Raw genomic sequence first — 110,596 nt, forward strand, 5'->3', positions numbered from 1 at the left:
CTTCGACGAGCAGGCCGTCCGCGAGTTCGCCCCCGGCCTCGAGGAGGTCCTCGTGATCGAGGACAAGGGCCCGTTCCTCGAGCGCCACGTGCGCGACGCGCTCTACGGCGGGCCGCACCAGCCGGTCGTGTCCGGCACCCGCGACGCGCGCGGCGCCACGCTCGTGCCCGCCGCCGGGGCGTTCGACGCCGACGCGATCGCTCGCCTCGTCGGCGCTCGGCTCCTCGCGCGCGAGGAGCACGCGGGCGCGCGCGCCCGGCTCGAGCAGCTCGGCGCCGCCGACGCCCGTCGCAGCCCGGAGCTCGGTCCGGCGCGCACGCCGTTCTTCTGCTCCGGCTGCCCGCACAACACGAGCACCGCCGCGCCCGACGACACGCTCGTCGGTGCCGGCATCGGCTGCCACACGATGGTCCTCCTCGCCGGGCCCGGGCACGGCAACGTCAGCGGCCTCACGCAGATGGGCGGGGAGGGCGCGCAGTGGATCGGGATGGAGCCGTTCCTCACACCGCAGCACTACGTCCAGAACATCGGTGACGGGACCTTCCACCACTCCGGTTCGCTCGCAGTCCGCGCCGCGGTCGCAGCCGGGCTCGACGTCACCTACAAGCTGCTGTACAACGACGCGGTCGCGATGACCGGCGGCCAGCAGGTCGGCGAGCGTCCCGAGGGCCACAGCGTCACGCAGATCATGAACAGCCCGATCAGCGAGGGCGTGACCGTGCACCACCGCGACGAGCTCGACCGGATCCAGCGTGAATTCCGCGAGATCGCGGGCACCAGCGTGATCATCTACGACCAGACCTGCGCGACCGAGAAGCGCCGCCGCCGCAAGCGCGGCAAGCTGGTCGACCCGGCCAAGCGCGTCGTCATCAACGAGCTGGTCTGCGAGGGCTGCGGCGACTGCTCCATCCAGTCCAACTGCCTGTCCGTCGAGCCGCTGGAGACCGATTTCGGCCGCAAGCGCCAGATCAACCAGAACACCTGCAACAAGGACTACTCCTGCGTGAAGGGCTTCTGCCCCAGCTTCGTCACCGTCGAGGGCGGCGAGCTGAAGAAGCCCAAGAAGGAGGGCCGCAAGAGCCCCTTCGACGCGGCGCTGGGCATGCTGCCCATGCCCGTCGTCCCGAACGCGGAACAAGCCTGGGGCATCGTCGTCGCCGGCGTGGGCGGCACGGGCGTCATCACCATAGGCCAGCTGCTCGGCATGGCGGCGCACCTTGAGGGCAAGGGCGTCATCACGCAGGACGCCGCGGGCCTGGCGCAGAAGGGCGGCGCGACCTGGAGCCACATCCAGATCGCCAACCAGCCCGAGGCCATCTACTGCACCAAGGTCGGCACGGCCGAGGCCGACCTCGTCATCGCCTGCGACGCCATCGTCGCCGCCAACAAGGCGACGCTGGCCGTCATGCGCGAGGGCCGCACCTTCGTGGCGCTGAACACGCATGGCTCGCCGACGGCGACGCTGGTCAACGATCCGGACTGGAGCTTCCCGGGCACGGCCTGCGAGCAGGCGCTGGGCAAGGCCGTCGGCGAAGGGCACCTGGGCGCCTTCGACGCCGAGGACGTGGCCGTCAAGCTGCTGGGCGATTCGCTCTACACCAACCCGCTGATGCTGGGCTACGCCTGGCAGCAGGGCCGCATCCCGCTGAGCTACGACGCGCTGATGCGCGCCATCGAGCTCAACGGCGTGCAGGTCGACAACAACAAGGCGGCGTTCGAATGGGGCCGCCGCTGCGCGCACGACCTGAAGAGCGTGCAGTCGCTGTACGCGGCCCAGGCCGTCATCCAGCTCGTCAAGCGCCAGAGCCTCGACGAGATCGTCGCCAAGCGCGTGGAATTCCTGACCGGCTACCAGAATGCAGCCTACGCGGCCGAGTACCAGGCCTTCGTCGACAAGGTGCGTGCGGCCGAGGCCAAGCTGGGCAGCAAGACCACGCTGACCGAGGCCGTGGCCCGCTACCTGTTCAAGTTGATGGCCTACAAGGACGAGTACGAGGTCGCCCGCCTGCACACCGACGTCGCGTTCACCAACAAGATCGCCGGCATGTTCGAGGGCGACTACAAGCTGGTGCACCACCTCGCGCCGCCCCTGTTCGCGAAGAAGAACGACAAGGGTGAACTGGTGAAGAGGCCCTTCGGCGGCTGGATCCGTCCCGCCTTCGGCCTGCTGGCCAGGATGAAGGGCCTGCGTGGCACGGCTTTCGACATCTTCGGCCACACCGAGGAGCGCAGGATGGAGCGCCGCTGGATCGCCGACTACCGCGCCGGCGTCGACAAGGCGCTGGCCGGCCTGAGCGCCGAGTCGCTGCCCACCGCCGTCGAGCTGGCCCGCGTGCCCGAGGACATCCGTGGCTATGGCCATGTGAAGGCCCGCCACGAAAAGGCCGCCAAGGCCAAGTGGGACGCGTTGCTGGCCAAGGTGTAAGGCCCCGGCTCGACCTCACGCCGGCCGGCGTGAGGTCCTCAGGGCCTCAGCGTCGTGTGCTGCAGCACGATCAGCCAGCGGCCGTCGATGCGCTGGTAGGCAAAGCTGTAGCGCACAGGCCGGCTTGGCGGCCGGCCGTCGGCCTGCTCGCTGAACTCGCATTCGCCCGAACGCACCGCCGTCTCGCCGAACAGCTTCAGATTGCCGACCACCCAGCGCATGCGTGCCGTTGGCCGCTTTGCCATCTCGTCGAAGAACAGCGGCAGCGCCGTGCCGGACAGCGGCACGGCCGAGTACTCGTCGTCCGTGATCAGCGCGCCCGGGGCATACAGCCGCTGCAGCCGCCGCGGGTCGCGGCTGTTGTAGGCCTCCTTCCAATCCTCCAGCGCCTGCATCAGCTCGTTGGTGCAGTCGCTGCCGGGCGCGTCACAAGGCAGCGGCGGCGATACCAGCGCCCGGGGCGTCGTCGTGCAGCCGCCGGCCAGCACCAGCAGCAGGCATGCCGCGATGGCGAGCGGCACGCGCACCCTGTCTGTCACCTGCATCCTTGGTCTCCCTGTGTTGTGGCGTGCATTGAACGGCAAGCCGGCGCCGGGTGCACGCGAAGAAAACGTCGGCCTGCCGACCGGCCCCGGGGTCCCGGGGCATGCGTGGCGCCGTGGCGATTTCCGCACGGCCGGTGTGCCTTCCCGCATTTTGTGGCCCGCAAACGCAATAGAGTCCGTAGAGTCCGCACGCTAGGCACCGGAAATCGGGCCAGGGGAGCGCATATGACGCCAGACGACTTGCTGGGCTTGTTCTCGATCACCGAGACGGACCTGGCCGAGGTTGCAGGGGCTGGAGTGGTGCTCGACGAGCACCTCGACCGGATCGTGGAGCGCTGGTATGGCTGGCTGCGCAGCCAGCCCGGCGCGATGCGTCACTTCACCTCTGACGAGCAGCTGGACCGTGTCCGGCGCCAGCAGATCCAGCATTGGCGCGTCTTCCTGCGCGGTCGCGTGGACGCCCTCTATCTCAGGCAGCGCCAGCATATCGGTCAGGTGCACGCCAGCATCGACCTGCCCAACGACATCTACTTCGCCGGCGTCAGCCAGTTCCTGGCTTTCATCACCGAATGCCTGCACGAGCTGCGACCCAACGAGATGGCAGCCAACGTGCGCTGGACGACCGCGATCGCCAAGCTGATGCTGCTGGATACCTACGTCGTCATCGACACCATCGCGACCATCGCGCGCGACAAGATCGCGCTGCACGCCAAGGCCGTCATGGAGATGAGCACGCCGGTGACGCCGATCTGGGACAGCATCCTGCTGCTGCCGCTGGTGGGCATCATCGACTCGACCCGCACGGCCGACGTGATGACCAAGTCGCTCACCAAGATCGCGGAGACGCGCGCCCGCGTCTTCGTGCTCGACATCTCGGGCGTGGCCAGCGTGGACACCGGCGTGGCCAACCAGCTCATCAAGATCACCCGGGCCACGCAGTTCATGGGTTGCGAGGCCATCATCTCGGGCGTCTCGCCGTCCATCGCGCGGACCATGGTCGAGCTGGGCGTGTCCATAGGCGACATCCAGACGACGGCCACCATGCGCGATGCCTTCGAGATGGCGCTGAAGCGGATCGGCAAGCCGCTCTGAGCGCCGCGGTGCCACCATGCTGGACGCCGACGACATAGAGCACGCCAGCCGCATCAGCGAGCTTGACGGCCTGCTCGTGGCCAGCCTCGCGCCGGACCTGGGGCCGGCGGGCCTGGAGCGGTTCGCGCATGTGGTGCTGCAGCGACTGGCGGTGACGCCCTGGCGGGCCGTCGTGCTGGATTGCTCGGCCGTGCTGGTGATGGACAGCCAGGAGTTTGCGCGGCTGGCCGAGTTGGGGGGCATGTGCCGGTTGCTCGGGGCCCGCGCCTATCTGACGGCGCTGAACCCCGGCATCGCCATCCATCTCGCGCTGGCGCAGTTGCAGGCGCCCGAGCTGCGTTTCTGCCGCGACCTGGACCACGCGCGCGGCCTGGCCGAGGCGGAGCCGGCGTGAGCGAGCAGCGGTTGGTCTACCGCCTGCGCAGCGAGCTGGACCTGCAGCTGGCGCTGAGTCAGCTGCCCCGGGCCGAACTGCTGGCCGGGGTTGGCGAGGCCGAGCGCACGCTGCTTTGCACCATCGCCGCGGAGCTGGGCAGCAACATGCTCAAGTTCGCGTATGGCGGCGAACTGCGGCTGAGCCGACGCCGCGAGGCTGGCGCGGAGCTCGTCGAGGTGCTGGCCGAGGATGACGGCCCCGGCATCGCCGATGTCCCGGTCGCCGTGCGCGAGCATTACAGCACCGCGGGCACGCTGGGCCTGGGCCTGCCCGGCGTGCTTCGCATGGCCGACCATGTCCACATCGAGACGGGCCCGGGCTGCGGCACCAGCGTGCAGGCCCTGACCTGGCTGGGCGAGCGGGCCCCGGAGTCGCGCGAACGCCTGACCTGCCGCCGCCGCAGCGCCGCCGAGCCGGCGGCGCTCGCGATGAGCTGGGGCAGCGAGAACCACCCCTGCCCTGGCCAGTCGGTGTCGGGCGACGCCGTGGTGTTCCGGCCCCTCCCGTCGCGCCAGCTGATCGTCACGGTGCTGGACGCGTCGGGCCATGGGCCGCGTGCCCACGACCTCGTCACGCGGCTGGCGGCGCTGGTGGCGGATCATCCGAACCCCGACCTGGTGCCGCTGCTCGAGGCCTTGCACCTGGCCTGCCGTGGCACACCGGGCGCGGCGGCCGGCGTGGCCCGGATCGACGCGGTGGCGGGCATGCTCGGCTATGCCGGCGTGGGCAATGTCCGTGCGCTGCTGCTGGGCCCCGCCGCCGATGAGCGGGCCTGGAGCGGGGTGTCGCGCGACGGCGTGCTCGGCGACCGCTTCCCTACGCCCTTCGTCCAGCAGGCCCGGCTGTCTCCTGGCCAGGTGCTGCTGCTGTACTCCGACGGTGTCAGCGAGACACTGCGAAGCTTCAGGGGCAGCCTGCCGGGGGTGGGCGAGGCCGCGGCGCTGGCGCGCCAGGTGGTGAGTCAATGCGGGCGGGGCATAGACGATGCGGCCTGCGCGGCGGTGAGGCTGGCATGAATGCCGGCACGGTGTCGCTGGGCGAGGTGCGGCTGAGCGGCGCCGGGGCACAGGTCCAGGCGCGGGGCAAGCTGTTGCGCACGCTGGCGCATTGCCGCGCGCTGCGCGCAACGCAGGCGATCGGCTGTTGCAGCCTGCTGTCCGAGGTCTGCGGCCAGGCGCTGCGGCGCCTGCCCATGCTGCGGCTGCGGGCCGAGCTGGAGCTGGACCGGTGCCAGCTGTGCCTGGAGATCGCCGCGCTCGACGGGGAAGCCTGGCCGGACGTCGTGCTGCCGGGCACTCTGGGCGCGGGCCTGGAGGTCGCCCGGATGCGCGGTGGCCTCTGCCTGCGCTGCCGGCTGGACAGCGTGCCGACGCCAGCCGAAGTGGAGGCCATGCAGCGCCAGTTCCGGGAGGCAAGCCGCGAGGAGCTGTTTTCGCTCATCCAGGCGCAGAACCGCGAGCTCGCCGCCGCCAACGAGCTGGCCGAGGCCGCCACCCGCGCCAAGACCGAGTTCCTGGCCAACATGAGCCACGAGATCCGCACGCCGATGAATGCCGTGCTGGGTATGGCCCACCTGGCGCTGCAGACCGAGCTGGACGCGCGCCAGCGCGACTACCTGAACAAGATCCAGGGTGCGGGCCAGCACCTTCTCGCCATCATCAACGACATCCTCGATTTCTCGAAGATCGAGGCGGGGCGCATGGACCTGGAGCGGGTCGAGTTCGACCTCGAGGCCGTGCTCGAGAACCTCGCGATGCTGGTGGGCGAACGCGCCGAGGCCAAGGGGCTGGAGCTGCTCTTCGAGGTCGATCCCGGCATCGACTTCCTGCTGGTCGGCGACCCGCTGCGCTTCGGCCAGGTCCTCATCAACCTCACCAACAACGCGATCAAGTTCACCGAGCAGGGCGAGATCGCCGTGCGCGTGCGCTGCACCGTGCGGCAGGAGGCGGCGGTGGCGCTGCGCATCGAGGTGTCGGACACCGGCGTCGGCATGACCGGCGAGGAGTCCGGCAGGCTGTTCCGCTCCTTCCAGCAGGCAGACAGCTCGGTCACGCGCCGCTTCGGTGGCACGGGGCTGGGGCTGGCCATTTCCAAGGCCCTGGTCGAGCTGATGCACGGCCAGATCGGCGTCGACAGCGTCCCCGGCCGGGGCAGCACGTTCTGGTGCAGCATCGAGTTCGAACGCGGCCGCGCCAAGCCTGCTCCGCATCCGGGCGCCGGCGCGCAGGGGCGGCGCGTCCTCGTCGTCGACGACCACGAGAGCACGCGCAATGCGATCACGCAGGTGCTGCAGGGCATGGGCTTCGGCGTCGAGCAGGCCGGCGGCGGTGTCGAGGCGCTGGAGTGCATCCCGCGCGCCGCGGCTGCCGGCAGACCGTATGACGTGGTACTGCTGGACTGGCACATGCCCGACCTGAACGGCATCGAGGTGCGCCGCCGCCTGCTGGCACAGACACCGGGTGGCCTGCCGCCCTGCGTGCTGCTCACCGGCTATGGCCGCGAGCATGTGATCCGCGAGGCCGAGCTGGCCGGCTTCGCCCGCGTGCTGATCAAGCCCGTCTGCGCCAGCCTGCTGTCCAGCACCCTCGACGCGCTGCTGGCCGGGCAGCCGCGCGCCGACGCGCCGGGTCGGCGCGCCGCGCGCGGCCCCGCGGCGCGCTTCAAGGGCCTGCACGTGCTGCTGGCCGAGGACAACGAGGTCAACCAGCAGGTGGCGACGGAGCTGCTGCGCTCCGAGGGCGCCGACGTGGCCGTCGCCGGCGACGGCCAGGAGGCGCTGCAACAGCTGGAGTCGGGTGGCTACGACCTGGTGCTGATGGACATGCAGATGCCGGTGATGGACGGCCTCAGCGCGACCCGCGCCTGGCGCCGCCGCGAGGGCGAGCGCGGCGACGGCAGTCACCTGCCCATCCTGGCGCTGACGGCCAACGCGATGTCTGGCGACCGCGAGCATTGCCTGGCCGCGGGCATGGACGACCACCTGGCCAAGCCGCTGGACCCCGCCAAGCTCTTCGACGCCATCGAGCGCTGGATGCCCGGCGTGGCGGGTGAGCCCGCGGCGGCGCCGGGCGCGCCAGCCGCCGGCATCGCCGACGAGGGCACGCCGCTGGACTTCGACCAGCTTCGCGCGGGCGGGCTCGAGGTGGACCTGGCGCTGGGGCGGCTCATGAACCGGACGGCGCTCTATGCCTCCGTCGTCGTCCGCTTCCGCAACGACCGGCAGGGCTATCTGCACCAGGCCAGGCAGGCGCTGCAGGCCGGCGACCATGCCGCGGCGATGCGCGCCGCGCACACCACGCGCAGCGTGGCGGGCCTGATCGGTGCGGCGCAGCTGGCCCGCTCGGCAGGCCTGCTGGAGGCGGCGCTGGAGCGGCACGATGACGCCGCCGTGGCGCTGGCGCTGTCCCAGGGGCTGGAGCTGCAGCAGGCGCTGGTCACGCTGTTCGACGCCGCCATGCAGCCGCGGCGCGCGGCCGATCCGACCCAGGCCCGGGCGCAGCTGCGGGCGTTCAGGCGGCTGCTCGAAACCGACGACGCACGGGCGCTGATCCTGTTCGACAGCGAGCGCGAGCTGCTGAGCGGGGCGCTGGGTGGTCGCGCCGACGCGGTCGAGGCGGCCGTCCGCAAGCTCGAGTTCCGGCGCGCGCTGGACCTGCTCCCCGGGCCCGAGCCGGCGGCCGACTGAGGGCAGGGCCTCGTCAATCGGGGCCTGCCCGTTCGCGAACGGTGGCGGAGCGCGGCTGCCCTATGCTGGGCCGATGCCCCCCGGTTCCCGCAAACCCCCGGCCTGGCCGGGACTCCTCCTTGCCATGCTGGGCGCCATCGGCTTCTCCGGCAAGGCCATCATCGTCAAGCTGGCCTACCGCCATGGCGTCGACGCGGTCACGCTGCTGATGTGGCGCATGCTGCTGGCGCTGCCCTTCTTCCTCGTGCTGGCCTGGTGGGCCGGCCGCGGCAAGCCCGCGCTGACGCGCCGGGACTGGCGCGACATCGCCGTGCTGGGCTTCACCGGCTACTACCTGGCCAGCTTCCTGGACTTCGCCGGACTGGCCTACATCACGGCCAGCCTGGAGCGCCTCATCCTCTACCTCAACCCGACGTTGGTGCTGCTGCTGTCGGTGCTGTTCTTCCACCACAGGCTGCAGCCGCGCCAGCTGCTGGCGATGGCCATCAGCTATGCCGGCGTTGTCGCCGTCTTCGCGCATGAGCTGAGCTTCGAGGGTACCCATACGGCGCTCGGCGCTGCGCTGGTGTTCGCCAGCGCGGTCAGCTATGCGATCTACCTGGCGCTCAGCGGCAAGGTCGTGCAACGGCTGGGCGCGCTGCGGCTGACGGGCCTGGCCAGCAGCGTGGCCGGCGCGTTGTGCATCGCCCAGTTCGCGCTGCTGCGGCCGCTGTCCACGGCCTGGGTGCCCGAGCCGGTGCTGTGGCTGTCGCTGCTGAACGCCACGGCCTGCACGGTGGCGCCCGTGCTGATGGTGATGCTGGCCATCGCCCGCATCGGCGCGCCGCTGTCGTCCCAGGTCGGCATGGTCGGGCCGATGAGCACGGTGCTGATGGGCTATGCCATCCTCGGCGAGCCGATGAACGGCTGGATCGCGCTGGGTACCGTGCTGGTGCTGGCCGGGGTCTTCCTCGTGGGGCGCAAGCCGGCCCCACGCTGAACTGGATTGACCCTCGGCACGCTTGTGAGTTCAAAATCATCGAACAATGGCGACAAGGCCGGTGAACCGAACCGCGGCCACCCAGGAACACACTGCATGCCCATGACGAGCCCCGCCCGCTACACCCCCGTTGCCATCGTGCTGCACTGGCTGCTGGCGCTGGCCATCGTCTGCGCCTTCTGCGTGGGCCTGTACATGGCCGACCTGCCGTTCTCGCCGTTGCGGCTCAAGCTGTACAACTGGCACAAATGGGCCGGTGTCACCATCCTTGCGCTGTCGGCGCTGCGCCTGCTTTGGCGCCTGGCGCACCGCCCGCCGGCCGACCTGCCCATGCCCGCCTGGCAGGCCCGCCTCGCGCATGCCACCCACGCCCTGTTCTACGTCGCCTTCTTCGCCGTGCCGCTGACCGGCTGGGCCATGAGCTCGGCCAAGGGCTTCCCCATCGTCTGGTTCGGCGTGCTGCCGCTGCCCGACTTCGTGCCCAAGGACCATGACCTGGGCGAGCTGCTGGAGGCGGTCCACGCCTGGCTGGCCTACGGCCTGGCTGCGCTGGTGCTGGCCCACGTGGCTGCCGCGCTCAAGCATCAATTCATCGACCGCGACGGCCTGCTGGCCCGCATGTCGCTACGCCGCCCCTGAACGAGGACCCCGCCATGACGAAACTACTGGCTTCCCTGCTGCTCGCCGCCACCTTCCTGCCGGCCCAGGCCGCCACGCTGCAGCCCGAGAAGAGCGACCTCAGCTTCACCTTCAAGCAGATGGGCGTGCCGGTCGACGGCAAGTTCCGCAAGTTCGAGGCACAGCTGGACTTCGACGCCAAGAAACCCGAGGCCGGCAAGATCGCCTTCACGGTGGACCTTGCCAGCGTCTCCCTCGGCGACCCCAGCTTCGACAAGGAGCTGGCAGGCACGCCCTGGTTCGACACCAAGCGCAACGGCAAGGCGACGTTCGTGTCCAGCGGCATCAAGCCCACCGGCCCCGGCAAGTACGACGTGGCCGGCAAGCTGACCATCAAGGGCGCCAGCCGCGACGTCGTCGTGCCGATCACGCTGTCCTCCGGCGTCGCCGCGGGCAGCGTGGCCATCAAGCGCCTGGACTTCAAGATCGGCGACGGCGAATGGGCCGACACGTCCATGGTCGCCAACGACGTCACCATCAAGTTCAAGCTGGCCTTCAGCGGCCTTTAATTCCACCCCACCCTCGGAGACCCCCGATGAAGAAAGCCCTGCTCCTCACCGCCCTGCTGGCCGCCGTCGGCGCCGCCCAGGCCCAGAGTGCCACCTACATGATCGACAAGAACCACACGGCGGTCACGTTCGAGGCCAAGCACTTCGGCACCAGCACGCTGCGCGGCCGCTGGGACAAGAAGGAAGGCACCGTCACGCTGGACAAGGCCGCCAAGACCGGCAAGGTGGAGTTCACGATCGACATGGCCTCCATCACGACCGGCTCGCCGCAGTTCGACGGCCACCTGAAGAGCAAGGACTTCTTCGAGGTCGAGCAGTTCCCGACGGCCAAGTTCGTCGGCGACAAGTTCACCTTCAATGGCGACAAGGTCGCCAGCGTCACCGGCGAGCTGACGCTGCACGGCAAGACCAACCCGGTCACGCTGACGGCCACGGGCTTCAATTGCTACGAGAACCCCATGCTCAAGCGCGAGGTCTGCGGCGGCGACTTCGAGACCACCCTGCAGCGCAGCCAGTTCGGCATCACCTATGCCGCACCGGTCACGCCGGACAACATCCGCCTGCTGATCCAGGTCGAGGCGATCAAGCAGCAGTAAGCGCTGCCGGCTCCCGCCCCGAGGCCCGCCCACTGGCGGGCCTCGTCGTTTATGCCCCGACGGCCTGTCGCGCGCCTGTGCAGTTCGTCCCCAGGGCGGGTCGGCGCGTCGCTTCGACCCCACGCGGCGGAAAACGCTTGCGTACAGTGGCTCCCAACGACGATTCCCGGCCATGAGCACCTCCTTCACCCCCAGCCCCCAGCAAAAGCTCTGGATCGAGCGCTGGCAGCGCTTCTCCACGACGCTGGTGCGCTACTTCCATCTCTACGCCGGCTGGCTGGTCGGCATCAGCTGGAAGCGCTTCGTGCTGCTGTCGCTGGCGCTGCTGATCGGCGTCAACGTGCTGAAGAACCTGCCGCCCTTCACCTGGCGCGTCAGCGAGCAGGTGGAGCAGAGCGACCGCGGCGCCGTGCGCCGCCAGGCCAAGCTGGAGGCCGAGGCCAAGAAGGCGGCCGACCAGGCCCGCAGGGCCGCCGAGAAGGCCGCCCAGAAAGCCACGGCCAAGGGCAGCAGCGACAAGGGCGTGCACTACGAGGTCAAGATCGACGAACGCGGCGTGCGCATCCAGCCGGTGCGCCCCGCCTCGTCTGCCAGCGCGGCCGAAGGCGAGGAGGGCGAGGCCCGGGACGACGTCCCCCCGGGCATCTCCATCGACTTCCCCAAGAGCGCCCGTCCCGAGGACGTCCGCACCGCCGTGGAGCAGGCCAAGGAACAGCTCAGCCAGCTCAAGCAGGAAGCCGACGCGCTCAAGCAGGCCCAGCAGGCCGCCGCCGAAGCCCAGACGGCGCTGCAGGAGGCCGTCGACGAGACCCGCGACGCCCGCCGGCGCGTCACCGTCGTGCATGCCGGCGACTCGCTGGTCGACCTGGCCATCCTGTGGATCCTGGCCTCGGCCGTCATCAAGGCCATGTACAAGGGCCGCATCCAGGCCGAGGTCAAGGCCGCCCAGGCCACGGAGAACGCCGAGAGCGAGGCCCTCAAGCGCCAGGTCATCGAGGCCCGCATGGCGGCGATGCAGGCGCAGGTCGAGCCGCATTTCCTGTTCAACACGCTGGCCAGCATCGACCACCTGATCGAGGTGGACCCGCCGCGCGCGAGCCAGATGCAGAAGAACCTCATCGCGCTGCTGCGCGCCTCCATGCCCACCATGCGAGAGGCCAATGCCAACGGTGGCGCACGCGACCTGGGCCGCGAGCTGGCCGTCATCCGGCCCTACCTCGAGATCCTGAAGATGCGCATGGAAGAGCGCCTGCAGACCGAGATCGACGTGCCCGACGGCCTGCTGTCCGCCGAGTTCCCGCCCATGATGATCCAGGGCCTGGTCGAGAACGCGATCAAGCATGGCCTGGAGCCCAAGGCCGAGGGCGGCAGCCTGAAGGTCAAGGCCGAGATCCTGCACGGCAAGCTGGCCGTGACGGTGGCCGATACCGGCCTGGGCTTTGGCCGCGCCGCCACCTCCGGCACCGGCGTGGGCCTGGCCAACATCCGCGAGCGCCTGCAGCTGCTGCACGGCAGCAAGGCCAGCGTCACCGTCACCGAGAACCAACCCTCGGGCACCGTGGTCACCATCACCGTGCCCTACCGCAGCCGCAACGAAGAAGGAGTCGCAGCATGAAGACCCTGTTCAAGATCCTGTTCATCGCCACCGCGCTGCTGGTGCTGCTGGCCATGTTCGGCGGCTTCGCGCTGCTGCACCATGGCCCGGGCATGCATGTCGTGCTGGACGACGGCGAGTTCTTCCTCGGCGGCGGCGGCCTTGGCGACTGGTTGGGCGCCAGCCTCGGCCTGTTCATCGCCGGCGTCGTCTGCGTCGTCGTGTTGCCCCTGGTGCTGCTGCTGGGCGTGGCGCTGCCGCTGCTCATCGTCGGCGGCGTGCTGGCCCTGGTCGTCGCCAGCCTGCTGGGCGTCGGCGTCGTGTTCGGCTCGCCGCTGATCCTGCTGGGCCTGCTGCTGTTCGTCGTGCTGCGCAACCGCAGCCGCGCCAACGCCGCCAAATCGACCTCCGTCTGAACTAGCATCCGCGGCCATGAGCACAGCACCCATACGCGCCGTTCTGGCCGACGATGAACGCCTGATGCGCGAGCAGTTGCGCAGCCGCCTGACCGAGGTCTGGCCCGAGCTGGACATCGTGGCCGAGGCCAAGAACGGCCTGGAGGCCGTCGAGCTGACGAAGGAGCACAAGCCCGACCTGGTCTTCCTCGACATCCGCATGCCGGGCCTGACGGGCGTGGACGCCGCCCGCCAGATCGCCCAGCTGCCCGAGGACGACGACTGGCTGGTGCCCGAGATCGTCTTCATCACCGCCTACGACCAGTACGCCGTCGAGGCCTTCGAGCAGGGCGTGGCCGACTATGTGCTCAAGCCCGCCGAGCGCGAGCGCCTGCAGCTGACGGTGGCCCGCATCAAGAAGCGCCTGGCCCAGCGCGAGGGCAAGGAGTCGGTCGAGACATCGTCGGCGCCGCTGCAGCAGCTGCTGCACAAGCTGTCCGCCCAGGTCAGCGGTGGCGGCAAGCCCAGCTACCTTCAATGGATACAGGCCACCGTCGGCCAGGCCATCCAGATGATCCCGGTGGAGGAGGTGCTGTTCTTCATCAGCGACGAGAAGTACACCCGCGTGCAGACGGCCAAGGTGGAGGCGCTGATCCGCAAGCCCATCAAGGAGCTGGTGGACGAGCTGGATCCGCAGGTGTTCTGGCAGATCCACCGCTCCACGCTCGTCAACGCGCGGGCCATCGACGGCATCACGCGCGACTTCCGCGGCCGCCAGCTGGTGGGCGTGAGGGGCCTGGCCGAGAAGCTGGAAGTCAGCCGCAGCTACACCCACCTCTTCAAGGGGATGTAGGCCGCTGCGCCGCCAGCGCGGCGATCAGATCCCACAGCCGCTGCGCGGCCGGCGCCAGCGAGCGCTGGCGGCGCCTGGCCAGCACGACCTGGCGGCTGAGCGCGGCCTCCAGCGGCACGGCGCGCAGCGCCACGGCGTCGGGCAGCGGCAGCGACAGTGCCGGCAGCACCGACACGCCCAGCCCCGCCTGCACCATGCGGAAGGCCGTGGCCGGGTGGCCCACGTCGAGGGCCACCTGTGGCACCACGCCCGCGCGCGCGAAGGCGCGGTCGATCAGCGGGCGGCTGCCCGAGCTGTAGTCCAACAGCACCAGGGGCCGGCCGGCCATGTCCGGCAGCGTCAACAGCTGCCGGTCGGCCAGCTCGTGGGCGGCGGGGCAGACGAGGATGAAGCGCTCGTCGAACAGCGGCTGCTGCTCCAGCTCCGGCTCGGTGGCGTCCATGCCGACGAGCACGGCGAAATCCACCTCGCCGCTGCGCACCGCCTCGATGGCCAGCTGCTGGGTCTGGTCGCCCAGCCGTACCTGGATGTCGGGGAAGCGCTGCCGCGCCGCGGCCAGCACCTGGGGCATCAGCCCGCCCGAGATGGTCGGCGCGCTGGCCACGCGCACGATGCCGCGCGCCGCCGCGCCCGAGTCGCGGGCCTCGTCCAGCATGCCGTCCAGCTCGCCCAGCAGCCGGCGCAGCGGGCCGACGAGGGCCTGGCCGGCCGCCGTCAGCACCACCTCGCGCGTCGTGCGGTCCAGCAGCTTCAGGCCCAGCTCGGCCTCCAGCCCGCGTACGGCCTGGCTGACGGCGGGCTGCGACAGGCCGATGCTGTCGCCGGCCCGGCCGAAGCCCTCGTGCTCGGCCACTGCGAGCAGCACGCGCAGCTGGCGCAGCGTGACGTGAGGGGAGGGCATGGCGGGCAACCGGGGTTATTTATTGATCTTGTGGATTAAATCATCCGATTAATCCATTTCTCAATTGGGCTGCCATCCGATGCAATGCGGCCCATGAAACGCCCCGCCTGGCTGCCCGACAACTTCGTTCTGCTGCTGCTCGCCACCGTGGCGCTGGCTGCGCTGCTGCCCGTGCAGGGCCGCGGCGTGGTGGTGCTGGACGGTCTCACGCAGGCGGCCGTCGCGCTGCTGTTCTTCCTGCATGGCAGCAAGCTGTCGCGCCGCGCGGTGTGGGAGGGCCTGCTGCACTGGCGGCTGCATGCCCTCGTGTTCGCGGCCACCTTCGCGCTGTTCCCGCTGCTGGGGCTGGTGCTGCGCCCCTGGCTGGAGCCGCTGGTGGGCCCCACGCTCTACCTCGGCGTGCTCTTCATCTGCGCGCTGCCGTCCACGGTGCAGTCATCCATCGCCTTCACGTCGGTGGCGCGGGGCAATGTGGCGGCGGCGATGTGCAGCGCGTCCACCTCCAACATCCTGGGCATGGCGCTGACGCCGCTGCTGATGGCGGGCATGGCGCGGTGGGTGGGTGGTGCCGCCGAGGCCGGCGCGGTGCAGCTGTCCTGGCACACGTTCCAGGGCATCGTCGGCACGCTGCTGCTGCCTTTCGCCGCCGGCCAGGCGCTGCAGGGCTGGACGGGGGCCTGGGTCGCCAGGCACAAGGCCTGGGTACGTGTGTCCGACCAGGGCACCATCCTGCTGGTCGTCTATGGCGCCTTCAGCGCGGCCACGGTGCAGGGCCTATACCGTCATCTGCCGCCGGCCACGCTGCTGGCGCTGCTGGGCATCTGCGCACTGCTGCTGGCGCTCGTGATGCCGCTGCTGATGCTGGTCAGCCGCCGGCTCGGCTTCTCGCGCGAGGACGAAATCGCCATCGTCTTCTGCGGCTCCAAGAAGACGCTGGCCAGCGGCGTGCCCATGGCGCAGATCCTGTTCGCCGGCCAGGCCGTGGGCCTGCTGGTGCTGCCGCTGATGCTGTTCCACCAGTTGCAGCTGATGGTGTGCGCGCCGCTGGCGCGGCGCTACGCCGTCGGGCCACGGCCCGCGCCGGCGCTGCAGCGCTGATTACTTCTCGACGAACGCCCGCTCGATGACGTAGTCGCCCGGCGTCGTCGTGCTGCCTTCCTTGAACTTGCGGATCTCCAGCATCTCCTGCATGTCCTTCAGCAGCGCCGGGCTGCCGCACAGCATGATGCGGTCTTCGTCGGGGTTCAGCGGGGGCAGGCCCAGGTCGGCCTGCAGCTTGCCGGTCTGGATCAGGTCGGTGATGCGGCCCATGTTCTTGTAGGGCTCGCGCGTGACCGTCGGGTAGTACAGCAGCTGCTCGCTGGCGTACTCGCCCAGGAACTCGTGCTGGTGCAGGTCCACGGTGAGGTGGTCGTGGTAGGCCAGCTCGGCCACCTCGCGCACGCCGTGCACGATGATGACCTTCTCGAAGCGCTCATAGGTCTCGGGGTCGCGCACGATGCTGATGAAGGGCGCCAGACCCGTGCCGCTGCCCAGCAGGTAGAGGTTCTTGCCCGGCAGCAGATAGTCGATCAGCAGCGTTCCTGTGGGCTTGCGGCCGACGATGATCTGGTCGCCCGGCTTGATGTGCTGCAGCCGCGAGGTCAGCGGGCCGTCCGGCACCTTGATGCTGAGGAACTCCAGGTTCTCCTCGTAGTTGGCGCTGACGATGCTGTAGGCGCGCAGCAGCGGTTTGCCCGTCTCGGTCTTGAGGCCGATCATCGTGAAGTGGCCATTGGAAAAACGCAGGGCCTGGTCGCGCGTCGTCGTGAAGCTGAACAGGCGGTCGGTCCAGTGATGGACGGTCAGGACGGTCTCTTCGTGGAAGGCACTCATGGGCGATGGAGTTGACGGGTTAACCCGGGGATTTTCGCCGGGAAGTGGTCACCGGCCGTCGCCAAGGGGTCAAGGCGTCGTTTCGATGCGCAGAAGCCTGGCGCCGGCGCCCTCCGCGGCGACCTGGTCCTGTGGGTTGTAGAGGGTGCAGGTCTTCAGCGACAGGCAGCCGCAGCCTATGCAGCCCGTCAGCCGGTCGCGCAGCTTCTGCAGCGCCTTGATGCGCTTGTCCAGCAGCGGCGCCCAGCTGGCCGACAGGCGCGTCCAGTCCGCCTTGGTGGGCGTGCGCCCCTGCGGCAGCGTGGCGAGCGCGGCCTTGATCTGCGGCAGGCTCAGCCCGACGACCTGGGCCGCGCGGATGAAGGCCACGCGGCGCAGCACATGGCGCGGGTACTGACGATGCCCGCCGGCGCTGCGGCTGCCGGTGATCAGGCCCTCGGCCTCGTAGAAGCGCAAGGCGCTGGTCGCGACGCCGGCGCGCCGGGCGAGCTGGCCTATGGTCAACGGAGCGGGCGAACTTGACTTCAAGTTAACTTGAACTTCGAGCATTGCGCCATGTTCCCACAGCCGAGACCCGCCATGCTGATGAAGACCGCCAAGCCCGCTCCCGCCACCCTGGCGCAGCTGCACCACCTGCTCGACGCCGGGGTGGCGCTGGCGCCCACCTACGGTGGACGCCTGAGCAACCACCTGCCCATGGCCCAGCAGGCGCTGCTGGAGCTGGGCGCCTCGGCCGAACGGCTGCAGGCCTGGAGCGAGCACCATGAGACCCAGCTGGAACCGCGCGTCGCGGCGCGCCCGGGCCGCGTGCTGCCGGCGCGTGACCTGGGGCGCATCGACAGCGAGGCCGCCTGGCACGCCCACTTCGCCGCGCGCATCTCGGCCGTCGGTGCGGCAGCGGCGCTGGGCGAAGCGCTGCCCCTGCTGCTGGACGGCGTGGGCGCCATCGCCTTCCATGGGCTGATCCGAACCGCCCATGCCGTGCTGGCCGGTCATGAGGGCGAGCTCGCCTTCGGCCTGGCCCACTGGGCGGCCCATTTCCTGCCCCTGCCGACGACGACCGATGGCCCGCCGCTGGCGCTGGCCGATTGGCTTCAGGCCTTGCAGCAACTGCCCCGCCCGGCCTATCCGGCCGGCAGCCTGATCAGCGGCCGCATGGAGGCCTGGGGCGCGTCATCTGATTTCGCCGCCGTCGCCGGCCGCCTGCGCCACGGGCCCGACACGCTGCGCGACATTGCCCTGCTGGCCGCCCGCACCTATGCCGCCACCGGCAACTTCACGGTGCTGCACCTGCTGACGGGCAGCCATGCGATGTGCGTGCTGGAGCCCTGGTGGCCCGCGCCCGAGCTGGCGCGAGGCTTCAGCGTGGCCGCCGCGGCCGGCCTGCTGGCCGGCGGTGCCGCACCGGCGCTGACGCTGGACCATGGGCCCAGCCGCCCCTGGCCCGCGCTGAGCGCCGCCGCCTGCGGGCAGGACAACGTCCACGTCATCAAGCTCACCCACGCCGCCTGGCGCCTGGACCGGCGCTGGCCCGACCCGGCCTGGCGCCGCGCCGCCGAACGTGCCAATCCAGTTTGATGGATTGCAATTTCCAGTAAACTGGAATGCATGGACATCACGCAACGCATTGGCCGCCGCCTGCACGAGCTGCGCTCGGCCGCCGGCCTGTCGCTGGACGCGCTGGCGCAGAAGAGCGGCGTCAGCCGCTCCAATATCTCGCTGATCGAGCGCGGCCAGAGCAGCCCGACGGCGGTCGTCCTCGACAAGCTGTCTTCGGCGCTGGGCGTCAGCGTCGCGTCGATGTTCGAGGCCGGTCCCGCGCCCGCGGCGCCGTCGCCGCTGGCCCGCGTGGCCGAGCAGCCGGTCTGGAGTGACCCGGCCTCGGGCTACCGCCGCCGCAACGTCTCGCCCGCCGGCGTGTCGCCGCTGCAGTTGGTGGACGTGGTCTTCCCCGCCGGCCAGCGCGTTTGCTTCGAGACCTCGGAGCGCGATGCCGACATCCACCAGCTCATCTGGATGATCGACGGCGTCATGGAGATCGCCCATGGCAGCGAGCGGTGGCAGCTCAACGCCGGCGACTGCCTGGCCATGCGGCTGGATGCGCCCATCGGCTTCCACAACCCGGGCGCCAAGCAGGCGCGCTACCTCGTTGCGCTGACTGGAGCCAGGCCGTGACCACGATCCGGGAACTCGATGGCGCCGAAGCCCTGGTGCGTGTGAACGAACTGGCCGAGGTGCTGCGCGACTGCGTCGAAGGCGGCGCGTCGGTGGGTTTCATGCTGCCGCTCGCCGAAGGACGGCCGGAAGCCTTCTGGCAACAGGCGGCGGCGTGCGTCGCGGCCGGTGAGCGCCATCTGTTCGTCGCCGAGGACAAGGCCGGCCGCATCTGCGGCACGCTGTCCCTCGTTGTCGACATGCCCGACAACCAGCCGCACCGGGCCGACGTGAGCAAGATGCTGGTGCACCGCCGCGCGCGCCGGCAGGGCATCGCCGAGCGGCTGCTGCGGGCGCTGGAGCAAAAGGCATGCGAGCTGGGCCGGACGACGCTGGTGCTGGACACCGTGACGGGCAGCGATGCGTCGCGCGTCTATGAGCGCGCGGGCTGGCTGCGCGCCGGCGACATCCCGCGGTACGCGCTGATGCCCGCCGGCGAGCCCTGCTCGACCACCTACTACTTCCGTCATCTGTGAATCGGGAGCACCGCATGGAGTTCGTCGACTGCACGCTGGAAGCGCACGGGGATGCCATCCTCGACATCTTCAACGAGGCCATCCTCAACTCGACGGCGCTGTACGACTACAAGCCGCGCCCGAGGGAGTCGATGGAGGGCTGGTTCAAGACCAAGCAGGACAACCGGTTCCCGGTCATCGGTGCGGTCGACGAACAGGGCCGCCTGCTCGGCTTCGCGAGCTACGGCACGTTCCGCGCATGGCCGGCCTACAAGTACTCGGTCGAGCACTCGGTGTATGTGCACAAGGACCACCGTGGCAAGGGCCTGGGGCTGCTGCTGATGGAGCGCCTCATCGCCGCTGCGAGGCAGCAGCACAAGCACGTCATGGTGGGCGGCATCGACATGGCGAACCACGGCAGCATCGCGCTGCACGAACGGCTGGGCTTCCAGCACTGCGGAACCATCAGGCAGGCCGGGTTCAAGTTTGGCCGCTGGCTGGACCTGGGCTTCTACCAGCTGCTGCTGGACACGCCGCCGCAGCCCGTCGACGGCTGAACTCAGCCGGCCCTGAAGCCTATGCCTCGCCGCGCTCTCACCTCGGGCTTCGCCCGATGCTCCGCCTCCAGCTGAGCCAGGAACTCGTCCGGCGTGAAGGCCTCGCCGAGGATATCGACTTGCTGCCTCACGGCGGCGAAGTCGCCATGCGTCAGGCAGTCCATCGCGGCCAGCCTCGAGCGCTGCTCGCCGGTGGGCGCCTCGCCCGCCTCGTGCTGGAACATCGCCACGCGCTGCTCCGGCTTCAGTGCCTTGAAGCGGATCTTGAACGCGAAGCGCCTGAGGGCCGCCTCGTCGAGGTCGTCGAAGAGGTTGGTCGTGCAGATGAAGAGGCCGTTGAAGCGCTCCATGCCGGCCAGCATCTCGTTGACCTCGCTGACCTCGTAGTTGCGCTCCGCATGCCTGCGGCTGCGCAGGAAGCTGTCGGCCTCGTCCAGCAGCAGCACGGCGCCTTCCGTCTGCGCCGTCTCGAACATGCGCGCCATGTTCTGCTCGGTCTCGCCGACGAACTTGCTGGCGATGTCGCTGGCCCGCCTGACCATCAGCGGCCGGCCCAGCGCCTGCGCGATGTGCTCGGCCAGGGCCGTCTTGCCGCTGCCGGGCGGCCCGTAGAAGCACAGCTGGCCCCGGCCCTGACGGCGCAGCGCCTCGACGATGCGCGGGATCTCGAAGCGGCTCTCGCAGTTCAGCAGTTCCAGCGCATAGCGCGTGACGCAGGGCCGCGCGAGGCTGCCGGCGTCGTCCCGGCCCAGGGCCTTGTCGGCGTTCAGCAGCTGGCGTTCGATGAGCTTCTCGGTGTCGTCGGCCGAGCCGGCCAGCTGGGCGAAGCGCACGGCGGTGCGGATCTGCGCCGGCGTCAGGCCGGGGCGCTCGGCCAGCTTGGCGACGAAGCCGTCGCTGACGGCGACGTCGGCCAGCGCCCGCGCCACCAGCCCCTGGCGCGCGCCGGGCGGCGGCGACTTCAGCTCCAGGTGGTACTGGAAGCGGCGCCGGAAGGCGGGGTCGATCTGCTCGATGCGGTTGGTGACCCAGATCACCGGCACCGGGTTGGTCTCCAGGATCTGGTTCACCCAGGCCTTGCCGCTGACCGAGTTGCCGATGCCGCCCTCGGCGCTGGCATCCAGCCGGCTCAGCAGCGAGGCGGTGTCGCTGGACAGCGGCGGGAACACGTCCTCCACCTCGTCGAACAGCAGGGCCACGTTGGCGCTGGCCTTCAGGAAGACCTGGCTGATCTGCAGCGAGCGGTAGCGGTCGCGGCCCGACAGCGAGTTGCCGTCGCGGTCGGCGTACTCGACCTCGTACAGGTCCAGCCCCGCGGCGGCGGCGGCCACCTTGGCCAGCTCGGTCTTGCCCGTGCCCGGCGGGCCGTAGAGCAGCACGTTGACGCCGCTGGCATGCGTGGCCACGGCCCGGCGCAGCAGGCCTTGCAGCAACGCCAGGTCCTCATGGACGAACTGGAAGTCGCCCGGCGCCAGCAGGCTCTGGGTGGCCGGCCGCGTGAACACGGCCATCAGGTCGTGCGGGCCCTGGTACTCGCGCATCAGCACCGGCGGGAGCTGGTCGCTGACCTTCATCAGGTCGGCCAGGTCGGTGATGTTGTGCTCGGAGATCAGGTTCTCCACCATGCCGATGCGCTCCAGCCGCGAGCCGGCTCGCAGCGCTTCGGCCACCTCGCGCTCGTCCACGCCGGCGACGGCCGCAATGGCCGCGAAGGCCTCCTGCGCCGTGTTGACCTTGAACTCCACCAGCGCCCCGCGCAGCTCGCGCTGGTAGCGGGCCAGCGTGCCGTAGAGCAGGATGGCGCGTTCGGCCGGGTTGAGCTGCAGCAGCTTGCCCAGGGCGGCGATGTTCTTCTCGACCAGCGTGGACTCGCGCTTGAGCTGGCGCTCCAGGTGCTCGCAGGTGGTGGCCAGCAGGGCCATCATGTCCTTGGGGGCGTCCTTGACGTACTCGTCGAGGTAGAAGAACAGCGTGCCCTCGGAGAAGGGGCCGCTCCATTGGCCGAAGCGGTCGAGGAAGGATTCGTCGCTCAGCGCCTCGTGGCCGCGCCACAGTTCGTTGCCGGCGCAGCGCAGGCCCAGGTAGCCGCGCAGCCGCTGCAGTACGCGGGCGGGCCAGACCAGATGGCGACCGGTGAAGGACAGCAGACCGTTGAAGTCGCGCCGCAGGTTGAAGCGGCCGGCGTGCCTGACGGTCAGCGTCAGAACGAACTGCGAGCACATGCGGTCCAGCACCGGGGCGCTGTCCAGGCCGGGCGAGGGCAGCGCGCGGGCAGCGCAAGCCCGGGGGGCTGTCTCTGCGGCGGCTCGCTTCACCATCGATGGGCTCCTTGCGCGGCCCGAAGCGGCCGGCGTTGACCCATCTTGTATCAGGCTTGACGGCAGATCAATGCGTTGCCAGGCCGTAAACGTTCAGTGCATCACGACCGGCTGCTGTCCCATCACTGCGTAGCGCTCGATGAAGGCGTCGAGTTCGTCCTCGGAGGGCTCGCCTTCGGCGATGAGGGCCTGCACGCCCTGCTGGAAGGACTCGGCCAGTGCGCCCTCAATGAAGATCTCCTTGCGGGCGAACTTGTCGACGATCTCGAAGCCGCCGCGGTTCAGCTGCGGCCCTTCCTCCACAGCGTGGAGCTCGGCGGTCGGCACGTCGAACTGAACGACGATGAAGCTGTCGGAGTTGTAGAGCATGTGCATGGAGTTCTCCTCAGGGCTTCAACTGCGGCTGGGGCCCGTGGTTTCAAGCCCCGCTCGATTCAGATACTGGCAGAACGCCCCCCAATTCAAGCCATCCCCCTGCCCCCGTAACGGCCAGGAAGCGTCAGGAGTTCACGTCGGACAGGCTGATTTCGAAACCGCGCGTTTCAGGATCGCCCTGGCGCAGGCGCACGGGCCAGTGGCCGCGCGCCGGGTCCAGCCAGAGCTCCACACCCGGGTCGCGGGGTCCCAGCGGCTGGCGGCGCAGATGCAGCATGCCGGCGTCCTCGGGCCGGGCCTCCATGGTTTCGAAGACCCATTCGCGCAGCTCGCCGCGCAGTCCCGCCACCCAGACCCGCCAGCGCCCGCCCGGCGTGCCGGCCTGGGCGTTGGAGGCCTGCACCAGCGCCGCCAGTTGCAGCCACCAGGACAGCCGGTCCTGTGCGCCCTCCGGCAGGTCGAGCTGGGCCGGGATGGCCGAGAAGCTGACGCGCCGGCCCTCGCTGTCGAAGTTGATGGTCTGGCGGTCCTGGCCGCCGCGCTGCAGCGCGAAGCGCTCGGGCGCCAGGCCCGCGCTGCCGGTACGGCCCAGGCTTTCCAGCGCGGGCAGTGCGTGCTCGCCGACGCGGCGCGTCAGGCGCAGGCTGTAGCGGCCGTCGGCCTCGGGGCGCCAGTCGAGCTGGGCCTCGCCATCCTGGCCGCCCTGGCGCAGCCGGTAGCGCCAGGCCGCCGGGCCGGCCAGGCGCAGCAGCGGCGCCTGCGGCGCGGCGATGGGAGCCTCGACGGGGGCCGTCGGCCGCTCGGCCGGGCGGTCGCCGCGTGCCGCGTGCCGGGGCAGGGCGGGCGGCGTCGGGTCGGGCTGGGCGACGGGCAGGACCGGCGGCTGCAGCAGCGCGACGCTGACGGCGCGCGCCGGCCGGGCAGCCTCCTCCCGGACGCGTTCGCCGCCCAGCAGCGCCGCATGGGCGAACAGGCTGGCCGCCAGTGCGAGCAGGGCGGCGCGGTGCGGGGTCAGGGCGATGCGCATCGCACAATGCTGCCATCACCCCGGACTACCGCCCATGAAACTCGCCAGCTACGCCGACGGTTCGCGCGACGGCCACCTCGTCGTCGTGTCGCGCGACCTGACCCAGGCCCATTACGCCACCGGCATCGCCACGCGGCTGCAGCAGCTGCTCGACGACTGGGGCTTCATCGCCCCCCAGCTCGAAGACCTGGCCGTGCAGCTCAACCACGGCAAGCTGCGCCACGCCTTCGCCTTCGAGCCCGAGAAATGCCTGGCGCCGCTGCCGCGCGCCTTTGGCTGGGCCGTCGTCGACGCGGACGGCGACATCGTCCGCGAGGCCGGCAGCTTCTCGGCGCCGCACCAGCCCTTGCGCGCGCCGGCCCAGGGTCAGCCCGTGCTGGCTGCCATCGCGGGGGACCTGGCCGCCGCCAGCGACCCGGCCGCGGCGCTGGATGCGCTGCGCCTGCTGACGCTGGCCGTGGACTGGCGCATGGCCGGCGAGCTGGTCGCCACGCAATGTGCGCCGCTGGCCGTCACGCCAGACGAACTCGGCGGCGCCTGGAGCGGCGGCCGTCTGCAGGCCCGTCTGGTGGCCTTGCACAACGGCAGCAAGCTGGAGCCGCGCGACGTGGCCGCCGCGCCGGGTGAGGCACTGGCCCGCCTGGCCCGGCTGCGGTCGCTGCGCGCGGGCCAGCTGGCCGGCGCCGCGCTCGGCCCTCTGGAGCTGACCCTGGCGCCCGGCGACAGCCTGCACCTGGACCTCAAGACCGCCGAGGGCGCCAGCCTGTTCGGCGCCATCGACCTCGACATCGCCCCCGTCACGCCATGAAGCCCCTGCCCATCATCATCGACACCGATCCCGGCCAGGACGACGCCATCGCGTTGCTGCTGGCGGCCGCCTCGCCCGAGCTGGAGCTGCTGGGCGTGACCACCGTCGCCGGCAACGTGCCGCTGGCGCTGACGACGCTGAACGCCCGCAAGGTCATGGAGCTGGCGAGTCGCCGCGACGTGCCCGTCTGCGCCGGCGCCGACCGGCCGCTGGACGTGCCGCTGGTCACCGCCGAGCATGTGCACGGCGACACCGGCCTGAACGGCGTCGAGCTGCCCGAGCCCACGCTGGCGGTGGACCCCCGCCATGCGGTGGACTTCATCATCCAGACGCTGCGCGAGCGCGAGGCCGGCACGGTGACGCTGTGCCCGCTGGGGCCGTTGACCAACATCGCGCTGGCCCTGCGCAAGGCCCCGGACATCGCGCCGCGCATCCGCCGCATCGTGCTGATGGGCGGCGGCTTCTTCGAGGGCGGCAACGTGACGCCGGCGGCCGAGTTCAACATCTACGTCGACCCCCGGGCGGCGCACGAGGTGTTCGCCAGCGGCGTACCCATCACGATGGCGCCGCTGGATGTCACGCACGAGGTGCTGACGACGGCCGCGCGCATCGCGGCGATACGCGCGCTGCCCAACCGGGCCGGCGCCGTCGTCGCGGCCTGGATGGAGTTCTTCGAGCGCTACGACGAGGAGAAGTACGGCCAGGACGGCGGGCCGCTGCACGACCCATGCGTCATCGCCTTCCTGCTGAAGCCCGAGCTGTTCCGCGGCCGCGTCTGCAACGTGCGCATCGAGACGCAGAGCGAGCTGACGCGCGGCATGACCGTCATCGACTGGTGGGGCGTCACCGGCCTGCCGGCCAACGCGCAGGTGCTGCGCCATGTCGACGCGGACGGCTTCTTCGCGCTGCTGACCGAACGGCTGTCAACCCTGCAGTGAGCGCGTCACGAGCCTGAAGTCCGGATCCTCCGGATAGGGCTTGGCCGTGAAGCCCAGGCCGCGCATCAGCTTGAGCATGTCGGCGTTGTTGCTCAGCACCAGGCCCTCGATGTCGGCCAGGCCCTTCTCGCGGGCGGCGTCGGTGATGCCCTCCATCAGCCGCGAGCCCAGGCCCTTGCCGCCGAAGTCGTCGGCCACCAGCAGGCTGAACTCGCAGCTGGTCTGGTCGGGGTTGGTGATGATGCGCGACACGCCGACGATGCGCTCGCGCTCGTCGAAGCCGCCATCGTCGCGCGCCGCGCGCTCGCGGTAGACGGCCACCAGCGCCATCTCGCGGTCATAGTCGATCAGCGTCAGCCGCGCCAGCAGCCCCGGCGGCAGTTCCTTGATCGCGCTGGCGAAGCGGAAGTAGCGACTCTCGGGCTTGAGCCCGCGCACCAGCTCCTGCAGCATCTGCGCGTCGTCGGGCCGCACCGGTCGCACGGTGACCTCGCCGCCGCCGGCCAGCGGCCAGACTTGCTCGAAGCGCGCGGGGTAGGGGAGGATGGCCAGGTGCGCATAGTCGAAGGCGCGCGGGCTGCCGGCCTGGGGTCCCGGCTGCAGCACGACGCGCGCGTCCACCGCGACCGCGCCATGTTCGTCGACGATCAGCGGGTTGATGTCCATCTCGCGCAGTTGCGGGAACTCGCACACCATCTCGCTGACGCGCAGCAGCACGCGCTCCAGCGCCTCCAGGTCGGCCGGCGCGCTCCCGGCCCGGCCCTCGGCCAGCGTCTCGGCGACGCGGGCGCGCTCGACCAGGCGGCGCGCCAGGAACTGGTTCAGCGGCGGCAGCTCCATCGCGCGGTCGGCGATCAGCTCGATCATGGTGCCGCCGGCGCCGAAGACGATGGTGGGGCCGAAGGCCTCGTCCGTCACCAGGCCCACGCAGACCTCGTGGCCGCCCCGGCCCCTGTGCGCCCGCGCCATCTTCTGCACCGTGACGCCGTTGATGCGCGCCTGCGGCTGCAGCCGCTGCACGCGCGCCACCATCTCGTTGTAGGTGTCGCGCGCGGCGGCGCCGCTCTGGATGTTCAGCGCCACGCCCTGCACGTCGCTCTTGTGGACGATGTCGGGCGAGTCGATCTTCAGCGCGACGGGGAAGCCGAGCTGGGTCGCCAGCATCATGGCCTCGTTGGCGCTGCGTGCCAGCACGGTCTGCGTGACCGGGATGTGGAAGGCCGCCAGCAAGGCCTTGCTCTCCATCTCGGTCAGCGTGCGGCGACGTTCGGCCAGCACGCTTTCGATGAGCAGCCGCGCGGCCTCGACGTCCGGCTGGGCCAGGCTGGACATGGGCGGCGGCGTCTGCAGCAGCAACTGCTGGTTGGCATAGAACGACGCGATGTTGCCGAAGGCGCCGACGGCGGCCTCGGGCGTGCGGAAGTTGGCGATGGCCGCCTCGTTGAGCACGCGGCGAGCCTCCAGCACCGAGGCGTCGCCCATCCAGCAGCCCAGCAACGGCTTGGCCGTGGCGGCCTTGGCGGCAGCGACCGCGCGGGCCGTCTCGGTGGCGTCAGAGCCGATCTGCGGCGCGTAGATGACCAGCAGCCCGTCCACGGCCGGGTCCTGCGCGGCGGCTTCGACGGCGGCGCGGAAATGCGCGGGCGTGGCCGCGGCCGACAGGTCGATCAGGTCGGCCAGCGAGGCCAGGGCGGGCAGCCGGGGCTGCAGCGCGCGGGCCACGTCGGGTGAAAGCCTGCCCAGCTGCAGGCCGATCTCGCCGACCCAGTCCGCAGCCAGCACGCCGGGGCCGCCGCCGTTGGTGATGATGGCCAGCCGCTTGCCCACGGGCCGGTAGCGCGCCGCCAGGCATTTGGCGGCCGAGAACAGCTCGACGAAGCTGCGCACGCGCACCGCGCCGGCGCGGCGCAGCGCGGCGTCGAAGACGTCATCGCTGCCGACGATGGCGCGGCTGTGCGTCAGCGCGGCCTCGTTGCCGGCGCTGCGCCGGCCGGCCTTCAGCACCACCACCGGCTTGGCATGCGCCGCCGAGCGCAGCGCGCTCATGAAGCGCCGCGCGCTGGAGATGCCCTCCAGGTAGACGACGATGCTCTGCGTGCGCGCGTCGGCGGCCAGGAAGTCCAGCACCTGGGCCAGGTCCACGGCCGCGTTGGGGCCCAGCGACACGACCTGGCTGAAGCCGACCTGGTTCTGCCGCGCCCAGTCCAGCATGGCCGAGGTCAGCGCGCCGGACTGCGACACCAGCGCCAGCGACCCCTCGGCCGCCAGCGGGCCGGCGGCGCTGGCGTTCAGGTTCAGGTGCGGGCGCTGGAAGCCCAGGCAGTTGGGGCCCAGCAGGTGCAGGCCCTCGCGGCGCGCGATGCGCTTGAGCTGTGCGGCCTGGCCGGGCTCGATGCCGTCGCTGACGATCAGCGCCGAGCGGCAGGCGATGCGGCCGGCCATCTCCAGCGCGCCGGCGACCTCGTCGGCGGGCAGTGCGATGAGGGCCAGGTCGGCCCGCGAGCGCGCCAGGTCGCCCAGCGTGCCCGTCGTCTCGCCGTGCAGGAACTGCGGTGGGCTGGCGCCCGGCGCGGCCGCCAGCGCCGCGCGCAGCACGCGGGCCTGGCGGGTCTGGCGCTCGGGATCGTCCGGCGGGCCGGCGAAGACGACCACCGAGCGCGGCATGAACAGGGGGGTCAGGAAATGGTGGTCCATGCGATGACTCTAGTCGGCCCCGATCGGCGGGTTCACCTGGGCCGCGACGCCGCGGACCAGCGGATTGAGCATATCGCCGCCTGCCCCGGCAGGAGATGACGCGGGCGCGGCGACACGGCGCGGGCGTGCCGGTGGCAAGATGGGCGCCCGTCCCACTGGAGTACCGCCATGCAACGCCGCCTCATCGTCACCGGCGCCCCCGCCCTGTTGCTGCTGCGCCCGGCCTGGGCGCTGAGCCTGAGCGAGGGCGACGCCAACGCCGGCATACGCACGGCGCTGGAGCGTGGTGCCAACGCGGCGGTGGCCTTGCTGGGCCGGCCCGACGGCTTCCTCGGCAACCCGCTGGTCAAGATCCAGCTGCCGGGCTATCTGAAGGACGCCGCCAGGCTGCTGAAGGCGACCGGCCAGGGCGCCAGGCTGGACGAGCTGGTCGTCGCGATGAACCGTGCCGCCGAGGCCGCCGTGCCGGCGGCCAAGCCCCTGCTCGTCAAGGCCGTGAAGGACATGAGCGTCGAGGACGGCCTGAAGATCCTCAGGGGCGGCGACGACTCGGTGACGCAGTTCTTCGCCGGCAAGACGCGCGAGCCGCTGGGCCAGCAGTTCCTGCCCATCGTGACCCGGGCCACCGAGAAGGTCGCGCTGGCGGACAAGTACAACGCCGTCGCCAAGAAGGCCGGCGGCTTCGGCCTCGTCAGCGGCGACGAGGCCAACATCCAGCAGTACGTCACCGCGCGGGCGCTGGACGGCCTCTACCGCATCATCGGCGAGGAGGAGAAGAAGATCCGCCAGGATCCGGTCGGTACCGGCAGTGCCATCTTGAAGAAGGTCTTTGGCGGCCTGGGCTGACGCCCGCCGCCGGTCCGCGCGGCTGAACGACAATCCTGGCCCTTGCCTGTTTGCTGCCGCCTCGGCGGCTTTGCGATGAATTCCGATCTTCCCGATCCCGTCAACCCGACCGCAGTTCCTGGCGCCGACGTGCCTGCGCCCGAAGCCCAGCCCGCGGCGCCAGCGGTCGAGCCCGCTGTGGCTGCGCCCGCTGAGGCCGCTGTGGCCGCTGTGGCCGCAACCCCTGTCGTGGACGCCACCGCCGAGCTGAAGGCCTTGTTCCCCGCGCTGTTCACCGGCAAGCCCAAGCCCGTCAAGCTGCGCATCCAGGCCGACATCCAGGAGCGCGCGCCGGGCCGGTTCACGAAGGCCCAGCTCAGCGCCTTCCTGCGCCGCCACACCGGCGGTACCGGCTATCTGATCGCGCTGACGCAGGCCAAGACCCGTTTCGACCTTGACGGCCAGCCGGCCGGCGAAATCACCGAAGAGCACCTCAAGGCGGCCCAGGAAGAGCTGGCCCGCCGCCGCGGCCTGAAGCAGGAGCGCGAGCAGGTGGAGCAGGAGCGCCACCAGCTGGAAGCGCAGCAGCGCCGCAACCGTGCCCAGCTGCTGTGGGACTTCGAGCGCACGACGCTGACCGAGGCCAATTTCTGCGTGCTCAAGGGCGTGGTGCCCGAGGAGCTGCCGGGCCTGCTGGAGATCGCTCGCAAGGAGCGCGCCGAGGCGCCGCCGGCGCCCCCGCGCGAGGCGCGCCGCGACGGCCCGCCGCGCCGCGATGATCGCCGTCCGGGCGGCGGTGGCCGCCGTGATGGCCGCCGTGATGGCCGCCCTGACGGCCGCCCGGAGGGGCGCCGCGAAGGCGGCCGGCCGCCGCAGCGCCAGGGCCGCAAGCCCGACCAGCCGCGTCGCGATCAGGCGGCCAGGCCGCAGGCCCCCAAGGCCGAGCCGGCCCAGGAGGCTGCGCCGCCCAAGGATCAGGCGCCCGAGTAACGCTGTTCCAGGTAGGCGAGCAGGGTGCGGATGGTCTGCGCCTCGCCGCCCACCGGACGGCCGGCGCGCGGCGCGTCGTTCCAGGCGAACAGGTCGACGTGCAGCCAGTCCTGCTGGGCGGGCAGGAAGTCCTCCAGGAACAGCGCCGCATTGATGGCGCCGGCCAGCGGGCTCTTGCCGGTGTTGACGATGTCGCCCAGCGTGCTCTCGATGCCGGCGTGGTACGGCGCCCACAGCGGCATGTGCCACATCGGGTCGTCCAGCTTCAGGCCCAGGTCGACCAGGTCGCGCGCCGTGTCCATGTGCTTGGCGAACAGCGCCGGCAGCTGGGCGCCCAGCGCCACGCGGGCCGCGCCGGTCAGCGTGGCCAGGTCGATGACGAGGTCCGGCTTGCCTTCGGCGGCGTAGGCCAGCGCGTCGCTCAGCACGACGCGGCCTTCAGCGTCGGTGTTGCCGATCTCGATGTGCAGGCCCTTGCGGGTCTTGATGATGTCGCCCGGCCGGTAGGCATTGCCCGAGATCGAATTCTCGACGGCCGGGATCAGCAGCTGCAGCCGCACCGGCAGCTTGAAGGCCATGATGAGGCCGGCCAGGCCCAGCGCGTTGGCCGCACCGCCCATGTCCTTCTTCATCTGGCGCATGCCCTCGCCGGACTTGATGTTCAGCCCGCCGGTGTCGAAGCAGACGCCCTTGCCGACCAGGGCCAGCTTGGGATGCTTGGGGTTGCCCCAGTTCAGTTCGATCAGGCGAGGTGAGCGCATGCTCGCGCGGCCGACCGCGTGGATGCTGGGGAAGTTCTTCTTCAGCAGCGCGTCGCCAACGATCTCGGAGAAAGTTGCGCCGTACTGCTTGGCCAGCGCCTTGGCGGCGCCGGCCAGCTCGGCCGGGCCCATGTGCTCGGCCGGCGTGTTGACGAGGTCGCGCGTGGCGGCGATGGCCGTCGCCAGCGCGATGCCGCGCTCCGCGTCGGGGCCGGGCTTGAGCGCCAGCGTCGCCGGCGCCCGCTGGGCTGGCTTGTAGAGGTCGAAGCGGTAGCCGCCCAGCTCCCATGACATGGCCGCGGCCTCCGGCTGCAGGGCCAGGCCGGCGTCGTCGAGCTTGTAGACGCCTTCGGGCAGCGCCAGCGGGAGGTGGCTGAGCGCGAACGGGTGCGCCGCGTGGGCCACGCCGGCAAAGACCTGGGCCAGCCGGCCGTCGGCGCCGGGCAGCAGCGCGTAGCTGTCGGCGGCGCCGACGAAACCGACCGTGGCCAGCCAGGCGCGGGTGGCCTGCGGCAGCTCGGCGGCCAGGGCCTGGAAGGCGGCGCGGTCGACGACGGTGATGGGGGTGGCCTTGGCCGGGAGGGTTTTCTTCAGCTGGACGGTCATCGCGGGGTCCTGGATTCCAAAGCGGGCATTGTCGGCACAGAAGAGTGCAAAGAAAGGTATGCGGCCTGTCAACCGCCGCAGCCGGGCACGCGTTGTGCCTGCCAATTGCGCCGCAATCGGCGCGAGACGGCCCGACAAGGCCAGACAAGATCGCCATCATGAAGATCCAGCCCCGTACCGAAGCCCAGCCCCGCCGCCTGCCCGCGCCCGAGGCGGGCCTGGCCTGGAGCGCCGAGGAATCCGTCGACAAGGGCCGCAAGCACGAAGCCTTCGACACCGGCTTCTACAGCGGCGAGCGCCGCGGCCTGGCCCGCGCGATGCGCCTGGACCGCAAGCGCTGAGTGAGGGCCCAGCAGAGTCCCTGCGGACTTTGCAACGCCTGACGAAGGCCAGCCGGCCTGCGAGCCCGATGGCTTGAGGCTCGTCCTGGCCCGCTGCCTGCGCGCCGGGCGACGCCCGACGAAGGCCGCCCGGCATGCAGGCCGCAGGGCATGGGGCGGCCGAACTCCCCGCCACGCCCCCCGAATCACGGGTTTCGTTTCGGCGTTGTCGGGAAATCCTGCCGGGTCCGGAGGGCCGACAGCGCTCAGAATGCGCCCCCATGAAAGCCGCCCGTCGCTCCATCGCCCTCGTTTCCGGCGTCCTGCTCTACTGCGCCTGCGCCGGTGCCGCCATGAAGTACGCCAACACCGGCCTGCCGCGCCAGGTCTATGTGCAGCTGGGTGGCCGCAACAGCCTGCCGGTCATGCTGGGCGAGGCGGTCGCCATCGCCGTGGTGCTGTTCATCGTCGCCGCGATCTGGGCCTATCTGACGCTGCGTCCCCAGCGCCGCCGCCACAAGCCCTATGTCGCCTGGATGATGTCCGGCGTGGGCTCGGCCTGGGCGGGCTGGTTGATCTTCGGCGCCTTCAGCTTCGCGCTGAAGCCGCGTGCCTATTCCGCGCCGCTGCAGAACATGCTGCTATCGTCCGGCGCGGCGCCGCTGTTCGGCGCGCTGAACATCTTCGGCGTCGTCGCCGGTGTCTGGCTGGCCGGCCGCCTGGCCAAGAGGCGCCAGCTGCGCCTGCCCAGCACCCGTTCGCGCAGCCGGCCCTACGAGGATTCCGTGCAGAACGCCGACCCCGACAGCGCGCCGTCGACGACCAGCGAGCCCCAGACCATGGCGCCACCCGCGGCGCGTTGATGCCGTGCCGCGCGCGGTCTGCCCGCGCTGCGAGCGCCCCGCAGCCACCTGCCTGTGCGCCACGCTGCCGGCGCCGCTGGCCCATCGCACCGAACTGCTGATCCTGCAGCACCCGGCCGAGGCCGGCCATGCGAAGAACACGACGGCCTTCCTGACGCTGGGCCTGCGCCGCGCGCGCCTGCTGCGCGGCGAGGTGTTCGACGCCGCCCTGGCCGGCCCCGGCACGGCGCTGCTCTACCCCGGCGAGGCCGGCGGCACCGGAGCGCCAGCCGGGATCGCGCGCCTGATCCTGCTCGACGGCAGCTGGCGCCAGAGCCGCCGCCTGCTGGCCGCCAACCCCTGGCTGGCCGCGTTGCCGCGGCTGGGCCTGCCGGAGCTGCCGTCGCGCTACGCCATCCGCCGCGCCCACCGGCCCGGCCAGCTGTCGACTTGTGAGGCCGGCCTGCATGCGCTGGCTGTGCTGGAGGGGGAGGCGGCGCGTTTCGAGCCCCTGTGGGCGGCCTTCGACGGCTTCGTCCAGGCCGGCCTTTACAGAAGGGAAATCGGCATGGCCTAGGATTTCGGGATGTCTTTGTCCCTGCGATCCGCTTTCCTGGCCTTGCTGGCCGCCCCCCTGCTGGCCCTGGCCGCGCCCCCCGAGGCCGCGACCGAACATGTGCAGGCCCGCCTCGTCTCCAGCCAGGCCGCGGTGGCGCCGGGCCAGCGCTTCACGGTGGCGCTGGAGCAGAACATCAAGGCGCACTGGCACACCTACTGGCTCAATCCGGGCGACTCCGGCCAGGCCACCAGCATCGACTGGGCGGGCGCCGAGGCCGGCCCCATCCAGTGGCCCACGCCGTCCATCCAGGCCATAGGCCCCATCGTCAACTACGGCTACGAGGGCCGGCCGGCCCTGCTGGTGGAACTGACCGTGCCGGCCGACGCCAGGCCCGGCAGCCGCTTCCAGCCGACGGCCGAGGTGCGCTGGCTGGTCTGCAAGGATGTCTGCATCCCCGAGCAGGTGAGCCTGGGACTGGACCTGCCCGTGGCGGCGCAGGCCCAGTCCGGTGCCGACGCGGCCCAGATCGAGGAATGGCGCCGCGCCATCCCGCAGCCCGCGCCCTTCGCCGTGCAGCTCAAGGCCGCGCCCCAGGGCATGCGGCTCAGCGGGCCGACCGCGGGCGTCACCAAGGCCTATTTCTTCGCCGACACCTGGGGCGCCGTCGCCCACAGTGCGCCGCAGCCGCTGCGGGCCGAGGGCGGTGGCTGGGCGCTGGACCTGCCGGCCGGCGACGAACCCCTGGCGGCGGGCAAGCCGCTGTCCGGCGTCATCGCGCTGACGACCGCCGCGGGCGAGCAGGCCTGGACGGTCTCGGCGGCCATGCCGGAGGGCGCCGGCAAGGGCCCCGGCCCCGCCGACCTGGCGGCACCCGCCGCCGATGCCGCCACGCCCGCGCCGGCGAGCGACATCGGCCTGCTGCCGGCCCTGGCCCTGGCCCTGCTGGGCGGCCTGATCCTGAACCTGATGCCCTGCGTCTTCCCGGTGCTGTCCATCAAGGCGCTGGCGCTGGTGCGCGAGGGCAACCACAAGGCCGAGGGGCTGGCCTACACGGCCGGCGTGCTGGCCAGCTTCCTGGTGCTGGCGGCTGTGCTGATCGCGCTGCGCGCGGGCGGCCAGCAGGTGGGCTGGGGCTTCCAGTTCCATTCGCCGGTGTTCGTGCTGGTCGTCGCCTACTTGCTCTTCCTCGTCGGCCTGAACCTGTCAGGCCTGTTCGAGATCGGCGGCAGCTTCACCGGCATCGGCTCGGGTCTGGCCGCGCGCCAGGGTCTGGCGGGCAGCTTCTTCACCGGCGTGCTGGCGGCGGTGGTCGCCACGCCCTGCACGGCGCCCTTCATGGGAGCGGCGCTGGCGTTCGCGCTGTCGCAGCCGGCGGTGGTCCTGCTGGCGGTGTTCCTGGCGCTGGGCCTGGGCCTGGCGCTGCCCTTCCTGGTGCTGGCCTTCTGGCCGGCGGCGCAGCGCTGGCTGCCCCGGCCGGGCGCGTGGATGGACCGCTTCAAGCAGTTCCTCGCCTTCCCGATGTATGCCGCCGTCGTCTGGCTGCTGTGGGTGCTGGCCCAGCAGGCCGGGCCGGACGGCGTCGCGCTGGCGCTGGCGGGCCTGGTGCTGATGGCCTTCGGCCTGTGGTGGCGTCATGCCAGCGGCGCGAGCGCCGTCGGTACGGTCGCGGCCCTGGCTGGCGTGGTGCTGGCGCTGGGCATGTCGGCCTGGATCAAGCCGGCCGACGCCGCGCCCGGCACCAGCGCGTCGGCCCACGAGGCCTACAGCGCCGAGCGCGTGGCGGAACTGCGTGGGCAGAACAAGCCGGTCTTCGTCAACCTGACCGCCGCCTGGTGCATCTCCTGCCTCGTCAACGAGCGCGTGGCGCTGTCGCGGCCCGAGGTGGGCGAGGCCTTCGCCAAGGCCGGCGTCGTCTACCTGAAGGGCGACTGGACCCGCGAGGACCCCAAGATCACCGCCGTCCTCAAGGCCCATGGCCGCTCGGGCGTGCCGCTCTACCTCTACTACGCGCCGGGCGCCGCCGAGGCCCGGGTGCTGCCGCAGATCCTCACCCCCGGCCTCCTCGTCGAGGCCGTTTCCTCCGCTCCCAGGAGTTCGCCATGACCCTGCTCCGCCGCTGCCTGCTCGTCGCCCTGATCCTGCCCGGCCTGGCCCAGGCCACCGCCAACGTGGACGCGCCCGCGCCCGCCTTCACGGCCGCGACGGCCGACGGCAAGACCGTCAGCCTGGCCGACTACAAGGGCAAGACCGTGGTGCTGGAGTGGACCAACCACGACTGCCCCTACGTCAGGAAGCATTACGGCAGCGGCAACATGCAGAGCCAGCAGAAGGCGGCCACCGCGCAGGGCGTCGTCTGGCTGCAGGTCATCTCCTCGGCGCCGGGCCAGCAGGGCTATGTCGACGGCGCCGGTGCCCTGAAGCTCAACGCCGACCGCGGCGCTGCGCCCACCGCCACGCTGCTGGACCCCAAGGGCGAGCTCGGCAAGCTCTACGGCGCGCAGACCACGCCGCACATGTACGTCATCAAGGCCGACGGCATGCTGGTCTACAAGGGCGGCATCGACAGCATCGCCACCACCCGGGTGGAGGACATCGCCAAGGCCGAGCCCTATGTCACCGAGGCGCTGGCCGCCGTTGCCGCGGACCGCAAGGTCGAGAAGGCGGTCACGCGGCCCTATGGCTGCAGCGTCAAGTACGCCAGCTAGAACACCGACAGCCCGGTCTTCTCGACGAACAGCTCCAGCGCCCGGCGGCCGAGCAGCGAGTTGCCGGTGCCGTCCAGCGCGGGCGACCAGACGCACAGCGTGAGCCGTTCCGGCACGACGGCGACGATGCCGCCGCCCACGCCGCTCTTGCAGGGCAGCCCGATGCGGAAGGCGAACTCGCCGGCCGCGTCGTAGGTGCCGCAGGTCAGCATCAGCGCGTTGACGCGCCGCGTCTGCGCCGCGCTGAGCAGGGGAATGCCGGCCAGCGGGTGGCGGCCGTCGCGGCACAGGTAGCCGGCGGCGCAGGCCACCTGCTCGCAGGTCATCGCGATGGCGCACTGGTTGAAGTAGACGTCCAGTACCGTGGCCACGTCGTTGTCCAGTGTGCCGAAGCCCTTCATGAAGTTGGCCAGCGCCGTGTTGCGGAATCCCGTGTCCGCCTCGGACCGAGCGACCTCGGCATCGATGGTGACCGGCTCGCCGCACAGCCGGCCCAGCAGCGCCAGCAGCTCGGCCTTGGCGTCACCCAGCGACACCAGCCGGTCCGCCACCGCGATGGCGCCGGCATTGATGAAGGGGTTGCGCGGGATGCCGCGCTCCGTCTCCAGCTGCACCAGCGAGTTGAACGGACTGCCCGAGGGCTCGCGGCCGATGCGCTCCCAGAGCTTCTCGCCCAGCGCGCGTATCGCCAGCGTCAGCGAGAACACCTTGGACATGCTCTGGATGGAGAACGGCGTCGCGCTGTCGCCGGCCGCCGCCGTCTCCCCCGCGCAGCCGCGCAGCGCGATGCCGAACTGCAGCGGCGACACCCGCGCCAGCGCCGGTATGTAGCTGGCCACCTTGCCGCCCTGGCCCAGCAACGGGCGCAGCTCCGCGTTGATCTCGTCGAGGATGGTCTGGAAGTTCATGGCGGCGATTCTGGCGCCGGGACAATCGCGTCCCATGCAAGCCCTGCTCGACTCCATCGCCGCGATGGCCCATCCCGCCGATGCCCAGCGCCTCTTCCACGGTCGCGGCGGACGCTTCCCCGGTTGCGAACACCTGGCGCTGGAGGCCTACCCGCCGGTCCTGCTGCTCACCAGCTTCCAGCCGCTGGCCGACGACGCGCTGGCCACGGTGGACGCGGCACTGGCGGCGCGCTGGCGTGACATCGCCCCCGCGGGCGAGCCGCTGAACTGGGTCTACCAATGCCGTGGCGAGGGGGCCCAGACCCGGCTGATGGCCGGCGAGGTGCCACAGCCCCATGTCGTCACCGAGGCCGGCACGCGCTATCTCGTGCACCTGCTGCGCGGCCAGAACCATGGCCTCTTCCTCGACATGGCCGAGGGCCGGCGCTGGGTGCGCGAGCAGGTGAGGCCGGGCGCCAAGGTGCTCAACCTGTTCGCCTACACCTGCGCCTTCTCGGTGGTAGCGCTGCAGGGCGGCGCGGCCGAGGTGGTCAACGTGGACATGGCCTCGGGCGCGCTCGCCACCGGACGCACCAACCACGAGCTGAACGGCGTGAAGGCGGGCGCGAAGTTCCTGGCCCATGACATCTTCAGCTCCTGGGGCAAGCTGACGCGCGGCGGCCCCTACGACCTGGTCGTCTGCGACCCGCCCAGCTTCCAGAAGGGCAGCTTCGTCGCGACCAAGGACTATGCGCGGCTGGCCAGGCGGCTGCCGGCGCTGCTGGCGCCGGGTGGCTGGGCGCTGCTGTGCCTGAATGCCCCGGAGCTGGGCCCGGACTTCTTGCGCGACGTGCTGGCGGAGCATGCGCCGGAGCTGGAGTTCATAGCGCGGCTGCCCAACCCGCTCGCGTTCACGGACCTGGCGCCGGAGCGCGCGCTGAAGGTGCTGGCCTACCGACGGCCCGATCCGGCGCGTTGAAATGAACCGCCGCCCGGCCCGGCCTGGCTGAACGCGGCCAGCGCCCGGGTGTGTCGCCGTTGCAACGGGGCAACGCGCTCCATTCCCCTCAAATGTGGGGGAGGTGGAGCCCCCTTGCCAACGCCGAAACAGGCGTTCTCCTCAATAGGCATCGGCGATTCGCGCTCCGCGACCGCGCCGCGGAGCGCAGCAATATCCGACTAGAACGTCAAGCTTTACTAAGTCGTAAAAAAGTCTCACTACTCTCGCGGCGCGCGTCGGGAAGTCTCTTGGCGCCGGGCCCTCCTCGAACTCAACCGACACATTCCATCATGCAACTCCGCTCGATCGCCCTTGCCGTACTGGCCGTCGCCAGCTTCCACACCCATGCCGACACCATCGCGCTGTGGGACTTCAATACTTTCAGCTGTAGCAGCAACTGTAAGGAGGAGCCCAAGGGCGAGACTGCCAACGGCGGCAAGCTGACCATGGTGGGCGGCGTCACGTTTACGTCGGCCGGCGACGCGGGTAAGGGCAGCGCCCTCAACACCACAACCTATGCCGCCCAGAGTACAGGCGATCTGACGCGTGGCGTGCAGTTCATGGTGAACACCTCGGGCTACACCGACCTGGTGCTGAGCTTCACCCAGCGTAACAGCAGCACTGCCTCGGCCTGGACGGCGCTGCAGTACACAGTTGACGGCAGCACCTGGCTCAGCGCCACCACCTTCCAGATGCCCTCGAACAAGGCCGCGACCTTTGTTGACGGCCTGAGCTTCAATTTCAGCAGCATCCTCGAAGCCAACGACAACGAGAACTTCGGTATCCGCATCCTGGCGACCTTCGCGCCGGGCACCGGCGCCTACCTGCCGACGTCCGGCAACACCTATGGCACCAGCGGCACCATCCGCTACGACAACGTGCTGTTCAGCGGCACCGCCATCCCCGAGACGGCGCCCATTCCCGAGCCGCACACCTACGCGCTGATGCTCGCCGGCCTGGCCGCCGTCGGCCTGATGGCCCGCCGTCGCCGCGCGGACTGATCCGCGCCGCCCGCCGGTTCCAAACCTACAACAGCACCACTTTCGTTGAGGACGTCGTGAACGCTCAATCCCTCTGCCTGCGCCCCCTTGTGGCGTGTATGTTGCCCCTGCTGCTGGCCGCCTGCGGCGGTGCCAACGAGCCCACCGCCACGGTGGCGTCCACCGCCTCGGACAGCATGTCCCGGGCCGCGTCGATGGACGCCAGTGCCAAGCACCCGGACCACCACGAGTTCGAGGTCGAACTGCAGGTGCCGTTCATCAGCGCCGCACCCAGCGGCGCGCGCCGCTTCAGCGTGGCGATGAACTACCTGGGCGCACCGGAGGGCGAGCAGTTCGCCTACCGGCTGGAACTGGTGGCCGCCGATGGCCGCGTCGTGCAGGCCTACAGCGGCATCGCGCGCTACGCCGGCAAGCCGGTGACGCTGAACTTCGACTGGGCCGGCCGCGACGAGAAGTCGGCGCTGGCCGACGGCGTCTATGAGGCCCGGCTGACGGCGTTCGCCGCCGCCGCCGACGTGGTCGCCAAGGGCGACAGCGACGACGCGCGCGTGCAGTCGCTGATGGACGCGGACGACCACGGCCATGCGCCGCACACCGAGTCCTTCAAGTTCGTGCTCGGCGTCGCACCCGTCGCCAAGATGCCGGCCTACCGCGCCATGGCCATGGGCAGCCAGCTCGGCCAGGGCGACGAGCCGCGCGCCAAGGCGATGGCCGCCTCGGCCATCGCGAGCTGGCCCTACACGGTGTACTACGGTTCGCTGCACGGCCAGACCAACGACTCCGACGGCGGCGGCGACCTCGCCACTTGCAACTCCTCGCAGGCGGCGCAGAGCGGCAAGTTCGGTCCGGACACCGCCTTTCCCTATGCCAAGAGCAAGGGCCTGGACTTCTTCGCCAACACCGACCACAACCACTACTTCGACGGTAGCTCGGGCCTGGGCACCATCCCGGCCGCGATGGCCAAGAACCGCTACACCGCAGGCCTGACCATCGCCACCAACTACACGGCCGCCAACCCCGGCTTCCTGGCCATGTACGGCATGGAATGGGGCGTCATCAGCGGCGGTGGCCACCTGAACATCTTCAACAGCGACGAGCTGTACTCCTGGGAGTACGACCCCAGCAACCAGCTGTACGGCCATCGATTCATCGCCAAGAACGACTACGCGACGCTGTACACGGTGATGCGCGCGGCCGGCCAGGTCGGCCAGTTCAACCATCCCGACATTTCGGGCCAGTTCATCATCAACGGCATCGACTTCGGCTACACCGCCGACGGCGACGAGGTGATGGTGCTGGCCGAGGTGTCCAACACCAGCGCCTTCTCCAACAAGGACGACGAATCCCAGCAGCCGGGCGCCGGCTACGAGGCGTCGTTCAAGAAGATCCTGGAGCGCGGCTTCCACGTGGCGCCCGCCACCAACCAGGACAACCACTGCGCGAACTGGGGTGCCTCGTACACCAACCGCACGGCCATCCTGGTCCCCAACGGCACGCCGCTGACCAGGGACAGCTTCATCGAGGCGCTGCGCGCCCGCCGCGTGTTCGCCTCGCATGACAAGAACTCGCAGGTCGTGTTCAGCGCCAACGGCGCCATCATGGGCTCGCGCATCAACAACACCGGCGCGCTGAACCTGAACGTGGGCTTCGCCAACACGACCGGCAAGACCGTGTCGCTGGTGGAGATCTGGCAAGGCGTCCCGGGCCGCAACGGCACCATGACGGTGCTGTCCAACAGCGCCACCTACAGCCACACGCCCACCGACGGCCCGCATGTCTACTACGCCAAACTGACGCAGAACGACGGCAAGATCCTGTGGTCGGCGCCGATCTGGGTGAACCAGGGCGTGAACGACAGCGGCGACACCACGCCGCCCACCGTCAGCGCCAGCCAGACCGGCAACAGCGGCACCATCACGCTGTCGGCCACGGCCAGCGACAACGTCGGCGTGACCAAGGTCGAGTTCTGGGTCGACGGCGCGCTCAAGGGCACGCTCACCGCGCCGCCCTACAGCATGACGCTGGATTCGCGGTCGCTGCCCAACGGCACGCACAGCCTGGTCGCCAAGGCCTTCGACGCCGCCGGCAACACCGCCTCGTCCACGCCGGTCAGCTTCGAGATCCTGAACGCCGGCGCGTCCTTCAGCGAGGTGGAGCCCAACAACACCATCGCCACCGCCAACGCCATCGGCACCGCGACGACGGTCACCGGCTTCATCAGCAGCGCCACCGACAAGGACTACTTCAAGGTCGACCTGCCGGCCAACAAGAAGATCCGCGTCGACATGACCGGCCCCAGCGGCGTTGACTACGACCTGTACCTGGTCACGTCCACCGGCGCCGGCCTCGCATCGTCCGAGGGCAGCACCGCGTCGGAGTCGCTGACGTACGCGAACGGCGCCACGGCCCGGACGGTCTACATCAAGGTGCAGAGCTACAGCGGCTTCAGCACGACGGCGGGCTACACGCTGACGATCAGCTACCCGTGAGCGGCCGGCACCTCGTGACCGACTGACAGGGGCCTTCGGGCCCCTTTTTCATGGCTGCGCGCTCAGGGCAGCTTGCCCAGCTCCGCCAGCAGCCTGGCACGCGCCGCCGCATCGCCGACGGCTTCCGCCAGGCGCTCGAAGAACAGGGCCCGGCTGTCCGTGCCGGCCGCGGCGCGCCTGACAAGCACCTTGGCGATGGGCCCGACCTGCTGAGCCAGCAGGGCCTGGGCCAGCTCCATGACGGCATCGCTCAGCGGCCCGCCCGCCGGCGCTGCGCCGGCCATGCTTGCCTTGGCGCCGCTGGTGACGAGGCTGGCCTGGCCGAGGAAGGCGTCGCGGGCGCGCGGGTCCGTGACCTGCTCGGCGAGCCGGCTGTAGAGCTCGCCGAGGTCCCGGCATTCCCGCGCGGCGCGGCGCACGAGGACGCCGGCCAGCGGGCCCACATGGCGGGCCAGCGACTGCTCGGCCTGGGTGAGCTGGGCCCGGTCCCAATGCGTGAGCGGCGCCGTGGTGCCGGAGGCGCCGGCCGGGCCGGTGGATGGCGGAGCCATGGTGGGCGGCGACAGCGGCGGCCGCGCCGGGCGCGGCGGGGCCATCATGACGGTCCGCTCCCAGCTGCTGTCGTCGATGCGCTGGCCTACGCCGGCGATCAGCGCCTGCTTGAAGTCCTCCGCGCTCGCGAAGCGGTCCTCCGGGCGCTTGGCCAGCGCGCGGCCGACGACGGCGTCGAACCAGCCGGGGCGCCCGCCGCCCTCGACGCTCGACGGCGGCTCGGGCATCTCGTTGACGATCTTGTACATCAGCGCCTCGGTCGTGCCGGCGAACGGCGCGCGGCCGGTGAGCAGTTGGTAGAGCACGACGCCGGCGCCGTAGATGTCGACGCGCCGGTCCATGGGCTTGCCGAGGAACTGCTCGGGCGCCATGTGGCTGGGCGTGCCCACCATGTACTGCGTCTGCGTGAGGCTCTGCGACTCGATGCGGGCAATGCCGAAGTCGGCCACCTTGAGCCGCCCGGACATCGTCATGATGATGTTGGCCGGCTTGACGTCGCGGTGCCAGACGCCCTTGTCGTGCGCATGGCCGAGGGCGTCGAGCAGCTGGCTCATGATGCCGGGGATGTCGGTGTCGGTGAAGCGGACCTTGGCGCTCAGATAGCTGGCCAGCGAGCGCCCCTCGACGAACTCCATCGCGATGTAGGCGACCTGCTGGTCGTGGCCGAAGTCGTAGACGGCGACGATGCCCGGGTGGCCCAGCCTGCCGGCGGCCTGGGCCTCGTTGCGAAAGCGCGAGGCCGGAGCACCGGGGCTGCCGTCGTCGTCCAGGCCGGCGCGTATGGTCTTGAGCGCGACGGTGCGCTGGATGTCGGGGTCGAAGCCCTTGTAGACGATGCCCATCGCGCCTTCACCGAGCACCTCGGTGACGCGGTACTTGCCGAGCTGCCGTGGGTGCCGGGCCGGATCAGGCATCGAGCAGCTTCATGGCCTGGACCACGCTGGCGCGCATGCGCGAGAACGAGTCCGACAGCGTGGCGATCTCGTCACGGCCGGAGGCCTTGAACTCGGGCGCGTCCAGGTCGCCCTGGCTGACGCGGTCGGCCAGCGCCGACAGGCGCGTGACGGGGCGCACGACCAGCAGCCAGATCATCAGGTTCAGCACGATGCCCACGGCGACGAACACGCCCACCAGCGACGTGATGAAGACCTTGAAGGTCTGGTCGGCGCGCTGCAGCGGCACGCCCAGCGGCACGGACACGACCTGCGCGCCGATGACTTCGTTGAGGTTCCAGCCGAAGCCGTTGGCGGGCCCGTACTTGGCCACCATGGTGGCCGGCGCGGCCTCCACGCTGCTGTGGCAGGCAAGGCACGCGGGGTCGGTGATGCGCAGCGGGCGCGCGATGAAGAGCGACGGGCCGGCTGGCGTGTCGCGGGTGCCGACGGTCTCCTTCAGGTCGGCGGAGGAGCGGAACTGGCCGACGATATCCACCTCCCAGCTCGTCGCGCGGTCGCGCGGGTTGGTGGGGTTCAGCGCCGCTTCCTTGTAGGCGAACTCGGGGTGGTTGGCCAGCAGCGTGCCCAGCACCTCGGTGGCCGAATAGCTGGGCACCGTCTGCGGCAGGAACTCGGTGGCCATCTGCGCCGCCAGCAGCGGCTTGATCTGCGTGTTGGTGTAGTTGCGCACGGCCAGCGCCTTCTCCATCAGCATGCGCGCGCTCTCGACGACCTCCTGCTGGGCGTTGTGCTGCAGCAGGTTGCGCGCGATGTAGCCGCTCAGGGCGATGCCCAGGCCCATCACGACCAGGTAGACGAGATTGAATTTGGCGAGCAGTTTCATGGCGGCCTCTGGCGGAGGTCGGCAATGGTAGTGCGCCGGCGGGCGGCGGCGCGCTGCCCTGCCCGGCATGCACGGGATCGCCTTCAGCGCGGCGCGCTGGCGGCGGGCTGCACCGCCCTGGGCTGCGTGACGGTCACATGCGACTTGCCGCGCACCGAGGTGTAGGCCGAGCGTTCGGCAAGGTCCAGCAGCCTGCCCGTCATCACCCGCAGCGGGATCTGGTCGCCCACGTCGATGGCCGCGCTTCTCGGGTCGGCGTACTTCACGTTGTCGAGCTGTCGTTTGCGCGCCAGCACTTCCAGCGTGCGTGCATCCAGCGTGACGCGCTGGAAGTACATATAGGCCGCGATGTAGGTGTAGGAGCGGCCGACTTCGCCCGTGTTGGGGTCGACCGTCCTGTAGTCCGAGCCGTTCGCCGGGTCGGTGTCGGGCGCCACGCCGTCGATGGCGTCGGTGTCTTCGTCCCACTGCAGGGAGACTTCCCCCTTGGCAAGGGGCTGCACATAGAAGCCCGCGCCCGACAGCTTGCGGCCCAGGCCCCCGACGCTCTCGAAGAAATAGCTGGGCAGGATGGCTTCGATGCGGTCCCATTCGGCGCGGGCCGGCAGCGATCTCAGATGCTCCCTGAGCGCTGCCAGCATGATGGACTCGCGCTCCTTGCCGTAGGCGCCGGCCAGCTGCTGCCGGACCTCGGCCGGCGTCGTCCAGGCCAGCAGCACGCGCTTTGCCCGAGGCTCCTCCTCTTCGAAGGCCTGATCCAGCCCTTTCAGGACCGCCATGTTCAGGGCCTGGCTGTTGACCGAGAGGCTCTTGCGGCTGAAGGGTTCGAGGTGGCTGCCGGTCCGCTCCCGCTGGCGGACGATGTCCACCTGATCACCGACGGCCGCGAGCAGGGCGACGGTGGGTGGCTTCGCCGGGGGCTGCGCCCAGGCGCCGATGCCGACGATTGCCGCGACCAGGGGACAGGCCAGTTTCTTCAAGATCGGACCTTTGCAGCGAGGACCAGACTCACCGATGCCGAAGAATTATGTGGCACCGGCAAGTGCGCGACGTCCGGCGCGGCGCCATGCCACGCCGGACGTCGCGCCGCTGCGGCGCGAGGAGCTCAGTCCGGGGCGCGGACGATCAGCGTGGCGTTGCTGCCGCCGAAGGCGAAGGAGTTGGACATCGCCGCGCGCAGCGACGTGGCGCGTGCCTCGCCGGTGATGATGTCGGCCTGCTCGGTCAGCGCACTGGTGCGCACATGGGCGCTGGGCGGCAGCAGCTCGCGGCGCAGCGCCTGCACGGTGGCCACGAGCTCCAGCGCGCCGCCGGCGCCGATCAGGTGGCCGTGCAAGGCCTTGGTGGCCGACACCGGCACGGCGCGCCGCCCGAAGACGGCCGTGATGGACTCCGCCTCGACGGCATCGCCTACCTCGGTGGCCGTGCCATGGGCGTTGATGTAGCCGATGTCGGCCGGCTGCAGGCCGGCGTCGCGCAGCGCGGCGCCCATCGCGCGCACCTGGCCGGCCGCGTCGGGTCGCGACAGGTGCACCGCGTCGACGCTGTGCCCGTAGCCGGCCAGCACGGCCAGCGGCGTGGCGCCGCGCGCGCGGGCATGGGCCTCGGTCTCGAGGACGAGGGCCGCGGCGCCCTCGCCGAGCACCAGGCCCTTGCGCGCGTCGTCGAAGGGGCGGCAGCTCTGCCCGGGCGCCTCGGCGTCCAGCGGCGCCATGACGCCCATGGCCTGCCAGCTCAAAGCGCTGCCGACATGCAGCATGGCCTCGGAGCCGCCGACCAGGGCCACGTCGGCGCGGCCATTGCGCAGCAGCCACAGCGCCTCGCCTATGGCCTGGGCCGAGGACGCGCAGGCGTTGGACACGGCGAGCTGGGCTGCGCGCAGCTGGTGGCGCATGGCGAGGTGGGAGGCGGCCGAGTTGGCCATCACGCGCACCACGGTATAGGGATGCACGCGCGGCGGACGGCCCGTGAACACCTGCTGGTAGGAGGCCTCCATGGAGACCGAGCCACCCAGGCCCGTGCCCCAGGCCACCGCGGCGCGGTCCGGCTCGGGTGCCGTCGCCGGCAGTCCGGCCTGGGCCCAGGCCTCGGCGGCGGCCTCAAGCGCCAGCAGGCTGTGGCGGTCGTAGAGATTGCGCTGGGCCGGCGGCAGGCCGGGCGCCAGCGGCGTCGTGACGGCGGCGGCGGCGAAGGGCCTGAGGGCATGCTCCTCGCTGCCGGGCTGGGCCGTGACGCCGGAGCGGCCGGCCAGCAGCGCATCGGCCAGCACGTCGGCGCCGGCGCCAAGCGCGCTGATGGAGCCCAGGCCCGTGATCCAGACCTGGGTCATCAGGCGGCCGTGGCGAGCGGCTGGGCCTTGGCGGCGAGCAGTTCGTCGACGAGGGCTGCCAGGCCGGTCAGCGTGGGGTTCTGCAGCGCGCGGTCGTGTTCGATGCTGACGTGGAAATGGTCCTCGACGGTGAACATGAAGTCCACCAGGCCGAGCGAGTCCAGGCCCAGTTCGGCGAAGGGTGTCTCGACCTTGCCGTCCAGCGCCTCGGCGCCGAGTTCGCGCTGGGCGAGGATGCAGAGTTCTTCAAGCGTGCTGTGCGACATGGCAGGTTCCGGAAGTGATGGGGGCGAGAAGAGCCAGCGGATGCTGGTTCAGCAGGAAGTCGCGCACCGTGCGGGCGACGGCGGTGCGCTCATTGTCCAGGGTCAGCATGTGATAGCTGTCGTGGAACCAGTGCACCTCGGGCTTGGCGCCGAGGCGGCTCTGCAGCTCGCGCACGCTGCGCGGGCCGGCCACGTCGTCCTCGCTGGCGTGTAGCACGACGGCCGGCGCGACCAGCCTGGTGAGCCGGCCGCGGACATGGCGGATCAGCCGCGAGGCCTCGTACAGCGACGCGGCGGACAGCCGCGCGGCGCCGACGGCCGAGACATGGTTCGAGGCCATCGCCTGCTCGACCCAGGCGCGCAGGCGCTCGTTCTTCAGGCCGAAGGGTGCCGTTTCCTTGAAGCTCATGCGGCGGCGCAGGCCGGGCAGGTAGGCCAGCGGCAGCAGGCGCCGCCAGGGCGAGACGTTCCAGCCGTCGAAATGCAGCGTCGTCGAGATCAGCACCAGGGCCGCGGCCGGCCGGCGCGCAGCCAGGGCCAGGGCCAGCACGGCGCCCATGCACAGGCCGCCGACGGCGACGCGGCCATGCTCGGCCGCCAACCTGTCGAACTGTGCCTCGGCCTCCGCCAGCCAATGCTCGAAGGGCGGCACCGGCAATTGCTCGCCGGTGGCGTTGCTGACGCCGTACCCGGCCATGGCGGGCACCTCGACGGCGTAGCCGACCTCGCGCAGCGTCTTGGCCACCGGGGCCAGTTCCAGGGGATTGGCGCACAGGCCATGAAACAGCAGCACCGCGGGCCGGCGTTCGATGGAAGAATTCATGGCCGGCAGTGTCCGAAGCGCCGCCGTCACGGTCTTGACACCTGCCTTGCCGCGAGCTTTCCTGACGTGACAGCCCGGCGTCAGCACGCCGGGCGCTCTGGGGCCATACTTAGATCACCATGCGCATCTTGCTCGTCGAAGACGACGAACATCTCGTCGAAACCACCGCCCGCGCGCTGCGATCCCAGGGTTGGGTCGTGGACTGCACCGCCCGTGGCGAGCCCGTGCCGCGTTCGCTGCGGGAGGATGCCTATGACATCCTCATCCTCGATATCGGCCTGGCCGGCATCGACGGCTTCGAGACGCTGCGCCGTGTGCGCAGCGAGGGCATCACCGTGCCGGTGCTGATCCTGACCGCCCGCGACGCCGTCGAGGACCGCGTGCGCGGCCTGGAGGGCGGTGCGGACGACTACCTCGTCAAGCCCTTCGCGCTGACCGAACTCGTCGCCCGTGCCCGCGCGCTGGTGCGCCGTAGCCAGGCGCGCACCAGCAACCAGCTGCAGCTGGCCCGCCTGCGCATCGACCAGGAGGCGCGCCGCGCCTACATCGAGGACGAGCCGCTGGCCCTGTCCGCGCGCGAGTGGGACGTGCTGGGCTTCCTGATGGCGCGGGCTGGCAAGGTCGTGCCCAAGGAGCACATCGCGCTGGCCAGCAATGCCTGGGACCAGGGCGTCAGCGACAACGCCATCGAGGTCTGCCTCTCGCGCCTGCGCGCCAAGATCGAGCCGGGTGGCGTGCAGCTGCGCACCGTGCGCGGCCTGGGCTATCTGCTCGAGGAAATTGCCTGAAATTGGCCGCGGGCTCGCGTTCCAGCCTGCAGCGGCGGCTCTTCGGTTGGCTGATGCTGCCCTTGCTGGTGGCGTTGCCGCTGCTGGGCATGGCGCTGTACGAACAGGTGCAGCACACCGCGCAGACCTGGCTGGATGAAGGGCTGGAAGACACGGCGCTGACGCTGGCCGGCCAGATCGACCTGCGCAGCGGCGAGCCGCGCATCGACATCAGCGCCACCATGGACCGCGCGCTGCGCTTCGACCGCCAGGACGACGTCTTCTATCTCGTGCTGGCGCCCAGCGGCGAGGTCATACAGGGCGATGCCGGCCTGGCCGAGGTGCAGCCGCTGACTCCCACGCAGGAGGCCGGAAGGGCCTACTACGGCGACGTCAGGCTGCGCGACCGCGAGCTGCGCCTGGTGCAGCTGGGGCGCGACTGCGGCATCGGTGCCTGCCAGGTGCTGGTGGCCGAGACCCTGCACAAGCGCGATGCGCTGCAGCAGGAGATCACCAGCCTCGTCGCGCTCACCGGCGTGGGCCTGGTGGTGCTGCTGGCCCTGGCCAGCTGGTGGGCGATTCGCCAGGGCCTGCGGCCGCTGACCGGCCTGAGCGCCGAGCTGGAGCATCGAGACCTGCACCGCCTCACGCCGCTGGAGGCACCGCTGCCGCGCGAGCTCGTGCCGCTGCAGGCCGCCTTCAACCGCCTGTTCGAGCGCCTGGCCCGCGCCGCCGGCGCGCAGCGCGAGTTCCTCGCCGACGCGGCCCACCAGCTGCGCACGCCGCTGACCTCGCTGCAGACCGAGATCGAGCTGGCCATGCTGGAGCCGCACGACCAGCGCGTGGACCCGATGCTGGAGCGACTGCGCCAGCGCGTCATGCGCAGCGCGCGCCTGGCCCAGCAGCTGCTGTCGCTGGCGCGGGCCGAGGACCGCACCGTCAACGTCGGGCATGCGCTGGACCTGCGCGACGTCGCGACCGAGAGCGGCCAGGACTGGGCCCACCGCACGCTGCCCAGCGACGTGGACCTGGGCTTCGAGCTGGAGGAGGCGCCGGCCCTGGGCCACGCCTTCCTGCTGCGCGAGGCGCTGGAAAACCTCATCCACAACGCCGTCAGCTATGCCGGCCCCGGCGCTCGCATCACGGTGCGCTGCGGCAGCGGGCTGGAGGGCCCGTGGCTGGAGGTGGAGGACAACGGCCCCGGCATTCCGGCTGCGGAACGCCCGGCGGCCATGCAGCGCTTCAGGCGCGGCAGCAGCGCCAGCGGCTCCGGCAGCGGCTTGGGCCTGGCCATCGCGGCGGACATCGCCATCCGCCACGGCGGCCTGCTGGAGCTTCTGGACGCCAACGTCGGCCAGGGCCTGAGGGCGCGGATCAGCCTGCCGCCGCTGCGCTCCTGAACGGCCTCAGGCGTGCGTGACCAGCGCGCGCTCGACGAAGCGGCGCGGCACCGTGGTCTTGGGCACGCGCACCGGGAACCAGGCGCGGATGTCCTGCTCGATGCCTATGCCGTGCATGAAGTTGTAGAGACCCTTCTTGAGCCCCTGGCCCAGGCCGTCGTGGTCGGTGGGCGTGGGGTCGATGAAGGCGATGTCGTTCTTCGCGAAGCGGCCGTCGGCCGGCAGCGGCTGCAGCGTGACGCCGTAGTCCGCCGGGTTCTGGCCCACCGGCGAATGCACCGTGCAGGCGAAGCGGTGGAAGAAGCCGCTGTGGATGCAGCCCTGCTCGAACAGCTGGCGCACGTACTCCAGCGCGTCGACGGTGTCCTGCGTCGTCTGCGTCGGGAAGCCGTACATCAGGTAGGCATGCACCAGCACGCCGGCATCGGCGAAGGCCTTGGTCACGCGCGCCACCTGCTCGACGCTGACGCCCTTCTTCATCAGCTGCAGCAGCCGGTCCGACGCCACCTCCAGCCCGCCCGAGATCGCGATGCAGCCGCTGTCGGCCAGCAGCTGGCACAGCTCGGGCGTGAAGGTCTTCTCAAAGCGGATGTTGCCCCACCAGCTGATGGCCACGCCGCGGCGGATCAGTTCCTCGGCCAGCGCCTTCAGCGCCTTGGGCGGCGCGGCCTCGTCGACGAAGTGGAAGCCCGTCTGGCCGGTCTCCTTGATGATGGCCTCGATCCGGTCCACCAGCACCTCGGCGGAAGCCGCCTCGTAGCGCGAGATGTAGTCCAGGCTGACGTCGCAGAAGCTGCACTTCTTCCAGTAGCAGCCATGGGCCACGGTCAGCTTGTTCCAGCGCCCGTCGCTCCACAGCCGGTTCATGGGGTTGAGCATGTCCAGCAGCGACAGGTAGCGGTCCAGCGGCAGGCCCTCCCAGGTCGGCGTGCCGACCTCGTCAAAGGGCACGTCGGGCTCGACGAAGTTGGTGTACTTCACGTCGGTGCCGTCGCGCCAGAAGGTGCGCACCAGGCGGGTCCTGGAGCGCTTGCCGGCGATGTGTTCCAGCAGCGCCAGCAGCGGCCGCTCGCCGGCGTCCAGCGTCACGTAGTCGACGAAGTCGAACAGCCGCGGCTCGGCCAGCTCGCGCAGCTCGGTGTTCACATAGCCGCCGCCCAGCACGCAGACGATGTCCGGCCGCGCGGCCTTGATCGCCTGCGCGATGCGCAGTGCCGCATAGACCGAGCCGGGGAAGGGCACGGACAGCAGCACGACGTCGGGGTTGTGCTGCGCCAGCGCGTCCAGCGTGAGGCGCTGCAGCGTCGCGTCGACGAGGTTGGGCGGTGCGGCGAGTGCCTTGGCCAGTGGGTCGAAATAGGCCTGGGCCGCGGCCAGGGATTCGGCATAGCGGACGAACTCGAAGCGTGCGTCCACCGCGTCGCGCAGCACGTCGGCGAGGTCGTTGAGGAACAGCGTGGCGAGGTGGCGGGCACGGTCCTGCAGGCCCAGCGCGCCAAAGGCCCAGGCGAGCGGGTCCTCACCCTCCTCGCCGATGTAGTGATCCAGCGACGCGAAGCGCGCGCCTTCGGGCAGGAAGCTGCGGGTGTTGATGCGATGTGCCAGCGTCGGGTCGCGACCCTGCAGGAAGGCGATGACACGCGGCGCCGCGGCGGCTATCGCTGCGAATTCCGCGTTGAACCAGGCGGTCTGCGACGTGCGCTGGGCCTCGGGCAGGGTCTGGACGGCTTCGTGGATCTGCGCCAGGCCGGCAGGCGAGAACAGCTCCAGCACCAGCGTCAGCGCCAGGTCCACCTGATGCGCGTCAATGCCGCGGGAACGCAGGAAGCCGGTCAGGTAGGCGGTGGACGGGTAGGGCGTGTTCAGCTGCGTCATCGGGGGGATGACGGAGAGCACGCGGGGATGCGGGGCTGGGGACTGCATTGCCGCGATTGTCGGCGGAGCCGGCGAGCACGGGTTCGCCGGCCTGCCTCCAGTCAGGGCAGGGCTGCTACCGTCGTGAGTCAGAAGTCCGCAGGCCAAACCGCTCGATGCTGGCGAGGTAAGGGGCGTCGCCAATGATGGCCCCCTACTCGATTCTGGGCTCGCCTCGTCTCTTGACGGGTAAACCAGCTGGCCCTCCGCAAGAGGGGTGGCGCCGCCGAAAGAGCCTTGGCCAGCCAAGCCCTCGAGCTCCAGACGATTTAACTCAAGGTCTGCAACACGCTGCGTCGCAAGGACTTCGGCGCGCGATGGAACGCCAGAATCATTGACGCCAGCTCATCGCTGTCGCAATAGAGGAAGGCCACCGGTACTTGCAGAACACGGGCGAGGCGGACTGCCATCTGATAGTCCGGCGCGTGAACACCGAGCTCGTAGCGGTTGATCCGCGTCGACGCCACGAACTCATCGAGCCCAGCTTCAATTCCGAGCTGCTTCTGGCTCATTCCCAGGGCCAGACGCGCCTCTTTCAAGCGCTTTCGCCAGACGTCTGAGATGTCGTTCGAAGCCTCCGTCATATTGCTACGAGAGTCGTAGCTTTTGTAGAATTCATCTACTACGACTTTCGTAGTCTTGGTGCGTCAAGCTGGCCAGCCTGGAGAAGGTCGGCGCGGAGCGCAGCCAGGAAGCCCACTCAGGAGCGACCTATGACCTACCGCATCCGTGACACTGCAGCTTGGCTCGCCTCATCGCTCTGCATCCGCTACCTTGTTGCTCATCCCGGTGCGCTGAGCATCCCCATGGTGGGCCCCCGGCTTCCGGCGTGGACAAATGGCACTGGGCCATCGGGTTTCACGCAGAAGGCGAAATCGAGATGCTCGGCGCATGGCGCGATGAAGGCACGGGAACTCCGCAGCGCATCGCGTCGGACCTCCAAGAGCGCGGTCTTAAGCGCATATGGGCCGTCGCTGCGGAGAGCGAGCTGTCGATGCAGACGCCCCAATGCAGGCGTTCAGCAGTCAGTTCGGCGGTTTGAGCAGACACCAGGGCTGGGTATCCAACGCCATGGCCAACCGCTGGATGTTTCCGAGCGAGACGTTCCAGCGCGAGCGCTCGACAGCCGAGACGTACGTGCGATCCAGCTCGCACTCCATGGCCAGCTCTTCTTGAGACCAGCCCTTCTGAACGCGAAGCAGCCGCACGTTGTACGCAAGCACGCCACGCACGTCGTCTGCGGACGGCAACTCATCTGGCGGCTTGGTCACTGCGGGCATGCCGTTAGCCTGACGATGTGATGGATTTGCATCTACGGAGTTTGCTTCACATATCAACCTGTCGACCGCGCGCCTTCCATGCCTGTGGTCACGCAACGGGGAGTGTTCGATGGCTCACCGCATTTGGGACAGTGCAACATGGCTCGCAGCGCCGCTCTGCATCCGGTACCTTGTTGCTCATTTCGGCGCACTGGACGTCCCCACGGTGGGCGCCGCGGCTTCCGGCTCGGACCGATGGCACTGGGCCATCGGGTTTCACGCAGAAGGCGAATTCGAGTTGCTCGGCGCTTGGCGCGATGAAGGCACGGGAACTCCGCAGCGCATCGCATCGGACCTCCAGGAGCGTGGCATTGAGCGCCTGCGGGCCGTCGCTGCGGAGGGCGCATTGACCGCCCACATGGCGGGCGTCCGTCCGTTGGTCTGTCGTCGAACCCTGTCCGAGCTGGAGGCCTGCGGCGTGTTCGGTGGTCGGACGCGACGCGTCATCCGGTGGACGGGCCAGGCCTCCCAGGCCGCGAACAAGCGCCTGGCGGCACTGATCAAACGCCATGGCCCGGTCGCCGACGCCGCCGAGGGCACCGAGGTCGTCGCAACGAGCCTGCAGCGCGTGCAGCTGGAGCTGTTCGACGGCTGGAGGCGCCGCGGCGGCCGCACGCCTTACGGCGCTCAAGCCACGTCCGAGTTCCTTTCGGCGGCCGCGGCCTGAACCGCCATGGATGCGCGGCTCTTGAGGAACTGGCAGGAGACGATGGCTCGCGTATGCGGCGCGCTGAGAAGGCGTGGCCGAACCGAACATGAAGCCGAGGACCTGGTGCAGGAGGCGTGGCTGCGGCTCGCCCGTTACGAGAACGACCGGCAGCGTCAGGTCGACCAGCCGGAAGCTTTCGTCATGCAAGCGGCGATGAACCTCGGCATCGATGCCTATCGCATGAAGGTGACCCGCGGCGAAGAGGTGCTGGTCGAGAACGTGGTGATCGTGGATACCGCGCCTTCGGTCGAGGCCGTGGTGCTGGCCAAAGAGCGCATGGCCCGATTGAGCCTGGGCCTGAACCGTCTGAACCCAAGGACCCGAGCCATCTTCCTCGCCCACCGGCTCGACGGCATGACCTATGCTGAGATCGCAGAGGCTCATGGGGTGACCATCTCGACGGTCTGCCAGCTCGTCGCCAAGGCAACGCTGCGGCTGACGACGTGGATGGAGGGTTGGTAGGGGTGCATCCAGAGCGAGCCTCCGGGTCTGAGGAGGTGGCGCGAATGCCGGAAGTGACGCGGAAAGTCGCAGCGGAGGCGGCAGTATGGATCGCCAGGCTGCACGGTCCAGACCGCACGCGTGCGATGGAGCTGGAATGCCTGGCCTGGCAAGCGCTGTCGGCCGAGCACCGCCTGGCATTCGAGCGCTGCAGCGACACCTGGCAGGACGTCGCGGGACTGAAGCTGAGCACCTACGCGGCAGCGCAAGCGCGGCCCTCGGTGAACGAGAAACAGAACTCGAAGCCAGTTTCGCGGCGCATGCTCGTTGGCGCGGCGATGGGCTGCGCTGCCGCAGCCGCCCTCCCCCTGTGGCGCAACGACGGCCGCTACGACACGGGGATAGGCGAACAGCGCCTGGTCATCCTGGCGGACGGCACGCGGATGACGCTCAATACGTCGACTCAGGTCAGTGTCGACCTGACACCGGCAAGGCGCTCCGTGGAGGTCCGCCGTGGCGAAGCACTGTTCGAGGTCGCCAAGGACACCAAGCGGCCTTTTGTCGTGCGAACTGCCGACGCCAGCGTCACTGCCACTGGAACTGCCTTCGTCGTCCGGGCCGTGCCGAAGGCGCAACCAGGTGTCGATGCATTCGGCGTGACGCTGATCGAAGGTCAGGTTGTCGTGCAGCGATCGTCTGGCGGCGACGCGACGGCGCCAGGCGAGTCCGTCGTGATGGCGCCCGGCGAACGCCTTCGGCTGCAGGTCCAGGACTCGCGGCCAGAGGCTCCCGTGCGTATGCGTCTTGATCGTCCGCGTGTCGACCAGCTTGTGGCCTGGCAACGCGGGGAAGCCGTCTTCGACGCCACCGAACTCGGCAACGCCGTCGCCGATCTCAATCGATACAGCAGGGTGCAGATCGTCCTGGCTGGCCAAGGGCTCGGTGAGCTTCGGATCAGCGGCGTCTATCGGACGGGCGACAGCATCGGCTTCGCCGACGCCGTTGCCAAGCTCTATGGCTTGGCCGTCAGCCGGCGCGGTGACGAGATACGGCTTTCGAAGCCGCCCTGACCTATCGCCAGTGGAAGTTGCTACCGCCAGCAAACCGATGCGCCACTGATTGGGACGACCTGGCAATCCACCAGGCATCTGGGATGGATCGGGACGGCAACGCGGTCGTGGGCTCGCTCTTTCTCACGCGCATGGGGCGCGCAGTATTGCGTACATGCGCGGAAGGCACTTCCCACCGTCCGGAGACCAGCTGGATCCGCTGGTCTTGCGACTGTGCACCCGTGCCTGGAGGCGCTGTCTCGAATCCCGGAAGGTTACGCTCAACCCTGAGCGTGATGTGGTCGCCGAGGCCGCGCTGCGGTGCAAAGATACTCAGCCACAGGTTGCATGACCGAGGCGACAACTACCTTGAGGGGCGCACCGGTGGCGCAGCGGCTGGTGCCCGCGTTCCTCAGCCGCCCAGCCACCCCGCCAACTTCTCCGCAATCATCAAGGTCGGCGAATTCGTGTTCCCGCTCGTGATCGTCGGCATCACGCTGGCGTCCGCCACGCGCAGCCCCGTCACGCCGCGCACGCGCAGTCGCGAGTCGACGACGGCGTCCGCGTCGTCCGCGCGGCCCATCTTGCAGGTGCCCACCGGGTGGAAGATCGTCGTCGCGATATCGCCAGCCAGGCGGGCCAGCTCCTCGTCGGTCTGGAACTGCGGCCCCGGCCTGTATTCCTCGGGCTTGAAAGCGGCCAGCGCCGGCTGGGCCACGATGTTGCGGGTGATGCGCAGGCTTTGCGCAGCGACCCGGCGGTCCTCGTCGGTGGAGAGGTAGTTGGGCCGGATGGCCGGCGCCACGGTGGCGTCCGGCGAGGTGGCATGCACCGTGCCGCGGCTGCTCGGATTCAGGTTGCACACGCTCGCCGTGAAGGCGTTGAAGCCATGCAGCGGCTCGCCGAAGGCGTCCAGCGACAGCGGCTGGACGTGGTACTCCAGGTCCGGCCAGGCCTTGTCCGGGCTGCTGCGCGTGAAGGCGCCCAGCTGCGACGGCGCCATGCTCATCGGGCCGCTGCGGCGCAGCGCGTACTCCAGGCCGATCATGGCCTTGCCCAGCAGTGAGGCCGAGCGCGTGTTCAGCGTCTGGGCGCCCTGCACCTTGTAGACGGCGCGGATCTGCAGATGGTCCTGCAGGTTCATGCCGACACCCCGCAGCTCCTGCTCGACGGTGATCCCCAGGCCCTGCAGCAGCGCGCCCGGGCCCAGACCCGAGAGCTGCAGGATCTGCGGCGATCCGATGGCGCCGGCCGCGAGGATGACCTCGCCGCCGACGTTGAGCCAGGGCTGCTCGACGCCATGTGGCGTCAACACCTCGACGCCGCCGCAGCGCAGGCCCGTGTCGTCGCGCAGCAGGCGCAGCCTGCGCACCTGCGCGCCGGTCCACAGCTCGAAGTTGGGCCGGCCCAGCGCGGTCGGACGCAGGAAGGCCTTGGCCGCGTTCCAGCGCAGGCCTTTCTTCTGGTTGACCTCGAAGTAGCCGACGCCCTCGTTGTTGCCGGCGTTGAAGTCGCTCGTGGCCGGGATGCCGGCCTGCTCGGCGGCCGCCGCGAAGGCGTCGAGGATGGGCCAGCGCAGCCGCTGCTGCTCCACGCGCCACTCGCCGGTCTTGCCGGGCATGGGGCCGTGCAGGGCGGCGAAGCCGTCGGGCGCGGTCTTGGGATTGTCGAGACGCCAGTGGTTCTCGTGGCGGCGGAAGGCGCGCAGCACGCGCTCCCAGCGCCAGGTGTCGTCGCCGGTGAGGTCGGCCCAGTGCTCGTAGTCGCGGCTCTGGCCGCGCATGTAGATCATGCCGTTGATGCTGGAGCTGCCGCCCAGCACCTTGCCGCGCGGGTAGCGCAGGCTGCGGCCGTTCAGCCCCGGTTCGGCCTCGGTGCTGAAGCACCAGTCGGTGCGCGGGTTGCCGATGCAGTAGAGGTAGCCGACGGGGATGTGGATCCAGTGGTAGTCGTCCTTGCCACCGGCCTCGATGAGCAGCACGCGCTTGCCGCGCAGCGCACTGAGGCGGTTCGCCAGCAGGCAGCCGGCGGTGCCGGCGCCCACGATGATGTAGTCGAAGCCTTGTTGGGACATGTGGAGCGCTAACGGGGCATGCCAGGGGGATTCAGCCCCTAGCGTAATTCACGCCTCGCCCGGCGTGCCGCCCAGGCGGTACCAGTCCAGCTTGCGCGTGAGCGTCATCACGGCCGCCAGCACGGCGAATAGCAGCACGGCGCCGATGACCAGGGCCGTCTGCTCGCGGCTCAGCAGCACGTAGAGGGCGCCGTAGAGCAGCGCAATGCCGCCGCCGAAGGCCGCGCCGCGCAGCCAGCCACCCAGCATGGCCGCGGCGTACTGCGTCAGCACCAGGGCCGCCGCGCCGGCCGCGATCAGATACGCCTTCACAAAGGACAGATGCTCCGACAGGCTGAGCAGGAGCAGGAAGAAGAGGCTGAGTGCCATGCCGACGAGCAGGTACTGCACCGGGTGCACGCGTCGGCCGGTCAGCAGCTCGGTCAGGCCGACGGTGACGAAGGTCAGCGCGATGAACATCAGGCCGTACTTGATGGCACGGTCGCTCATGACATAGGGGTTCACGGGGTCGATCAGCTCGACGGCCAAGATGTCGAGCCCGCCACCTTTGGCCGCCTTGCCGGCCTCGGGATAGGGTGGCGCCACGGCGCCGTCATCCGACAGATCCGGCAAGGGGCGGCCGGCCTGCACATCGGCGACGGCGGTGCTGGCCAGCGACGAGACCTGCCAGCGCGCCGTGAAGCCGCTGACGCCGATCTGGTGTTCGATGGGCAGGAACTGGCCCGTGAAGCTCGGATGCGGCCAGCTCGACTGCAGCACCACCTGGGTGTCGCTCGCGGCCGGCACGATGCCCAGCCGCTGGCTGCCGACGAGGCTGAGCTTGAGCGACACCAGAAGCGGCTCCTCCGCGCGCAGTTCGGGCAGCACCGCGTGCATGCCACCGCGGAAGGCCGGGATGGTGGTGCCTGGCCGCAGGGCCAGTTCACGGCCATCGCGTCGCAGCTCGGCGGTGCGGATGCCGCGCGTGTCGCTCAACGCGACGATGATCGTCGGGTCGCCGCAGGCCAGCCTGCCGTTCGCGTGCTCCGCCTTGGGCTGCAGCGCCGTCAGCGTGTCCCAGCGGGCCTCGACATCGAGCTGGCTGGCGTAGGTGTTGACCTTGAACAGGCCGCGCTTCCTGACCTCCGGACTGATGCCACCGCTGACGTGCAGCTTGGTGGGGGCGGCCGCCAACCAGAAGTCGCGCGACTCGACGGCCTCATTCTTGCCATCGGTGATCGGCACCACCCAGCTCTCCTTGCAGGACCGGACCAGCAACGGCCCGGCCAGCGCCTGGGCGCCCGCCAGCGACTGCTCGACGCTCTGTGCAGCCTCGCGTTGTCGGATCTGCCGTTCACGCGTGAGTCCGCCGATCTGGGCGAGCACGATGCACAGCAGCAGGGTGACGAAGGCCAGGATGGCCAGCTTGGCGAAAGCGGGATTGGGCTTCATGCCGCCAGCATCGCCAGCGGTCGTGAGGCGACGACGAAGTGCGTGAAGCGACGGTGAAGTCAGCGCGGCAGGATCAGCGTCACCCTCAGCCCCGGCCGCGCGGCCTCGAAGGCCAGCCGCCCGCCGTGCAGCTCGGCGATGCGGCGCGCGATGGCCAGGCCCAGGCCGGAGCCCTTGACGAGGCTGCCCGGCCGCGCCGTCGAGAAGAAGCGCTTGCCCAGCTGCGCGAAGGCAGCCGGCGGCACGCCGGGGCCGTGGTCGCGCAGGGCCAGGCCCACGCCCGTGGGCGTCGCGCCGATGGCGAGTTCCAGCGTCGATCCGGCGGGCGCGAAGTCGATGGCGTTGACGAGCAGGTTGCCGAAGGCCAGCTCCAGCAGCACCGTGTCGGCGTCCACGACCACGTTCTCGCGGGCCGTCCACACGACGTTCAGGCGCTTCTGTGCCAGCCGCGGCGCCTGACGCTCCAGCTGGCCCCCGACCCAGTCGGTCAGCGCCACGCGCTGGCGCTCCCCCAGCCCGACCTGTGCTTCCAGTTGCGACAGCGCCAGTACCCGCTCCACCAACGTCTGCAGCCGCGCAGTCTGGTCCAGCACCTGGGCGGCGAAGCGCTGGCGGTCGGCGGCGGGCAGATCGTCCTGCAGCAGTTCACCACTGGCGCGCAGCGCGGCCAGTGGACTCTTGAGCTCGTGTGTAAGCGCGCGCACGTCGTGCTCCAGTTGCTCGCGGCCTTCGAGCCGGCGGCGCATGTCGTCCATCGCGTGTGCCAGGTCGCCCAGTTCGCCGGGCATGACGGGCGGCGCGATGGCCTGGCCGGCCTGGGCCTGCTGGGCGTAGCGACGCAGCCGCCGCACCGAGGCCACCAGCCACAGCGTCACCGCGACGCCGATGACCAGGCTGGCCGCCAGCAGCGCGGCGCCGGCCCAGAACACGCGCCTCTCGGCGCGGTCGATGAAGCGCTGCACGCTGGCCACCGGCTTGGCGACGCTGACGACGCCCAGCGTGCGGCCGTCCTTCAGCACCGGCGCGGCGACGACGAGCACGGTGCTGCGGTCGTCGGCCCGGTAGCTGCGCGAGGAGCGTGCGCCATAGTCGCCGCGCAGCGTCAGTGCCACGTCGCGCCATTGCGAGTAGTCCTGCCCGACGGCCGTGGGCTGGCCGGAGTCGAGCACCACGCGGCCGGTCGCGTCCGTCACGTAGATGCGCAGGTCCAGGCTCTGCTTGCGCAGGCCCCAGATCATCACGTCCACGTCGCGCCTGGCATAGCGCCGCAGCTGGGTGGCCAGCCGCCCGTCGGGCAGGACGCCGCCGGCGGCCATCTCGTCCGTGGCTGCCTCGGCCAGGAGGTGGGCCGTGTCCACCATCAGGTCTTCCATGACCTCGCGCACGCTGGGCTTGACCTCGGCCAGGAAGACCTTGAGCAGCAGTACGGCGCTGAGGCCGGCGATGAGGAAGAAGCCGAAGAAGACCCTGAGCCCGAGTCTCATCGGCTAAGGCTCCAGGGAGTAGCCCAGGCCGCGGTGCGTCTTGATCGGGTCGCGCGCCGGCGCGGCCTCGCGCAGCTTGGCGCGCAGTGTCTTGATGTGCGTGTCCACGGTGCGGTCCGTGCTCTCGGCGCTGCTGCCCCAGACGGCGTCCAGCAGCGTGTCGCGGCTGTGGATGCGCTGCGGTGCGCGCAGCAGGTAGGTCAGCAGCCCGAGCTCCAGCTTGGTGAGGTGCAGCGGCACGCCGTCCAGGCTCACGCGTGTGCCGTCCACCCTGAAGCCTGCCGTCGCTGGCGGTGTCGCCTGGGCGCGGCGCAGCAGCGCGCGCACGCGGGCCACCAGCTCGCGCGGGCTGAAGGGCTTGGCGAGGTAGTCGTCGGCGCCCAGTTCCAGGCCGAGCACGCGGTCCATCTCGTCGCTGCGTGCGCTGAGCACGATGACGGGCAGACGGGAGAGCGGGCCGCTGCGCAGCTCGCGGCACAGGTCCAGGCCATGGCCGTCGGGCAGGCCGATGTCGAGTATGAGCAGCTCCGGCGGCGGCGCCGTGCGCAGCCGCTCGCGCGCCTCTGCCAGCCAGGCGTGGTGCTCTACCGCGAAGCCCTCCCGTCGCAGCGCGAACACCACCGTGTCAGCGATGGCGGGATCGTCCTCCAGCAGCAGGATCAAGCGCGCCAGCCCTGGGTCAACGCGGCGACCAACTGCGCCGCCGAGCCGGGTGCGCGGTTGAGCGGCAGGGCCTGGCCGGCCCACAGGCTGATGAAGTCGGCCCGGCCGGCCTTGGCGGCGGCCTGGCGCATGCCCCGGCTGGCGGCATTGGGTTGAGGGAAGTCGGGCAGGGCCACGCCGTCCAGCTCGCGCGTGACGCGGTTGGCGACGCCGCGCGCGAAGCGGCCGGAGAAGGCGCGCGTCAGCGTCGAGTCGGCGTCCTGCGCCGCCAGCAGCGCCGCTCGGTAGGCGGGCGACAGCGGGCATTCGTCGACAAGCAGGAAGGCCGTGCCCGCCGTCACCGCACCGGCGCCCAGCGCCTGGGCCGCCGCGACGCCACGGGCATCGGCGATGCCGCCGGCGGCGATGACGGGGATGTCCAGCGCATCGACGAGCAGGGGCACCAGGGCCATGGTGCCGATCAGCGCGCCCTCGGGCGTGCCGAGGAAGCCGCCGCGGTGGCCGCCGGCTTCATAGCCCTGGGCGACGACGGCATCGACGCCGCTGGCCTGCAGCAGCCGTCCCTCGGCCACCTGCGTGGCGGTACCGATCACGGTGAAGCCCTGCGCCTTCAGCGCTGCCACCCGGGTCGCACCCGGGTCGCCCATGACGAAGCTGATGACGGCGGGTCGGGCGGCGACGGTGGCCGCCAGCTGGGCCTCGAAGTCCTCCTCGCAGCGCTCGGGCCGGGTCGGCGCGGGCAGGCCCAGCTCGGCATGCCAGACGGCCAGGCGGGCGAGGTAGGCGTCCAGCGCCGCGTCGTCGCGTCGCCAGGGCTGGGGGCAGAAGAGGTTGATGCCGAAGGGCCGGTCGGTGCGGGCCCGGATGTCGGCGGCGATCTCGGCAATGCGGGCCGGCGCGAGGTAGGCCGCGCCCAGCTGGCCGAAGCCGCCGCCCGCACTGACGGCGGCCACAAGTGCGGCGCTGGAGGCCTCGCCGGCCATGGGCGCCATCCAGATCGGAGGCAGGTTGAAAAGGCTCATGGCGTCAACTCACGGTGCGTGCTGCCAGTATGGGGAAGAGCTTGATGAGGCCGTCGGACAGCAGCTCCACGGCCAGCGCGGCGAGGATGAGGCCCATCAGCCGCGTCATGATGTTGATGCCGGTCTGGCCCAGCACCTTGGCGATACGGCTGCTGGCCGAGAAGGTGAGGAAGGTGACCAGCCCGACGACCACGCCGTAGCCGCACAGCACCGCCAGCTCCCACCAGTGCCGGGTCTTGTCGGCGTAGATCACCATGGTCGAGATGGTGGCAGGGCCGGTCAGCAGCGGAATGGCCAGCGGCACGACGGCGATGCTGGCGCCCGCGTCCGCCTTGCTGGAGCCCTCGGTGACGTCTTCCTTGCGCGCCTCGGCCGGCTTGGCGTTGAGCATCTGCAGCGAGCTGATCAGCAGCAGGCAGCCGCCGCCGACCTGGAAGCTGGCCAGCGAAATGTTGAAGAACTCGATGATCTTCAGCCCGAACAGCGCCGAGAGCGCGATGACGATGCCGGCCGTGCAGGCGCTGACCAGGATGGTCCGGCGCCGCTGCGGGCGCGTGAAGGCGGACGTGAAGTGGATGAAGAAGGGCACCACGCCGACCGGGTTGACGATGGCCAGCAGCGCGACGAGAGGCTTGTAGATATCCATGCCGGCAATTGTGGGTCAGGCGTCCTGGCTCAGTGCGCGCAGATAGTCCAGCCCCGCCGCGCCGCGAGCCCCCCACCAGCTCAGCAACTCGCCGTCGACCAGTTGCACGTGAGCCCGCGGGCACAGCGCCTGCGCCTCGGCCAGGTGCTCTGGGCCGAAGCGATAGGGCTCGGAGCTGAGCAGCACGCGGTCTATGTCGCCCAGCCAGGCTTCGTCGCCGCGCAACACGGGGTAGCGGCCGGCACCCTGGGCGCCGCCGAGGGCATCCGGCCAGCTGCGCCAGCCGCCCTCGGCCAGCAGCGTGGAGATGTAGGTGTCGCGGGCCACCGTCATCCAGGGCTCGCGCCAGATCAGGTAGAGCACGTTCTCACGCGGCCCCGCCACGCCGCGGCAGCGCCGGAGGGCGGCGCGGAACTCGGCGGACAGCGTCGCGGCCCGCTCGTTCACGCCGGGCTCGCCGGCAAAGGCCGCGCGCAGCTGCTCGAACAGCGCCAGGTTGTCCTCGGGCCGGCAGGGGTGGGTCACGATGACGTGTGGCACGAAGGCACGCAGCGCCTCGGCCGTCTCGCGCCGGTTCTCGTCGACGTTAAGCACAACATGGGTCGGTGCGAGCGCCCGCAGCTTGGCAAGATTCACGTCCTTGGTGCCGCCCACCTTGGGCACGGCCGCGACGGCCTCTGCGGGATGGATGCAGAAACCGGTGCGCGCGACGAGGCAGGGCCCCAGGCCCAGGGCCACCAGCGTCTCTGTCGCGCTGGGCACCAGGCTGGCGATGCGCGGCCTCATCCTTCTTCCGTCAGCGCCAGGTAGACCGCGCAGCAGCCGCGCAGCCAAACAAGGGTCGGCAGCACCAGTGCGATGGCGAACACGACGCCGCCGCCGATCAGCGCGGCCAGGCCCAGCGACCCGCCCTGCAGCGGCATGCCGGCGGCGCCGAAGCCGCGCGGGCCCAGGCCCATGACGCCGGCCAGCAACTGGCCGGCCGGCAGCTCGACCCCGGCGCCCAGGATGGCCAGGCCCGCCACCAGCCGGCCGCCGCTGACGACGACGAAGCTGACGGCGGCCGTGGCCAGCGCGGTCAGCACGTAGACGGCGGCCATCAGCAGGGCCGTCTCGGGCAGGCCGTGGCGCAGGCGCCCGCGCAGGAAGGCCAGCACGCCGGCGCTGTGCTGGCCGGCCCAGACCGCTGGTCCGGCCAGCGGTCCGACGAGGACGGCCAGCGCGAAGGCGATGCCGCCCAGCACCAGCACGCCCAGCGGCAGCACGACGGCCAGCAGCGGCGCGCCCACGACGGGCCAGCGCGTCGCCCACAGCAGGCCAGCCAGGATGGCGGCGGCCAGCGCCGCCAAGGCCAGGCAGGCCAGCAGGGCCAGCAGCACGCGGTGGGCGCTGCGCAGCGCGTCCGAGAACGCGTCCTGGGGATCGCGCACCGGCAGGCCGCGGGCCTGGTCCATCAGCATCAGGCCCGTGGCATTGACCCCGAAAAAAGCGACAGCCAGCGCCAGTCCCATCCACAGCGCGCTCAGCAGGTTCTGTTCGCGCACCAGGGCGGACTGGGCCATGGCCAGCAGCAGGCCGGCGAAGCAGAACCCCGCCAGCAATGCGTAGAGGGCACGCAGGTTGCGCAGCGCGTCGACGCTGGCGAGCACGCGGGAGAGGGCGGGGAGCAGGCTGGGAGTCATGGATTCGGGGGGCGGGCGGCGATGGTATCGATGACGGCGCCATGACGCCCGGGAGCCGCCAGGGTTTGTGCTAAATCGTAAAAACAACACTTGTCGGAGTGCCGTCCCGCAATTTCGGCACCCCGCCACCATAATGAATTGCCTGTGTCTGGACGCCGCACCTTCGCTTGAATGGTTCACGATGGGTTGAAGCTCCACATGGTTTTTTGATTTTGAGAAGAGAAGGGCTTCCCCATGGGAAACAAGCTTTACGTGGGCAACCTTGCCTACAGCGTGCGTGACGAATCGCTGCAAGAAGCGTTCGGTCAATTCGGGACCGTGACCTCCGCAAAGGTCATGATGGATCGCGAAACCGGTCGTTCCAAGGGTTTCGGCTTCGTGGAAATGGGTTCGGACGCCGAGGCCCAGGCAGCCATCAACGGCATGAATGGCCAGGCCCTGGAAGGCCGCGCGATCGTCGTCAACGAGGCTCGTCCTCGTGAAGAGCGTCCGGGCGGCTTCGGCGGCGGTGGCCGTTCGGGCGGCGGCGGCTACGGTGGTGGCGGCGGCGGCTACGGCGGCGGTGGCCGCTCGGGTGGCGGCGGCTACGGCGGTGGTGGTGGCGGCTACGGCGGCGGTGGCCGTTCCGGCGGCTACTGATCGCCCCCCCTCGCAAGAGATCTGAACAAGGCGCCTTCGGGCGCCTTGTTCTTTTCTGGTGCGCCGATTCCGGCGCGGACTCAGTAGCCCAGCGTGGCCTTGGCGAACACCTCGTCGGCGCGCTGGGCGCCCTGCTGCTCGCGGGCCCGGTTCAGGCCCACGCTGACGACGCGGGAGAGGCCCACACGGTGCTGGAGCATCAGCGACAGCACCCGCCCGACCTCGTTCTGCGCGGCCAGGCCTGCGGCCGGGTCGTCGCGGCGGCTGAAATGCGTCTGCTGGCGGATCAGCCGCAGCGAGTTGCGCGGGCTCAGGTGCAGCACCACGAGGCTTTGCGCATTGCGGTCCGTGAAGGCGCGGCGGCCGTCCGGGCCGTCGACCCAGCCCAGGCCGAAGCGCTGCTCGTACTCCAGCCACCATCCGCCCGGCAGCGGCGTCCGCAGCTGGGCGTGCAGCTGGCCCAGCGTGCCCGGGCCGACGCGGTCGGCGTCGACATCCAGCCGCCGGCCCCATTCGACCTCGGCGCTGATGTAGGTCAGCAGCTCGCCCGGGTTGGACTCCGCGCCCAGCAGCAGCGTGCGGGTCGGGTGCAGCCGGCCGCCGCTCCTCGCCCGGTGGCTGTCCAGGCCGACGTGGCCCCAGACGCCGGTGTTGCGTGCCGCCGAGAACCAGAAGCCCGGCTGCACCAGGCGGTCCACCACCTGGCCGGCGGCGACGCCGAGGCGCGGGTCGGCCAGCGTGCGCGTCTCCTGCAGCCGGAGCTGGGGCTCGCTCTCATGCATGTCGACGCCGGCCAGCTCGCGCGGGCCCAGGCGCAGATAGCCGAAGGCCGAGGCACGGCGGATGGCGCTCTGGCTGACGAAGCCGTTGTCGTTGGCAAAGCGGGGGCTGATCTCCTCGACGTTGACGTTGGCCACCCAGTCGCCGTCGCGGTAGCGCCAGCCCAGCCAGGCGCGGTGGCCGCGCTCACGGCCCACGCGCAGCACCTGGCCCGCCTCGTCCAGGCCAAGCGTCGTGCCGGACAGCAGCAGGTGGCCGCGCCACTGGTCGCTGTCGCCGGCCCGCCAGACGCCGTCGCCGCCCACCACCCGCGTGGACATGCCGGCGCCGAAGTCGCGCAGCGACGCGAGGCCCGCGAGGCCGAACTGCCCCTGTCCGCCCACCTGCACGCGGCCGCGCGCGAAGCTGGCCTGCGAGCCGCCGGGCTGCACGCCGCTGCGCGTGGCGAACGCGCCGGCGCGCAGCACCGGTCCGCCGCCGGCGTCGCGCAGATGCAGGGCCGTGGCCTCGGCGCCGGCGCCGCGCCAGGTGGCGCGCAGGCCCCAGTCGGGATCGGTGATGGCGCGGGTGTAGAAGGCCGCGAGGCTGCGGTTCTCGCCGGACTCGTCGGCCTGGGTCGGGCCGACGACGTCGGCGCTCTCCAGGAAGAAGGGCCGCTTCTCGGGCACGCTGAGCGCGAAGCGCGTGTTGCCGGCGAGCTGCGGCGCGTCGAGTTCGACCTGCGAGAAGTCGGGGTTCAGCGTCACGTCCAGCACCCAGTCGGCGCGGGGGCGCCACTTGAACTCGGCGCCCAGCGACGCCTTGCGCGCGCGCCGCGTGCCGTCCGCCTCGCTGGCGTCGCGCGTGGCGCGCAGCGTCAGTTCGGGGCGCAAGGCCATGAAGCCGCGCTCGCGGACCTGCTCGACGAGGTCGCCCAGCCCGTCCAGTGGCTGCAGCTCGGCGATGAAGCTCAGCGCGTCCTTGGTCAGCGCCGGCGCGCTGACGTCGAGCGTGCGCTCCTCGCGCGGGATGTTGCGGGCGATCATCACGCGCCAGGGCGCGCCCCCCGAGTGCGGGAAGCGCAGCGCCGCGAGCGGCCAGCGCAGCTCGACGCTGTAGCCGTCGGGCAGCAGCGTGGTCGCGGCGTCCACGTCGAAGTCGGGCGCCGAGTCCTCGCTGTCCTCCTCGGCGGAGAACAGGCCGTCCTCGACGGCACCGGCCGCGCTGACGCGCACGTACTGCGCCGTGCGGCGGTGGCCCACGGGGTCGATGAGGATGGAGATGAAGTCCTGGTCGGCCTTGACCTGGTCGCGCCGGGCCAGCGGCGCGCGGATGCGGCCGGGCTCGGGGTCCCAGGCGCGGATGCCGAAGACGAGGGCGTCGTCGGTGACCAGCACCTGCACCGTCGTGCGCCAGCGTGCGGGCTGCTTGTCGGCGGGAAGGAACTGCGCGAAGCGCTCGTAGGCCGGCGCGCGCCGCCAGGCGTCGTCGTCCAGGCGGCCGTCGATGACGGGCGGGGCCTCGCCCGTGGCCAGGCGCAGCGCGGTGGGATGTTGCAGCGCGGGGGCGCTGCCCCAGGCCGGCAGGGCCAGGGCAAGCAGGCCCGGGCCAAAGAGACGGAAGTTCATGGAAGTCGTCCGAGAACGGCTGCGCGCGCGGGCGGCGGCCGCAGGAATCAGGTGGGGCGTGCGCGGGGCGCAGCCGGCGGGCGGCGCTGCGCTAGATGGCAGCGCGCGGGCTCAGCAGGGGTGAAGCACCTTGGCCATGATGTCCTCCTTGGCTGCGTTCATGCAGCTCTCGGTACGAAGAGCGCGCAGTGTAGCCAGGGCTTGCGTGCCCTGGTTACTCGCTCGCGCGCTTCTTGCGCGGCCGGCTGCCCAGTGCGCGGTCGTAGAGCCAGTTGGGCAGCAGGCGCAGGATCTTGGCCAGCACGCCCATCTGCCAGGGGATGACGCGGTAGCTGACCTGGGCGCGGATGCTGCGCACGGCCTGCTCGGCGAACTCGTCCGCCTGCATCAGGAAGGGCATGGAGTAGCGGTTGCCGCGCGTCAGCGGCGTGTCGATGTAGCCCGGCAGCAGGGTGACGACGCGCACGCCGAACGGCCGGCACTCGCCGCGCAGGCTCTCGCAATAGGCGACGACCGCGGACTTGCTCGCGCAATAGGCGCCGTGCCCCGGCAGGCCGCGGATGGCAGCGACGCTGGCCACGCCCACCAGCGTGCCCGAGCGGCGCTCCAGCATCGCGGTGACGAAGGGGTGGAAGGTGGCGGCCAGGCCGACGTTGTTGGTCTCGAAGGTGCGGCGCATCACGTCGAGGTCGTCGAAGTGGGCCGTGTCCATGCCGATGCTGATGCCGGCGTTGGCGATGACGACGTCGGGCAGGCCCTGGGCAGCGATGCATTCGCGGCCGATGCGGGCCATGGCGTCGAGGTCGGCGACATCGGCGCCGTAGACCCTGAAGCGGGCCGTGTCGAGCTGCTGCTCGGCGGCCCAGCGCTGGACCTCGGCGACGCGCCGGGCCACCAGCGCGAGGCGGGCGCCGTCGCGGTAGTAGCGCAGCGCCAGCGCCTGGCCGATGCCGCTGGAGGCGCCGGTGATGAAGACCAGTTCGCTCATCGACCGTCCCGCGAGGCGATCTGCCCCTGGGCCCGGCCCGTGAAGCTGATCTGGCCCGTCAGGTGCCGGTACTCGAAGTTGCGCGCGTTCAAGGTCGAGCTGCCCTGGCGTATGGTGACGGGCAGGTGGGAGCGCAGGATCTCGCTGTTCGCCAGCGCCTGCAGGAACTCGCCGCGCACCTCCAGCTGGGCCGGTGCGTTCTCGCCCGCGCCCGGCGGCAGGCGGCGCAGGCGCACGTCGCCGATCAGCTGCATGTCGCTGCCGTCGCCGTTGCTGATGGCGCGCTTGGCCTCGGCGATGGCTAGGCTGCCGTCGGGCGCGATGGCGCGCACGCGGGCCTGGTCGATCTCCAGGGTGTCGGTGTCGGGGTAGTGGCGCAGCTCTGCACCGGCGATCTGCACGTTCAGCCGGCCGTCGGCACCGATGCGCTGGATCTCGAAGTTCTCCATGCGGTAGTCGGGGATGTGGCGCGGCGGTGCCAGCTCGGACGGCCCGTCCAGCAGCGGCGTGTTCTTCACCAGCCACCAGGTGCCGCTGGCCAGCAGGGCCATCAGCAGCAGCGGCAGGTAGTTCGACAGCACGCTCTGGGCGCGCCACAGCCAGGGTCGGGGCTTGGCGCGGCTTGGCGCGGCGAGGGGCAGGGCCGCGGGCGTCATGGCGAGGTGCCGCCGTCCAGCGTGGCGTGGTGCGCGTTCAGTAGGCGCTCGTAGTGGCCGCCGGCCATCAGCAGCAGGTCGCAGTACTCGCGCGCCGCGCCATGGCCGCCCGCCGCGCGGGTGACATGGTGGGCGACGGCCAGCACCTCGGCGTGGGCGCCGGGCGGGGCGCAGGCGAAGCCGGCGCGCGTCATCAGCGGCAGGTCGGGCCAGTCGTCGCCCATCGCGGCAACCTCGCCCCAGCTCGCGCCGAGCCGGGCCAGCAGCGGCTCCGCGGCGGCCAGCTTGTCGCCGGCGCCGTAGACGGCATGGGCCAGGCCCAGGTCGGCCACGCGGCGGCGCACGGCGGGGCTGTCGCGGCCGGTGATGATCACCGGCGTGATGCCCGCCTGCTGCAGCGACTTCAGGCCATGGCCGTCCAGCGTGCTGAAGGCCTTGAACTCCTCGCCACGCTCGCCGATGTAGATGCGGCCGTCGGTCAGCACGCCGTCGACGTCGAAGATGGCCAGTTTGATGGCCAGGCCCGTGCCCTGGGCCTGGACGAGCAGCTCGGGCGGGAAACGCAGCGCCGCCATCAGATCACCTTGGCCCGCATCAGGTCGTTGCTGTTGATCGCGCCCAGCAGGCGCTTGTCGGCGTCGACCACCAGCACGACGGTGATGCGCGCCTCTTCCATCAGGTCGGCCGCCTCGACGGCCAGCGCGTCGGGGCCCAGCGTGCGCGGTTGGCCGTGCGCGACTTCCGCCGCCGTCAGCGAGCGCAGGTCGCGGCCCTGCTCGACGAGGCGGCGCAGGTCGCCGTCTGTGAAGATGCCCTGCACGCGGTCGTCGGCATCGACGACCACCGCCATGCCCAGCGCCTTGGCGCTCATCTCGCGCATCAGGTCGGTGAAGCCGGTGTCGGCGGCCACGCGCGGCAGCGCCTCGCCGCTGCGCATCAGGTCGCGCACATGGGTCAGCAGCTTGCGGCCCAGCGCGCCGCCCGGGTGCGAGCGGGCGAAGTCCTCGGCCTTGAAGCCGCGCGCGTCCAGCAGGGCCACGGCGAGGGCGTCGCCCAGCGCCATCTGGGCCGTGGTGCTGGCGGTAGGGGCCAGCTGCAGCGGGCAGGCCTCCTCGGCGACGGCGCTGTCGAGCACGACGTCGGCATGGGCGGCCAGGCTGGATTCGGACCGCCCCGTCATCGCGATGACGGGCACGCCCAGGCGCTTGAGCACGGGCAGGATGGCGTTGAGCTCGTCGCTCTCGCCGGAGTTGGACAGGGCCAGCACGACGTCGCCGCCGGTGACCATGCCCAGGTCGCCATGGGCCGCCTCGGCGGGGTGGACGAACAGTGCCGGCGTGCCGGTGGAGGCCAGCGTGGCGGCGATCTTGCGGCCCACATGGCCGCTCTTGCCCATGCCCATGACGGCGACGCGGCCGCGGCAGGTCAGTATGGTCTGCAGTGCGCTCACGAAGGCGTCGCCCAGACGCGGTGCCAGCTCGGCGAGGGCGCGGGCCTCAACCTCGAGCGCCTGGCGGCCGATGCGGACGGCGCGCTCGGCGGCAAAGACGGAAGAACTCATGCAGCCAGTGTAGACAAGGCCCGGGGTGGGCCCGGGCCGGCAGTCGCCGGCCGGGCCCCGGCGTTCGGGGCTGACAATCCATGACCATGCAGAGCCGCCCGCCTCCTCTTCGCGCGCCCGCCGCGCGCCTGCCGGTCGCCGTGTGGGCCTTGCTGCTGGGCCTCGCGGCCCTGCTGGCCTGGGATGCCAGTGGCCTGGACCTGCAGGTCATGCGCCATGTCGGCAGCGCCGCCGGGTTCGCCTGGCGCGAGAGCTGGTTCACGACGCTGCTGATCCACCAGGGCGGCCGCCTGCTCTCCTGGGCCGCGATCGGCTGCATCCTGCTCGCCAACCTGTGGCCCCGGCAGGTGCTGCCCGGCCTGACCCGGCGCGAGCGCCTGGGCTGGCTCCTGATCACGTTGCTCTGCCTGGCCGTGGTGTCGGTCATCAAGCGCTTCAGCCTGACGAGCTGCCCCTGGGACCTCGCCGAGTTCGGCGGCACGGTCCAGTACGTCTCGCACTGGGCCTTCGGCCTGACCGACGGCGGCGGCGGGCATTGCTTCCCGTCCGGCCATGCCAGCGCGGCCTTCGCCTTCCTGTGCGGCGCCTGGATGCTGGCCCGCGCCTACCCGCGCCTGGCGCGCGCCTGGCTGGCGGGCGTCATCTGCCTGGGCCTGGTCTACGGCGTCGGCCAGATGCTGCGCGGCGCCCACTATCCCAGCCACACGATGTGGACGGCCTGGATCTGCTGGGCGCTGACGGTCGCGGTCGTGCAGATCCAGCCCTGGGTCCTCAGCCGGCGCGCCGCCGCCTGAGGGCCAGCACCCCCAGGCCGGCCAGCAGCAGGGCCGCGCTGGCGGGTTCGGGCACGGGCACGGGCGTGACGGTGGCGGCATCGAAGTCGATGCTGCCGCCGGAGGCGAACAGGCCCAGCAGCACGCTCTCGTCGCCGCTGAACTGCGCGGTGGGCATGCCGCGCTTGAGGTCGAAGCTGCCCTCCACCCAGGGCTTGTAGCCGCCCTTGCCATCCTGGGCGCGGTAGCGCAGCTTGACGATGCTGCCCGAGCTCATCGACGCGTCGGCCATCAGGCCGTCGCCGCTGCCGGTGATCCTGAGCCCCGTGCCCACCGTGTCGGTGAAGATCATCTGGAAGAAGGAGGCGCCGCCTTCGCCCGCCTTCACCACGTCGAGCGTGGTCGTCCGGATGTGCTTGCCGGTCGCGACGTCGAGGAACCAGGCGGGCGTCGAGCTGTCCACGGCCTGGGTCCAGGCCAGGTCGGAGAACGTGGCCTTGCCGACGGATCCGCCGCTGGTGGCCAGCGTCAGGCCCCAGGAAAAGCTTTCGATGTCTATCCAGTCCTTGTGCCGGGCGTCGGTCGAATCGCCCTGCAGGCCGTCGATCTGCAGAAAGTAGCTGTTGGCCGCCTGGGCCAGGCCGACCGCCGCCAGGCCGGCGGCGAACACCGCCGCGCGCCAGGCCCGGATGAAACGTGAAGCAACCATGTCTAACCTCCTTGAGCCCGGATTGGGCGACGCCGATGCTGGGCGAGCGGGGCCGGCTCCACCATCCCCAAGGTGCCGTCGTGGCCGCAAGGGGTTTCCACAGAGCCGGGTGAGCGGCCATCGGCCTAGACTGGCCCGACAAATCGCACCACGGACAGGAGACACCGTGCAGCGGACCGACATCTCGGACCCGGCCTATTTCCACAAGGTCGTCGATTGCCAATGGGCCTGCCCGGCGCACACGCCGGTGCCCGAGTACATCCGGCTCATCGCGCAGGGCCGGCATGACGAGGCCTACTGGGTCAACTGGGTCAGCAACGTGTTTCCCGGCGTGCTGGGCCGCACCTGCGACCGGCCCTGCGAGCCGGCCTGCCGGCGCGGCCGCGTCGAGGAGAAGCAGGCGGCCAGGCCCGAGCCGGTGGCCATCTGCCGGCTCAAGCGCGTCGCGGCGGACAGCAAGACCGAGGAGTTCCGCGCCATGCTGCCCAAGCCCGCCGCCCGCAACGGCAGGCGTGTGGCCTGCGTGGGCGCCGGGCCGGCGTCGCTGGCGGTGGCGCGCGACCTGGCGCTGGAGGGCTATGCCGTCACCGTCTTCGACGGCGAGGCCAAGGCGGGTGGCTTCATCCGCACGCAGATCCCGCGCTTCCGGCTGCCGGAGCGCGTCATCGACGAGGAATGCGGCTACATCCTGGGCCTGGGCGTCGACTGGCGCGCCGGCCGGCGCATTGCGTCCATGAAGGCACTGCTGGCCGAGGGCTGGGACGCCGTCTTCGTCGGCTGCGGCGCGCCGCGCGGGCGCGACCTGCAGCTGCCGGGCCGGCAGGAGGCGGCAGGGCATATCCATGTCGGCATCGACTGGCTGTCCAGCGTCAGCTTCGGCCATGTGACGGCGGTGCAGCCGCGCGTCATCGTGCTGGGCGGCGGCAACACGGCGATGGACTGCTGCCGTTCGGCGCGACGCCTGGGTGCCGCGTCCGTCACGGTGGCCGTGCGCAGCGGCTATGCGCAGATGAAGGCCTCGCCCTGGGAGAAGGAAGACGCCGAGCACGAGGGCATTCCCATCCTGGACTTCCATGTGCCGCTGGCCTTCGAGCATGTGGACGGCAGGCTCACCGGCATGCGCTTCAGGAAGGCGCAGGCCGGCGGGGAGGTCGTCATCCCCTGCGACGAGGTGCTGATCGCCGTGGGCCAGGAGAATGCCTTCCCGTGGATAGAGCGCGACGCGGGCATCGCCTTCGGCGAGGACGGGCTGCCGGTGCTGGACCCGCAGAGCTTGCAGTCCACGCTGCCGCAGGTGTTCTTCGGCGGCGACGCGGCCTTCGGGCCCAAGAACATCATCACCGCCGTGGCCCACGGCCACGAGGCGGCCGTCAGCATCGACCGCCTGCTGCATGGCGAGCCGGTCACCCAGCGTCCACCGCCGCATGTGAACCTGGTGTCGCAGAAGATGGGCATCCACGAGTGGAGCTACGACAACGCCGTCACGCTGGACCTGCGCAGCAAGGTGCCCTGGGCCGCGGCCGAGAAGGCGCTGGCCAGCATCAAGGTCGAGGTGGAGCTGGGCTTCGACGCGGCCACTGCCCTCAAGGAGGCGCAGCGCTGCCTGAACTGCGACGTGCAGACCGTGTTTGCGCCCAAGCTCTGCATCGAGTGCGACGCCTGCGTGGACATCTGCCCGATGGACTGCATCAGCTTCACGGAAGACGGACCCGACCTGCGGGAGCGACTGAAGGCGCCGGCGCTGAACCTGCTGCAGGACATCTATGTCGAGGGCGGGCTGAAGACCGGCCGCGTAATGGCCAAGGACGAGGACGTCTGCCTGCACTGCGGCCTGTGCGCCGAGCGCTGCCCCACCGGGGCCTGGGACATGCAGAAGTTCCTGCTCGTCACTGCCAAGGCCGGCGCGGCCTGCCGTGACGTGACCTCGCGCAAGGAGGTGGCATGAGCAGGATAGAAGCGGTCAACGACTTCGTCGTCAAGTTCGCCAACGTCAACGGCTCGGGCTCGGCCTCGGCCAACGAGCTGTTCGCGCGCGCCATCCTGCGCATGGGCGTGCCGGTCAGTCCGCGCAACATCTTCCCTAGCAACATCCAGGGCCTGCCGACCTGGTACGAGGTGCGCGTCTGCGAGGCCGGCTGGCTGGGCCGGCGTGGCGGCGTGGACCTGATGGTCGCGATGAATCCGCAGACCTGGGCCCAGGATGTGGCCGAGATCCAGCCCGGCGGCTATCTGTTCTACGACTCCACCAAGCCGATGCCGCCTGGCGCCTTCCGGCCGGACATCCACGTCATCGGCATGCCGGCCACGGCCATCTGCAACGCCACGTACGACGTGCCGCGCGAGCGCACGCTGTTCAAGAACATCCTCGTGCTGGGGGCCTTGAGCGAGCTGATGGGCATCGCGGCCGCCGTCATCGAGAAGCTGTTCGCCGAGCAGTACCGCGGCAAGGAGAGGCTGCTGGACTCCAATGTGCGCGCGCTGCATGCCGGCCGCGAGTTCGCGCGCGACCACCTGTCCGTGCAGCCCTTCGGACTCAAGGTGAGGAAGGCCGACGCGGTGGGCGACCGGATCTTCCTGGAAGGCAATGCCGCGACGGCGCTGGGCTGCGTGTACGGCGGCGCCACCGTCTGCGCCTGGTATCCGATCACGCCGTCATCGTCGGTGGCCGAGGCCTTCGAGAAGTACGCGGCCAAGTTCCGCACCGACCCCGAGACGGGTGAGAAGCGCTATGCCATCGTGCAGGCCGAGGACGAGATCGCGTCCATAGGCATCATCACCGGTGCCGGCTGGAACGGTGCGCGCGCCTTCACGGCCACGTCGGGCCCCGGCGTGTCGCTGATGACGGAGTTCCTGGGCCTGGCCTACTTCGCCGAGATCCCGCTGGTCGTCATCGACGTGCAGCGCGGCGGCCCCAGCACCGGCATGCCCACGCGCACGCAGCAGGCCGACCTGCTCAGCAGCGCCTATGCCTCGCATGGCGACACGCAGCATGTGCTGCTGCTGCCGGAGGACCCGCGGGAGTGCTTCGAGTTCGCGGCGGCAGCGCTGGACCTCGCCGAGCGGCTGCAGACGCCCGTGTTCCTGATGAGCGACCTGGACATCGGCATGAACCAGCGCCTGTGCGAACCGCTGGCCTGGGACGACGAGCGCCGCTATGACCGCGGCAAGCTCATGACGGCCGGGCAGCTCGAGGCCGGCAAGCCATTCGCCCGCTACCAGGACGTCGACGGCGACGGCATCCCCTGGCGCACCTTGCCTGGCACGCATGCCAGCAGGGGCGCCTACTTCACGCGTGGCACGACGCGCAACGAGCAGGCCAACTACTCCGAGCGCGGCGACGACTACGTCCGCAACGTCGAGCGCCTACGCCTGAAGTTCGCCACCGCCGCGCGGCTGGCGCCGCAGCCGCTGGTGCGCGCAGCCGCGCAGAAGACCCGGGTCGCGGTGATGTACTTCGGCTCCACCGCGCCGGCGATGGACGAGGCGCTCGTCGCGCTCGCAGAAGCCGGCATCCACATCGACGCGATGCGGCTGCGCGCCTACCCCTTCGCTCCCGCCGTCGCCGAGTTCATCGCCGCGCACGACACGGTCTTCGTCGTCGAGCAGAACCGCGACGCGCAGATGCGCCGCCTGCTGGTCAACGAGCTGGAGGTGGCACCCGCCCAGCTCACGCCGGTGCTGCATTTCGACGGCACCCCCATCACGGCCCGCTTCATCACCGACGCGATCACGCGCCATGTGCACACGCTGGCCACCGCACCGAGGGGCGCGGCATGAGCGCCGCACGACCGCCCGATGGCGCTCGCACCGCAGTGCGCGGCACGGAGGTTTCCAATTGACCTATCTCGCCAAACCCAGGCTGCACCACCCCAGCCTGACCAGGAACAAGGTCGGCTACACGCGCCGCGACTACGAGGGCAAGGTCTCGACGCTGTGCGCCGGCTGCGGCCACGACTCCATTTCCGGCGCCATCGTGCAGGCCTGCTGGCAGCTGGACATAGAGCCCCACCGCGTCGCCAAGCTCAGCGGCATCGGCTGTTCCAGCAAGACGCCGGACTACTTCCTCGGCGCCAGCCACGGCTTCAACACCGTGCACGGCCGCATGCCCAGCGTGCTGACCGGCGCCTATCTCGCCAACCGCGAGCTGCTCTACCTCGGCATCTCCGGCGACGGTGACTCCGCCTCCATAGGCCTGGGCCAGTTCGCGCACGCGATGCGGCGCGGCGTGCGCATGGTCTACATCGTCGAGAACAACGGCGTCTATGGCCTCACCAAGGGCCAGTTCAGTGCCACGGCCGACAAGGGCTCGGTGGCCAAGAAGGGCGCGACCAACAACGACACCGCCATCGACCTCGCGGCGCTGGCGCTGCAGCTGGGCGCCACTTTCGTCGCGCGCAGCTTCTCGGGCGACAAGACCCAGCTGGTGCCCCTCATCGAGGCCGCCATCCGCCATGGCGGCGCCGCCTTCATCGACGTCGTCAGTCCCTGCGTGGCCTTCAACAACCATGCCGGCTCCACGCGCAGCTACGACCATGTGCGCGAGCACAACGAGGCGCTGAACCGCATCGACTTCATCGCCCTCGCGCCCGAGCAGGTGGTGGCCGATTCGCCCGACTCCGTCGATGTGCCGCAGGCCGACGGCACGACGCTGCGGCTGCGCAAGATCGCGCCCGACTACGATCCCACGGACCGCCCCGGCGCGATGAACGCGATGCAGCTGCGCGCCGCGGCCGGCGAGATCGCGACAGGGCTGCTCTACGTCGACCCGGCGGCCAGGGACTGGCATGCGGCCCAGCGCACGGCGGCCGGCGCGCTGAACGCTTTTGGTGAAAAAGCACTCTGTCCCGGCGCAGCAGCACTTGAGAAGATCAACGCCGGGCTGAGATGATCCGGGGCCATGCGTCCCTCCCATCTCAGCCTTCTCCCCGCCGCCCTCTTGCTGGCCGCCTGCGCCGGCTCCAGCCAGGACAAGGTCGGCAGCGCCGCGACGACGCCGCTTTCCGACCTCAACGTCGTCCGTGCCGACTTCCCCGACGTGCTCAAGGCCGCGGCCGCCGCGCCCTATGCCCAGCCGGCCGATGCCAGCTGCGCCGGTCTGGCCGCGGGCGTCCGCGCGCTGGACGAGGTGCTGGGCCCCGACCTGGACGCGCCGACCACCGCCGGCAATCCCGGCCTGTTGGAGCGCGGCGAGGATGCTGCCACCGGCGCGCTGCAGCGCACGGCCGAGGGCGTCATCCCGTTCCGCGGCTGGGTGCGCAAGCTGAGCGGCGCCGAGCGTTATGCCCGCCAGGTCAGCGCCGCCATCGCGGCCGGCGGCGTGAGGCGCGGCTTCCTGCGCGGGCTCGCGGCGGCCAAGGCCTGCACGGCAGCGCCGACGAAGCCGGCCTAACCTCGAGAATTCGCGCCAACACCCCTGGCCTGCGGGGGCTGCCCGGCCGGGCTGGACGCCCGGACATGCCACGGGGGGCTGCTACGCTGCGCCTCCCCCAGAAGAACAAAGCGCCCATGCGCCTCCTGCCTGTCCTGATTCTGCTGTTCATCGGCCTGGCCCTGCCCGTTGCCCGGGCCGAGCGCGACCCGATGGCCGAGCCGCGCTTCGTCACGGCCGGCGGCACCGCCGCCATCGTCGACGGCATCGTCGCGGCCCTGGCCCAGGACGACCGTGGCCTGATCTGGGTCGGCACCAGCGTCGGCCTGGTGCGCTACGACGGCTACCAGGCACGCGCCTTCCCGATGACGGGGGCGGCCGACTCGGGCAGCCGCGCCAACCGCTTCCTGCGCGTGCTGCTGGCCGACCGCGGCGGCGTGCTGTGGGCCGGCAGCGCCAGCGAGGGCCTGGCCCGCTTCGACACGCTGACCGAGCGCTGGACCTTTCTGCACCACGACCCGGCGGTGCCCGACTCGATCACGCCCGGCGCCGTGCAGCGCCTGGCGCGCGCCCACGACGGCCGCATCTGGGTGGGCCTGCTGGGCGGGCTGGACCGACTGGACCCGGCCAGCGGCCGCTTCGAGCATTTCCGTGCAGGCGACGCCAGCGGCCTGCCCGACGACCGCATAGGCGCCTTGCTGGTGGACCGCGAGGGCGACCTCTGGGTGGGCACCGGGCATGGCCTGGCGCGGTTGCGCGCCGGCGGGCGGCGCTTCGAGCCCATCGAGGGCGGCTGGCCCGTCAACGCGTTGGCCCAGGGCGCCGACGGCCGCATCTGGGTCGGCACGCGCGACGGCCGGCTGCTGCTGCTGGACCGCGATGGGCGCGCCGCGCCGCAGGCGCTGCAGGCGGGCGACGCCGGCGGGAGGCCCTCGCCGGTGCTGAGCCTGCTGGGCCCCGCCGAGGGCGGCGGCGATGGCGAGGTCTGGGTGGGCCGCGTCACCGGCGTCGAGCTGCGCGCCGCCGACGGCAGCCTGCTGCAGCTGCTCAAGCGCAACCAGCGCCGGCCCTGGACGCTGGGCGGCACCGATTTTCATGCGCTGCTGCGCGACCGCGCCGGCACGTTGTGGGTGGGCGGCTACGGCGGCGGCCTGCAGCGCTACGACCCGGAAAGCAAGGGCATGTGGGTGCGTCGCCAGGACGACGACCCCGCCAGCCCGCTGGCCGACACAGACGTGCGCAGCGTGCTGCAGCTGGGCAGCGGCGAGATCTGGCTGGGCACGCTCGAGCGCGGCATCGCCATCGTCGACCCGAAGCTGCGCCTCGTCGACACCATCCGGCCGGACGCGCGCTTCAGCGGGCTGGTCGCCGCACTGGCCCAGGCCGCCGACGGCAGCGTCTGGGCAGGCACCGAGGGAGGCCAGCTGTACCGCTTCGACGCGCGCCACCGCCTGCTGGAGGCGCGCTCCAGCATCCAGGCCCGCGTGCGCCGGCTGCTGACGGACCGCGCCGGCACGCTGTGGGTGGGCACGTCCGACGGCCTGTACCGCCTGGCGCCCGGCGCGGTCGAGCCGGAGCGCCTGCCGCTGGCCGGCGGCAAGCGCCTGGGCGGCAACGTCAACGCGCTGGTTGAAGGCCTCGACGGCCGCCTGTGGGTGGGCGCCGAGGCGGGCCTGTTCCAGCTCGTCGACGGCGAGCTGCGCGCGGACGGCGCCGGCCTGCCGCAGGAGGGCGTGCTGGGCCTGCTGATCGACGCCCATGGCGTGCTGTGGGCGGACCTCAACACCGGCCTGTACCGGCGCATGCCGGGCGCGGCCTTCGAGAGCGTGGGCCGGCCGGGCCACAGCTTCGGCGCCAACCTGCTGGCGGATGCCAAGGGCCGCATCTGGACGCATCGCGGCATGTTCGACCCGGGCACGCAGGTCGTCACCGAGTTCGGCCGCATCGACGGCGTCGACATCGGCACCGGCTGGTTCCGCGCCTACGGCAAGCTGGCCGACGGCCGCATGCTGTTCGGCGGGAGCACCGGGCTGCTGGTCGTCGAACCCGAGCGCTTCCGGCGCTGGGCCTTCCAGCCGCCCGTCGTGGCGACCGGGCTGCGCATCGACAGCAGCAGCCAGCCGGCCGGCCTGCTGCGCGAGGGGCTGACGCTGACGGCTCGCCAGCGCGCCTTCGCGGTGGAGTTCGCCGCGCTGGACTACAGCGCGCCGACCGAGAACCTCTACCGCTACCGGCTGCAGGGCTATGACGAGGACTGGATCTCGACCGGTGCCGAGCTGCGCGTCGCCAGCTACGCCAACCTGGCGCCCGGCCGCTACACGCTGGAGGTGCAGGGCAGCAACCGCCTGGGCGACTGGACCGGCCAACCGCTGCGCGTCGGCGTGGAGGTGCAGCCGGCCTGGTGGCAGACCTGGTGGGCGCGCACGCTGGCCGTGCTGCTGGCCGTGCTGGGCATCTACGGCCTGGTGCAGTGGCGCACGCGCGCGCTGGAGCGCCGCCAGGTCGAGCTGGAGCGGCGCGTGCAGGAGCGCACGGCCGAGCTGGAGGCGCTGTCCGAGGCGCTGAAGGAGTCCAGCCTCAGCGACCCGCTGACCGGCCTGCACAACCGCCGCTACCTGACCCAGCACATCGACGCCGACGTGGCCGTCGCGCTGCGCCGCCATGCCGTGGGCACCGTGCGCTCGGACAATGCCGACCTGGTGTTCATGCTGGTGGACGTGGACCACTTCAAGCAGGTCAACGACCGCCACGGCCACTCGGCGGGTGACGCGGTGCTGGTGCAGATGCGCGAGCGGCTGCGCGAGGTCTGCCGCGACAGCGACCACATCGTGCGCTGGGGCGGCGAGGAGTTCCTCGTCGTGGCCCGCGACGGCTCGCGCGAGCATGCCGCGGACCTGGCCGAGCGCCTGCGCCGCGCCGTGGCCGGGCGCCCCTTCGAGCTGCCCGACGGCCAGCGGCTGACGCGGACCTGCTCCATCGGCTTCGCCTGCTTCCCGCTGGCGCCCCGGCATCCGCAGGCGCTGGACTGGAGTGCCGTCATCGACGTGGCCGACGGCGCTCTCTACGAGGCCAAGCGCGGCGGCCGCGACCGTTGGGTGGGCGTTCTCGCCGCCGATCCGGGCCTGGACGCCGACGCGCTGCGCGAGCTGCTGGGCCGCTCGCCGGCGCAATGGCTGGCCAGCGAGAGGCTGCGCGTGCTCAGGGGCGGGCAGTGAGGCCGGGCAGCGCCGGCCCCCAGCCCAGCGGCGCCGGCAGTGCCGACAGGATGCGCTGGCGCAGCGGCGCATAGGCCTCGTCCACCGACTGACCGGCGCGCGGCGCCAGCGGGTCGCGGTGGCTGCCGAAGGCCTCGTCCAGCTCAGCCCAGTCCGCGGCGCTGAAGACGGCGGTCGCGCGCGGCAGGATCTCGGTTTCCTCGCGCCGCATGTGGCGCAGGTAGCGGGCCGTGTAGACCCCGAGCTGCCGCTCGAACTTCTCGCGCCTGGGCTCGCCCATCTGCTCCCAGGCCAGCAGCGTGTGCTGCAGCTCGCGGATGGCGCGCTCGCCCTGGCCGTGGTCCACGTCCAGGTCGTCCAGGGTCTCGCGCAGGTCCGGCGCCAGCGCGCGCAGCCTGGGGAACAGCAGCTCGCTTTCCTTCTTGTGATGCAAGCGTTCCGGAAATTCGTCGACGTAGAACAGCATCGCGCGCAGCGCGGCGAAGTCGGGCGGCGCACCGGCCTGGCGCTGCGCGGCCAGCAGCAGCGGCAGCGTGCGCAGCATGGCCGCGAGCGCGTCGTGTTCGGCGTGGATGATGCGCACGGCCAGGGGCATGATCGAGGAAGGCATGACGCGCAGCGTCGCGCCTTGCCGGGCGGGAGGCCTTGCTCTGGATCAAGGCCAGTGAAGCCACCCCCGTAAAATCCGCGCCTTTGCCCAACAGCCCAAGGAAAGCCCCGGCCATGACTGCAACGATCGCCTCCCCCACCTCGAACTCGCAGCAGATGGCCAACGCGATCCGCGCTCTCGCGATGGATGCGGTGCAGGCGGCCAACTCGGGCCACCCGGGCGCCCCCATGGGCATGGCCGACATCGGCGTGGCGCTGTGGGCTCGCCACCTCAAGCACAACCCGGCCAACCCGCACTGGGCCGACCGCGACCGCTTCGTGCTGTCCAACGGTCACGGCTCGATGCTGATCTACGCGCTGCTGCACCTGACGGGCTATGAGCTGCCCATCGAGGAGCTGCGTCATTTCCGCCAGCTGCACAGCAAGACGCCGGGCCGCCCGGAAGTGGGCATCACCCCGGGCGTCGAGACGACCACCGGCCCGCTGGGCCAGGGCGTGACCAACGCCGTGGGCCTGGCGCTGGCCGAGAAGCTGCTGGCGCGCGACTTCAACCGCGACCAGCATGTCGTCGTCGACCACCACACCTATGTGTTCCTCGGCGACGGCTGCCTGATGGAGGGCATCAGCCACGAGGCCGCGTCGCTGGCTGCGGCCTGGAAGCTGAACAAGCTGATCGCCATCTACGACGACAACGGCATCTCCATCGACGGCCAGGTCGGGCCCTGGTTCGGCGACGACACCGCCAAGCGCTTTGAAGCCTATGGCTGGAACGTCATCGGCCCGGTGGACGGCCACGACGTGGATGCCATCGACAAGGCCATCACCAAGGCCAAGAAGAGCACCAGCAAACCCACGCTCATCGTCGCCAAGACGGCCATCGGCAAGGGCTCGCCCAACCGCGCCAACACGGCCAAGGCCCATGGCGAGCCGCTGGGCACCGAAGAGATCAAACTGACCCGCGAGGCGCTGGGCTGGGCGCACGAGCCCTTCTCGGTGCCCGCCGAGGTCTATGCCGCCTGGGATGCCAAGGCCGCCGGCGCGAAGGCCGAAGGCGAATGGGAGCAGCGCTTCGACGCCTATGCAGAGGCACACCCCGAGCTGGCTGCCGAGTTCCAGCGCCGCATGGCCGGCGTGCTGCCCGCCAACTTCGCGCAGATCGCCGTGGACGCCGTCGTCAAGGCCCATGCCGAGGCCCAGACCGTCGCCAGCCGCAAGGCCAGCCAGCTCGCGCTGGAGGCCTTCACGCTGGCCCTGCCCGAGATGCTGGGCGGCAGCGCCGACCTGACCGGCTCCAACCTGACCAACACCAGCTCGACGCCCAACCTGCGCTTCGAGGCTGACGGCACGCCCAACGACGGCCGCCACATCAACTACGGCGTGCGCGAGTTCGGCATGGCCGCCATCATGAACGGCATCGCGCTGCACGGCGGCTTCATCCCCTATGGCGGCACCTTCCTGACCTTCAGCGACTACAGCCGCAACGCCATCCGCATGGCCGCGCTGATGAAGACCCGCGTCGTCCACGTGATGACGCACGACTCCATCGGCCTGGGCGAGGACGGCCCGACGCACCAGTCCATCGAGCATGTCGCCTCGCTGCGCCTGATCCCGGGCCTGGACGTCTGGCGCCCGGCCGACACGACCGAGACCGTCGTCGCCTGGACCCTGGCACTGGGCAATGCGCAGCGCCCCAGCCTGCTGGCGCTGAGCCGCCAGAACCTGACCTACTCGCCCAAGACCAACGTCGACGAGATCGCCAAGGGCGCCTATGTGCTGGCCGAGCCCGCCAAGGGCAAGGCCAAGGCCGTCATCATCGCGACCGGCTCCGAGGTGCAGCTGGCCATGGCCGCCAAGGCGCTGCTGGCCGAGGAAGGCATCAGGGTTCGCGTGGTCTCCATGCCCAGCACCAGCGTCTTCGACCGCCAGGACAAGGACTACAAGAAGAGCGTGCTGCCCAAGGGCCTGCCGCGCGTGGCGGTCGAGATGGGCGTCAGCGACTTCTGGTGGAAGTACGGCGTGGATGCTGTGGTCGGCATCGACACGTTCGGCGAATCGGCCCCGGCCGGCGTGCTGTTCAAGCACTTCGGCTTCACGCCGGAGAACGTGGCGGCGACCGTGAAGGCGGTGCTGAAGAAGAAGTAATCCGCAGAACCTGCGGTACAAGACTCCCGCCGTCACAAGCGGGAGTTTTTATGCGCGGTTTCATCGTGGCCCTGGCTGGCTCGCTGTGCGCGCTGGCGCTGGCGCAGCCGCCACTGCCGGACGAGCGCAAGACGCTGGCCTGCCTGGTCAAGGGCGGGCCGGCGTTGCAGATCGAAGATGCCGGGCTGCAGCCCGACGCCAGGGGCCTGCCAGCCTATGTACGGCTGCGCCTCCTGTTCGAGCGCGCGGACCGGCCGCCAGTCGTCGAGGTGCTGGCCTCGACGGCCTCGGCGGGGATCCGCGATGTCGTGCTGGCCCACGTGACCGGCTACCGCCTGCCCTGCCTGGAGACCCGGCCGCTGGCCGCCGTGCAGGAGTTCCAGTTCGCGCCAGACCTCATGCCGCAGGGTGGCCCGCTGCAGGTGGTGAGCGGGCCGGCAACGGCCGACCGCAAGTGCCTCACCTACCCCAAAGAGCTCGGGTACACCGCAGAGCCTCGTGTCTTGGATCGCGCGCTGCTGGCGCTGACCTTCAGTGGTGATGCGACTGCAAAGCCCGAGGTGGTTGTCCTGGGCACCAACGGCGATGCCAGCTTCGTCAAGGCCATGCTCAAGAACGGCAAGGAATGGGGACAGCCGTGCCGCAAGGCCGGCGACTGGCCCCTGCGCGAGGAGGCGATCTACCTGGCGCGCATGGCAGGCACCCACTACGCGCAGTTCAAGAAGAAGCGCGTCTCGCTGTCGGAGTTCCTGGGCTACATGAAGGACGCCAGCGCCGCCCGGGTGTTCTTCGACCTCGACACCATGCAATGCCCATTCGCGCTGCGCTGGACGCTGCACGAGTCCTGGGGACGCAATCGGGTGTTGGAGGCAGAGGGCGACAACCCCAATCGCGCGCTGCTTGTCGAGTGGATGCGGGGCCTTCACTCGGGGCTGCAGCCCGACATGATGAATCGGCTGATCGGGGAAAGCCTGCTGGTGGACGTCCCCTGCGGCCAGCTCGATCTCAAGGGCGAGGCCGGCTGAAATCGGTCCGAAACCACCCCGCCCCGCGAATCGCCGAGAATCCCGCCCGACCAAGATTTTTCATCCTCCGGAGACTCTCCCATGACCATCAAGATCGGCATCAACGGCTTCGGCCGCATCGGACGCATGGTGTTCCGTGCCGCCATCGCCAACTTCAAGGACATCGAGGTCGTCGCGATCAACGACCTGCTGGAGCCCGACTACCTGGCCTACATGCTCAAGTACGACAGCGTGCACGGCAGGTTCGACGGCGAGGTCTCCGTGGAAGGCAACACGCTGGTCGTCAACGGCAAGCAGATCCGCCTGACCGCCATCAAGGACCCGTCCGAACTGAAGTGGGCCGAGGTCGGTGCCGACATCGTCATCGAGGCGACGGGCATCTTCCTGGACAAGGCCGGTGGCGAGAAGCACCTGGCCGCGGGCGCGAAGAAGGTCATCTTCTCGGCTCCCTCCAAGGACGAGACGCCGATGTTCGTGTTCGGTGTGAACCACGCCAAGTACGCCGGCGAGGCCATCATCTCCAACGCCTCGTGCACGACCAACTGCCTGGCGCCGCTGGCCAAGGTGCTGAACGACAAGTGGGGCATCAAGCGCGGACTGATGACCACCGTGCACGCCGCCACCGCCACGCAGAAGACCGTCGACGGCCCCAGCAACAAGGACTGGCGCGGCGGCCGCGGCATCCTTGAGAACATCATTCCCAGCAGCACCGGCGCTGCCAAGGCCGTCGGCAAGGTCATTCCCGAGCTGAACAAGAAGCTGACGGGCATGAGCTTCCGCGTGCCCACCAGCGACGTGTCGGTCGTCGACCTGACCGTCGAGCTGGTCAAGGACGCGACCTATGAAGAGATCTGCGCCGAGATGAAGGCCCAGAGCCAGGGCGCGCTGAAGGGCGTGCTGGGCTACACGGAAGACAAGGTGGTGGCCACCGACTTCCGCGGCGACGCCCGCACCTCCATCTTCGACGCCGACGCCGGCATCGCGCTGGACGGCACCTTCATCAAGTTGGTGTCCTGGTACGACAACGAGTGGGGCTACTCGAACAAGTGCCTGGAAATGGTGCGCGTGGTCAACGGCTGAGCCACCTGACCCCGCCGCGCAAGGCCGGTCGACCGCGAGGTCGACCGGCCTTGCTGCTTTCTTGCGCCGCACATTTGTTTGCCAATGGCCGCGGGGGGCGCACCTAAACTGGCTGTCCCCGCATCGCAATAGCTCGCCGCCATGAAGTTCCTGCGCCCGCTGCTGATCGTCACCCTGGCCGCCTTGGTGGCGCCGGCGGGGATGGCCCAGACCAACCCGAGCCCGGACGGCGAGGCCCGCGTCATCGTGCGCTTCAAGCCGCAGGCCGAGAGCGTGCGCGCCAAGGCCATGGCGCTGCAGGCCACGCGGGCCGAGGCCCAGGACATCGCGCAGACGCGCGCGACGGCGCTGGGCCTGCGCACGGGCCAGGCGCTGGCCGCGGGCCTGAGCCTGGACGAGCGCACCCATGTGGTCACGGCGCGCGGCCTGAACGGCGAGCAGCTCGCGAAGCGGCTGGCGGCCGACCCCGAGGTTGAGTTCGTCGCGGTGGACGGCCGCCGCAAGGCGCTGCTGCTGCCCAACGACCCGCTGTTCGGTGGCGCGACCGTCAACCCGCAGACCACCAATCCCGACGGCAGCGCGGCGCGCGTCATCGACCAGTGGTATCTGAAGGCGCCGGGCAGCGCCACCAACCCGGCCGTCGTGTCCAGCGTCAATGCGCCGGCGGCCTGGGACGTGACGACCGGCTCGGCCGGCACGGTCGTCGCCGTCATCGACACCGGCGTGCGCCGCGACCACCCCGACCTGGCCGGCCGGTTCGTCGGCGGCTACGACTTCATCGGCTACAACGCGCCCGGCAGCGCCATAGCCGCGGCCATCGCGAACCGGCCGGCCGGCGCCGACCTGACGCAGGCGCTGGACTACGGCGACTGGGTCTCGCAGGCCGACGTCGACAGCGGCGCGCTGGGCAGCGGCTGCACGTCGGCCGACGTCGCCAACAGCTCCTGGCACGGCACGCGCGTGTCGGGCCTGATCGCGGCGGCCAGCAACAACGGCCTGGGCATGGCCGGCGTCGGCTGGGGGCTGAAGCTGCTGCCCATCCGCGTGCTCGGCAAGTGCGGTGGCTACGACAGCGACATCATCGCCGCGATGAAATGGGCCGTCGGTGTCGCACTGCCCGGCGTGCCGGCCAATACGAACAAGGCCAAGGTGCTCAACCTCAGCCTGGGCGGCAGCGGCAGCTGCGCGTCGACCGACCCGACGGGCTCCCTGTACCGCCAGGCGATCGGCCAGGTCAACGCGGCCGGCGCCACCGTCGTCGTCGCGGCCGGCAACTCCGAGGGCCTGGCCGTCGGCCTGCCGGGCAACTGCCCGGGCGTCGTCGCGGTGACGGCGCTGCGCCATGTCGGCACCAAGGTCGGCTTCGCCAGCCTCGGGCCGGAGGTGACCGTCGCGGCGCCAGGCGGCAACTGCGTCAACACCGGCATCGGCCAGCCCTGCCTCTACCCGATGGTCAGCACGACCAACAGCGGAACGACGACGCCGGTCGCGGCCGACAACGCCTACACGGGCAGCAACGGCTCGGTCGGCACCAGCTTCTCGGCGCCCATCGTCAGCGGCATCGTCGGCCTGATGGCCTCGGTGCGGCCGACGCTGACGCCGAACGAGGCGACGCAACTCCTCAAGCTGACGGCGCGCGCCTTCCCGACCGCGGGCGGGACGGCCGGCATCGCCCAGTGCGTGGCACCCAAGTCCACCGTGCAGGACGAGTGCTACTGCACCACCAGCACCTGCGGCGCCGGCATGGTGGACGCCGCCGCGGCCGTGTCGGCGGCGCAGGCGCTGAACGGCGCGATGGTCACCGTGACGCAGTCGCCGGCCAGCGGGCTGACTGCCGGCCAGACGCTGACGCTGACAGCAGCCGCCAGCGGCCTGGTCAGCGGGCGCAGCGTCGGCTCGACGGCCTGGACCATCATCGACAACGGCGGTGGCATCGTCAGCGCCTTCGTGTCGGGCGCGGCCTCGTCGACGGCCACCATCGTGCCGACGGCGGCCGGCACGTTCACGGTGCGCGCCGACGTGACGGACAACGTCGGCCTCGTCTACAGCCAGACCGCGACGGTCAGCGTCGCGGCGGCGCCTGTGGCCCAGCCGACGCCCAGCGGTGGTGGCGGCGGTGGCGCGGCCAGCGCGCTCTGGCTGGCCGGGCTGCTGCTGGCGGCGCTGGCGCTGCGGCGCTCAGCCCGGCGCGGCTGAGGACGCGGCCGGAGCCGCGCCGCAGGCCTTGAAGCCGGCGGCCAGCGCCGCGTCCTTGCTCGCCCTGAGCCGGTCCGCCAGCAGGCCGTCGGCCTGGGCGATGACGAGGCTGTGGCGGCGCAGCGGCGCCTTCAGCGCCAGCACGCGCAGGCCCTTGAGGCCGCGCCTGTCCAGGGCGGCGACGGCGGCCGTCGCCTCGGCCTCGCCGGCATGCCGGCTCAGCACGAAGGCGGGCTGCTCGGCGGGCAGGCCCTCCAGCGGCTCGAAGGCCAGGCGCAGTTGCCTGTAAGTCGCCTCCTTGCGGGCACGGAACTCGGGGTCGGCGAGCTTGATGGTCGCGACGACCCACACGCCCGGCAGCTCGCTGCTGTGCACCTGGGCCTCGGCGCCGGCGGCCTTCAGCGCGGCCTGGGCGGCGGCCAGCGGCGCGTCGCCGTCCAGCGGGCCGAGCTCCAGGCAGCTGCGCTGGGCCAGGGCCGCGGCGGCGCTGGCGGCCAGCGGCTGGATGCGCTCCGGGTGCACCTGGGCCGCCAGGCGCTGCGGCTCGCGGCCGCCTTCGGCGGGCAGGCCGGTCACGGTGTCCAGCCAGCCGCGCGACCAGGCGAAGAAGAGGGCGTTCGCCGCCAGCAGCACGACCACGACGATGCGCATCACGAGGAGGTCTCCAGTCTGAGGCCCAGCTCGCCGCCGCTGCAGGGCACGAGGCCGGCGGCGGTTTCCAGCAGCAGCTCGCCGCGCACCGACACGCCGCGCGCCGTGCCAAGCTGTTCGCCGACGCGCACGCGGCGGTTGGCGGCCAGGTCGCGCCGCGCGAAGGCGGCCTGCCAGGGCGCGAAGCCCAGGGTCTCGAAATCCGCGAGCATGCCGCGCAGCGCGGGCGCCAGCCGGTCCAGCGTGGTCGTGGCGTCAGCGGCGGGGTCCAGCGTCTGCAGGGCCGCATGGCCGCTTCGGAAGGCGCTGCGGTCGGCTTCGGCGGGCAGTGGCCGCAGGTTCAGGCCGATGCCGATGACGACGCCGCGCCGCTCGTGCGGCAGCGCCACGGTCTCGATGAGGATGCCGCCGAGCTTGGCGCCGTCCAGGAAGAGGTCGTTGGGCCACTTCAGCTGGATGCGTTCGCCCGCCGGGTCCAGCGTGTCGGCGACGGTGCAGCCCACCGCGAGGGACAGGCCCGACAGATCCAGCGCGGCCGGCAGCGGCAGCGCGACGGAGAACGTCAGCGCCGCGTCATCCGACTGCCAGGCCCGGCCCAGGCGGCCGCGGCCGGCGGTCTGGCGACTCGCCGACAGCAAAAGCGGCCCGCCGCCCTCGCGCAGATGGGCCAGCGCCTCGGTGTTGGTCGAGCCGCATTCGGCGAGGTGGCGCCGCTGCATCGCCTCAGCGCCTCTTTGGCGCGAGCATGGTGCCGCGGCAGGTGGCAGCGCCGCACCAGCAGGCGAACTGCTTCTTGACCTTGGCCGTGTGGCGCTCGTCCAGCACCAGGCCGTAGTCGTAGAACAGCTCCTCGCCGGGCGTCAGGTCGCGCAGCGCCTTGATGAAGACGCGGCCGTCGACCTCGTCGGCCTCGCAGTTGGGCTCGCAGGCGTGGTTGATCCAACGTGCATCGTTGCCCCCGTACAGCGCATCGATGACCAGGCCGCCGTCGAGGTGGAAGTAGAAGGTGTGGTTGGGCTGGCTCGGGTCGTGCGGATGGCGCTCGACGGCCTCGTCCCAGGTGATGCGCTCGCCGGTGTACTCGATGATCTTGGCGCCCGCGCGGATGGGCGCCGCGGCATAGACCCCGCGGCCGTGCACGCCGGAGTCGCGGACTTCGATCTTGCGGCGTGGGGTTTTAGGCGTCATCGGCGCTGTGGTACGGTGATTTCATGGGTGCGCGCGTGCGTGAGCGTGCGCGCGAGGCCCGGATTGTAGGCAGGGGATTCGAAGTCCCCTGCCGAGGGAAGACCGAAGAGAAACGACCTGATGAGCAAGACCCTGATCATTGCCGAGAAGCCCTCCGTCGCGCAGGACATCGTCCGCGCACTGACGCCCGTGGCCGGCAAGTTCGACAAGCACGACGATCACTTCGAGAACGAGCAGTACGTCGTCAGCTCGGCGGTGGGCCACCTGGTGGAGATTGCTGCGCCGGAGGAGTACGACGTCAAGCGCGGCAAGTGGAGCTTCGCCAACCTGCCCGTCATCCCGCCGCACTTCGACCTCAACCCCATCGACAAGAACAAGGGCCGGCTGAACGCGCTGTCCAAGCTGATCCGCCGCAAGGACGTGACGGCGCTGATCAACGCCTGCGACGCGGGCCGCGAGGGCGAGCTGATCTTCCGCCTCATCGAGCAATACGCTCAGCCGGCCAAGGGCCGGCTGAACAAGCCCATCCAGCGGCTGTGGCTGCAGTCCATGACGCCGGCGGCCATCCGCGAGGGTTTCGAGAAGCTGCGCAGCGACGAGCAGATGCTGCCGCTGGCCGACGCCGCGCGCTGCCGCTCCGAGGCCGACTGGTTGGTGGGCATCAACGGCACGCGCGCGATGACGGCCTTCAACTCGCGCGACGGCGGCTTCTTCCTGACCACGGTGGGCCGGGTGCAGACGCCCACGCTGTCGGTCGTCGTCGAGCGCGAGGAGAAGATCCGCAAGCACGTCGCCCGCGATTACTGGGAGCTGCGTGCCAGCTTCGACGCCCAGGCCGGCCAGTACGAGGGCAAGTGGTTCGACCCCGCGTGGAAGAAGAACGACGACGCCGAGCGCCGCGCGGATCGCCTCTGGACGCAGGCCGAGGCCGACGAGATCGCCAAGGCCGTGCTGGGCCAGCCCGCCACGGTGACCGAGGAGAGCAAGCCCAGCACGACCAGCTGCGGCGCGTTGTACGACCTGACCACGCTGCAGCGCGAGGCCAACTCGCGCTTCGGCTTCTCGGCCAAGACGACGCTGGCCATCGCGCAGGCGCTGTACGAGAAGCACAAGGTGCTGACCTACCCGCGGACGGACTCGCGCTTCCTGCCCGAGGACTACCTGGCCGTGGCCAAGGACACGGCCAAGATGCTGGCGACCGAGGACCTGCCCGGCCCCCTGGCCGCGCTGTCGCAGCATGCCGCCAAGTCGCTGAAGGAGGGCTACATCAAGCCCACCAAGAAGGTGTTCGACAACGCCAAGGTGTCGGACCACTTCGCCATCATCCCGACGCTGCAGGCGCCCAAGGCGCTGACCGAGGTGGAGGCCAAGCTGTACGACATGGTCGTCAAGCGCTTCCTGGCGGTGTTCTACCCGCCGGCCGAGTTCCTGGTCACGACGCGCATCTCCAGGGTGCTGGACAAGCACCATTTCCAGACCAACGGCAAGGTGCTGGTGAAGCCGGGCTGGCTGGCCGTCTACGGCAAGGACGTGGACGACGAGGACGCCAACCTCGTGCCGGTGCAGCCGGGCGAGGTGGTGCGCACCGAGAGCGTCGACGTGAAGGCGCTGCAGACCAAGCCGCCGGCGCGCTACACGGAAGCGACGCTGCTGTCGGCGATGGAAGGCGCCGGCAAGCTCATCGACGACGACGGGCTGCGCGAGGCCATGGCCGAGAAGGGCCTGGGCACGCCGGCCACGCGGGCGGCCACCATCGAAGGCCTGATCACCGAGAAGTACATGCTGCGCGAGGGCCGCGAGCTGATCCCGACCGCCAAGGCCTTCCAGCTGATGACGCTGCTGCGCGGCCTGGACGTGGAGGACCTCACCAAGCCCGAGCTGACCGGCGACTGGGAGTTCAAGCTCGCCGAGATGGAGAAGGGCCGCCTCAAGCGCGAGCAGTTCATGGCCGAGATCGCGGCCATGACCGAGAAGATGGTTGCCAAGGCCAAGGGCTACGACCGCGACACCATCCCCGGCGACTACGCGACCCTGCAAGCTCCCTGCCCCAAGTGCGGCGGCATCGTGAAGGAGAACTACCGCCGCTTCACCTGCACGGGAAAGAGCGGCACGGGCGAGGACGCCTGCGGCTTCTCCATCGGCAAGATCCCGGGCGGCCGCAGCTTCGAGCTCCACGAGGTTGAGCAGTTCCTGGCGACCAAGAAGATAGGCCCGCTGGAAGGCTTCCGCTCCAAGGCCGGCTGGCCGTTCACGGCCGAGCTGGCGCTGGTCTACGACGACGAGATCGCCAACTGGAAGCTGGAGTTCGACTTCGGCGAGGACGCCAAGAAGGCCGAGAACGACGGCGAGCCGGTGGACTTCTCGGCCCAGGCCTCGCTGGGCGCCTGCCCCAAGTGCCAGGGCCGGGTCTTCGAGCATGGCAGCAACTACGTCTGCGAGCACTCGGTGGGTGCGCACGTGACCTGCGACTTCAAGACCGGCAAGGTCATCCTGACCCAGCCCATCGAGCCGGCCCAGGCAACGAAGCTGCTGGCCGACGGCAAGACCGACCTGCTGGAGAACTTCGTCTCCAACAAGACGCGGCGCAAGTTCAAGGCCTTCCTGGCCTATGACAAGAAGGAAGGCAAGGTCGTCTTCGAGTTCGAGCCGCGCGCGGCCAAGGCGGCGCCGGCCAAGAAGGCGGCGGCGAAGAAGACGGCCGCCAAGACCTGACGGGGCGGCCTTATGCTCGCCGCATGGGCCTGAACGGGCCGAAGGGGGAGGGCGGGGAATGGCGTTGACACCGATCAGCGTCGGCATACAGACGCGCCTGACGGCAGGCATTGCGCTGGTCGCAAGCCTGCTGGTGCTGGCGGTCGGCTGGTACTGGACGACGCATGAGGAGGCCGAGCTGATGGCCGGGCTGAACCAGCGCGAGACGCGCATGGCCGGCCTCATCGAGCGGGGCTTCGCCGGCCCGATCTGGAACCTCGACCATGTCGCCATCGAGAACCTGCTCGACGCCGTCATGGCCGACCCCGAGGTGCAGGCCATCGAGCTCAAGGGCCTGGGCCTGCGTGGCGGCCTGGCCAGGCGCGGCGCCGAGCTGCCGGCCGGCGGGCCGCTGCGGCGCGAATTCCCGATCACCTACCAGCCCGCCACCGACGCGGCCGGCACCCGGGTCGCGTCGGCCGTCCTCGTCTTCACGCGCGAGCTGGTCGACGAGCAGGTCCGTCGCACGCGGCTCTTCGTCGTCGAGCTGCTGGCGGTCGTCGTCGTCGGCATCGTCGCCGCCAGCTCGCTGCTCGCGCATTGGCTGGTGCGCCGGCCCGTGCTGAGGCTGGGTGCGCTGGCCCAGCGCGTCGCCAAGGGCGACCTCGGCGCGCAGGAGACCGTCGAGCGCGCCGACGAGATCGGCGAGCTGACGATGCGCTTCAACGCGATGAGCCTGAAGCTGCGCAGCGCCGCCGACCAGGTGCAGCTCAGCTCCGAGGGCCTGCGCGCCAGCGAGGCGCGCTACCGCAGCCTGTTCGAGAACGCCACCGAAGGCATCTTCCAGGCCGATGCCCAGAGCCGCGTGCTCGGCATGAACCGCGCGCTGACGCGCATGCTGGGCCTGGGCGCGCAAAGCCCCGTCGGCCGGCGGCTGCGCGAGCTGAGCGGCATCGCCCGCGACGAGATGCACCGCGTGGCCGCCATCATGAACGGGCAGGGCAGGATCCAGCAGGCCCAGCTGCAGCTGCGCGGGGCGGACGGCCAGCCGCTGTGGGTGGAGCTGAGCGCGCACTGGGTCGAGGCCGATGGCGGCGGTGGCCAGCGCCGCATCGAGGGCATGGTCAGCGACATCTCGCGGCGCCGCCAGGCCGAGGCCGAGCTGACCCGCCACCGCGACCACCTGGAGGAACTCGTCAACGAGCGCACCGCCGAGCTCAGCGAGGCCAAGCTGCGCGCCGAGGCCGCCAACCAGGCCAAGGGACGCTTCCTGGCGACGATGAGCCACGAGTTCCGCACGCCGCTGAACGCCATCCTCGGCTTCACGCAGCTGATGCAGATGGACGCCGCCATCCCCGCGGGCCAGCAGGCCAAGCTGCAGCTGATGCGCGACTCCGGCCTGCATCTGCTGGAGCTCATCAACGACGTGCTGGACATGGCCAGCATCGAGGCCGGCAAGGTCAGCCTCAAGCCCACGGCCGTGGACCTGCGCGCGCTGCTGGACATGGCCAGCGACAGCGTGCGCCTGCGCGCCGAGCAGAAGCACCTCGCCTTCGGCCTGGACGTCGACGCCGATCTGCCCCATCTCGTCATGGTGGACGGCCAGCGCCTGCGCCAGGTGCTGCTCAACCTGCTGTCCAACGCCGTCAAGTTCACCGACAGCGGCCGCGTCCAGCTCTCGGCCCACGTCGTCGAGCAGCAGCGCACGCAGGTGCGCCTGTTGCTCTCGGTGGCCGATACCGGCATCGGCATGACGCCGGCCCAGCAGGCCCGGCTGTTCCAGGCCTTCGAGCAGGTGTCCGACGCGTCGCGCCACCTGGGCGGCACGGGCCTGGGCCTGTCCATCAGCCAGCAGCTCGTGCGCCTGATGGGCAGCCAGATCCTCGTGCAGAGCGCGGCGGGGCAGGGCAGCAGCTTCAGTTTCGAGCTCCGGCTGCCGATGGCGTGATGTTCCCTGATGCATTTCGGGCCGGGCGCCGGGCCGCTCCCAGGCCGGCCCGCGGTCGGCGGCGCGGGACCGGGCGAGGAACGCCATGACCTGGGCGATCGCGTTCAAGCTGCTGGCCATCCTGGTGGCCGTGGCCATAGGCTGGATCGTCGGCCGCATGCGATGGCTGGGCGGCGGCGAAGCGGGCAGCGACAGCGATCCGGCCCGGGTTCTGGCCAATGCGGCCTTCTACATCTTCGTGCCGGCCCTGCTGTTCCGCACCACGGCGCGGCTGGACACGACGACGCTGCCCTGGGCCTTCCTGTTCGCCTTCTTCGTGCCCGTGCTGACCGTCGTCACGCTGATCTACGGGTTCGAGCGCTGGCGCCGCAAGCCCGGCGAGGCCGTGACGGCGCCCAGCGTCAAGGCCATCACGGCCGGCTTCGGCAACACGCTGCAGGTGGGCGTGCCGGTGGCGGCCGGCGTGTTCGGCGAGCGGGGCCTGGCCATCCACATCGCCGTCGTCAGCCTGCATTCGCTGACCATCCTGACCCTGCTGACCAGCCTCGTCGAGCTGGACGTGGCCCGCGAACGCCGCTCGCGCAGCTTCCGCGCGACGCTGCGGCAGACGGTGCGCAACACCGTCATCCATCCCGTCGTGCTGCCGGTGCTGGCCGGCCTGGGCTGGAACGCGACCGGCTGGGCCCTGCCCGCGGTGTTCGACGAGGTGCTGCAGAACCTCGGCACCGCCGTCGTGCCGCTGTGCCTGACGCTGATCGGCATGTCGCTGGCCTATTACGGCTGGCCCAGGTCCTGGCGCGGCCTGTCCGGCCTGGTGTCGGCCAAGCTGCTGCTGATCCCGGCCGTCGTCTTCGGCATCGCGCATTGGGCCTTGGGATTGCAGGGCCTGCCGCTGGCCGTCATCGTCATGCTGGCGGCGCTGCCGACCGGCTCCAACGCGCTGATCTTCGCGCAGCGCTACCGCACGCTGGAGGCCGAGGTCACGGCCGCCACCGTGCTGTCCACCGTGCTCTACGTCGCCACGGCACCGCTGTGGCTGGCGCTGCTGGCCTGGGTTTCTCCGTGGTGACTCCCGGCACTTCTGCGCCGTCCCCGTGAGTCGCCCAATCACCGTCCCGCCCCTGGAGGATTGCCAAGCATGAATGCTCCCGCCCCCCGCCGTCTCGTCGCGCTGCTGGCCCTGGCCGGTGCGCTCTCGGCCACCCTGCCCGCGGCGGCTGCCCCGCTCGGCGCCGTCAGCGCCGAGGCCGGCCGGCTCGCCGTGCGCCACGAGAAGTTCACGCTGGCCAACGGCTTCGAGGTCATCCTCGTCGAGGACCACCGCCTGCCGCTGGTGGCCTTCAACCTGTGGGTGCATGCCGGCCCGCGCAACGAGGCCAAGGGCCAGACGGGCTTCGCCCACCTGTTCGAGCACCTGATGTTCGCGGGCAGCCGGCATGTGCCGCGCGGCGAGTTCGACAAGTTCGTCGACGCGGCCGGCGGCACGGACAGCAACGGATCGACCAACTTCGACCGCACCAACTACTTCTTCACGCTGCCGTCCAACCAGCTGGCGCTGGGCCTGTGGCTGAAGGCGGACATGCTGGGCTGGATGATCGACGAGGTCGATTCCGTCGCGCTGGCCAACCAGCAGGACGTGGTGCGCAACGAGCGTCGCCAGAGCTTCGAGAACCGGCCGTACGGCATCGTCGAGGAGGCGCTGTACCAGGCGCTGTACCCCGAGGGCCACCCCTATCGCGCTGCCGTCATCGGCTCGCATGCCGACATCCAGGGCATCCGGCTCAAGGACGTGAAGGCCTTCGCCCGCACCTACTACAGGCCCAACAACGCGACGCTGGTGCTGGCCGGCGACTTCGACCCCAGGCAGGCGCGCGCGCTGGTGCAGAAGTACTTCGGCACGCTCAAGGCCGGCCCCAAGCCGCCCGAGGTCCATGTCGCGATGCCCGAGATCAGGCAGGAGCGCCGCCTCGTCGTCACCGACCGCATCGAGCTGAGCCGCCTCAACCTGGCCTGGCACACGCCGGCCATGTTCGCGCCGGGCGATGCCGAGCTGGACATCGCCGCCCATGTGCTGGGCGGCGGCAAGGCCAGCCGGCTCTACGGCCTGCTGGTGCGCGACAAGCAGCTCGCGCAGAGCGTGCAGGTGTCGCAGGACTCGCAGTCGCTGAGCTCGGTGTTCGGCATCGAGATCGTCGCCCGCCCGGGCGCGTCGCTGGACGAGATCGAGAAGCTCGTCGACGCCGAGGTCGCCAGGCTCGCGGCGACGCCGCCCAGCGCCGCCGAGCTCGCCCAGGCCCGCGCCACCATCGAGACCCAGCTGCTGCAGCGCATGGAGAAGGTGACGACGCTGGCCGACCTCGTCAACCACTACAACCAGATGGCCGGCGACCCCGGCTTCGTCGGCCAGGACCTGGCGCGCTACCGCACGATGGCGCCGGCCGCCGTCAGCGCCACGGTGGCGCAGTGGCTGCAGAAGGACCGCCGCGTCGTCGTGCAGGCCCGGCCCGGCGAGCAGGTGCTGCCGCCCGAGGTGCCCACGCCGCCCGTGCCCGCCCGGGCCGCCAAGGGCGAGCGCGAGTCGCTCAACGCCACCGAGTCCTGGCGCGACAAGCCGCCCGCCGCCGCGAGCCCCAAGCCGCTGGTGCTGCCGGCCGCGCAGAGCTTCACGCTGGCCAACGGGCTGACCGTCATCCATTCGCCCAAGCCGGGCCTGCCGCTGGTCAGCGCCAGCCTGGTGCTGCGCGCCGGCCAGGGGGCCAACCCGGCGGACCGGCCGGGCCTGGCCGGCTTCACGGCGGCCATGCTGCCCGAGGGCACGGCGACGCGCAGCGCCCAGCAGATCGCCGAGCGCCTCGCGGCGCTGGGCGCGACGCTGACGACCCAGGCCGGCGCCGAGGAAGCGCGTGTCGAGTTCTCCGGGCTGAAGGCCAGCGCGACGGAGGGCCTGGCCCTGCTGGCGGACCTGGTGCTCAACCCGGCCTTCGCCGCGCCCGAGATCGAGCGCCAGAAGGCCCAGCGCCTGGCCGCGCTGGTGCAGGCGCGCGAGCAGCCGGCGCTGCTGGCCAATGCCATCGGCAACCGCGCCGTCTATGGAGAGGGCCATCCGCTGGCCGCCAACGCGCTGGGCACCGAGGCCAGCATCCAGGCCGTCGACGCGGCCGCGCTGCGCGGCTTCTGGCAGGGCCATTACCGCCCCGAGCGCGCGGCCCTGGTCGTCGCCGGCGACCTGAGCGAGGCCGAGCTGCGCGCCCTCGTCGAGCCGCTGTTCGGCGCCTGGAAGCCCGGCGGCGAGGCCGCGCCCGCCACGCCCCTGCCCGCGGCCAGGCCCGTGGCCGCGCGCACCCTGGTCGTCGACAAGCCCGGCGCGCCGCAGACGGCGCTGGCCGTCGTCGCGCCCGGGCCCTTCGCGGCCACGCCGGACTGGGCGCCCGTCGAGATCATGAACGCGGCCCTGGGCGGCCTGTTCACGTCGCGCATCAACAACCAGCTGCGCGAGGTCAAGGGCTACACCTACGGCATCTTCTCGGGCTATGCGATGGGCCGCGAGCGCGGCCAGTTCGGCATCCGCGGCAGCGTGCGCACCGACGTGACCGGCGCGGCGCTGGTGGACATGTGGAAGGAGATAGCCGGCATGCGCGCCAGGCCCATGGGTGCGGCCGAGCTGACACGGGTGCGCAACGCGCGCCTGCTGTCGCTGCCGGGTTCCTTCGACACCAACCAGGCGGTCGTCGGCGCCTATGCCGCCAACTGGGCGGTGGGCCGCCCGCTGGCCGCCATCACCGAGGAGCCGGGCCAGCTGGCCGCCGTCACCGCGGCCACGGCGCTGAAGGCCGCGCGCGACCACCTCGATCCGGACCAGCTCATCGTCGTCGCCGTGGGTGACAAGGCCAAGGTGCTGCCGCAGCTCGAAGCCATGGGCCGCAAGGCCCTGCTGCTCGACGCGGAGGGACGGGCCGAGCGGCCCCCCCAACCCTGACACGGCCCGATTGCGCGCCGGCGCGGCCGGTGCGAGCATGCCGGCTCGGCCCCCGCCGGGCCCGGAGGACGCATGCCTGCTCGCCACCGACTCGCCTCCCGCCTGCTGCGGGCCCTGGCCGCCGCCGGTCTGGGTCTCGGGCTGACGGCCCTGGCCGGCAGCGCCGATACCGCCGCCGCCTTCGACCCGCTGCTGAGCCGCCCCGGCGGCGTCTGCGCCCCCTCGGTGGCCGGCCGGCCCGTGCTGCTGCAGGCCCTGGCGGCGGCCGCCACGCCGCGCAAGACCGAGACGGCGCCCTTCCAGCCCGCGCCCATGAAGGCCGCGCCGGGTGACGTGCCGGTCTACAAGGACCTGGGCCACATGAGCTTTAAGCTCGCCCAGGCGTCGCCCACGGTGCAGGCCTACTTCGACCAGGGCCTGCGCCTGAGCTTCGCCTTCAACCATGCCGAGGCCCAGCGTGCCTTCCAGGCCGCGCAGAAGCTCGACCCCGGCTGCGGCCTGTGCTTCTGGGGCGAGGCCCTCGTCCTCGGCCCCAACATCAACGTGCCCATGCAGCCCGAGGCCAACGCGCCCGCCTGGGCCGCGCTGCAGCGCGCCGTCGTGCTGAAGGACAAGCTCCCGCCGCGCGAGCGCGCCCTCATCGAGGCGCTGCAGGCGCGCTACCAGGCCGGGCCGCCGGCCGACCGCGCCCCGCTGGACGCGGCCTATGCGGATGCGATGAAGGCCGTCGCCGCCCGCTTCCCCGGCGAGGACCTGATGCAGGTGCTGCATGCCGAGGCCGCGATGGACACCCAGCCCTGGGACTACTGGGAGGTTGCCGGCACGCAGCCCAAGGGCCGCACGGCCGACATCCTGGCCGCGCTGGAGACCGTGCTCAAGCGCAGCCCCAGCCATGCCGGCGCCATCCACCTCTACATCCATGCCGTCGAGGCCTCGACGACGCCCGAGCGGGCCCTGGCGCCCGCGCGCCGCCTGGCCGCGCAGATGCCCGGCGCCGGCCACATCGTCCACATGCCCTCGCACATCTACTACCGCGTGGGCCTGTACCGCGAGGCGCTGGAGTCCAACCGCGTGGCCATCGAGGTCGACGAGGCCTACTTCAGGAAGTCGCCGTCCGACCCGCTCTACCGCTCGGCCTACTACCCTCACAACATCCACTTCCTGATGGTGTCGGCCCAGATGGGCGGCGCCGGGCGCACGGCCACCGAGGCCGCGGCCAAGCTCGACGCGGCCATGCCGGTCGACGTCGTCAAGGCCTACCCCATCATGCAGCCCGTCAAGGCCGCGCCCTACACGACGCATGCCCAGTTCAGCCCGCCCGACGTCATCCTGAAGCTGCCCGCGCCGGCCGAGGACCTCGTGCTGGTGCGCGTCATGTACCACTACGCCCGCGCCGTCGCCCATGCCGCGCGCCGCGACATGGCCGGGGCCCAGCGCGAGATCGCGGCCCTCACGGCGCTGGAGAGCCGCGCGGACTTCACGCCCTTCGACGCCTGGGGCATCCCCGCCAAGGCCATCACGCAGACGGCCCGCCTCGTCGCCAGCGCCCGCCTGGCCGACGCGCAGGGCGACCTCGCCGGCGCCGCCGACGCGCTGGAGCAGGCCGTCGCCATCGAGGACGGCCTGACCTACACCGAGCCGCCCTACTGGTACTACCCGGTGCGCCAGTCCCTCGGTGCCGTGCGCCTGCGCCAGGGGCGCCTCGACGAGGCCGAGAAGGCCCTGCGCGACTCGCTCGCCCGCGTGCGCAACAACGGCTGGGCGCTGGCGGCGCTGGCCGAGGTCTACAAGCGCAAGGGCGATGCGGCGGCCGAGAAGAGCGCTCGCCAGGCGTTGAGCAAGGCTTGGTTCGGCGCGGAGGGCGGGCCCGACCTCACCAGGCTCTAGGCCAGTCCCCCTTTGGGACAATAGCGTCCATGAGCCTGACCGCCTACATGGACGACCTCGGCTGCGCCGCCCGCGCCGCCGCAACAAGGATGGCCGCCGCCTCGACGGCCGCCAAGAACGCCGCGCTGCTGGCCCTGGCCCGCCGCCTGCGCGAGGCCGGCCCGGCGCTGGCCGAGGCCAATGCGCGCGACCTGGCCGGTGCCGCCGAGTTGAGCGGCCCGCTGCGCGACCGCCTCAAGCTGGACGCCAAGACGCTGGCCACGGTGGCCGAGGGCTGCGAGCAGATCGCCGCCATGCCAGACCCCATCGGCGAGATCAGCGGCGTGAAGCGCCGCCCCAGCGGCATCAGCGTGGGCCAGATGCGCGTGCCGCTGGGCGTGTTCGGCATGATCTACGAGAGCCGCCCCAACGTGACCATCGAGGCCGCGTCGCTGGCCATCAAGAGCGGCAACGCCTGCATCCTGCGCGGCGGCTCCGAGGCCATCCATTCCAACCTCGCGCTGGCCGAGCTGGTGGCCGCGTCGCTGGAGGAAGCCGGCCTGCCGCGCGCCGCCGTGCAGCTCGTCAACACGACCGACCGTGCCGCCGTCGGCCTGCTGATCAGCTCGCCGCAGTGGGTGGACGTCATCATCCCGCGCGGCGGCAAGGGGCTGATCGAGCGCATCTCGGCCGAGGCCAGGGTGCCCGTCATCAAGCACCTGGACGGCAACTGCCACAGCTATGTCGACGAGTTCGTCGACCTGGAGCAGGCCGTCAAGGTCGTCGACAACGCCAAGACGCAGAAGTACAGCCCCTGCAATGCGACCGAGTCGCTGCTGGTGCACGCGGCGCAGGCCCGGGCCTTCCTGCCGCGCATCGCCGAGGTGTTCGCGGCCAAGGGCGTGGAGATGCGCGGCTGCGGCCGCACCCGGGCGCTGCTGCCCGCCGCCGTGCCGGCGAGCGAGGATGACTGGTCCACCGAATACCTCGCGCCCGTCATCAGCATCAAGGTCGTCGATTCGCTGGACGAGGCCATCGCCCACATCAACCGCCACGGCTCGCACCACACGGACGCGATCCTGACGACGAATCACCCGAACGCGATGCGCTTTCTGCGCGAGGTCGATTCGGCCAGCGTGATGGTCAACGCCAGCACACGCTTCGCCGACGGCTTCGAATACGGCCTGGGCGCCGAGATCGGCATCTCCACCGACAAGTTCCACGCCCGCGGGCCGGTGGGGCTGGAGGGGCTGACGTCGATGAAGTGGGTGGTGCTGGGGCAGGGCGAGGTGAGGGAATGACCGGCGTCGTGTTTCCTCCGAACCCGGCCTGCGCCCGCGCGATGCGGGATGCCGGCATCGATGCGATGGCGGCGCTGGATCACGCGGTTGCCGCTGCCATCGAGGGGCTTGCGCCCGAGCAGGCGCGGGAGATCAAGCTCGCCTTTGGCCGGACCATGTCGGCGGTCATGGACATGATGATCAACCCGGCGGTCAAGGCGTTTCCGGAGCTCCGTCCGGACGAGTCGACGTGGATCTCCGTCGCGAAGTCCCGGGCGGCCGAGCGCTCCGGCCGGTAGGCGCCAGGGCCCTGCCGGACGCGGCCCTGCCTCGGTGCATCGGAGCCCGAGGCCCGCGACCCCTGCGCTGCGCTCCGGTCAGATGGTTGCGCAGTCAATGGATGAGGCAGGCGGCGCCCCCGGCCTCTCCAAAGGGGCAGCGGCAATGGCCAGATACCGACCGCGCTACCGCAACCCCGTCACCTGCGCCTCCTTTGGCGCACTGATCACATAGTCCGCCGTGAACCGCTGGCTTTGCCCAGCCGCCAGCGGCTGCTCCCACAGCACCAGGCCCGGCTGCTTGCGCCAGGCCTGCGTCGTCGGAGTCGGGCTGAACTGGGCCTGCACCTTGATGTCCTCGTGCTGTGACACCGGCGAGGCCTCGACGAGCTGCAGCGTGACCGCGCCCGTCGAGTGGCGGTTTTCGACGACGTAGCCGCGTCCGTAGCGGTGCTCGGCGCGCGTGCCGATGAAGCCGGTGTTGGCGGCGTTGCGCTGCTCGGGCTCGATCTGCACGCGCACGGCGTCGTCGCGGCCGAAGGGCAGTTCCAGCCTGTCGTCGCTGCCCGCGACGTCGAGCGTGCTGCTGCCCACCAGGGCGCCGTCGCGCACCAGCTGCACCGCGCCGCGCGGCCAGGAGCCGGCGGGCTTGACGGTCTCGGCGACGAGGTAGGCGCCGGCCTCGCTCTGCGGCTGCACGCGGGCCAGCACCCTGGCCTGCTGCTTCTCGCTGCCCAGCGCCAGGCTGGCGCGCTGCGTGCCGCTGTCGATGCTGACGCGCAGCGGCAGCACGAACTCGGTGGCGTAGCTGCCCTGGAAGACGCTCAGATCGAAGCGTTCCAGTTCAGGCTCGCCGACGACACGTGAGCCCTGGGCGGCCACGGACATGGCGACCGGGGCCGGCGCCGCCTGCATGCGCATATCGGCTATCGCCGCCGGCCCGGGCGGCGGCAGCAGGTCCAGCTTCCACGGCCAGGGCGGGTTCTGGCCCACCTTCTGCGTCGCCTGCGCCGTGGACAGGCGCAGCTTCACGTTCCTCCAGTCCTCGCCGCTTTGCTGCGACACCTGGGCCAGGCGCTCCAGGTTCAATGCGCCGCTGGCGCTGTCCAGCAGCGCGCGGTAGCTTGGCGCCCAGCCGGCCTGCTGCACGCGGTAGCTCAGCTTCAGCTCGGCCTCGCGCGCGGTGGACAGGCGCACGCGCAGGCTGCGCCATTGCGGGTTGGCCGCGGCCAGGCGGTCGCGCTCGCCCTTCAGCGGCGCGAGCTGCTTGTCCAGGTCTTCGAGCTGTCGGCGCAACTGGGCCTGGCGCTGCAGCGCGTCCAGCGCGGTCCTGCGGATGCTGTCGGCCGTGGTCGCGATGCCGGTGGCCGGCGTCGCGCGGGCCTCGCCCGAGCCCAGCGCCTTCAGGTAGCCCAGGCTGGTATCCAGCGCGCCCGACTCGGCCGCCAGCGTGTCGCGCTGGGCTTCGAGCTTGCGCAGTTGCTCGTCCAGCGGGCTGGTGGCGCATTCGGGCGCACGCTCGCGCGGCAGCGTCTCGACCTGCACCGGGCCCAGGTTGACGCCCTCGGGCGCCGAGACCTGCAGCGAGTCGGGGTCGAAGCGCGCCGTCAGGCAGTTCAGCACCAGCTCGCGCGCGCCCGCGGCGACCGTGGCCAGGCGCATGACCTGGGCGCCGCCCGGGTAGACCAGCACTTCGTCGATGCGGGACTGGGCCAGCGCCAGCGGCGGGAGCAGGGCGGCGATCAGCAGGGGCGCTTGCTTCATGGTCGGGAGGGCTTGCGGGCCATGTGGACGGGAGGGCAAAGGTAGCATCCCGCCCATGATCGACAACCGCAAAGCCCTGGTACTTTTTTCCGGCGGCCAGGACTCCACCACCTGCCTGGCCTGGGCCCTGGACCGTTATGCCGAGGTCGAGACGCTGGCCTTCGACTATGGCCAGCGCCACCGCGTCGAGCTGGACTGCCGCAACGCCGTGCGTGCCGAGATCGCGCGCCAGTTCCCGGCCTGGGCCGGCCGGCTCGGCGCCGACCATCTGCTGGACCTCTCGCTGCTGGGCCAGATCAGCGACACGGCGCTGACCGACGAGCGCGCCATCGAGCTGCAGGCCAACGGCCTGCCCAACACCTTCGTGCCGGGCCGCAACCTGCTGTTCCTGACCTTCGCGGCGACGCTGGCCTACCGGCGCGGCGCCAGCGTGCTGGTGGGCGGCATGTGCGAGACCGACTTCTCCGGCTACCCGGACTGCCGCGACAACACGATGAAGGCGCTGCAGGTGGCGCTCAGCCTGGGCCTGGACGCGCCCATGACGCTGGAGACGCCGCTGATGTTCATCGACAAGGCGGCCACCTGGCGCATGGCCGAGGGCCTGGGAGGCGCAGCGCTGGTGAAGCTCATCGTCGAGGAGACGCACACCTGCTACCTCGGCGAGCGCGGCGCGCTGCATGCCTGGGGCCATGGCTGCGGCCATTGCCCGGCCTGCGCGCTGCGGGCGCGGGGCTTCGAGCAGTACCGCGGAGCCCGGCCGTGACGGCCTGGCTCAACTGGCTCAACTGGCAGATGGCCGGCATCGTCGTCGCCGCGCTGCTGTTCTTCTGGGGCGTGGGCGCCTACAACCGGCTGATGGCGCTGCGCAACGCCATCGGCGACGCCTTCACGCAGCTGGGCGGGCACCTGAAGGAGCGCAGCGAGGCCTGCGACAAGCTGCTGGCCGCCGTGGCGCCGCGCCTGCCCAGCGAGCAGGCCACCTTCGACGCGCTGGCCAGCGCGCAGGCCGAATCCCAGGCCGCCATGCAGGCCTCGCGCGGCAAGCCCTGGGCGCCCGACCCGGTGGGCAGCCTGGCCGTGGCCAGCGCCCTGCATGCGGCGGCGCTGACGCGCCTGCTGTCGCTGCTGGACCACCAGGCCGAGCTGCGCAGCGAGTCCGGGATCGACGGCCTCGTCAGCGAGCTCAAGCTCATCGAGCGCCAGCGCGCCTTTGCGCGCCAGGTCTTCAACCAGGCGGTGGCCCAGTACAACGAGGCGCTGCACCAGTTCCCGACGCGGCTGCTGGCGAACCTGTACGGGTTCAGCGAGGCGCGCTCGCTGTAGATCGCGGCGCCTGGGGCCGAGCGCCCCAGGCCGGTCAGGCGATGTGCTCGCGGCTCGATGCCGCGCTTCGCCGGCCCCTCGCGAGGCCGGGCGAGAGGCTCACGACTTCTTCGGCATCAGGGCCAGGAACTCCCGCCGCAGGTTGGCATCCGTCAGGAATGCGCCGCGCATGACGCTGTTGGTCATCGCCGCCTGGTTGTCCTTCACGCCGCGCCAGTGCATGCAGAAGTGGTCGGCCTCCATGACGACGGCCAGGCCGTCGGGCTGGACGCGGGTCTCCAGCTCGTTGGCCAGCATGATGACGGCCTCCTCCTGGATCTGCGGGCGGTTCATGACCCAGTCGGTCAGGCGCACGTACTTGGACAGGCCGATCAGGTTGGAATGCTCGTTGGGCATGATGCCCACCCACACCCGGCCGAGGATGGGGCAGAGGTGGTGGGAGCAGGCGCTGCGCACCGTGATCGGGCCGACGATCATCAGCTCGTTGAGGCGGCCGACATTGGGGAACTCGGTGACCGTGGGCGCCTCGGCGTAGCGGCCGGCAAAGACCTCGCGGATGAACATCTTGGCCACGCGCTTGGCCGTTTCCTGGGTGTTGTGGTCGCTGTCGGTGTCGATGACCAGGCTTTGCAGCACGGCCTGCATCCTGGCCTGGACCTCGTCCTGCAGCGCGTCAAGCTCGCCGGGTTCGATGAAGGCGGCAATGTTGTCGTTGGCATGGTGGCGGCAGCCTGCCGACACGAGGCGGTAGCGGATGCGCTCGGAGACCGGCGCGTCAGATGCGGGAGCGTTCATGGGCGCGGATTGTCCGGGCAAAGCCCACTTCTACACTGCAGCCATGTCCCAAAGTCCCCAGTCTGCCCCGCTGCACCGGCTGCTGTCCCAGGCCGCCGACGCCGTGCAAGGCGTGCGCGAGGGCCGCTCGCTGACCGATCTGCTGGCCCGCGTGCCGGCCGAGCTTCGCCCCGGCACCCAGGCCCTGGCCTTCACGGCGCTGCGCCGCCTCGGCGGCGCCGAGGCCGTGCGCCAGCAGCTCGCGCCCAAGGCGCCGCCGCCGCGCGTGGACGCGCTGCTGCTCGTCGCGCTGGCCCTGCTGTGGCCCGATCCCGAGCCTGCCTATGCCGACCACACGCTGGTGGACCAGGCCGTCCACGCCGCCAAGACCCGCGCGCCGGCCAGCGCCGCCTTCGTCAACGCCGTGCTGCGGCGCTTCCTGCGCGAGCGCGACGCGCTCGTCGCCGCGGCCGAGCGCAACCCCCAGGGCGCCTTCAACCACCCGGCCTGGTGGGTGGAGAAGCTGCGCCAGGACTGGCCCGCGCAGTGGCAGGCCATCCTGGCCGCCAACAACCGCCCGCCGCCGATGACGCTGCGCGTGCACGCCCAGCGTGCGACGGCGGCCGAGTACGTCGAGCGCCTGGCCGGCCTGGGGCTGCCCGCGCGGGTGCTGGGCGCGCCCACGCCACAGGCCCTCGTGCTGGACCGGCCGGCGCCCGTCACGGCCCTGCCGGGCTTCGCAGAAGGCCTGGTCTCGGTGCAGGACGCCGCGGCCCAGCTGGCCGCGCCGCTGCTGCTCGGCACCGGCCCGGACTTCAAGCTGAGGCCCGGCGCCCGCGTGCTGGATGCCTGCGCGGCCCCCGGCGGCAAGACGGCCCATCTGCTGGAGCTGCAGCCCGACCTGCAGCTGACCGCGCTGGACGCCGACGCCCAGCGCCTGGGCCGCGTGCAGGACAACCTCACCCGCCTTGGCCAGCAGGCGACGCTCAAGGCCGTCGACGCCCGCCAGACCGCCGCCTGGTGGGACGGGGTGCCCTTCGACGCCATCCTGCTCGACGCCCCCTGCAGCGCCTCCGGCATCGTGCGCCGCCACCCCGACGTGCGCTGGCTGCGCCGCCCCGACGACATCGCCGCGCTGGCCCGCATCCAGGCCGAGCTGCTGGACGCGCTGTGGCCGCTGCTGGCGCCGGGCGGGCGGCTGGTCTATGCCACCTGCTCGGTCTTCCGGGCCGAAGGTCAGGCCCAGCTCGACGCATTTTTGCAACGCCATGCCGATGCGAAGTCGCACGTCGTGCCCGGGTTCACGGGTCACCTGCTGCCCCTGGCCGACAATGCCACCCAGCCTTCGCCGCCGCTCGACGGCTTCTTCTACGCCCTGCTGACCCGCCGCTGAGTTGTTCGCCCGAATCGTCATCGCTGCCTGCTTCGCCGTGCTGCTTGCCCTTTTTCCGGGCGCGGCGCGGGCCGACGGCATCGAGCTTACCCAGCTCGCGACGCACAAGGGCGACGACGGGCTGGAGCTGAGCTTCACGACCCGCTTCGAGCTGAGCCGCGCCGCCGTGGACGCGCTGCACAAGGACGTGGCGCTGTACTTCGTCGCCGAGGCCAACGTGCTGCGCAGCCGCTGGTACTGGCGCGATGCCCGCGTGGCGCGCTCCGAGCGCGGCTGGCGCCTGACCTGGAATTCGCTGACGCGGCAGTACCGCGTCTCCACCGGCGGCCTGCACCAGAGCTTCGCGACGCTGGACGAGGCACTGACCGTGCTGCGCGGCCAGAGCGGCTGGCGCATCGCCGAGCCCAAGGACATCGAGGACGGCAGCGGCTACTACCTGGAGTTCAGCTACCGGCTGGACGTCAACCAGCTGCCGCGCCTGATGCAGATCGGCGGCCTGCAGTCCGGCTTCGCGCTCAGTGTCGAGCGCAAGCACAACCTCGGCAGCGACTTCTCCCTCAAATGACCAAGGCCGCGCGTTGGGGCTGGGTCATCACGGGGGTGACCCTCACGGGCGTGGCCGGCGTGCTGGCCTTCCTGCTGTCCATAGGCACGACGAGCGAGCGCGGCTTCTTCGAGCGCCACTACCACTGGCTGTACTGGGTCAACGTGGCCGTCGCCACGGTGCTGACCCTGGTCATCCTGACGGCCGCCGTGCGCCTGGTCGTGCGCGTGCGCCGCGGCCGCTTCGGCAGCCGGCTGCTGTTCAAGCTGGCGGCCATCTTCGCCCTCGTCGGCATCGTGCCGGGCGTGCTGATCTACGCCGTCTCCTACCAGTTCGTGAACCGCAGCATCGAGACCTGGTTCGACGTCAAGCTCGCCAGCGCGCTGGAGGCCGGCCTCAACCTCGGCCGCGGCACGCTGGACGCGATGGTCAGCGACCTCGGCAGCAAGACCCGCGACGCCGCCGACCAGCTCGCCGACAGCAGCACGCCCCAGCTGCTCCTGCTGGAGCGGCTGCGCGACAAGCTGGGCGCGCGCACCGTCGCCATCGTCGGCGGCAAGGGCCAGATCCTGCTCGAGAGCGGCGGCGACACGCGCCAGCTCACGCCGGACCGGCCCAGCGACAGCATGCTGAGCCGCGCCCGCGGCGGCCAGCCGGCCAGCCAGCTCGAGGGCCTGGAGGACGAGGCCACCGCCCTGCAGGGCGGTGCCCAGATCCGCACGCTGGCCCTGCTGCCCAACACCGAGCTGCGGCTGGGACTGGGCGAGCGCTACCTGATGGTCATCCAGCGCATCCCGTCCAGCATGCTGACGAATGCGCTCGCCGTGCAGACGGCCAACAGCGAGTACCAGCAGCGCTCGCTGGAGCGCGTGGGCCTGCGCCGCATGTACCTGAACACGCTGACGCTGGTGCTCATCCTGGCCACCTTCGCGGCGCTGCTGCTGGCCGTCACGCTGGGCAACCAGCTCGCGCGGCCGCTCTTGATGCTGGCCGACGGCGTGCGTCACGTGGCCCAGGGCGACCTCTCGGTGCGCCCCGTGCTCGGCTCGCGCGACGAGCTGGGCGGCCTGACGCGCTCCTTCGCCGACATGACGGGCCAGCTGGCCGATGCGCGCGCGCAGGTCACGCGCACCGTTGCCGAGCTGGACGCCGCCCGCACCCACCTGCAGACCATCCTCGACAACCTGACCGCCGGCGTGCTCGTCTTTGACGCGCAGGGACGCCTGGAGACGGTCAACCCGGGCGCGACGCGCATCCTGCGCCTGCCGCTGTCGGCCTACGTCGACCGTCCCCTGGGCGACGTGCCCGGCCTGGCCGAGTTCGCCGCCAAGCTGGACCAGCGCTTCGAGCAAAGCCTCAGCGCCGACGGCGAGCGCGGCATGGAGCGCGAGCTCTGGCAGGAGTCCTTCGAACTGCAGCTGGACCCCAAGCAGGACTTGCTGACGCTGCTGGTGCGCGGCGCGCCGCTGCCGCAGGGCGCGCGCCTGGTCGTCTTCGACGACATCTCCGAGGTCGTCTCGGCCCAGCGCTCGGCCGCCTGGAGCGAGGTCGCGCGCCGGCTGGCCCACGAGATCAAGAACCCGCTGACGCCCATCCAGCTCTCCGCCGAGCGCCTGCAGCACAAGCTCGAGGCCAAGCTGGAAGGCACCGACCAAGCCATGCTGGTGCGCTCGGTGGCCACCATCGTCAACCAGGTGCAGGCGATGAAGCAGCTCGTCAACGAGTTCCGCGACTACGCCCGCCTGCCCTCGGCCCAGCTCACGCCGCTGGACCTCAACGCCCTCGTGCACGAGGTCCTGAGCCTGTACGCCGAGCCGCAGGACCGGGGGCGCCTGACCGCCGACCTGGCGCCCCGCCTGCCCGCCATCAAGGGCGATGCCAGCCAGCTGCGCCAGGTCATCCACAACCTCGTGCAGAACGCGCTGGACGCCGTGCAGGATCGCCCCGACGGCCACGTCACCGTGCGCTCCTCGCTGGCCGTGACCGAGGCCGGCATGCCGCGCGCGGTGCGCCTGCACATCATCGACAACGGCCCCGGTTTCGCCGACAAGGTGCTCAAGCGCGCCTTCGAACCCTATGTGACGACCAAGGCCAAGGGCACCGGCCTGGGCCTGGCCGTCGTCAAGAAAATCGCCGACGAACATGGCGCCCGAATCTCGCTGCGCAACCTGCATCCGGCTCCCGATGCGGGTTCTCCCGTTGACGATGAACACGACGCCCTCGTGATCGGTGCGCAAGTTTCGCTATCATTTTCGAACCTGACACCTGCCACCGAGCCCGGTGCGCAAGGTGCCAAGACCTAAGGATTCATGGCCACCATTCTTGTTGTCGACGACGAGTTGGGCATTCGTGCCCTGCTGTCCGAAATCCTCAGCGACGAGGGGCACACCATCGAGCTTGCCGAGAACGCCACCCAGGCGCGGGCGGCGCGCGAGCGCATGCGCCCGGACCTGGTGCTGCTCGACATCTGGATGCCCGATGTCGACGGCGTCACGCTGCTCAAGGAGTGGGGCGGCGCCGGCCTGCTGACCATGCCCGTCATCATGATGAGCGGCCACGGCACCATAGACACGGCGGTCGAGGCCACCAAGTTCGGCGCCATCGCCTTCCTCGAAAAGCCCATCACGCTGCAGAAGCTGCTGCGCGCCGTCGAGCAGGCCCTCGTCAAGACCGCCCCGCCGCGCCCCGCGCCGGCCGTGGTGGGCCTGCCCAGCTACACCCGCGCCGAACCCGGCAGCCTGCCTGCCGCGACCAACCACGGCATTGCGCTGTCCAGCCACCTGCCCATCAGCAATGCGCTGGCGTCCGAGCAGAGCTTCGAGCTCGACCGTCCGCTGCGCGAGGCGCGCGACGCCTTCGAGAAGAGCTACTTCGAGTTCCACCTCGCCAAGGAGAACGGCTCCATGACGCGCGTCGCCGAGAAGACCGGCCTGGAACGCACCCACCTCTACCGCAAGCTCAAGCAGTTGGGCGTGGACCTGAGCCGCAACAAGCGCGGCAGCGGCGGCTAGCCATTGGCGCCCGCGACTGTGCTATAGTCGTGGACTTCGCTGATCAGCCCGGCTGGCTCAGCAAGAAGAACAAAGGCCAAGTAGCTCAGTTGGTAGAGCAGCGGATTGAAAATCCGCGTGTCGGTGGTTCGATTCCGCCCTTGGCCACCAAGAACGCTAAGCCCTTGATTCATAACGGAGTCAGGGGCTTTTTGCTTTCCGGGTCATCGCTAGTCCGCTTGCTCTGGTACACCAGACAGGTACACCGTGGCACTTTCCGCCTCTAGACTGACCAGCAAACTCCGCCGCCGTAGCGCGTTCATGGCCGACCCGTTCAAGCATCCGACATCAGGCATCTACTACCTCCGCCGCAAGGTTCCTCTTGAGCTAAGGGCGGCCCTCGGGCACGAATACAAGCGGTCCTTGCAGACGCGCGACCCTGAACAGGCGAAGCACGAACATGCCCGCGCCTGGGTTCAGTCAGATGAAGCGTTTGCTGCGGCCAGGGCTGAGCTGAAGGGCGTCGCGGCGATCAGCGCTTTCGATGCCCAGCAACTGGCCGCGCGTTGGTTCCGGGCTGAGCAGGAAAAGCTAGAGCGGACGGGGCAATTTACGAAGATGCTCGTGGAAGGCCCTGGCGGGGCCTGGGAGCGCGCCGAGCACGGCGAGGAATGGCAGACCTTCATATCGCTTCGTGAAGCCGTTGCGCAGGGCGAGGAGCCGCCTGACGGCGATTGGGCCGCACTGGTTGCTCCGCATGTCAAGGCAGCACTGCGGGCTGCCAACTTGCCGATGCCGGTCGCTGACACGCCTTCCGCGCTGTTGTTGCAGCGGGCGTTTGAGGAGCACGTCTACAAGCTCTCGGATTGGGCGCTGCGGCGTCACGACGGCGAAAGTGTGCCGCTGGGGCAGGACGTGGCGCCGCTCGCCCCGTTGGCCGTTGAGCAGCCCAGAGCCGCAGAAGTGAGCAGCCTCAGCAGACGGGCGGCACCCACCTTGTCGGCGTTCCTCTCCATCGCGGAGTAGGTCTGCTGTGAGACGCCCAGTCGCAGGGCCACCTCTTCCTGGGTCAAGCCGGCCTCCTTGCGGAAGGCCTGCAGCAGGGAAGGCAGTTGATCGGGTGTGCGGACAATGAACTGAGGCATACAAGTCCTAGTACAACATCCCCTAAATAAGTTTCTTATAAAAGAGCTTTGATGTAAGCTCGACTCCCCATGGGGAGAGGCCGTCAAGCGCAAGTCGTCAAGCTGTCGAGGAAGGACCGCAACGCGCTCCAAGCGCTGCTGCGCCAGAGCACG

General features: G+C 70.8%; 98 protein-coding genes, 1 tRNA gene and 1 pseudogene. 60 read left to right on the forward strand and 40 right to left on the reverse strand.

Going from position 1 to position 110,596, the window contains the following annotated elements:
• The coding region (locus JOY88_RS20300; protein WP_293504463.1) for an indolepyruvate ferredoxin oxidoreductase family protein at positions 1-2,425 on the forward strand (2,425 nt) is incomplete at its 5' end.
• A gap of 38 nt (positions 2,426-2,463) precedes the next feature.
• On the opposite strand, the gene JOY88_RS20305 is transcribed toward JOY88_RS20300, so the two are convergent.
• Entirely contained in the window at positions 2,464-2,970 is a 507-nt protein-coding gene (locus tag JOY88_RS20305) for a DUF4440 domain-containing protein (RefSeq protein ID WP_293504464.1), read from the reverse strand.
• Positions 2,971-3,195: 225 nt separating this feature from the next.
• Between JOY88_RS20305 and JOY88_RS20310 the strand changes: the two genes are divergently transcribed.
• From JOY88_RS20310 to JOY88_RS20360, 11 genes are all read left to right on the forward strand, one after another.
• Entirely contained in the window at positions 3,196-4,062 is an 867-nt protein-coding gene (locus JOY88_RS20310) for a protoglobin domain-containing protein (RefSeq protein ID WP_293504465.1), read from the forward strand.
• Between the two features lie 16 nt (positions 4,063-4,078).
• Positions 4,079-4,456, forward strand: coding sequence for an STAS domain-containing protein (locus JOY88_RS20315; RefSeq protein ID WP_293504466.1), 378 nt, complete (start codon positions 4,079-4,081; stop codon positions 4,454-4,456).
• Positions 4,453-5,514 (forward strand): SpoIIE family protein phosphatase, encoded by a 1,062-nt coding sequence (locus JOY88_RS20320; protein ID WP_293504467.1) that lies wholly within the window; start codon positions 4,453-4,455, stop codon positions 5,512-5,514. The genes JOY88_RS20315 and JOY88_RS20320 overlap by 4 nt, the downstream gene beginning before the upstream one ends.
• Positions 5,511-8,183 (forward strand): hybrid sensor histidine kinase/response regulator, encoded by a 2,673-nt coding sequence (locus tag JOY88_RS20325; RefSeq protein ID WP_293504468.1) that lies wholly within the window; start codon positions 5,511-5,513, stop codon positions 8,181-8,183. The genes JOY88_RS20320 and JOY88_RS20325 overlap by 4 nt, the downstream gene beginning before the upstream one ends.
• A gap of 73 nt (positions 8,184-8,256) precedes the next feature.
• Positions 8,257-9,162, forward strand: a complete 906-nt coding sequence (locus JOY88_RS20330) for a DMT family transporter (RefSeq protein ID WP_293504469.1) — start codon at positions 8,257-8,259, stop codon at positions 9,160-9,162.
• Positions 9,163-9,258: 96 nt separating this feature from the next.
• Positions 9,259-9,801: a cytochrome b gene (locus JOY88_RS20335; RefSeq protein WP_293504470.1), complete on the forward strand. Its 543-nt coding sequence runs from the start codon at positions 9,259-9,261 to the stop codon at positions 9,799-9,801.
• 14 nt (positions 9,802-9,815) lie between these two features.
• Entirely contained in the window at positions 9,816-10,349 is a 534-nt protein-coding gene (locus JOY88_RS20340) for a YceI family protein (protein WP_293504471.1), read from the forward strand.
• A gap of 26 nt (positions 10,350-10,375) precedes the next feature.
• On the forward strand, positions 10,376-10,945 hold the full coding sequence (locus tag JOY88_RS20345; protein WP_293504472.1) for a YceI family protein: 570 nt from the start codon (positions 10,376-10,378) through the stop codon (positions 10,943-10,945).
• A gap of 172 nt (positions 10,946-11,117) precedes the next feature.
• The gene (locus JOY88_RS20350; RefSeq protein ID WP_293504473.1) at positions 11,118-12,560 is read left to right on the forward strand and encodes a sensor histidine kinase; all 1,443 of its coding nucleotides are present in this window, start codon (positions 11,118-11,120) and stop codon (positions 12,558-12,560) included.
• Positions 12,557-12,955 carry a hypothetical protein gene (locus JOY88_RS20355; protein WP_293504474.1) on the forward strand — a complete coding sequence of 133 codons (399 nt, stop codon included), beginning with the start codon at positions 12,557-12,559 and terminating at the stop codon, positions 12,953-12,955. The genes JOY88_RS20350 and JOY88_RS20355 overlap by 4 nt, the downstream gene beginning before the upstream one ends.
• Before the next feature lie 16 nt (positions 12,956-12,971).
• Positions 12,972-13,787 (forward strand): LytR/AlgR family response regulator transcription factor, encoded by an 816-nt coding sequence (locus JOY88_RS20360; protein ID WP_293504475.1) that lies wholly within the window; start codon positions 12,972-12,974, stop codon positions 13,785-13,787.
• Here JOY88_RS20360 and JOY88_RS20365 read toward each other — a convergent pair.
• The gene (locus tag JOY88_RS20365) at positions 13,774-14,688 is read right to left on the reverse strand and encodes a LysR family transcriptional regulator (protein WP_293504476.1); all 915 of its coding nucleotides are present in this window, start codon (positions 14,686-14,688) and stop codon (positions 13,774-13,776) included. The two genes, JOY88_RS20360 and JOY88_RS20365, sit on opposite strands and share 14 nt — an antisense overlap.
• A gap of 93 nt (positions 14,689-14,781) precedes the next feature.
• Here JOY88_RS20365 and JOY88_RS20370 point away from each other — a divergent pair, with 93 nt between their 5' ends.
• Entirely contained in the window at positions 14,782-15,786 is a 1,005-nt protein-coding gene (locus JOY88_RS20370; protein ID WP_293504477.1) for a bile acid:sodium symporter family protein, read from the forward strand.
• On the opposite strand, the gene JOY88_RS20375 is transcribed toward JOY88_RS20370, so the two are convergent.
• Both JOY88_RS20375 and soxR read right to left on the reverse strand, forming a co-directional pair.
• Entirely contained in the window at positions 15,787-16,563 is a 777-nt protein-coding gene (locus JOY88_RS20375; RefSeq protein WP_293504478.1) for a ferredoxin--NADP reductase, read from the reverse strand. It abuts the gene before it with no gap.
• Between the two features lie 69 nt (positions 16,564-16,632).
• Positions 16,633-17,112 (reverse strand): redox-sensitive transcriptional activator SoxR, encoded by a 480-nt coding sequence (gene soxR, locus JOY88_RS20380; RefSeq protein WP_293504479.1) that lies wholly within the window; start codon positions 17,110-17,112, stop codon positions 16,633-16,635.
• Positions 17,113-17,142: 30 nt separating this feature from the next.
• Here soxR and JOY88_RS20385 point away from each other — a divergent pair, with 30 nt between their 5' ends.
• From JOY88_RS20385 to JOY88_RS20400, 4 genes are read left to right on the forward strand one after another with little or no spacing between them, the layout of a single operon-like run.
• Complete coding sequence (locus JOY88_RS20385; RefSeq protein ID WP_293504480.1) at positions 17,143-18,141, forward strand: questin oxidase family protein; 999 nt, start codon at positions 17,143-17,145, stop codon at positions 18,139-18,141.
• Between the two features lie 30 nt (positions 18,142-18,171).
• Positions 18,172-18,738, forward strand: coding sequence for a helix-turn-helix domain-containing protein (locus JOY88_RS20390; RefSeq protein WP_293504481.1), 567 nt, complete (start codon positions 18,172-18,174; stop codon positions 18,736-18,738).
• Entirely contained in the window at positions 18,735-19,253 is a 519-nt protein-coding gene (locus tag JOY88_RS20395) for a GNAT family N-acetyltransferase (RefSeq protein ID WP_293504482.1), read from the forward strand. The genes JOY88_RS20390 and JOY88_RS20395 overlap by 4 nt, the downstream gene beginning before the upstream one ends.
• A gap of 14 nt (positions 19,254-19,267) precedes the next feature.
• Entirely contained in the window at positions 19,268-19,789 is a 522-nt protein-coding gene (locus JOY88_RS20400; protein ID WP_293504483.1) for a GNAT family N-acetyltransferase, read from the forward strand.
• A gap of 2 nt (positions 19,790-19,791) precedes the next feature.
• Here JOY88_RS20400 and JOY88_RS20405 read toward each other — a convergent pair whose 3' ends face one another.
• From JOY88_RS20405 to JOY88_RS20415, 3 genes are all read right to left on the reverse strand, one after another.
• Complete coding sequence (locus tag JOY88_RS20405) at positions 19,792-22,107, reverse strand: ATP-binding protein (RefSeq protein WP_293504484.1); 2,316 nt, start codon at positions 22,105-22,107, stop codon at positions 19,792-19,794.
• Positions 22,108-22,200: 93 nt separating this feature from the next.
• Positions 22,201-22,482, reverse strand: coding sequence for a BTH_I0359 family protein (locus tag JOY88_RS20410; RefSeq protein ID WP_293504485.1), 282 nt, complete (start codon positions 22,480-22,482; stop codon positions 22,201-22,203).
• Between the two features lie 124 nt (positions 22,483-22,606).
• The gene (locus tag JOY88_RS20415) at positions 22,607-23,509 is read right to left on the reverse strand and encodes a hypothetical protein (protein WP_293504486.1); all 903 of its coding nucleotides are present in this window, start codon (positions 23,507-23,509) and stop codon (positions 22,607-22,609) included.
• A gap of 34 nt (positions 23,510-23,543) precedes the next feature.
• Between JOY88_RS20415 and JOY88_RS20420 the strand changes: the two genes are divergently transcribed.
• Both JOY88_RS20420 and JOY88_RS20425 read left to right on the forward strand, forming a co-directional pair.
• Positions 23,544-24,317 carry a fumarylacetoacetate hydrolase gene (locus tag JOY88_RS20420; RefSeq protein WP_293504487.1) on the forward strand — a complete coding sequence of 258 codons (774 nt, stop codon included), beginning with the start codon at positions 23,544-23,546 and terminating at the stop codon, positions 24,315-24,317.
• The gene (locus JOY88_RS20425; RefSeq protein WP_293504488.1) at positions 24,314-25,255 is read left to right on the forward strand and encodes a nucleoside hydrolase; all 942 of its coding nucleotides are present in this window, start codon (positions 24,314-24,316) and stop codon (positions 25,253-25,255) included. The genes JOY88_RS20420 and JOY88_RS20425 overlap by 4 nt, the downstream gene beginning before the upstream one ends.
• On the opposite strand, the gene JOY88_RS20430 is transcribed toward JOY88_RS20425, so the two are convergent.
• On the reverse strand, positions 25,241-27,949 hold the full coding sequence (locus tag JOY88_RS20430; protein ID WP_293504489.1) for a bifunctional acetate--CoA ligase family protein/GNAT family N-acetyltransferase: 2,709 nt from the start codon (positions 27,947-27,949) through the stop codon (positions 25,241-25,243). The two genes, JOY88_RS20425 and JOY88_RS20430, sit on opposite strands and share 15 nt — an antisense overlap.
• A gap of 168 nt (positions 27,950-28,117) precedes the next feature.
• Here JOY88_RS20430 and JOY88_RS20435 point away from each other — a divergent pair, with 168 nt between their 5' ends.
• Both JOY88_RS20435 and JOY88_RS20440 read left to right on the forward strand, forming a co-directional pair.
• A complete protein-coding gene (locus JOY88_RS20435) occupies positions 28,118-28,795 on the forward strand; it encodes a DUF4197 domain-containing protein (protein WP_293504490.1) in 678 nt (225 codons plus the stop codon).
• A gap of 75 nt (positions 28,796-28,870) precedes the next feature.
• Positions 28,871-29,764: a ProQ/FINO family protein gene (locus JOY88_RS20440; protein WP_293504491.1), complete on the forward strand. Its 894-nt coding sequence runs from the start codon at positions 28,871-28,873 to the stop codon at positions 29,762-29,764.
• Here the strand turns inward: JOY88_RS20440 and JOY88_RS20445 are convergent.
• The gene (locus JOY88_RS20445) at positions 29,749-31,131 is read right to left on the reverse strand and encodes a leucyl aminopeptidase family protein (protein ID WP_293504492.1); all 1,383 of its coding nucleotides are present in this window, start codon (positions 31,129-31,131) and stop codon (positions 29,749-29,751) included. The two genes, JOY88_RS20440 and JOY88_RS20445, sit on opposite strands and share 16 nt — an antisense overlap.
• Before the next feature lie 158 nt (positions 31,132-31,289).
• Here JOY88_RS20445 and JOY88_RS20450 point away from each other — a divergent pair, with 158 nt between their 5' ends.
• From JOY88_RS20450 to JOY88_RS20470, 5 genes are all read left to right on the forward strand, one after another.
• Positions 31,290-31,472 (forward strand): hypothetical protein, encoded by a 183-nt coding sequence (locus tag JOY88_RS20450; protein WP_293504493.1) that lies wholly within the window; start codon positions 31,290-31,292, stop codon positions 31,470-31,472.
• Between the two features lie 260 nt (positions 31,473-31,732).
• Positions 31,733-32,314: a hypothetical protein gene (locus tag JOY88_RS20455; protein WP_293504494.1), complete on the forward strand. Its 582-nt coding sequence runs from the start codon at positions 31,733-31,735 to the stop codon at positions 32,312-32,314.
• 4 nt (positions 32,315-32,318) lie between these two features.
• Positions 32,319-32,870, forward strand: coding sequence for a tRNA-uridine aminocarboxypropyltransferase (locus JOY88_RS20460; protein WP_293504495.1), 552 nt, complete (start codon positions 32,319-32,321; stop codon positions 32,868-32,870).
• A 9-nt stretch (positions 32,871-32,879) separates the two neighbouring features.
• On the forward strand, positions 32,880-34,955 hold the full coding sequence (locus JOY88_RS20465; protein WP_293504496.1) for a protein-disulfide reductase DsbD family protein: 2,076 nt from the start codon (positions 32,880-32,882) through the stop codon (positions 34,953-34,955).
• Positions 34,952-35,557 (forward strand): redoxin domain-containing protein, encoded by a 606-nt coding sequence (locus JOY88_RS20470; RefSeq protein ID WP_293504497.1) that lies wholly within the window; start codon positions 34,952-34,954, stop codon positions 35,555-35,557. Before JOY88_RS20465 ends, JOY88_RS20470 begins: the two co-directional genes overlap by 4 nt.
• On the opposite strand, the gene JOY88_RS20475 is transcribed toward JOY88_RS20470, so the two are convergent.
• On the reverse strand, positions 35,554-36,465 hold the full coding sequence (locus JOY88_RS20475; RefSeq protein WP_293504498.1) for a glutaminase: 912 nt from the start codon (positions 36,463-36,465) through the stop codon (positions 35,554-35,556). The two genes, JOY88_RS20470 and JOY88_RS20475, sit on opposite strands and share 4 nt — an antisense overlap.
• A 34-nt stretch (positions 36,466-36,499) precedes the next feature.
• Here JOY88_RS20475 and JOY88_RS20480 point away from each other — a divergent pair, with 34 nt between their 5' ends.
• From JOY88_RS20480 to JOY88_RS20490, 3 genes are all read left to right on the forward strand, one after another.
• Positions 36,500-37,423, forward strand: a complete 924-nt coding sequence (locus JOY88_RS20480) for a class I SAM-dependent methyltransferase (RefSeq protein WP_293504499.1) — start codon at positions 36,500-36,502, stop codon at positions 37,421-37,423.
• A 311-nt stretch (positions 37,424-37,734) separates the two neighbouring features.
• Entirely contained in the window at positions 37,735-38,445 is a 711-nt protein-coding gene (locus JOY88_RS20485; protein ID WP_293504500.1) for a PEP-CTERM sorting domain-containing protein, read from the forward strand.
• Positions 38,446-38,543: 98 nt separating this feature from the next.
• Complete coding sequence (locus JOY88_RS20490; protein ID WP_293504501.1) at positions 38,544-40,934, forward strand: CehA/McbA family metallohydrolase; 2,391 nt, start codon at positions 38,544-38,546, stop codon at positions 40,932-40,934.
• A gap of 62 nt (positions 40,935-40,996) precedes the next feature.
• On the opposite strand, the gene JOY88_RS20495 is transcribed toward JOY88_RS20490, so the two are convergent.
• The 6 genes from JOY88_RS20495 to JOY88_RS20520 form a co-directional block, all read right to left on the reverse strand.
• Positions 40,997-42,400 (reverse strand): serine/threonine-protein kinase, encoded by a 1,404-nt coding sequence (locus JOY88_RS20495; RefSeq protein ID WP_293504502.1) that lies wholly within the window; start codon positions 42,398-42,400, stop codon positions 40,997-40,999.
• Complete coding sequence (locus tag JOY88_RS20500) at positions 42,393-43,265, reverse strand: Tll0287-like domain-containing protein (protein WP_293504503.1); 873 nt, start codon at positions 43,263-43,265, stop codon at positions 42,393-42,395. The genes JOY88_RS20495 and JOY88_RS20500 overlap by 8 nt, the downstream gene beginning before the upstream one ends.
• A gap of 83 nt (positions 43,266-43,348) precedes the next feature.
• Positions 43,349-44,245 carry a hypothetical protein gene (locus tag JOY88_RS20505; RefSeq protein ID WP_293504504.1) on the reverse strand — a complete coding sequence of 299 codons (897 nt, stop codon included), beginning with the start codon at positions 44,243-44,245 and terminating at the stop codon, positions 43,349-43,351.
• Positions 44,246-44,370: 125 nt separating this feature from the next.
• Positions 44,371-45,594: a beta-ketoacyl-[acyl-carrier-protein] synthase family protein gene (locus JOY88_RS20510; RefSeq protein WP_293504505.1), complete on the reverse strand. Its 1,224-nt coding sequence runs from the start codon at positions 45,592-45,594 to the stop codon at positions 44,371-44,373.
• Entirely contained in the window at positions 45,594-45,860 is a 267-nt protein-coding gene (locus JOY88_RS20515) for an acyl carrier protein (RefSeq protein ID WP_293504506.1), read from the reverse strand. Before JOY88_RS20515 ends, JOY88_RS20510 begins: the two co-directional genes overlap by 1 nt.
• The gene (locus JOY88_RS20520; protein WP_293504507.1) at positions 45,841-46,683 is read right to left on the reverse strand and encodes an alpha/beta hydrolase; all 843 of its coding nucleotides are present in this window, start codon (positions 46,681-46,683) and stop codon (positions 45,841-45,843) included. The genes JOY88_RS20515 and JOY88_RS20520 overlap by 20 nt, the downstream gene beginning before the upstream one ends.
• A gap of 119 nt (positions 46,684-46,802) precedes the next feature.
• Here JOY88_RS20520 and JOY88_RS20525 point away from each other — a divergent pair, with 119 nt between their 5' ends.
• Positions 46,803-47,471: a response regulator gene (locus JOY88_RS20525; RefSeq protein ID WP_293504508.1), complete on the forward strand. Its 669-nt coding sequence runs from the start codon at positions 46,803-46,805 to the stop codon at positions 47,469-47,471.
• Between the two features lie 53 nt (positions 47,472-47,524).
• Positions 47,525-48,850 (forward strand): sensor histidine kinase, encoded by a 1,326-nt coding sequence (locus JOY88_RS20530; RefSeq protein WP_293504509.1) that lies wholly within the window; start codon positions 47,525-47,527, stop codon positions 48,848-48,850.
• 6 nt (positions 48,851-48,856) lie between these two features.
• On the opposite strand, the gene JOY88_RS20535 is transcribed toward JOY88_RS20530, so the two are convergent.
• The 3 genes from JOY88_RS20535 to JOY88_RS20545 all read right to left on the reverse strand — a co-directional run bounded on the left by JOY88_RS20535 (position 48,857) and on the right by JOY88_RS20545 (position 52,044).
• The gene (locus JOY88_RS20535) at positions 48,857-50,773 is read right to left on the reverse strand and encodes a B12-binding domain-containing radical SAM protein (protein ID WP_293504510.1); all 1,917 of its coding nucleotides are present in this window, start codon (positions 50,771-50,773) and stop codon (positions 48,857-48,859) included.
• Between the two features lie 260 nt (positions 50,774-51,033).
• Positions 51,034-51,348: a helix-turn-helix domain-containing protein gene (locus JOY88_RS20540; protein ID WP_293504511.1), complete on the reverse strand. Its 315-nt coding sequence runs from the start codon at positions 51,346-51,348 to the stop codon at positions 51,034-51,036.
• Between the two features lie 441 nt (positions 51,349-51,789).
• The gene (locus tag JOY88_RS20545) at positions 51,790-52,044 is read right to left on the reverse strand and encodes a helix-turn-helix domain-containing protein (RefSeq protein WP_293504512.1); all 255 of its coding nucleotides are present in this window, start codon (positions 52,042-52,044) and stop codon (positions 51,790-51,792) included.
• A gap of 109 nt (positions 52,045-52,153) precedes the next feature.
• Here JOY88_RS20545 and JOY88_RS20550 point away from each other — a divergent pair, with 109 nt between their 5' ends.
• From JOY88_RS20550 to JOY88_RS20560, 3 genes are read left to right on the forward strand one after another with little or no spacing between them, the layout of a single operon-like run.
• The gene (locus JOY88_RS20550; RefSeq protein ID WP_293504513.1) at positions 52,154-52,750 is read left to right on the forward strand and encodes a hypothetical protein; all 597 of its coding nucleotides are present in this window, start codon (positions 52,154-52,156) and stop codon (positions 52,748-52,750) included.
• A gap of 6 nt (positions 52,751-52,756) precedes the next feature.
• On the forward strand, positions 52,757-53,254 hold the full coding sequence (locus tag JOY88_RS20555) for an RNA polymerase sigma factor (protein WP_293504514.1): 498 nt from the start codon (positions 52,757-52,759) through the stop codon (positions 53,252-53,254).
• 44 nt (positions 53,255-53,298) lie between these two features.
• Positions 53,299-54,303 (forward strand): FecR family protein, encoded by a 1,005-nt coding sequence (locus JOY88_RS20560; protein ID WP_293504515.1) that lies wholly within the window; start codon positions 53,299-53,301, stop codon positions 54,301-54,303.
• A 391-nt stretch (positions 54,304-54,694) separates the two neighbouring features.
• On the opposite strand, the gene JOY88_RS20565 is transcribed toward JOY88_RS20560, so the two are convergent.
• The 8 genes from JOY88_RS20565 to JOY88_RS20600 are packed head-to-tail and all read right to left on the reverse strand — an operon-like array spanning position 54,695 to position 63,284.
• The gene (locus JOY88_RS20565; RefSeq protein ID WP_293504516.1) at positions 54,695-56,356 is read right to left on the reverse strand and encodes a GMC family oxidoreductase; all 1,662 of its coding nucleotides are present in this window, start codon (positions 56,354-56,356) and stop codon (positions 54,695-54,697) included.
• Between the two features lie 48 nt (positions 56,357-56,404).
• Complete coding sequence (gene creD, locus JOY88_RS20570) at positions 56,405-57,787, reverse strand: cell envelope integrity protein CreD (RefSeq protein WP_293504517.1); 1,383 nt, start codon at positions 57,785-57,787, stop codon at positions 56,405-56,407.
• A gap of 59 nt (positions 57,788-57,846) precedes the next feature.
• Positions 57,847-59,271, reverse strand: coding sequence for a two-component system sensor histidine kinase CreC (gene creC / locus JOY88_RS20575; protein WP_293504518.1), 1,425 nt, complete (start codon positions 59,269-59,271; stop codon positions 57,847-57,849).
• Between the two features lie 3 nt (positions 59,272-59,274).
• The gene (gene creB / locus JOY88_RS20580; protein WP_293504560.1) at positions 59,275-59,943 is read right to left on the reverse strand and encodes a two-component system response regulator CreB; all 669 of its coding nucleotides are present in this window, start codon (positions 59,941-59,943) and stop codon (positions 59,275-59,277) included.
• On the reverse strand, positions 59,931-60,956 hold the full coding sequence (locus tag JOY88_RS20585; protein WP_293504519.1) for an NAD(P)H-dependent flavin oxidoreductase: 1,026 nt from the start codon (positions 60,954-60,956) through the stop codon (positions 59,931-59,933). Before JOY88_RS20585 ends, creB begins: the two co-directional genes overlap by 13 nt.
• Before the next feature lie 4 nt (positions 60,957-60,960).
• Positions 60,961-61,602, reverse strand: a complete 642-nt coding sequence (locus tag JOY88_RS20590; RefSeq protein WP_293504520.1) for a MarC family protein — start codon at positions 61,600-61,602, stop codon at positions 60,961-60,963.
• Between the two features lie 15 nt (positions 61,603-61,617).
• Positions 61,618-62,388 carry a helical backbone metal receptor gene (locus JOY88_RS20595; RefSeq protein ID WP_293504521.1) on the reverse strand — a complete coding sequence of 257 codons (771 nt, stop codon included), beginning with the start codon at positions 62,386-62,388 and terminating at the stop codon, positions 61,618-61,620.
• Positions 62,385-63,284, reverse strand: coding sequence for a hypothetical protein (locus JOY88_RS20600; RefSeq protein ID WP_293504522.1), 900 nt, complete (start codon positions 63,282-63,284; stop codon positions 62,385-62,387). The genes JOY88_RS20595 and JOY88_RS20600 overlap by 4 nt, the downstream gene beginning before the upstream one ends.
• Before the next feature lie 234 nt (positions 63,285-63,518).
• On the opposite strand from JOY88_RS20600, the gene rbp reads away from it, so the two are divergent.
• A complete protein-coding gene (gene rbp / locus JOY88_RS20605) occupies positions 63,519-63,923 on the forward strand; it encodes an RNA-binding regulator (RefSeq protein WP_293504523.1) in 405 nt (134 codons plus the stop codon).
• An 80-nt stretch (positions 63,924-64,003) separates the two neighbouring features.
• On the opposite strand, the gene JOY88_RS20610 is transcribed toward rbp, so the two are convergent.
• The 5 genes from JOY88_RS20610 to JOY88_RS20630 form a co-directional block, all read right to left on the reverse strand.
• Positions 64,004-66,310, reverse strand: coding sequence for a carbohydrate binding family 9 domain-containing protein (locus tag JOY88_RS20610; protein ID WP_293504524.1), 2,307 nt, complete (start codon positions 66,308-66,310; stop codon positions 64,004-64,006).
• A gap of 214 nt (positions 66,311-66,524) precedes the next feature.
• Positions 66,525-67,298 carry an SDR family oxidoreductase gene (locus tag JOY88_RS20615; RefSeq protein WP_293504525.1) on the reverse strand — a complete coding sequence of 258 codons (774 nt, stop codon included), beginning with the start codon at positions 67,296-67,298 and terminating at the stop codon, positions 66,525-66,527.
• Positions 67,295-67,954: an LPS export ABC transporter periplasmic protein LptC gene (gene lptC / locus JOY88_RS20620; RefSeq protein WP_293504526.1), complete on the reverse strand. Its 660-nt coding sequence runs from the start codon at positions 67,952-67,954 to the stop codon at positions 67,295-67,297. The genes JOY88_RS20615 and lptC overlap by 4 nt, the downstream gene beginning before the upstream one ends.
• Positions 67,951-68,529, reverse strand: coding sequence for a KdsC family phosphatase (locus JOY88_RS20625; RefSeq protein WP_293504527.1), 579 nt, complete (start codon positions 68,527-68,529; stop codon positions 67,951-67,953). The genes lptC and JOY88_RS20625 overlap by 4 nt, the downstream gene beginning before the upstream one ends.
• Positions 68,529-69,515, reverse strand: coding sequence for a KpsF/GutQ family sugar-phosphate isomerase (locus JOY88_RS20630; RefSeq protein ID WP_293504528.1), 987 nt, complete (start codon positions 69,513-69,515; stop codon positions 68,529-68,531). The genes JOY88_RS20625 and JOY88_RS20630 overlap by 1 nt, the downstream gene beginning before the upstream one ends.
• An 86-nt stretch (positions 69,516-69,601) precedes the next feature.
• Between JOY88_RS20630 and JOY88_RS20635 the strand changes: the two genes are divergently transcribed.
• Positions 69,602-70,309, forward strand: coding sequence for a phosphatase PAP2 family protein (locus JOY88_RS20635; protein ID WP_293504529.1), 708 nt, complete (start codon positions 69,602-69,604; stop codon positions 70,307-70,309).
• Here the strand turns inward: JOY88_RS20635 and JOY88_RS20640 are convergent.
• Entirely contained in the window at positions 70,287-70,997 is a 711-nt protein-coding gene (locus tag JOY88_RS20640; RefSeq protein ID WP_293504530.1) for an Hcp family type VI secretion system effector, read from the reverse strand. The two genes, JOY88_RS20635 and JOY88_RS20640, sit on opposite strands and share 23 nt — an antisense overlap.
• Positions 70,998-71,163: 166 nt before the next feature.
• Here JOY88_RS20640 and JOY88_RS20645 point away from each other — a divergent pair, with 166 nt between their 5' ends.
• From JOY88_RS20645 to JOY88_RS20665, 5 genes are all read left to right on the forward strand, one after another.
• Positions 71,164-72,942 (forward strand): FAD-dependent oxidoreductase, encoded by a 1,779-nt coding sequence (locus JOY88_RS20645; RefSeq protein ID WP_293504531.1) that lies wholly within the window; start codon positions 71,164-71,166, stop codon positions 72,940-72,942.
• The gene (locus JOY88_RS20650) at positions 72,939-74,774 is read left to right on the forward strand and encodes a 2-oxoacid:acceptor oxidoreductase subunit alpha (protein ID WP_293504532.1); all 1,836 of its coding nucleotides are present in this window, start codon (positions 72,939-72,941) and stop codon (positions 74,772-74,774) included. Before JOY88_RS20645 ends, JOY88_RS20650 begins: the two co-directional genes overlap by 4 nt.
• Before the next feature lie 58 nt (positions 74,775-74,832).
• Entirely contained in the window at positions 74,833-75,885 is a 1,053-nt protein-coding gene (locus JOY88_RS20655; protein ID WP_293504533.1) for a 2-oxoacid:ferredoxin oxidoreductase subunit beta, read from the forward strand.
• 9 nt (positions 75,886-75,894) lie between these two features.
• Positions 75,895-76,386: a hypothetical protein gene (locus tag JOY88_RS20660; protein ID WP_293504534.1), complete on the forward strand. Its 492-nt coding sequence runs from the start codon at positions 75,895-75,897 to the stop codon at positions 76,384-76,386.
• 116 nt (positions 76,387-76,502) lie between these two features.
• Entirely contained in the window at positions 76,503-79,580 is a 3,078-nt protein-coding gene (locus tag JOY88_RS20665; RefSeq protein ID WP_293504535.1) for a diguanylate cyclase, read from the forward strand.
• On the opposite strand, the gene JOY88_RS20670 is transcribed toward JOY88_RS20665, so the two are convergent.
• Positions 79,564-80,190: a hemerythrin domain-containing protein gene (locus JOY88_RS20670; protein ID WP_293504536.1), complete on the reverse strand. Its 627-nt coding sequence runs from the start codon at positions 80,188-80,190 to the stop codon at positions 79,564-79,566. The two genes, JOY88_RS20665 and JOY88_RS20670, sit on opposite strands and share 17 nt — an antisense overlap.
• 83 nt (positions 80,191-80,273) lie before the next feature.
• On the opposite strand from JOY88_RS20670, the gene tkt reads away from it, so the two are divergent.
• The 4 genes from tkt (at position 80,274) to JOY88_RS20690 (ending at position 86,632) form a co-directional block, all read left to right on the forward strand.
• Complete coding sequence (gene tkt, locus JOY88_RS20675) at positions 80,274-82,331, forward strand: transketolase (protein ID WP_524539242.1); 2,058 nt, start codon at positions 80,274-80,276, stop codon at positions 82,329-82,331.
• Positions 82,332-82,381: 50 nt separating this feature from the next.
• Positions 82,382-83,356 carry a hypothetical protein gene (locus tag JOY88_RS20680; RefSeq protein ID WP_293504538.1) on the forward strand — a complete coding sequence of 325 codons (975 nt, stop codon included), beginning with the start codon at positions 82,382-82,384 and terminating at the stop codon, positions 83,354-83,356.
• Between the two features lie 81 nt (positions 83,357-83,437).
• A complete protein-coding gene (gap, locus tag JOY88_RS20685; protein ID WP_293504539.1) occupies positions 83,438-84,436 on the forward strand; it encodes a type I glyceraldehyde-3-phosphate dehydrogenase in 999 nt (332 codons plus the stop codon).
• A 141-nt stretch (positions 84,437-84,577) separates the two neighbouring features.
• A complete protein-coding gene (locus JOY88_RS20690; protein ID WP_293504540.1) occupies positions 84,578-86,632 on the forward strand; it encodes a S8 family serine peptidase in 2,055 nt (684 codons plus the stop codon).
• Here JOY88_RS20690 and JOY88_RS20695 read toward each other — a convergent pair.
• The 3 genes from JOY88_RS20695 to JOY88_RS20705 are packed head-to-tail and all read right to left on the reverse strand — an operon-like array spanning position 86,615 to position 88,471.
• The gene (locus tag JOY88_RS20695) at positions 86,615-87,283 is read right to left on the reverse strand and encodes a hypothetical protein (RefSeq protein WP_293504541.1); all 669 of its coding nucleotides are present in this window, start codon (positions 87,281-87,283) and stop codon (positions 86,615-86,617) included. The genes JOY88_RS20690 and JOY88_RS20695 overlap by 18 nt on opposite strands.
• Positions 87,283-88,002, reverse strand: a complete 720-nt coding sequence (locus tag JOY88_RS20700) for a biotin--[acetyl-CoA-carboxylase] ligase (RefSeq protein ID WP_293504542.1) — start codon at positions 88,000-88,002, stop codon at positions 87,283-87,285. The genes JOY88_RS20695 and JOY88_RS20700 overlap by 1 nt, the downstream gene beginning before the upstream one ends.
• 4 nt (positions 88,003-88,006) lie before the next feature.
• Positions 88,007-88,471, reverse strand: coding sequence for an SET domain-containing protein (locus JOY88_RS20705; protein ID WP_293504543.1), 465 nt, complete (start codon positions 88,469-88,471; stop codon positions 88,007-88,009).
• A gap of 120 nt (positions 88,472-88,591) precedes the next feature.
• Here JOY88_RS20705 and JOY88_RS20710 point away from each other — a divergent pair, with 120 nt between their 5' ends.
• The 7 genes from JOY88_RS20710 (at position 88,592) to JOY88_RS20740 (ending at position 100,531) form a co-directional block, all read left to right on the forward strand.
• Positions 88,592-91,183: a DNA topoisomerase III gene (locus tag JOY88_RS20710; RefSeq protein WP_293504544.1), complete on the forward strand. Its 2,592-nt coding sequence runs from the start codon at positions 88,592-88,594 to the stop codon at positions 91,181-91,183.
• 58 nt (positions 91,184-91,241) lie between these two features.
• A complete protein-coding gene (locus tag JOY88_RS20715; protein WP_293504545.1) occupies positions 91,242-93,110 on the forward strand; it encodes an ATP-binding protein in 1,869 nt (622 codons plus the stop codon).
• An 85-nt stretch (positions 93,111-93,195) separates the two neighbouring features.
• Complete coding sequence (locus JOY88_RS20720; protein WP_293504546.1) at positions 93,196-94,179, forward strand: AEC family transporter; 984 nt, start codon at positions 93,196-93,198, stop codon at positions 94,177-94,179.
• 69 nt (positions 94,180-94,248) lie between these two features.
• Complete coding sequence (locus JOY88_RS20725; protein ID WP_293504547.1) at positions 94,249-97,086, forward strand: M16 family metallopeptidase; 2,838 nt, start codon at positions 94,249-94,251, stop codon at positions 97,084-97,086.
• 72 nt (positions 97,087-97,158) lie between these two features.
• Complete coding sequence (locus JOY88_RS20730) at positions 97,159-98,973, forward strand: tetratricopeptide repeat protein (protein WP_293504548.1); 1,815 nt, start codon at positions 97,159-97,161, stop codon at positions 98,971-98,973.
• Between the two features lie 29 nt (positions 98,974-99,002).
• On the forward strand, positions 99,003-100,253 hold the full coding sequence (locus tag JOY88_RS20735; RefSeq protein ID WP_293504549.1) for a glutamate-5-semialdehyde dehydrogenase: 1,251 nt from the start codon (positions 99,003-99,005) through the stop codon (positions 100,251-100,253).
• A complete protein-coding gene (locus tag JOY88_RS20740; protein WP_293504550.1) occupies positions 100,250-100,531 on the forward strand; it encodes a hypothetical protein in 282 nt (93 codons plus the stop codon). Before JOY88_RS20735 ends, JOY88_RS20740 begins: the two co-directional genes overlap by 4 nt.
• A 165-nt stretch (positions 100,532-100,696) precedes the next feature.
• On the opposite strand, the gene JOY88_RS20745 is transcribed toward JOY88_RS20740, so the two are convergent.
• The gene (locus tag JOY88_RS20745) at positions 100,697-102,274 is read right to left on the reverse strand and encodes a DUF4139 domain-containing protein (RefSeq protein WP_293504551.1); all 1,578 of its coding nucleotides are present in this window, start codon (positions 102,272-102,274) and stop codon (positions 100,697-100,699) included.
• 55 nt (positions 102,275-102,329) lie between these two features.
• Here JOY88_RS20745 and queC point away from each other — a divergent pair, with 55 nt between their 5' ends.
• Positions 102,330-103,037, forward strand: coding sequence for a 7-cyano-7-deazaguanine synthase QueC (gene queC, locus JOY88_RS20750; RefSeq protein WP_293504552.1), 708 nt, complete (start codon positions 102,330-102,332; stop codon positions 103,035-103,037).
• Positions 103,034-103,597 (forward strand): LemA family protein, encoded by a 564-nt coding sequence (locus JOY88_RS20755; protein ID WP_293504553.1) that lies wholly within the window; start codon positions 103,034-103,036, stop codon positions 103,595-103,597. The genes queC and JOY88_RS20755 overlap by 4 nt, the downstream gene beginning before the upstream one ends.
• Positions 103,598-103,696: 99 nt before the next feature.
• On the opposite strand, the gene folE is transcribed toward JOY88_RS20755, so the two are convergent.
• On the reverse strand, positions 103,697-104,392 hold the full coding sequence (gene folE, locus JOY88_RS20760) for a GTP cyclohydrolase I (RefSeq protein ID WP_293504554.1): 696 nt from the start codon (positions 104,390-104,392) through the stop codon (positions 103,697-103,699).
• A 43-nt stretch (positions 104,393-104,435) separates the two neighbouring features.
• Between folE and rsmB the strand changes: the two genes are divergently transcribed.
• The 6 genes and pseudogenes from rsmB to JOY88_RS23225 all read left to right on the forward strand — a co-directional run.
• Entirely contained in the window at positions 104,436-105,764 is a 1,329-nt protein-coding gene (rsmB, locus tag JOY88_RS20765; RefSeq protein WP_293504555.1) for a 16S rRNA (cytosine(967)-C(5))-methyltransferase RsmB, read from the forward strand.
• Positions 105,765-105,801: 37 nt separating this feature from the next.
• On the forward strand, positions 105,802-106,329 hold the full coding sequence (locus JOY88_RS20770) for a DUF4390 domain-containing protein (protein ID WP_293504556.1): 528 nt from the start codon (positions 105,802-105,804) through the stop codon (positions 106,327-106,329).
• Entirely contained in the window at positions 106,326-108,611 is a 2,286-nt protein-coding gene (locus tag JOY88_RS20775; RefSeq protein WP_293504557.1) for a sensor histidine kinase, read from the forward strand. Before JOY88_RS20770 ends, JOY88_RS20775 begins: the two co-directional genes overlap by 4 nt.
• 6 nt (positions 108,612-108,617) lie before the next feature.
• Entirely contained in the window at positions 108,618-109,319 is a 702-nt protein-coding gene (locus JOY88_RS20780; protein ID WP_293504558.1) for a response regulator, read from the forward strand.
• A 74-nt stretch (positions 109,320-109,393) separates the two neighbouring features.
• A tRNA-Phe gene (locus tag JOY88_RS20785) sits at positions 109,394-109,469 on the forward strand.
• A gap of 150 nt (positions 109,470-109,619) precedes the next feature.
• Positions 109,620-109,793 (forward strand): annotated as a pseudogene (locus JOY88_RS23225) (DUF6538 domain-containing protein); the annotation flags it as partial.
• Between the two features lie 386 nt (positions 109,794-110,179).
• Here JOY88_RS23225 and relB read toward each other — a convergent pair.
• Positions 110,180-110,443 carry a type II toxin-antitoxin system RelB family anti-toxin gene (gene relB / locus JOY88_RS20795; protein ID WP_524539243.1) on the reverse strand — a complete coding sequence of 88 codons (264 nt, stop codon included), beginning with the start codon at positions 110,441-110,443 and terminating at the stop codon, positions 110,180-110,182.
• Positions 110,444-110,596 lie beyond the last annotated feature (153 nt).

Origin of the sequence: Roseateles sp. (assembly GCF_019237615.1) — a bacterium.
In the GTDB taxonomy this organism is placed as follows: Bacteria; Pseudomonadota; Gammaproteobacteria; order Burkholderiales; family Burkholderiaceae_C; genus Pelomonas.

Coding starts and splice junctions, on each gene's coding strand:
- JOY88_RS20305 (WP_293504464.1), bottom strand. CDS start 2,970: ATGCAGGTGACAGACAGGGTGCGCGTGCCGCTCGCCATCGCGGCATGC.
- JOY88_RS20310 (WP_293504465.1), top strand. CDS start 3,196: ATGACGCCAGACGACTTGCTGGGCTTGTTCTCGATCACCGAGACGGAC.
- JOY88_RS20315 (WP_293504466.1), top strand. CDS start 4,079: ATGCTGGACGCCGACGACATAGAGCACGCCAGCCGCATCAGCGAGCTT.
- JOY88_RS20325 (WP_293504468.1), top strand. CDS start 5,511: ATGAATGCCGGCACGGTGTCGCTGGGCGAGGTGCGGCTGAGCGGCGCC.
- JOY88_RS20330 (WP_293504469.1), top strand. CDS start 8,257: ATGCCCCCCGGTTCCCGCAAACCCCCGGCCTGGCCGGGACTCCTCCTT.
- JOY88_RS20335 (WP_293504470.1), top strand. CDS start 9,259: ATGCCCATGACGAGCCCCGCCCGCTACACCCCCGTTGCCATCGTGCTG.
- JOY88_RS20340 (WP_293504471.1), top strand. CDS start 9,816: ATGACGAAACTACTGGCTTCCCTGCTGCTCGCCGCCACCTTCCTGCCG.
- JOY88_RS20345 (WP_293504472.1), top strand. CDS start 10,376: ATGAAGAAAGCCCTGCTCCTCACCGCCCTGCTGGCCGCCGTCGGCGCC.
- JOY88_RS20350 (WP_293504473.1), top strand. CDS start 11,118: ATGAGCACCTCCTTCACCCCCAGCCCCCAGCAAAAGCTCTGGATCGAG.
- JOY88_RS20355 (WP_293504474.1), top strand. CDS start 12,557: ATGAAGACCCTGTTCAAGATCCTGTTCATCGCCACCGCGCTGCTGGTG.
- JOY88_RS20360 (WP_293504475.1), top strand. CDS start 12,972: ATGAGCACAGCACCCATACGCGCCGTTCTGGCCGACGATGAACGCCTG.
- JOY88_RS20365 (WP_293504476.1), bottom strand. CDS start 14,688: ATGCCCTCCCCTCACGTCACGCTGCGCCAGCTGCGCGTGCTGCTCGCA.
- JOY88_RS20370 (WP_293504477.1), top strand. CDS start 14,782: ATGAAACGCCCCGCCTGGCTGCCCGACAACTTCGTTCTGCTGCTGCTC.
- JOY88_RS20375 (WP_293504478.1), bottom strand. CDS start 16,563: ATGAGTGCCTTCCACGAAGAGACCGTCCTGACCGTCCATCACTGGACC.
- soxR (WP_293504479.1), bottom strand. CDS start 17,112: ATGCTCGAAGTTCAAGTTAACTTGAAGTCAAGTTCGCCCGCTCCGTTG.
- JOY88_RS20385 (WP_293504480.1), top strand. CDS start 17,143: ATGCTGATGAAGACCGCCAAGCCCGCTCCCGCCACCCTGGCGCAGCTG.
- JOY88_RS20390 (WP_293504481.1), top strand. CDS start 18,172: ATGGACATCACGCAACGCATTGGCCGCCGCCTGCACGAGCTGCGCTCG.
- JOY88_RS20400 (WP_293504483.1), top strand. CDS start 19,268: ATGGAGTTCGTCGACTGCACGCTGGAAGCGCACGGGGATGCCATCCTC.
- JOY88_RS20405 (WP_293504484.1), bottom strand. CDS start 22,107: ATGGTGAAGCGAGCCGCCGCAGAGACAGCCCCCCGGGCTTGCGCTGCC.
- JOY88_RS20410 (WP_293504485.1), bottom strand. CDS start 22,482: ATGCACATGCTCTACAACTCCGACAGCTTCATCGTCGTTCAGTTCGAC.
- JOY88_RS20415 (WP_293504486.1), bottom strand. CDS start 23,509: ATGCGCATCGCCCTGACCCCGCACCGCGCCGCCCTGCTCGCACTGGCG.
- JOY88_RS20420 (WP_293504487.1), top strand. CDS start 23,544: ATGAAACTCGCCAGCTACGCCGACGGTTCGCGCGACGGCCACCTCGTC.
- JOY88_RS20425 (WP_293504488.1), top strand. CDS start 24,314: ATGAAGCCCCTGCCCATCATCATCGACACCGATCCCGGCCAGGACGAC.
- JOY88_RS20430 (WP_293504489.1), bottom strand. CDS start 27,949: ATGGACCACCATTTCCTGACCCCCCTGTTCATGCCGCGCTCGGTGGTC.
- JOY88_RS20435 (WP_293504490.1), top strand. CDS start 28,118: ATGCAACGCCGCCTCATCGTCACCGGCGCCCCCGCCCTGTTGCTGCTG.
- JOY88_RS20440 (WP_293504491.1), top strand. CDS start 28,871: ATGAATTCCGATCTTCCCGATCCCGTCAACCCGACCGCAGTTCCTGGC.
- JOY88_RS20445 (WP_293504492.1), bottom strand. CDS start 31,131: ATGACCGTCCAGCTGAAGAAAACCCTCCCGGCCAAGGCCACCCCCATC.
- JOY88_RS20450 (WP_293504493.1), top strand. CDS start 31,290: ATGAAGATCCAGCCCCGTACCGAAGCCCAGCCCCGCCGCCTGCCCGCG.
- JOY88_RS20455 (WP_293504494.1), top strand. CDS start 31,733: ATGAAAGCCGCCCGTCGCTCCATCGCCCTCGTTTCCGGCGTCCTGCTC.
- JOY88_RS20465 (WP_293504496.1), top strand. CDS start 32,880: ATGTCTTTGTCCCTGCGATCCGCTTTCCTGGCCTTGCTGGCCGCCCCC.
- JOY88_RS20470 (WP_293504497.1), top strand. CDS start 34,952: ATGACCCTGCTCCGCCGCTGCCTGCTCGTCGCCCTGATCCTGCCCGGC.
- JOY88_RS20475 (WP_293504498.1), bottom strand. CDS start 36,465: ATGAACTTCCAGACCATCCTCGACGAGATCAACGCGGAGCTGCGCCCG.
- JOY88_RS20480 (WP_293504499.1), top strand. CDS start 36,500: ATGCAAGCCCTGCTCGACTCCATCGCCGCGATGGCCCATCCCGCCGAT.
- JOY88_RS20485 (WP_293504500.1), top strand. CDS start 37,735: ATGCAACTCCGCTCGATCGCCCTTGCCGTACTGGCCGTCGCCAGCTTC.
- JOY88_RS20490 (WP_293504501.1), top strand. CDS start 38,544: ATGTTGCCCCTGCTGCTGGCCGCCTGCGGCGGTGCCAACGAGCCCACC.
- JOY88_RS20495 (WP_293504502.1), bottom strand. CDS start 42,400: ATGCCTGATCCGGCCCGGCACCCACGGCAGCTCGGCAAGTACCGCGTC.
- JOY88_RS20500 (WP_293504503.1), bottom strand. CDS start 43,265: ATGAAACTGCTCGCCAAATTCAATCTCGTCTACCTGGTCGTGATGGGC.
- JOY88_RS20510 (WP_293504505.1), bottom strand. CDS start 45,594: ATGACCCAGGTCTGGATCACGGGCCTGGGCTCCATCAGCGCGCTTGGC.
- JOY88_RS20515 (WP_293504506.1), bottom strand. CDS start 45,860: ATGTCGCACAGCACGCTTGAAGAACTCTGCATCCTCGCCCAGCGCGAA.
- JOY88_RS20520 (WP_293504507.1), bottom strand. CDS start 46,683: ATGAATTCTTCCATCGAACGCCGGCCCGCGGTGCTGCTGTTTCATGGC.
- JOY88_RS20525 (WP_293504508.1), top strand. CDS start 46,803: ATGCGCATCTTGCTCGTCGAAGACGACGAACATCTCGTCGAAACCACC.
- JOY88_RS20530 (WP_293504509.1), top strand. CDS start 47,525: ATGCTGCCCTTGCTGGTGGCGTTGCCGCTGCTGGGCATGGCGCTGTAC.
- JOY88_RS20535 (WP_293504510.1), bottom strand. CDS start 50,773: ATGCAGTCCCCAGCCCCGCATCCCCGCGTGCTCTCCGTCATCCCCCCG.
- JOY88_RS20540 (WP_293504511.1), bottom strand. CDS start 51,348: ATGACGGAGGCTTCGAACGACATCTCAGACGTCTGGCGAAAGCGCTTG.
- JOY88_RS20545 (WP_293504512.1), bottom strand. CDS start 52,044: ATGCCCGCAGTGACCAAGCCGCCAGATGAGTTGCCGTCCGCAGACGAC.
- JOY88_RS20550 (WP_293504513.1), top strand. CDS start 52,154: ATGGCTCACCGCATTTGGGACAGTGCAACATGGCTCGCAGCGCCGCTC.
- JOY88_RS20555 (WP_293504514.1), top strand. CDS start 52,757: ATGGATGCGCGGCTCTTGAGGAACTGGCAGGAGACGATGGCTCGCGTA.
- JOY88_RS20560 (WP_293504515.1), top strand. CDS start 53,299: ATGCCGGAAGTGACGCGGAAAGTCGCAGCGGAGGCGGCAGTATGGATC.
- JOY88_RS20565 (WP_293504516.1), bottom strand. CDS start 56,356: ATGTCCCAACAAGGCTTCGACTACATCATCGTGGGCGCCGGCACCGCC.
- creD (WP_293504517.1), bottom strand. CDS start 57,787: ATGAAGCCCAATCCCGCTTTCGCCAAGCTGGCCATCCTGGCCTTCGTC.
- creC (WP_293504518.1), bottom strand. CDS start 59,271: ATGAGACTCGGGCTCAGGGTCTTCTTCGGCTTCTTCCTCATCGCCGGC.
- JOY88_RS20585 (WP_293504519.1), bottom strand. CDS start 60,956: ATGAGCCTTTTCAACCTGCCTCCGATCTGGATGGCGCCCATGGCCGGC.
- JOY88_RS20590 (WP_293504520.1), bottom strand. CDS start 61,602: ATGGATATCTACAAGCCTCTCGTCGCGCTGCTGGCCATCGTCAACCCG.
- JOY88_RS20595 (WP_293504521.1), bottom strand. CDS start 62,388: ATGAGGCCGCGCATCGCCAGCCTGGTGCCCAGCGCGACAGAGACGCTG.
- JOY88_RS20600 (WP_293504522.1), bottom strand. CDS start 63,284: ATGACTCCCAGCCTGCTCCCCGCCCTCTCCCGCGTGCTCGCCAGCGTC.
- rbp (WP_293504523.1), top strand. CDS start 63,519: ATGGGAAACAAGCTTTACGTGGGCAACCTTGCCTACAGCGTGCGTGAC.
- JOY88_RS20610 (WP_293504524.1), bottom strand. CDS start 66,310: ATGAACTTCCGTCTCTTTGGCCCGGGCCTGCTTGCCCTGGCCCTGCCG.
- JOY88_RS20615 (WP_293504525.1), bottom strand. CDS start 67,298: ATGAGCGAACTGGTCTTCATCACCGGCGCCTCCAGCGGCATCGGCCAG.
- lptC (WP_293504526.1), bottom strand. CDS start 67,954: ATGACGCCCGCGGCCCTGCCCCTCGCCGCGCCAAGCCGCGCCAAGCCC.
- JOY88_RS20625 (WP_293504527.1), bottom strand. CDS start 68,529: ATGGCGGCGCTGCGTTTCCCGCCCGAGCTGCTCGTCCAGGCCCAGGGC.
- JOY88_RS20630 (WP_293504528.1), bottom strand. CDS start 69,515: ATGAGTTCTTCCGTCTTTGCCGCCGAGCGCGCCGTCCGCATCGGCCGC.
- JOY88_RS20635 (WP_293504529.1), top strand. CDS start 69,602: ATGCAGAGCCGCCCGCCTCCTCTTCGCGCGCCCGCCGCGCGCCTGCCG.
- JOY88_RS20640 (WP_293504530.1), bottom strand. CDS start 70,997: ATGGTTGCTTCACGTTTCATCCGGGCCTGGCGCGCGGCGGTGTTCGCC.
- JOY88_RS20650 (WP_293504532.1), top strand. CDS start 72,939: ATGAGCAGGATAGAAGCGGTCAACGACTTCGTCGTCAAGTTCGCCAAC.
- JOY88_RS20660 (WP_293504534.1), top strand. CDS start 75,895: ATGCGTCCCTCCCATCTCAGCCTTCTCCCCGCCGCCCTCTTGCTGGCC.
- JOY88_RS20665 (WP_293504535.1), top strand. CDS start 76,503: ATGCGCCTCCTGCCTGTCCTGATTCTGCTGTTCATCGGCCTGGCCCTG.
- JOY88_RS20670 (WP_293504536.1), bottom strand. CDS start 80,190: ATGCCTTCCTCGATCATGCCCCTGGCCGTGCGCATCATCCACGCCGAA.
- JOY88_RS20680 (WP_293504538.1), top strand. CDS start 82,382: ATGCGCGGTTTCATCGTGGCCCTGGCTGGCTCGCTGTGCGCGCTGGCG.
- gap (WP_293504539.1), top strand. CDS start 83,438: ATGACCATCAAGATCGGCATCAACGGCTTCGGCCGCATCGGACGCATG.
- JOY88_RS20690 (WP_293504540.1), top strand. CDS start 84,578: ATGAAGTTCCTGCGCCCGCTGCTGATCGTCACCCTGGCCGCCTTGGTG.
- JOY88_RS20695 (WP_293504541.1), bottom strand. CDS start 87,283: ATGCGCATCGTCGTGGTCGTGCTGCTGGCGGCGAACGCCCTCTTCTTC.
- JOY88_RS20700 (WP_293504542.1), bottom strand. CDS start 88,002: ATGCAGCGGCGCCACCTCGCCGAATGCGGCTCGACCAACACCGAGGCG.
- JOY88_RS20705 (WP_293504543.1), bottom strand. CDS start 88,471: ATGACGCCTAAAACCCCACGCCGCAAGATCGAAGTCCGCGACTCCGGC.
- JOY88_RS20710 (WP_293504544.1), top strand. CDS start 88,592: ATGAGCAAGACCCTGATCATTGCCGAGAAGCCCTCCGTCGCGCAGGAC.
- JOY88_RS20715 (WP_293504545.1), top strand. CDS start 91,242: ATGGCGTTGACACCGATCAGCGTCGGCATACAGACGCGCCTGACGGCA.
- JOY88_RS20720 (WP_293504546.1), top strand. CDS start 93,196: ATGACCTGGGCGATCGCGTTCAAGCTGCTGGCCATCCTGGTGGCCGTG.
- JOY88_RS20725 (WP_293504547.1), top strand. CDS start 94,249: ATGAATGCTCCCGCCCCCCGCCGTCTCGTCGCGCTGCTGGCCCTGGCC.
- JOY88_RS20730 (WP_293504548.1), top strand. CDS start 97,159: ATGCCTGCTCGCCACCGACTCGCCTCCCGCCTGCTGCGGGCCCTGGCC.
- JOY88_RS20735 (WP_293504549.1), top strand. CDS start 99,003: ATGAGCCTGACCGCCTACATGGACGACCTCGGCTGCGCCGCCCGCGCC.
- JOY88_RS20740 (WP_293504550.1), top strand. CDS start 100,250: ATGACCGGCGTCGTGTTTCCTCCGAACCCGGCCTGCGCCCGCGCGATG.
- JOY88_RS20745 (WP_293504551.1), bottom strand. CDS start 102,274: ATGAAGCAAGCGCCCCTGCTGATCGCCGCCCTGCTCCCGCCGCTGGCG.
- queC (WP_293504552.1), top strand. CDS start 102,330: ATGATCGACAACCGCAAAGCCCTGGTACTTTTTTCCGGCGGCCAGGAC.
- folE (WP_293504554.1), bottom strand. CDS start 104,392: ATGAACGCTCCCGCATCTGACGCGCCGGTCTCCGAGCGCATCCGCTAC.
- rsmB (WP_293504555.1), top strand. CDS start 104,436: ATGTCCCAAAGTCCCCAGTCTGCCCCGCTGCACCGGCTGCTGTCCCAG.
- JOY88_RS20775 (WP_293504557.1), top strand. CDS start 106,326: ATGACCAAGGCCGCGCGTTGGGGCTGGGTCATCACGGGGGTGACCCTC.
- JOY88_RS20780 (WP_293504558.1), top strand. CDS start 108,618: ATGGCCACCATTCTTGTTGTCGACGACGAGTTGGGCATTCGTGCCCTG.
- relB (WP_524539243.1), bottom strand. CDS start 110,443: ATGCCTCAGTTCATTGTCCGCACACCCGATCAACTGCCTTCCCTGCTG.